Genomic DNA, 111,804 nt, shown 5'->3' with positions numbered 1-111,804 from the left:
TTGAATCAATACTCCACTTTTCGCATCGCGCTAATCAGGTTTTATGAGACTAACCAGTTATACAGATTTTGGATTGAGAGCCCTGCTCTATCTTGCCACCCTGCCGGAAGGGGAGTTGTCGAGCGTTGCCAAGGTATCGGCCCTGTATGGCGTTTCCCGCAACCACATGGTGAAGGTGGTCAATCAGCTGGTGAAGCTGGGCTATCTGCAATCCCAGCGGGGCAAGAATGGCGGTATTCGCATGGCTTGCGATCCCGCTACCATCAATATCGGGCAGGTGATCAGGGCGCTGGAAGGAAATCTGGACGGCATTGACTGCGGCTCGCCCGCTTGCCACATCGTCTCTGTCTGTCTGCTCAAGAGTGCGCTGAAAGAGGCGATGGATGCGTTTTTGGCGGTGATGGACAGCTATACGCTGCAAGACCTGCTAGCCAACCGTGACGAGCTGCAACGGGTGTTTGGCGAGTTGATCCCGACGCTGGTGCTGGAGCCGGATGATGAAGATGAGCAATGACGATGAGCAATAGAAAAGGGCTGCCACTGGCAGCCCTTTTTCAATCTTGCGAATCCGACTCCGCACGGTACGATGCCGGCATAATCCGCGCCATCTTGACCATGTTGTTCTCCACATCGAGGATCTCGATAGGATAACCGGCCAGCCGGATCCCGATGTTGGGCTGGGGGATCTCTTCCAGATATTCGAGGATCAGACCGTTGAGGGTACGCGGGCCGTCGATGGGCAGGTGCCAGTTCATCTCCTTGTTCAGCTCACGAATATTGGCTGAGCCTTCGACCAGATAAGAACCATCTGATTGGGGATGGATCTCGTCGCTCGGCGCTGGCGTCATGGAGGTAGTGAAGTCGCCCACGATCTCTTCCAGAATATCGTCCAGAGTGATTAGACCTTGAATATCGCCGTATTCGTCGACGATCAGGCCAATTCGCTCCTTGTTGCGCTGGAATTTGGCAAGCTGCACGTTGAGCGGCGTTCCTTCCGGAATGAAGTAGATCTCGTCCACTTCCCGCAACAGACTCGATTTGTTGAACTGGTCCCTGGCTACCAGTCTAAGGGCATCGCGCGCGTGTAAAAATCCGACAACGTCGTCGATATTGTCGCGATAGAGCAGGATCTTGGTGTGAGCGCAGTGGGCCAGCTGGCGCTGGATGCTCTTCCAGTCATCGTTGATGTCGATGGCGTAGATATCGCTGCGCGGCACCATGATGTCCTCGACCAGCATCTTGTCGAGATCCAGAATGCTCAACAGCATCTCCTGATGACGCTGGGGGATCAGGTTACCCGCCTCATTGACTATGGTGCGCAGCTCCTCGGTGTTGAGGGAGTCATCCTTGTTGGGATTGATCTTCAGCATCTTGAGCAGGCCGCTGGTGATGCCGTTGATCAGCCAGACCAGCGGTGAGAGCGGCACCATCAGCCCCTTAAGGATCCAGGAGGCGGGATAGGCGATCTTCTCCGGAAACATGGCGGCCAGGGTCTTGGGGGTCACTTCACCGAATACCAGTACCACCAGGGTCAGCCCGAAGGTGGCGATGGCGACCCCGAGATCACCAAACAGTCGGATACAGACGATGGTGGCGATGGCGGAGGCGAGGATATTGACCAGATTGTTGCCGATCAGGATCAGTCCCAGCAGGCGATCGGGGCGGGCGAGCAGTTGCTCGACGCGACGTGCGGCTTTGTGTTTGGTCTGTGCCAGATGCCGCAGTTTGTAGCGGTTGATGGACATCAGACCGGTTTCGGCACTGGAGAAAAAGGCGGAAAGAAGGATCAAGATAACGAGAACAATCAGTAATGTACTCGTTGAGATGCTGTCCAAAAAGGGCTCCTGTTGGATGGTATGGCTAAAAGAGTATAGGTGTCAGCTCAACAGCACTTCTTTGACGAAGCGGCTGCCAAAGTAGGCAAGAGTCAGGATGAAGCTGCCGATCAGACTGAGCGTGATGACTTTGCGGCCGCGCCAGCCATAGGTGTGATGACCCCACAGCAGCAACACGTAGACACACCATGCCAGGATGGAGAGTACTGCCTTGTGAGACTTGCCCTGGGCGAACATATCTTCGAGGAAGAAGAGGCCGGAAGCGATGGAGAGTGTAAGTAGCAGCACCCCTGCAGAGATCAACTGAAACAGCCGTTTTTCCACTGTCATCAGTGGCGGCATGGCTGGCAGGTTGCTGATTTTTCTCGATTTAAGCTGCTTGTCCAGACAGGCGAGCTGCAGCGCAAACAGACAGGCGATCATCAATACCGAGTAGGCCATCAGGGCGAGGCCGATGTGCAGCAACAGCTGGGGGTGGGCCTCCAGATGGGTTATGTAGCGACCCGGGATCAAGGCGCTGGCAGCCAGCAACAGGGCCGAGAAGCTGTAGACCACCGGCAGCAGGATCCAGCCGTTGAAGCGGCGGGTTACGCAGGTCATGAAGCAACTGATGATGAGGCTGACCAGCGAGGCAACGTTGAGCATGCTCAGGTTCTGGCCGTAACTCTGCAATACCTCTGAACCGAGGGAGCTGGCATGGGCGATCAGGGCCAATCCGATACAGGCAAACAGGGAGCGCTGTCCCACCGGCTTGGCGCTCAGTAACAGATGCAGGGAGGCGATGATGGCCAGCAGATAAAACGCCAGGGCCAGAACAGAGATTACGATCATAACCAGGTCGTTGTTGCACAAGCTTTTGAGGGTAAGAGGGGCAGTATACCTTGCACGAGAAGTGCTCGCCAGTTGTGCAACGGCCGATCTGCCCATATATAGGGAGAAGCTCCCTGCTGCTGCGGTGCGGTGAATAATCGTCCTCGCGCCCGCTCTGGGTTATAATGCCCCCAATTTATTACGCCAAGAACCGGAATCCGTCATGTTTGAGAATTTGACTGAACGACTCTCGCGCACCTTGCGCAATGTCAGTGGCCGTGGTCGCCTGACCGAAGACAATATCAAGGAAACCCTGCGCGAAGTCCGCATGGCGCTGCTCGAGGCGGATGTCGCCCTGCCGGTCGTGCGTGATTTCGTGGCGCGTGTCAAAGAGCGCGCAGTCGGGCAGGAAGTGGCCAAATCCCTGAGCCCGGGCCAGGCATTCATCAAGATTGTGCACGGTGAACTGGTCACCGTAATGGGGGAGGCCAACGAACAGCTCAACCTGGCTGCCCAGCCGCCAGCGATCATCCTGATGGCCGGTCTGCAGGGTGCCGGTAAGACCACCACGGTTGGCAAACTGGCCAAGCTGCTCAAAGAGCGCAGCAAGAAGAAGGTGCTGGTGGTCAGTGCTGACGTTTATCGCCCAGCAGCGATCAAGCAGCTGGAGACCCTGGCCAGCGACATCGGTGTCGACTTTTTCCCGAGCGATGCCAGCCAGAAGCCGGTCGATATCGCCACCGCCGCCATCGATCAGGCGCGCAAGAAATTCTATGACGTGGTGATCGTCGATACTGCCGGTCGTCTGCACGTTGATAGCGAGATGATGGCCGAGATCCAGGATCTGCATGCCACCATCAAGCCGGTCGAGACCCTGTTCGTGGTGGATGCCATGACCGGCCAGGATGCCGCCAACACCGCCAAGGCGTTCAATGAAGCGCTGCCGCTCACCGGTGTCATCCTTACCAAGGCGGACGGCGATGCCCGTGGTGGTGCTGCCCTGTCGGTGCGCCACATCACCGGCAAGCCGGTCAAGTTTATCGGTATGGGCGAAAAAACCGATGCGCTGGAGCCGTTCCACCCGGATCGCCTCGCCTCCCGCATCCTCGGTATGGGCGATGTGCTCTCTCTTATCGAAGAGGTCGAGCGCAATGTCGATAAAGAGAAAGCGGCCAAGCTGGCCAGCAAGGTCAAGAGCGGCAAAGGCTTCGATCTGGAAGATTTCCGCGAGCAATTGGCCCAGATGCGCAACATGGGCGGCATGATGGGGATGCTCGACAAGCTGCCCGGCATGTCCGGTCTGCCGGATAACGTGAAAGATCAGATGGATGACAAGCTCACCGTGCGGATGGAGGCCATCATCAGCTCCATGACGCCCAAGGAGCGCGCCCACCCTGATCTCATTAAGGGTTCCCGCAAACGCCGTATCGCCGCAGGTTCCGGCATGCAGGTGCAGGACGTGAACAAGCTGCTCAAGCAGTTCACCGAGATGCAGCGCATGATGAAGAAAATGTCCGGTAAAGGCGGCATGCGCAAGATGATGAGCCAGATGAAGAACATGATGCCCCCCGGTTTCGGTGGCGGTCGCGGCCCGTTCTGATCCGGCCTGCGTGTTGATGAGGGTCTGCTGCGGCAGGCCCCTTTTCATTGCCGCTCTGCGCAAAAAATGGCTGGCTTGGTTGCAATTATTACGAATCCAAGTAGAATTACGCGGCTTATTTTAAGCTAGGGTCCGCGTGTTTGCGGGCCTTGTTCATTAGATGTTAATGAGGACGATATGGTAACCATTCGTTTACAACGTGGTGGCGCGAAAAAGCGTCCGTTCTACCAGGTAGTAGTTTCTGACAGCCGTTGCGCCCGTGACGGTCGCTTCATCGAGCGCGTTGGTTTCTTCAACCCGGTTGCTGCTGGTCAAGCTGAAAAGCTGAACCTGGACCTGGCTCGTATCGAGCATTGGGTTGCTACTGGTGCCGCTGTTTCTGACCGCGTTGCCAAGCTGATCAAAGACGCTAAAAAAGCTGCTTAATCAGCCCAACGGTAAGGAGTTAAGGTGGAAAAACCTGTAGTTCTGGGCACCCTGGGTACCGTTTATGGCATCAAGGGCTGGCTTAAAGTGAACTCCTTCACCGATGTTGCCGAAGCGATTTTCGATTACAACCCCTGGCTGATTAATCAGAACGGGGCGTGGCGTGAAATTCGGGTTTCATCCTGGAAACGTCACAACAAGGGTCTGATCTGCAAACTCGATGGTATCGATGTGCGCGAAGATGCCCTGGCATTGACCAATGTCGAGATTGGCGTACCCGCCGATCTGTTGCCTGCGTTGCCTGAAGGTGAGTTCTACTGGCGTGACCTTATTGGTTGCTCCGTGGTGACCACCAAGGGATACGACCTGGGCAAGGTGACCGAATTGATGGAAACCGGCTCCAACGATGTGTTGGTGGTTGAGGCCAATGTAAAAGATGCCTTTGGTGCAAAGGAGCGGTTGATTCCGTTCCTGGAAGAGCAGGTGATCAAGAATATTGATCTGACTGCTCGAACAATCGAAGTTGATTGGGATCCTGGTTTCTAGTTTCCCGCGCTAACACGGGTGCCGGAGGTTTCTTATGTGGATTGGGGTTATTAGCCTCTTCCCTGAAATGTTCCGAGCCATTACCGAGCACGGGGTAACGGGTCGGGCCGTCAAGAGTGGCCTGCTGCAGATTGAGAGCTGGAACCCCCGGGAGTTTACCCACGATAAACACCGTACGGTCGATGATCGTCCTTATGGTGGTGGGCCTGGCATGTTAATGATGGTTCAGCCGCTGCGTGACGCGATTCATGCAGCCAAGCAAGCAGCGGGAGACGGGGCGAAAGTCATCTATCTCTCTCCTCAGGGACGCAAGCTGACTCAAGCGGGCGTAACCGAGTTGGCGACGAATCAGAAACTGATTCTGGTAGCCGGTCGATACGAAGGTATCGATGAACGCGTGATACAAACCGAAGTCGACGAAGAGTGGTCTATCGGGGATTACGTGTTAAGTGGTGGCGAGTTGCCTGCCATGACCCTGATCGATGCGGTTTCGCGTCTGGTCCCTGGGGTTTTGGGTGATCAGGCCAGTGCCGAGCAGGACTCCTTTACGGATGGCTTGCTGGATCATCCCCACTACACTCGGCCGGAGGTGTTGGATGGATTGGCGGTGCCCGAGGCGCTGACAAGCGGCAATCACGAAGTGATTCGACGCTGGCGTCTCAAGCAGTCGCTCGGACGAACCTGGCAAAGAAGGCCGGAACTTATTAACAACCTAGCTCTGACTGACGAGCAAGAATCACTTCTTGCCGAGTATGTCCGCGAAGTGCGTGACAGCGTTAAGTAGAGTTTTCAGTTTATCCTAGGTAAGGAAAGACAATGAGCAAGATTATTCAGCAGCTTGAACAAGAGCAACTGCGTACCGACATCCCGGCTTTTGCCCAGGGCGACACTGTACGTGTTCAAGTTCGTGTTAAAGAAGGTGGTAAAGAGCGTCTGCAGGCTTTCGAAGGCATCGTTATTGCCAAGCGTAACCGCGGTCTGCACTCTGCTTTCACCGTTCGCAAGATCTCCAACGGCGAAGGTGTTGAGCGTGTATTCCAGACTCACTCTCCGCTGATCCACAGTGTAGAACTGAAGCGTCGTGGTGATGTTCGCCGCGCCAAACTGTACTACCTGCGCAACCTGTCCGGCAAAGCTGCTCGTATCAAAGAGAAGCTCAACTAATTCGATTCGAATTGGTGTCGGTATGTCGGCAAATAGCTCGACAGGTAGTGAAAAGGCTCGCCAATGGCGAGCCTTTTTTGTATCCGTCTATTGGCTCTCTGGTTGCCGTTACTGGATGACCCGTACCACCGAGTTGTCTCGCCCGAAGGGGCCTGGCACATAGTCATCCGCTGCCCAGTCATTCTCGTAGAGGGTCTCCCCTGCCGGGGTGATGAGCTGGTAGCAATATTCGAAGTACCCAGGGCCGTCGGTCGGCAGATTGAGGGTGGCTTTGAACTCACCGCTCTTCATGCGTTTCAGCTCGACCGGTTGCCACTGGGTGAACTCGCCGATCAGCATCACCTGTTCCGCTCCTGCAGCCGCCTCTTTCTCTACTTCAAAGGTCACCTTGACCTCGGGCTTGGACTTCAAAAACTGTTTGATCAGTGGCATGACGCCTCCTTGTCTGTGAGTTAAAAATGGATCCTGTCTATTTTTATACCACCATATGGCAAAGATGTTGATAAGACAGATCAAGTCGGCAAGGCAAAATAGCGTTGCAGCAAACTGTGGGTGAAGTCGATCTTGAGATAGAAGCCGCGGGGCAGGGTCATGATGGGTTGACCATCGCGGCCGATGGCGCGAGTCAGCGCCTTGTTGTTGGCCGCCTTGGGCCGCAGTTGCATCACTTGGCCGTGGCGGGCGCTGATCTGCTCCACTTCTCCCAGCACTATCATGTCCATCAGCTCCTCCCAGTCCTGACGCAGTAGTCGATCTTCCTCTTCATTCGGGCTCCACATCAGCGGCATGCCGACCCGCCGCTCGCCAACCGGGATCTCGCGACTGCCTTCCACCGGGATCCAGAGCACCCGGGAGAGCTTGTTGCGCACGTTGGACTCCTCCCAGCGCTGGCCGCTGACGCCGATCAGCGGGGCGACGCAGACGAAGGTGGTCTCCAGCGGTTTGCCTTGAGGATCCACGGGGATCGTCTTGAGTTCGATCCCCAGCTCCGGGAAGTCCTGCTCCGGCTTGCTCCCTGCGCTGGCTCCCAGTTGCAGCTCGATCAACTGACCGACCCACCCCTTGTCACGGCGCAGGTCTTTGGGCACCGCGACACCAGCCTCGGCGGCCAGCTGCGCCAGCGTGAAGCCAGCCATGGCATAGGCACGGCTCAATAACTCCTGCTCGGATTGGGGATTGCTTGGCATAGTTGGCTCCATCTTGCTCGCCATATTCTAACAGGGGAGGATCCCGAGAAGGATCGCTGTTTTTATAACCGATCCGGAGTGGGTAAGATCAAATGCAGAGAATTTGGGGGCTGTTAGTTCATCATGATGATTTTAAAGGATTTTATCTGTTTTATCGAGCAGTAAGCCAGGTCTGGTTTGACCTCGAAATAGTTGTCCAAGGGTTTGTGCATGATGTTACACACAGTTATCCACAGAAATCTTGGATAAGTGGATGAAAGTGGTTGGAGTCGCTGATATGTTACAAAAAATTGTGAATGCCACCCCATTTTCACAGGGTAAACGGGGTAGATATTGTGCCACTCCTGTGGATAATTTCGCCGCGGTGGATCTTTGAGCAGTTGAACTTGTTCACAATCCGGATCATGGATCTGACTCTTGGGGGAACATGGATCTAGATCCAGTTGTTTTATCTCAAGCTTATAAAAAATAATGATTTTTTATATTTTATGTCGCGTGGTGATACGGAGGGGCACTTTTCGCGTACAGTTAAAAAGTACTGTATATACCCGTTTGCTAACAGCTTTATGCACAGCCTGGGTGGGCAACTTGGGGGCGCGGATCCTTGGATTTGTTTATAAGTATGTTTGAAATTGAAAGTTATTCATGAAACAGGGGATTCACTCCTTGTTTGCTGCCACGGAGTGAATGTGGAACAATCTCCTTATAGATTCAGCCTTTATAAGGTGATCACGTGATTGATGGCGACGGATTTCGTCCCAATGTCGGTATCGTGATCTGTAACCGTGAAGGACAAGTGTTGTGGGCTAAACGCTATGGGCAGCACTCCTGGCAGTTTCCGCAGGGGGGAGTTGATGATGGTGAAACGCCAGAGCAGGCCATGTATCGAGAGCTGTATGAGGAGATTGGCCTCAAGCCCGAAGATGTGACCATCATGGCCACCAGTCGTAACTGGCTAAAGTACCGTTTACCCAAACGTCTTGTCCGCTGGGACAGTTCACCGGTCTGTATTGGCCAAAAACAAAAATGGTTCCTGTTACAGCTGAATTCGGGCAAGGAGTCGCGGATCCAGTTTGGCTGTCATGGCCATCCCGAATTTGACGACTGGCGTTGGGTCAGCTTCTGGTACCCGGTGCGGCAGGTCGTTTCGTTCAAGCGGGAGGTTTATCGCCGGGTCATGAAAGAGTTTGCCCCGCTGGCGATGCCAGTGCCGGCAGTGCAGGTCAACAAGAAGGATGGGCGACGCAATCGCGCCCGTTAAGGAGCACAGATTAGTTGTTAACGGAACTGAGACGTATCGTCGAGAGCATGGCCGAGGCCAATACCCTCGAGCAGGCCTTGCAAGCATTGGTGAGCCAGACCCGGCACGCCATGGCAGTGGACTGCTGCTCCGTCTATGTCTCGGAACCCGAGGTGCGCCGCTATCGCTTGGCGGCTACCGACGGCTTGGCCCCGTCCGCAGTCGGCAAGGTGACCCTGCCCTACGAGCAGGGCATCGTCGGTCTGGTGGGTCAGCGGGAAGAGCTGATCAACCTGGCTGATGCCCCCGCGCATCCCAGTTTCAAATTCCTGCCCGATGTGGCCGAAGAGGCGTTCCGCTCCTTCCTCGGCGCCCCCATCATGCATCAGCGTCAGGTGGTCGGCATTCTGGTGGTGCAGCAGAAGGAGAGCCGCCGCTTCGATGAGGGGGAAGAGTCCTTCATGGTCACCCTGGCGGCCCAGCTGGCGGCGCGGATCGCCCAGGCGCAGGCCAAGGGGTGGTTGCAGAAGACCGACTGGAGCAAGCCGCTGCGCGGTATTGCCGGTGCCAGCGGCATCGCCATGGCCAAGGCCTGGGTGTGGCGGCCCCGCAAAGCGCTCTCGTCCATTACCCCGCGCAAGGATGAAGACCATGCCAGCCAGCTGGCGCGGCTGGAGCTGGCGGTTGAGGAGGTGCGGCACGACTTGGAGAGTCTGGCGCTGCGTTTTCGCGAGAGCTACAGCCAGGATTCGGTGGCGATCTTCGATATCTATCTCCATCTGCTGAACGATCCCGGCTACATCAAGCCGATTCGCAACAAGGTGAGCAAGGAGCACTGGACTGCGGTCTCTGCGGTCAAGCTCATCAGCGATCGCTTGATCGAGCAGTTCAAGGGGATGAAGGATCCCTACCTGCAGGAGCGCTCCACCGACGTGAAGGATATTGCCCAGCGGCTGATCAGCCGACTGGTGCAGAATGAACCGGAACATATCTCCATCGGCGAGCCGGTGGTGCTGGTTGCCGACGAGGTGACTGCCACCATTCTGGCGGAAGTGCCCCGCGAGTATCTGACCGGGGTGGTCTCGCTCAAGGGGGGGACCAACTCCCACGCGGCCATTCTGGCCCGCGCCATGGGGGTGGCCGCCATCATGGGGGCTGATCTGCCCCTTGGTGACATAGGCGGTCGCATGCTGGTCGTCGATGGCTACAGCGGCGATCTCTTCATCGAGCCCAATCAGGTGATCCTGACCGAGTATCGTCAGCTGCTGAGCGAAGAGCGGGCGCTCGATACCCTGGTGCGCAGCGTCGACAACCAGCCTTCGGAGACGGCGGACGGCACCAAGGTCTCCCTGCTGCTCAACGCCGGTCTCAGTGCCGATACCGAGATCTCCCTCAACCAGCTGGCGGACGGGGTGGGCCTCTATCGCACCGAGATCCCCTTTATGCTGCAGGAGAGCTTCCCCTCCGAGTGGGAGCAGACTGCCCGCTATCGCGGCATTCTGGAGACCTACCGCAACCGGCCGGTCTGCATGCGGACGCTGGATGTGGGCGGCGACAAGCCGTTACCCTATTTCCCCATCGTCGAGGAAAATCCCTTCCTTGGCTGGCGGGGGATCCGGATCACCCTGGATCACCCCGAACTGTTTCTGGTGCAGCTCAAGGCGATGCTGAGGGCCAGCGAAGGGCTGGACAATCTGGCCATCATGCTGCCGATGATCAGCAGCGTCAGCGAAATCAAAGCCTCCCGTCGTCTGCTGGATCAGGCGTGGCGAGAGGTGTCGGAAGAGGCGGCGAGCCGCGATGCGGTGATCCGCTACCCCAGCCTTGGGGTGATGATCGAGGTGCCCTCAGCCCTCTTTATCTTGCCGGAGATGGCGCCGCTCATAGACTTCTGGTCGGTGGGCAGTAACGACCTGACCCAGTACCTGCTGGCGGTAGATCGCAACAATTCCCGGGTTGCCAACATCTATGATGCCTTCCATCCTGCGGTGATCCGCGCCCTGCAACAGCTGGTTGATGCCTCCCACCGTTACCAGAAGCCGGTGTCGGTCTGTGGCGAGCTGGCCGGTGATCCGGTTGGTGTGTTGCTGCTGCTTGCCATGGGCTATCGCCGATTCAGTATGAACACCCACAATATCGCCCGGATTAAGTACGTGCTGCGTCAATCCACCCTGAGCGAGTTGACCGAACTGATGGCCGATGGCCTCAAACATGACAACCCCCACGTACTGCGCGGCCTGTTTGCCCGCTATCTGGAGGAGCATGGTTTGGGCGGTTTGCTGCGAGCCGGTCATAAATCGAAACAGAGTGATTGATAATCATGCCTTGTCCCTGCTGACGAATGATCGGAAAATGCGGCTTTTATTTTGACTGGGGCCGCATATGCAGCACGATGGATATTGGGTTTTCTCGCAGATTGATCCCGTAGCATTCAGTTTGGGACCACTATCGGTACGCTGGTATGGTCTCATGTACCTGTTCGGTTTTGCGTTTGCCATGTGGCTGGCTGGCCGTCGCGCCGATGCACCGAACAGCGGCTGGACCCGCAACGAGGTGTCGGATCTGCTGTTTTACGGCTTCCTCGGGGTGATCCTTGGTGGCCGTGTCGGTTACGTGCTGTTCTACAACTTCGATCTTTTCCTCGCGGATCCCACCTATCTGTTCAAGATCTGGACCGGCGGCATGTCGTTCCATGGTGGGCTGATCGGGGTGATCACCGCGATGATCTGGTTTGCCCACAAGACCAAGCGCCACTTCTTCACCGTGGCCGATTTTGTGGCACCGCTCATTCCGTTTGGTCTCGGCGTCGGCCGGATCGGCAACTTCCTCAACGGCGAGCTGTGGGGCCGGGTCACCGATGTGCCCTGGGCCATCATCTTCCCGGAGGCCGGCCCCGAGCCGCGTCACCCCTCCCAGCTCTATCAGTTCGCGCTGGAAGGGGTGGTGTTGTTCATCATCCTCAACCTGTTCTGGCGCAAGAATCCGCCGCGCGGCGCCATCTCCGGCATGTTCCTGCTGTTCTATGGCCTGTTCCGCTTCCTGGTGGAGTTTGTGCGCCAGCCGGACAGCCAGCTCGGTCTCTACTTCCAGGAGATCAGCATGGGCCAGATCCTCTCCACCCCGATGATTATCGCCGGTGCCCTGATGATTTGGGCCGCCTACAAGCGTCCACAGTTGTTCGGTAATGCCGTGAAGGAGGCGAAATAATGCGAGCTTATCTCGACCTGATGCAGAAAATCCTCGATGAGGGCACCGTCAAGTCAGACCGTACCGGCACCGGTACTGTCTCCCTGTTCGGCCATCAGATGCGCTTCAATCTGGCGGAGGGGTTCCCGCTGGTGACCACCAAGAAGTGCCACCTGCGCTCCATCATTCACGAGCTGCTCTGGTTCCTAAATGGCGATACCAATACCGCCTATCTGAAGGAAAACGGCGTCAGCATCTGGGATGAGTGGGCCGACGAGAATGGCGATTTGGGGCCGGTTTACGGCGCTCAGTGGCGCTCCTGGCCTGCGGCCGACGGGTCTGTCATCGACCAGATCCAGAAAGCGGTGGATGATATCAAGCACAACCCGGATTCGCGCCGCATCATAGTCTCCGCCTGGAACGTGGGCGAGCTGGACAAGATGGCGCTGGCTCCCTGCCACGCCTTCTTCCAGTTCTATGTGGCGGACGGCAAGCTCTCCTGCCAGCTCTACCAGCGCAGTTGTGATGTGTTCCTCGGCCTGCCGTTCAACATCGCCAGCTACGCCCTGCTGACCCACATGATGGCCCAGCAGTGCGATCTGGAAGTGGGTGACTTCGTCTGGACTGGTGGTGATGTGCACCTCTACTCCAACCACATGGAGCAGACTGCGCTGCAGCTCTCCCGCGAGCCGCGTCCGCTGCCGACCCTGGTGATCAAGCGCAAACCTGACTCCATCTTCGACTACAAGTTCGAGGATTTCGAGATCGAGGGTTATGGCCCCCATCCCGGCATCAAGGCGCCCGTCGCCATCTGATAGCAAGGCGCCTCAGGGCGCCTTTTTTATGCAGTTAAATAATTGAAAATTCATTTTACTGACTAATAAGACGGTAGCCAGAGACAAGGAAAAACCTGCTTATAGCAGGTATGTTCTATTTTGCCTTCGGTTTTTTCGTTGTATTGAGCAGCAAGAAACGATTTTCCATTGGTTGTTGCAGGAGATAGACTCAAACCAAAGCAATACGGTGGGAAATTTAACCATGAGTGACGTAATCAAAAAGTTCCTGAAGCTGGAGGCCGCCTCCGGAATTATTCTGATCATGGCTGCCATGCTGGCAATGATTTTGGCCAATACCGCGCTGGCTGGCGGGTATCAGGCGTTTCTCGACACGCCGGTGCAGGTGCGCATCGCGGCCCTCGACATCAACAAGCCGTTGCTGCTCTGGATCAACGATGGCTTCATGGCGATCTTCTTCCTGCTGGTTGGTCTGGAAGTGAAGCGTGAAATGCTGGAAGGGGCGCTCTCGACCCGGGTTCAGGCGACCTTCCCGGCCATCGCGGCGGTGGGCGGCATGCTGGCTCCGGCCTTGATCTACGCCTTTTTCAACTATTCGGATGAAGTGGCGCGCGCTGGCTGGGCAATTCCGGCTGCGACCGATATCGCCTTTGCCCTCGGGGTGATGGCGCTGCTCGGCAAGCGGGTGCCGGTGAGCCTCAAGGTATTTCTGTTGGCGCTGGCCATCATGGATGACCTCGGCGTCATCATCATCATCGCGCTCTTCTATACCCAGCAGTTGTCGCTGGAGGCGCTGGCCATCGGTATTCTGGCAACCCTCACCCTGCTTTGGATGAATCGTCGTGGTGAGGACAGGATCAGCCTCTACATGCTGGTTGGCCTAGTGCTCTGGGTTGCGGTGCTCAAGTCTGGCGTCCATGCGACCCTGGCAGGCGTGGTAGTGGGCTTTATGGTTCCGCTTAACGGCAAGCGTTACGCCTCGCCGCTCAAGTATCTGGAGCATCAGCTGCACCCCTGGAGTGCCTATCTGATCCTGCCGCTGTTTGCCTTTGCCAACGCAGGGGTATCGCTGGAAGGGATTGGTCTCTCCTCCCTGCTGAGTCCGGTGCCTATGGGGATCATGCTGGGGCTGTTTATCGGCAAGCCGCTCGGGGTGTTCACCATCAGCTGGCTGTCGGTCAAGCTGGGCATCGCCCAGTTGCCGCCCGGGGTCAACTTCAAGCAGATTTTTGCGGTCAGCATCCTCTGTGGCATCGGGTTCACCATGTCGATGTTTATCGCGTCGCTCGCCTTCGAGCACGGTGGGCTGGATTACGGCAGCTACTCTCGCCTCGGGATCCTGGTGGGCTCCACCATGGCTGCGGTAGTCGGCTATCTGGCCTTGCGCATGGCCCTTCCCAAGGGTGAAGGGGAACAGAGTACGGAGGGACTATGAAGCTGCATACAGGGTTGTTGATGCTGTTGTTGAGCCCCGCGGCATGGGCCGGCGGGCTGGAGGATTGCAAGCAGGACGCCGCTTCGGCGAACTGCTCTGCCTATCTGAACGGAGTGGTAGACAGTGCCCTGCTGCTGGGGGACAAACAGGCCAAGGCGCGCTTTGGCGAGACCTTCTCCGAGCGGGCGCTAAGCAGCCGGGCTGGCGAGATGGTCAAGCGCTCCAACAAGCGTTATTGCGCTGACCGGATGCCGGACAAGGCACGCCTCAAGGCCACTCTGATGGAGCAGTTTGGCGCGAACAAGGTTGACTCGGTTAGCGACATGTATGACATTCTGGCGGTTGAACTCAGCTGCTACCGGAGTCCGCGTCAAGCGGGAACCCCATCGGATGTCACACCTTAACTACAACCATCTCTACTATTTCTGGATGACTCAGAAGAAGGGCTCCGTTACCCAGGCAGCGGAAGCCCTTTTTTTGACCCCGCAAACCGTCACCGGCCAGATCAAGCTGCTGGAGCAGCGCCTCGGTGGCAAGCTGCTCAAACGCAAGGGGCGCTCCCTTGAGGCGACCGAGCTGGGTCAACTGGTGTTTCGTTATGCCGACAAGATGTTCAGCCTCTCCTACGAGATGCTCGATATCGTCAACTACCGCAAGGAGAGCCAGATCCTGTTCGACGTCGGCATCGCCGATGCCCTCTCCAAGCGCCTTGCAAGCCGCGTGCTGCTCTCCGTCATCCCCAATGATGGTTCCATCCATCTGCGCTGTTTTGAATCAACCCACGAACTGCTGCTGGAGCAGCTGAGCGAGCACAAGCTCGATATGATCCTCTCCGACTGTCCGGTGGACTCCAGCCAACATGCGGGGCTGCTCTCCAAACGGCTGGGCGGCTGTGGCGTCAGCTTCTTCTGCAAGGCGCCGCTGCCTGAAAAGCCCTTTCCTGCCTGTCTGGAAGAGCGCAAGCTGCTGATCCCCGGTCGCCGTACCGCCATGGGGCGTCAGCTGACTCAGTGGTTCGAGCAGCAGGGTGTCTCCCCCAGCATTCTTGGCGAGTTTGATGATGCCGCCTTGATGAAGGCGTTTGGCTTCTTCAATCAGGGGATTTTCATGGCCCCCACCATCTATCGGGAGGAGATCCTCGAGGGGGAGGGGGTGATGCTGATCGGGGAAACCCAGGATCTGATGGAGGAGTATTACGTCATCTTCGCCGAGCGGATGATCCAGCATCCGGCGGTGAAGCGGGTCTGCGAGAGCGATTTTACCTTTCTCTTTTCCGGGCAGGAGAACTTCTCCGCCATCCAGCCGGCCACCCTGTCGTTTTAAAACGACCCGTCACCACGTATCATCGGCGATGAGTGGTAGAGGAGAGATGTGATGCAACTTGAAGAGATGGAAGCCAATGCGAGTAAGGCGGTGGCCTTGCTCAAGGCGCTGGCCAACGAGCGGCGGCTGTTTATTCTGTGCCAGTTGCTGGAGCGCGAACTGTCAGTGGGGGAGCTCAACGAGCGATTGGGATTGAGTCAGTCGGCCTTGTCACAGCATCTGGCGCTGCTGCGGCGGGATGAGCTGGTGACGACGCGCAAAGAGGCCCAGACGGTCTACTATTCGCTGCGCAGCCATGAGGTGCGTGAAATGATCAGTTTGCTGCATCGACTTTATTGCAGCGCAGATAAATAAAAAACCGGCACTAAGGCCGGTTTTTTCAGCTTTGATCAGCAGAAGCTGATTAAGCCATAGCTTTGATCTGGGCAGACAGGCGGCTCTTGTGACGAGCAGCTTTGTTCTTGTGGATCAGGCCTTTGGTCGCCATACGATCCATGATCGGCTGAGCAACAGCGAAAGCGGCAGTCGCAGCAGCTTTGTCGCCAGAGGCGATAGCAGCAATGACTTTCTTCAGGTAGGTACGGGTCATGGAACGACGGCTGGCGTTGTGCTGACGGCGTTTTTCTGACTGAAGAGCGCGCTTCTTAGCAGATTTGATGTTAGCCAAGGTAAAACTCCTAAAACTGTCTTAGCGAGTGTATTGAAAAGGCCCGGAAATATGCCCTTCCAACCACATATTGTCAAATGATTTGTGCAAATAAACACCGCCTCCCGGTGGTGTGTCAGTAGGGAGACGGTTAAACTGTCGGCCGATTCTAGCAGCATTCTTTTCATTCTGACAGTTCCAGAGGCCTCGTCTTGAGTAAGAAATTGATCAAATCCGGCATGATAGTGTCCGGAATGACGCTGGCATCCCGCGTAATGGGCTTGGTTCGCGATGTGGTCATCGCAAATCTGCTCGGTGCCGGGGTGGCCGCCGACGTCTTCTTTTTTGCCAATCGCATTCCCAACTTTCTGCGTCGCCTGTTCGCCGAAGGTGCCTTCAACCAGGCCTTTGTTCCCGTGATGACGGAGTACAAGAAAAATGGCGATGAGGGGGAGGTGCGTGAATTGCTGGCGGCGGTTGCGGGCACGCTGGGGGGCATAGTGACTGTGGTCACCCTGCTTGGTGTGCTGGGGTCGGGTGTGCTGACCGCGCTGTTTGGCTGGGGCTGGTTCTGGGACTGGCTGCATGGCGGCCCTGCGGCCGAGAAGTTCGAGCTCGCCAGTCTGATGCTCAAGATCACCTTCCCCTACCTCTGGTTTATCACTTTTACCGCCATGGCGGGGGCCATCCTCAACACCTTCGGCCGCTTTGCAGTCTCGTCGTTTACGCCGGTGTTTCTCAACATCACCATGATTGCGGCGGCCTGGTGGATTGCACCGCTGATGGACAAACCTGAGATCTCGCTGGCGATTGGTGTCTTTTTGGGCGGTTTGGTGCAGTTTCTGTTCCAGTACCCCTTTTTGCGCCAAATCAACATGCTGGTATGGCCCAAGTGGGGATGGAATCACCCTGGGGTGGTGAAGATCCGCACCCTGATGATCCCCGCCCTGTTCGGGGTATCGGTCAGCCAGATCAACCTGCTGGTCAACACTATGCTGGCTTCTTTCCTCGCGACCGGTGCCATCAGTTACCTCTACTACTCGGATCGCCTGCTGGAGTTCCCCCTCGGTCTGTTTGCAGTGGCCATCAGTACCGTGATCCTGCCTGCGCTGGCCAAGAAGCATGTGGATGCCGATCCGGCCGACTTCTCCCGCACCATGGATTGGGGGGTGCGGATGGTGATGTTGCTCGGTCTGCCCGCCATGATAGGCATTGCGGTGATGCGCGAGCCCATTTTGCGAGTACTGTTCATGCGCGGCGAATTTGGCCTGCATGAAGTGAGCATGTCGAGCGCCAGCCTGCTGGCCTCCACTACCGGTCTGCTCTCCCTGATGCTGATCAAGGTGCTGGCGCCCGGTTACTACGCCCGTCAGGACACCAAGACGCCGGTGCGGATCGGGGTGATGTCGATGATTGCCAACATGGTCTGCAACCTCATCTTCATCTACCCGCTCGGTTACGTGGGGCTGGCGCTCTCGACCGCCTGCTCGGGCACTCTGAATGCGGCCTTGCTGTTCAAGGGGTTGTACCAGCAGAGCGTCTATCGTCCCTCCCGCCAGACTGGCGTGTTCTGCCTCAAGCTGCTGGTCGCCAGCGTGCTGATGGGGGGCGTGCTCGCCTATCTGTCGCCAGATTTGGCCCAGTGGGGTGCATGGAGCATGGGCAAGGCCAGTTTGCAGCTGACCATGCTGCTGTCGCTGGGGGCTGCGGTCTATGCCGTGGTGTTGCTGCTGCTGGGCATTCGGCCGCGTCACCTTAAATCGGGGCAGCAGTAGCCGTGATCCTGCTGCGCCATGGGGATAGTGCCTCATGGCGCAGCAGGGGGCGTGATTGGGCCCGGATAGTTGAAATCAGGCTATGAGGGCTGACCCTGCCTGCTGCCTGATATATAATCCGCCGATTTCCATGGCAGCAACGCACAAGGCACTGATGGAGCTTATTCGCGGCATTCACAATCTCAAGCCCCGTCACCGGGGATGTGTATTAACCATTGGCAACTTTGATGGGGTTCATCAGGGTCACCATGCGGTATTGGCACGTCTCAAGGAGAAAGCGGCCCAGCTGGGATTGCCCGCCTGCGTCATGCTGTTTGAGCCGCAGCCGCTGGAGCTGTTTGCCGGCACAGCTGCGCCCGCCCGGCTGAGCCGCTTGCGCGAGAAGTATGAAGCGCTCAAGGGTCTGCAGATCGACCGCATGCTCTGCGTGCGCTTCAGCTACCGCTTTGCCGAGCAGGCGGCCTCGACCTTCATCGAGCAGTTGCTGGTGGAGAAGCTCGGGGTGCGCTATCTGGTGGTCGGCGATGATTTTCGCTTCGGCAAGGGGCGGGAAGGGGACTTCCACCTGCTGGAGGAGGCGGGTCATCGCTTCGGCTTCGAGGTGATCAGTACCCAGAGCTTCCAGCTCGAACGGCAGCGGGTCAGCAGCACACTCGTACGCGAGTCCTTGAAAGCGGGCAGGATGGCGGAGGTGGAGCTGATGCTTGGCCGTCCCTACACCATCAGCGGCCGGGTGGCCCACGGCGACAAGCTGGGGCGCACCATAGGTTTTCCCACCGCCAATCTGGCCCTCAAGCGTCAGGTGATCCCGGTCGGTGGCGTGTTTGCGGTGGAAGTGATATGTTCCGGCAAGACCTTCCCCGGTGTAGCCAATGTGGGTGTACGGCCGACCTTGAGCGGTACACAAGCCAGATTGGAAGTACATCTATTTGATTTTTCTGGTGATCTATATGGTCAGCAGGTCAAGGTGCTGCTTCGCCACAAGCTGCGCGAAGAGCAGAAGTTTGCCTCTTTCACTGCCTTGAAAGAGCAGATCGAACGAGATGCCCTGGCGGCCCGAGCCTGGTTCGGGCTGCCACAATTCAATTTACCCAGCACTCTTTTAGAAAAGAAGGGAACCCAGGACTGATGAGCGACTATAAACACACCCTGAATCTTCCGGAAACCGAGTTTCCGATGCGTGGCGATCTGGCCAAGCGCGAACCCAACATGCTGAAACGTTGGTACGATCAGGATCTCTACGGCGCTATTCGCCGCGCCAAAGCGGGCAAGCCTTCTTTCATTCTGCATGATGGCCCCCCCTATGCGAACGGCAACATTCACATCGGTCACTCGGTCAACAAGATCCTCAAAGACATCATCATCAAGTCCAAGGGCCTCTCCGGTTTCGATTCCCCCTATGTGCCGGGTTGGGATTGCCACGGTCTGCCTATCGAACTGAAAGTAGAAGGCATGGTCGGCAAGCCGGGCGAGAAGGTTTCCGCTGCGGAATTCCGCGCCGAGTGCCGCAAATACGCCAAGACCCAGATCGAAGCGCAGAAGACCGACTTCATCCGTCTGGGTGTGCTGGGCGACTGGGAACACCCCTACCTGACCATGGATTTTGGCACCGAAGCCAACATCATCCGCTCCATGGCCAAGATCGTTGAAAACGGCCACCTGCACAAAGGCTCCAAGCCGGTGCACTGGTGTACCGATTGTGGCTCTGCGCTGGCTGAAGCCGAAGTGGAGTACTACGACAAGAACTCCCCCTCCATCGATGTGCGCTTCAAGGCTGTTGATGAGGCGACCGTTGCCGCCAAGTTTGACTGCGCCGAAGGCCACACTGGCAAGGGCCCGATCTCTGCGGTGATCTGGACCACCACTCCGTGGACCCTGCCAGCCAACCGCGCCATCGCCATGCACGCCGACCTCGACTATGCGCTGGTGCAAGTTGAAGGGGAGAACCCCGAGCGTCTGATCCTGGCCGCAGAGCTGGTCAAGGACGTCATGGATCGCGCCGGTATCGAGAAGTTCCACAATCTGGGCTATGCCAAGGGTGCCGCGCTCGAGCTGCTGCGCTTCAACCATCCCTTCTACAGCTTCGATGTGCCTGTGGTACTGGGTGATCACGTTACCCTGGATGCAGGTACCGGTGCCGTTCACACCGCACCTGGCCACGGTCAGGAAGACTTCGTGGTCGGTCAGAAGTACGGTCTGGAAGTGGCCAACCCGGTTGGCAGCAACGGTGTTTACCTGCCGGATACCGAACTGTTTGCCGGTCAGCATGTGTTCAAGGCCAATGCCTCCGTGATCGAAGTGCTGACCGAGCGCGGCGCCCTGCTGCATCACAAGGTGTTCAACCACTCCTATCCGCACTGCTGGCGTCACAAGACCCCGATCATCTTCCGTGCTACTCCACAGTGGTTCATCAGCATGGAGCAGAAGGGTCTGCGCAAGCGCGCGCTGGAAGAGATCGAGCGCATCGAGAAGGACGGCATTGCCCAGCAAGGCCAGAGCGGCTGGGTACCGGCTTGGGGTAAAAACCGCATTCAGGCGATGGTCGAGAACCGTCCTGACTGGTGTATCTCCCGTCAGCGCACCTGGGGTGTGCCCATCTCCCTGTTCGTCCATAAAGAGACCCAGGAACTGCATCCGGAATCCGTGCGTCTGATGCATGAAGTCGCCAAGCGGGTCGAGCAGTCCGGCATTCAGGCATGGTGGGATCTGGACAAGGCCGAGCTGCTGGGTGCCGATGCCGACATGTACGACAAGGTGCCTGACACTCTGGATGTCTGGTTTGACTCCGGTTCTACCCACGCTTCCGTGGTTGATGCCCGTCCCGAGTTCAACGGCAAGCCGGCCGACATGTATCTGGAAGGTTCTGACCAGCACCGTGGCTGGTTCATGTCCTCCCTGATGATCGGTGTGGCCATGAAAGACAAGGCTCCCTACAACCAGGTACTGACTCACGGCTTCACTGTGGATGGTCAGGGTCGCAAGATGTCCAAGTCCATCGGCAACGTGGTCAGCCCGCAAGACGTAATGAACAAGCTGGGTGCCGACATCCTGCGTCTGTGGGTAGCGAGCACTGACTACACCGGCGAGATGACTGTCTCCGACGAGATCCTCAAGCGCTCTGCCGACGCTTATCGTCGTATTCGCAATACTGCCCGCTTCCTGCTGGCCAACCTGAACGGCTTCAATCCGGCGACCGACATGGTGGCGCCTGCCGACATGGTGGTGGTGGATCGCTGGGCTGTGGGTCGTGCCAAAGCGGTACAGGCCGAGATCATGGCGGCATTCGACGAGTACAACTTCCACGGTGTAACCCAGAAGCTGATGCAGTTCTGCTCCATCGAGATGGGCTCCTTCTATCTGGACGTCATCAAGGATCGCCAGTACACCGCCAAGGCTGACAGCCTGGCCCGTCGCTCCTGTCAGACTGCTCTGTATCACATTGCAGAAGCCATGGTGCGCTGGATGGCGCCGATCATGAGCTTCACCGCTGATGAAATCTGGGCCCTGCTGCCGGGTGAGCGCGGCGAGTTCGTCTTCACCGAAGAGTGGTACGACGGCCTGTTCGGCCTGGAAGCGGGGGAATCTCTCAACGACGATTTCTGGGCCGAGATCCTCACCGTGCGTGGTGAAGTGAACAAGGCACTGGAAGTGGCCCGTAGCGAGAAGCGTATCGGCGGTTCTTTGCAGGCCGAACTGACCCTGTTCGCCAAGCCGGAGTTGGCTGCACGCCTGAACGCCCTGGCTGATGAGCTGCGCTTCGTGCTGCTCACCTCCAAAGCCAAGGTTGTGGAGGCTGACACTGCGCCGGAAGGCTCTGTGGCGACCGAACGTGATGACCTGTGGCTGAGCGTGGCCCAGTCTGCCGCCGCCAAGTGCGACCGCTGCTGGCACCATGTCGAAGATGTGGGCACCATCGCGGGTCACGAAGAGATCTGTGGTCGCTGTGTGACCAACGTTGAGGGTGACGGCGAAACGCGTCAATTTGCCTGATGAACATGACTCAACATAAAAGCGGCCTGCGTTGGCTGTGGCTGGCAGTGCTGGCCTTTGTACTGGACCAGGCGAGCAAGCTCGCCGTGGTCAAGTTGCTGCCATTTGGTTACCCGGGGGTGGAGATCACCCCCTTCTTCAATCTGGTTCACGTCTACAACAAGGGCGCCGCATTCAGCTTTCTGGCTGATCAGGGGGGCTGGCAGCGCTGGTTCTTCGCGGTGCTGGCTTTTGCCATCTGTGGATTGCTGATCCACTGGCTGCGCAAGCAGTCGGTGACCCAGCGTTGGAGCGGTATCGCCTATTCACTCATCATCGGCGGCGCCCTCGGCAACGTCTTTGATCGACTGGTGTTGGGCCATGTGGTCGATTTCCTCGACTTCTACTGGCAGCGTGCGCACTGGCCGGCATTCAATCTGGCCGACAGCTTTATCTTTATCGGGGCCGCCATGATCGTGCTGGACGGTTTCCGTGGTGAGAAAAAGGAGCAGGCATGAGCCAGCAGATCACCGCTAACAGCAGCGTGCTGTTCCACTTCTCAATCAAGCTGGAAGATGGCTCGGTTGCCGACAGCACGGCGCTGCACGGCAAACCTGCCCGCCTGCGGATGGGCGATGGCAGCCTGACCCCCACCTTCGAGCAGTGCCTGCTGGGGCTGAGCGAAGGGGAGAGCAAGAGTTTCACGCTGGCGCCGGAAGAGGCCTTTGGCCTCTCCAACCCCGATAACATCTACCATCTCGACCGTGCCAAGTTTGGCGCCGATGTGGAGCCAAAAGTCGGCACCATCATCCTGTTCGATCAGCCCAATGGCAGCGAGCTGCCGGGCATTATCCGGGCGGTAGCCGGGATGTCGGTCACGGTCGATTTCAACCACCCGCTGGCCGGTCATACCGTCACCTTCGAGGTGGAGATCCTGGGCGTTGATGATGAGGAGAAGGTGCACTAATGGATATTCTGCTCGCTAACCCTCGTGGTTTCTGCGCCGGTGTCGATCGTGCCATCAGTATTGTCGAGAGCGCGCTGGAGAAGTTCGGGGCCCCCATCTATGTCCGTCACGAAGTGGTGCATAACCGTTATGTGGTGAACAAGCTGAAAGAGGCGGGAGCAGTCTTCGTCGAGGAGCTGGACGAGGTGCCGGATGACAGCATCGTCATCTTCTCTGCCCACGGTGTGGCCAAGACAGTGCGCGAGATGGCCAAGTCCCGTGCCCTCAAGGTATTTGATGCCACCTGTCCGCTGGTGACCAAGGTGCACATGGAGGTGCATCGCGCCAGCCGTAAGGGCTCTGAGGCGGTGCTCATCGGCCACGCCGGTCACCCCGAGGTGATCGGGACCATGGGGCAGTACGAGAATCGTGAGGGTGGCATGTATCTGGTGGAGACGCCGGAAGATGTGGCCAAGCTCAAGGTGAAGAATCCGGATGACCTCTGCTTCGTCACCCAGACCACCCTGAGCGTGGATGAGACCTCTGACGTGATCGATGCGCTGCGCAAGCACTTCCCCAAGATCCAGGGGCCGCGCAAGGACGATATCTGCTACGCCACCCAAAACCGTCAGGATGCGGTGCGGGAGATGGCGGGGCTGGTGGACGTCATGCTGGTGGTGGGATCTCGTAACTCTTCCAACTCCAACCGTCTGCGCGAGCTGGCCGAGAAGGTGGGTGCCAGAGCCTATCTTATCGACGATGCGTCGATGATCGAGGCGAGCTGGCTGGAAGGGGTGAAGGCGATCGGCGTCACTGCAGGTGCATCCGCCCCCGAGGTGCTGGTGCAAAACGTGATTGCCCGCCTGCGGGAGCTGGGTGGCAAGGTGGTCGCCGAGCATCCAGGCCGTGAAGAGAACGTAGTCTTTGAGGTTCCTCCCGAACTTAGAATAATTTGAGTGCAGCCAGGAAGGCTTAAGAATAAAGTGTGTTGATAATGGCGCCGGGTTTGTTCAAGAGACAGGCTCGGCGTTAAACTTATGAAGCAGTCTGTCACCAAGGATGGGATATGATTGGATACTTTCGTGGCTTTTCTCTTATTGAGTTGATGATTGTCATCGCCATCGTGGCGATTCTTGGCACTATCGCTTATCCCGCCTATCAGCAATATGTGCTGACTAGTCATCGTGTCGAAGCCAAGAGCATGCTGTTGAATGCGGCCAATCGGCAAGAAACCTATTTTATGGATTTCAATCAGTATGCATCCTCTGCTGCTGCTCTTGGTATCAGTAGTGCATCTGAGAATGGCCTGTATCAATTATCCATTGCCGTATCAGGCAACACCTATACCTTGTCAGCCAGTGCTGGCGCGACGACAGCCCAAGCCAAAGATACCGATTGCACAGTGTTTTCCATTAATCAGTTGGGCGTCAAAAGTGCTTCTGGTGCAGCTAGCAATAGCTGCTGGGAATAGCCATGGCCATTCATGTTTCATCACATCAAAGAGGATTCAGCCTGCTGGAGGTGATGATAGCTGCAGTTGTGTTGTCATTTGGCTTGCTGGGACTGGTTGCTATGCAGGCTCAGTCGAAGTTTTCCGGATATGAAGCCCGACAACGAACAATTGCCAGCTGGTTGGCTAACGATATGGTCGAGAGGCTCAGAGTCAACCGTGGAGCCTGGGAGTCGCAAGCTAACAATACTTGGATTGTCAGCGCCGGAACTTCATCATTGCCATCCTGTGCTAATGAAAATGGCACTATGAGCAGCTGTAGCGATGCTCAGTTACGGGATCTCGATCTTTATTATTGGCGACAGTCATTAATGGGAAGTGCTGCTTCGGGGGCCGGCGCAACATTACAAAATCCCACCGGCTGTATTATCAAGGGAACCAGTAATGCATTGACGGTCTCAATTTTTTGGGCTGGACGTGAATCATCTCATGATGGGGCAAATGGCGTTGCGTCAACGATTACGACGGCATGTGGAATTGCAGGTGTTGATTTAACGAGGCGTCAGTTTGTTCTGATGACGACGCTATGAAACATCATGGGTTTACGCTGGTTGAATGGCTCATCGCAATGGTGATTGGTGTTTTTCTGCTCGGTGGGGTGATGAGTATTTTTGTGGCCTCACGCGCTACCACCAATGAGTCCTTCGATCAGAGTGAGCTGCTCGAAAATGGTCGAATTGCCATGCGTCTCATCACTCAGGATTTACGCTGGGCCGGGTTCTGGGGGGATTTCACGGGGGGGGCTCTGATTGCGGGTGATGAGCTCACTTTGTCTGCTGATGCTACCGTGACAAATGACTGTCTGGATGAGAGAAATGAAGGGAGTCTACCCTCCAACCTTTTTCCAGTACGCCCGCTGTGGGTTACTCATATCAGTGCTGCAGGCACCATGAGTGGTTTTGCCTGTATCTCATCTTCTACTCGCGTTGCCGGCTCGGATGTTATCAGTATCAAGCGCCTGATTGGCAATCCGGTGACAGGAGGACTAGATGCCAATCGTTTCTATATGGCCACCAATACTCAACAGGCTCATTTATTCAGAGGTAATGAGACTGCGCCTTCCGAGGCGGCCATGCCGATGCGTCAGATTTGGGAGTACCAGCATCATGTCTATTACCTCTCGCCTAATGGTCGTGGTGGTTTTGAACTGCGCAAGCGTATCCTCACTGCTGATGGCGGTTCTTGGTTGATATCTGGGGCCCTGGTTGATGGTATTGAACGCATGGTGCTGTTGTTTGGGGTCGATACCAGCAATGTGCCAGATGGTCGTGTAGACAAGTTTTCCGCCATAGATGCAGTCACCTCGCAAGAGTGGGGCGAGGGGCGGGTCATCGCAGTCCGTGTTTTTTTGCTTGTGCGCTCGCTGCAGGCATCCAGTCGCTATACCAACAACAATGTCTATCAACTGGGAGATATCAGCGTGGCTGGCAATGGGGATGGATTTCGACGCTTGTTGCTGGAAAGTACTGTGGTACTACGTAATCCCATGGTGATGGCGGGAGGTGGGTAGTGAAGCATTCACGTGGCGTGGCATTGATCGTGGCGCTGGTGATTCTGGCCCCTTTGACTTTGATTGCCGTGGTGTTGATGCAATCTGGGGGCATGGATTTACGTGCTAGTGGATCGGCGGCAGCGTTACAGCAAGTCGAACACAGAGTAGAGGGCATCATAGGTGGCGCCATGCAGCAAGCAGGGCTTGCTACCCAGATTGCTCAGATTCCTTCTGTTTCGACGGCAACTTCAACAGTGAGTGGCTCTATGGGTAACGCCACCATGCAATATAGAAGTGAAACAGTGTGCAAGCGCCGATTTGACGCGACCAGCAAGAACGTCATACCAGCCTGCCGTTATGTAGAGCTAGAGGCAAGCCAAACGTACGGAAAACAGGGGCGTCCTATGACGTGGACGGTTGGAGTCGAACAGCCATTGTTAAAGACGGCTGAATAGGAGCGACAGCGATGTTACATCATGGAAAACTGTGGCTGATGGCCCTGTGTGCACTTAGTGTGCCAGCTGTCGCCAGCGATGCTTACTCGGATGATACCGAACTGTTCATCTATGACTTCTCGAAAGCGGGAGATTATCGGCCCAAGGTGCTGATCATTTTCGACAACTCTGGCAGTATGGCCGAAACCATGGAGCTGGAGCGGGAAAAGTATAATCCTGCCACTGTCTATCCAGCGCTGAACCGGGATCCTGATACCAGTAATTCGCGTAATTATATCTATTACTCGACCGATGGTTCTGTGCCCGCCATCAATAGTTCTCGGCGTTTTCGCGACAGCATCAATGCTTGCGCCTCATCAAAGACCCCCCTAAGCACTGTCGGTTATTTTCAGTCCCAAGTCTGGACGTATGTCTATTCAAGTTATCGCAATGGATTACCTCGTCAGGGGGATTGGGAGACTATCTCTGGCGAGTACGAAGATGACATCACCATTGTCGACTGCAAGCAGGATATTCAGAACCGCAATCCTGCCAATCCTTTCAACGGAACGCTGGAGGTGGGGGCTGTCGGCGATGGTTATCCGGTCGACAAAACCAGCAACACTCGCGGCGAGTGGTATTACACCGCTAATGCCAATAATGCCACATCGGGTAGCAATACCAGTGTAACTCTCTACACGGCCAACTATATTCGCTGGTATTACGGGCCGACGGGTTATGCCGTTGAATCACGCTTGCGTATCGCCAAGGATGCGGTCAAGTCGGTGATCTCCTCCACTCCAGGGGTTGATTTCGGCTTGGCCATCTTCAATACCAACAATAGTACCAGCACCAATGGTGGCAGAGTGGTACGCCGCATCCTCAGTAACGACGATATTGTCGGCACCATTACTGCCGAACAGGACTTGCTCAATACTGTGGAAGACCTGTCGGCTACGACCAATACGCCATTATGTGAAACCCTCTATGAAGCCTACCGTTTCTACGGAGGGCAATCCGTGCTCTATGGCAAGCAAGGTGGTACGCGGGACAAGCTTGCTGAAGATCCGGAAGGTACTTACACCTCGCCTTATGACAAATGTTCAAATAATGGCTATGTCATCTATGTCACTGATGGTGCTCCGACCAGCGATACGGCTGCTGATAGTGCAGTAAAAGCGTTGACGGATTCGCTAAGCCCAGATGAACGGGCTGCCTACGGCTCAACAGTGGGATATGGTTCCGGCACTTCCAAGAGCTATCTGGCTGCGATGGCTGGCTACATGAAGAACAAGGATGTAAATACTTCATCGCCCGGCAAGCAGACTGTTACCACGTTTACCGTGGGATTTGGTGATGACGCGATCTCTGGGGCGGGCAATCTGCTGGCAGAAACGGCGAGACGTGGAGGCGGTCAATATTACCCTGCGGTCAGTGCGGAAGCGCTCACTCAGGCGTTGCGATCTTCCCTGTTAGCCATTTTGCGGATAAACACCTCTCTGGTGTCGCCAGCTATCACCACTAACAACTTTGACCGGACTCGCAGCCTCAATAATATCTATTACGCCATGTTCGAGCCTGATACCGGGCCGCGCTGGAAGGGTAACCTGAAGAAGCTGGTTTTGTCTGGTGATGGGTATGTGGCAGATGTTAACGGTTTGCCCGCCATCAAGGTAGATGGTTCCATTCTGGATCAGGCTCAGACCTATTGGTCATCGGAACGTGATGGGAATCTGGTTGCCAAGGGCGGCGTGCAGTCCATGCTGGCAGAGAAGACCAATCGCAATCTTTATGTGATCAATACGGTTGCATCGCCCAAGCGATTGGACGCTTTTAACAAAGCCAATTTGGTGTCGATCGCAGGCTCTGCCGACAATTTGGCCAGCTACATGCGGTTAGCCAGTGCCACCGAGCTTGACGGACAGATCGACTGGACAAAAGGTGTCGATGTGGACGATGAAGATTATGATGCCAGTACCACCATTCGGCCATACATAGTGGGAGACCCCCTGCACTCTCGTCCATTGGTGGTCAATTATGGTTGCTCCATTGCTTCAGGCCAGAGTACCTGTACCCCTGACTTACGGATCCTGATGGGAACCAATGCTGGTTTCCTGCATATGTTCAAAGATCTAGGTAGTACGGTTGATGAAAGCTGGGCCATGATCCCCTATGAGTTGTTGCCCTGGCAAGAAGCTCTACGTCTCAATGCCGAGTCTGGCGATCATATCTACGGTGTTGATGCTTCACCGGTTGCGTTGATCAAGGATGCCAATAGGAATGGTGTTATCAAGGCATCAGAGGGAGACTTTGTCTGGCTGCTTTTCGGTTTGCGAGGGGGGGGGGGTAGCTACTATGCACTCGATATTACCAATCCAGATGCCCCCAGCTTGAAATGGACGATCAATAGTCAGACTGCGGGCTTCTCATTACTGGGGGAAACCTGGTCAGTACCGGAGGTGGCTTATATTCCTTGGGATGCTCCTCCGAGCAACAAGCGATTGGTGATGGTTTTTTCCGGTGGTTACGATGTCAATAAGAGTAAAGTCGGGATAGGTAGCTCTGACAGCAAGGGTATGGGCGTCTACATGGTCGATGCCGATAGTGGTGCTCTTGTGTTCAGCGCAACACCTGGAGCTGGCTCCAGTACCAACAAGCAGGTGACTGCGATGGTTGATAGCATGCCGGGGTCAGTTTCCACTCTAGACAGTGATGGTGATGGGAAAACTGACCGAATTTATGCTGGTGATACAGGCGGCAATATCTGGCGCCTGGATATGCCTTCAACCAGTACTAGCTCCTGGAGTATTTTCAAGTTTGCCAGTCTTGGGTCTGATGATGTACAGGCTAATGACCGCCGCTTTTTCACTCAGCCTGTATTGGTACGTACTATAAACAAGCAAGTGACCAAGACGGTAATTAGTGGCGAAGATTATTTCTCGTTCAAAGATAGGCCATTCGATGCAGTGCTGATTGGTTCTGGTGATCGAAACCGCCCATCGTCCGAGTCTTCCGTGCAAAACGCCTATTTTATGTTGCGTGACTACGGGGTAGTTACCAAGAGTTATAACACTGCTGCTCCAGCCCCTATCACGATGACGGACTTGTATGACGTATCGGTTGATCCTCTGGCTGGTGTCACGGACACCAATGACCTGCTTAGTTTGAGAGCTGCCATTACCAGTAAATTGGGTTGGAAATATTGGCTAGCCGAGTCAGGAGAGAAGTCGATGGGGTCTGGGGTTGTGCTGCAAGGCAAGCTCTATTTCACCTCTTTTTTGCCGCAGGTTCAGTCATTCGAGGAGTGTACGATCCAGTCGATAGGCGCCATGCGGCAGTATATGGTCGACATGCATTACGGTACCTCTTTCAAATATGTGGTGGATCAGGATGGTAATGAAATCCCGGAACGCTATGTGGAAGTCAATAACAAGGTGGCCGATGATCTAGTGATCCATGCTGGTGATGATTCAAAGATCCGGATTATTGGTGGTGCTCCGGGTGAAGAGGTGATTCTCAAAGACGAAGGAGAAGGGGTTCCTGAGCGCTGTACCGGCGAGGGGGAGTGTTCGGAAGGGGCGGAGGAGGCTGAAATGGATATGACGCCCAAGAAAATATACCTGTATGAGGATGAGTCACAATGAAAATGATCCTCTGGCTGATGGCGTTGTCAAATGCAGCCAATGTCTATGCTGTCGTGGATAGAAAATGCTATGTCGAGTTGGCAAATGATACCTATGTCGTTATTCAGGGAACGATAAAGGATAGCCAGAGTGCTGAAATCGTCTTTCAAAAGAAAGGGTTTGAACTGAATGGGCAACTCCTGATGGTGAAGAGAGTTATCGAGTGTCAGCCAACCGAACAGCCATTCAATCTTGAGGCTGCGAAACGGCAAGAGAAACTGCAGCCAAGATAGTGGTCAAGGGCAAATGCTGGTGGTTTCGGATTTACTGCTGCGACCTGATGCTGCGATTACAACATCAACTCTGGGTTCTTCGCTGATGCAGACCCTTACGGTCATATTGGTACCTAGGCTGGTTCCATCAGCGGCAAACAAGACTCGTGGTCTGGTTGAACTGATGGTGGCATCAGGAGTAAAAGCTGGTGTGCGTGCGAGTTCTACTTCCCCTTCGTCCAGCTCGGCATTACCGTCATCATCGATGAAAACCAATAATTGAACCGGATCCTGTTCAACGCACTCGTTATTGTTGTTTATTAGGCATGCTGTGACGGTTTGCTGGTCACTGATAGCTTGGGTGCGAGCAAAACGCAGGTGTTTAATTAACCGCTCGCTTTCATAGTTAGCCGTGCTGTCTTTGAGCAGAGAGCCTAGAGAAGGAATACCAATCCCCAACAGAATGACGCCCAGTGCAATGGCTATCATCAACTCCATCAGGGTAAATCCGGCGTTTTTCATATCTGCGAAGGCCTGTCGTTCCGTGACTATCTACAGCTTATCCTTCCCGCAGGTTGCTGTCACACGGTTACGCCCGTCTTGAACTGGCAGATTGCCCCCCTTTTCTTTATCATTCCCCATCATTTTCGAATTCAAGATGCATCGCCATGGCAAAAGCCCTCTCTCTGATGCTTGCCCAGTTGAATCTGACGGTAGGCGCCATCGAAGATAACACTGACAAAGTGCTCGCTGCGGCGGCTCAGGCCGAGCAGCAAGGTGTCGATCTGCTGGTCTGCTCCGAGCTGGCCCTGACCGGCTATCCACCGGAAGATCTGCTGCTGCGTGCCGACCTGATGATGCGGGTCGAAGCTGCGTTGGCTCGTGTTGCCGAATGGCAGGGCAACTGTGCCATTTTGGTCGGGCATCCCTGGCGTGAAGGGGAGGCGCTCTACAACGCGGCGTCACTCTATGAGCAGGGCAAGCTGATTGCCCGTTACTTCAAGCAGGATTTGCCCAACTACGGCGTGTTTGATGAGAAGCGCTACTTTACCGCTGCAAGCGAGACCTGCGTGGTGCCATTCCGGGGTCACCAGCTGGGGCTGCTCATCTGTGAAGATCTGTGGCAGCCGGGTCCGGCGCTGGCCGCCAAGGCGGCAGGGGCCGAACTGCTGCTCACCATCAACGCCTCGCCCTATGATCAGGAGAAACCCTGGATCCGCCGCGAGCTGATGGCCGAACGCTGCGATCAGACCGGTCTGCCGCTGGTTTACCTCAATCAGGTGTGCGGTCAGGACGAGCTGATTTTCGACGGCTGCTCCAAGGTGTTCAGCAGCCAGGGCGAGTTGACCCACAAGCTGGCCCCGTTTGCCGAAGAGCTGGTGCTGGTACGTTTTGCTGATGGCCAGCCAGTGAAGGAGCGGGAGCCCGCAGCGCCGCTGGAACCCTTGGCCGAGACCTATCAGGCGCTGGTGCTGGCGGTGCGCGACTATGTCACCAAGAACGGTTTCCACGGTGCTGTGCTGGGTCTCTCCGGCGGCATCGACTCGGCACTGACGCTGGCCATCGCGGCCGATGCCATCGGGGCCGACAAGGTGCAGGCGGTGATGATGCCGTTCCGCTATACCGCCCAGATGAGCGTGGAAGATGCCAAAGAGCAGGCCGAGCGAATGGGGGTGGAGTTCAACATCATCTCCATTGAGCCGATGTTCGAAGGGTTTATGACCCAGCTGGCGCCGCTTTTTGAAGGCACCGCCCGCGATACCACCGAAGAGAACCTGCAGGCCCGCTGCCGCGGCGTGCTGCTGATGGCGCTCTCCAACAAGCGTCGTCGCATCGTGCTGACAACTGGCAACAAGAGCGAGATGGCGGTCGGTTATGCCACGCTGTACGGTGACATGGCGGGCGGTTTCGACGTGCTGAAAGATGTGCCCAAGACGCTGGTCTTCAAATTGTGCGAATATCGCAACTCTGTTGATTACGTGATCCCGCAGCGGGTTATCGACCGTCCTCCTTCAGCGGAACTGGCACCGGATCAGGTGGATCAGGACAGCCTGCCGCCATACGAAATCCTCGATGCCATCCTCAAGCGTTACGTGGAAGAGGATGCCTCGGTCGCCGACATGGTGGCAGAAGGCTTCGAGGAAGCGGTGGTGCGCAAGGTGATCCGCCTGGTGGATCTCAACGAATACAAGCGCCGTCAGGCGGCGGTCGGGCCCCGCATTACGGCTCGCAACTTTGGTAAGGATCGCCGTTATCCCATTACATCCGGGTTCGGCAAACAGAACTGGTAAGGAGTCACCATGAAGAAGATTGAAGCCATCATCAAACCGTTCAAGCTGGACGATGTGCGCGAGGCCCTGGCCGAGATCGGCATCAACGGCATGACCGTATCCGAAGTCAAAGGCTTCGGCCGCCAGAAGGGCCATACCGAGCTCTATCGCGGCGCCGAATATATGGTCGACTTCCTGCCGAAAGTGAAGGTGGAGCTGGTGGTGCAGGACGAGGATCTCGATGCCTGTCTGGAAGCGATCCAGAACACCGCCCGCACCGGCAAGATTGGTGATGGCAAGATTTTCGTCTGCGAGGTGGAGCGTGTCATTCGTATCCGTACCGGCGAAGAGAACGAAGACGCGATCTGACCTTGGCTATCTCTTTACCTGACCAGCGGCGTGAAGCGCGACCTCATTTGATGGGGTGGATGCGCTTGGTGGTGGTCGCCAGCCTGTTGGCGGGCCTGACTGCTTGCAGTACCCGTCCACCGGCTCAGCCGGAGAATCTGTGCCAGATCTTTCGCGAGAAGCCGGACTGGCACAAGGCCGCGCTCAAGATGAACGAGAAGTGGGGGACGCCGATCCATGTGGTGATGGCCATGATGTATCAGGAGTCCTCGTACGTACATGATGCTCAGCCGCCGATGCAGTATTTCCTCTTCATCCCGACCGGGCGGGCCAGTTCGGCTTATGGTTATGCTCAGGTCAAAGATGAAACCTGGGCGGATTACCAGCGGGAAACCGGCAACAGCTGGAGTGACCGCGATGATTTTGCCGACGCCATCGATTTTATGGGTTGGTACACTAACAAAGCCCAGCGGCTCAATGGCACCTCCAAGTGGGATGCCTATGGCCAGTACCTCAACTATCACGAAGGGTGGGGTGGCTACCGGCGTGGCAGCTATCGCAGCAAGGGGTGGTTGATGAAGACCTCTCGCAAAGTGGAAGCTCGCGCCCAGCGCTACGGCGCCCAGTACCGTCAATGCAAGGATCAGCTCTCCCGTGGGGGCTGGTTCTGGTAACCAAATCAGGAGTCAGAAATGCCGTTATTGGACAGTTTTACCGTTGACCACACCCGTATGGAAGCGCCAGCGGTGCGTGTGGCCAAGACCATGCAGACCCCGAACAAGGACACTATTACCGTGTTCGACCTGCGTTTCTGTGTGCCTAACCAGGAGATCCTCTCTGAGCGCGGTATCCATACGCTGGAGCACCTGTTCGCCGGTTTTATGCGTGATCACCTGAACGGCAACGGCGTGGAGATCATCGACATCTCCCCCATGGGTTGCCGTACCGGCTTCTACATGAGCCTGATCGGCGCGCCGGACGAAGCCCGTGTTGGCGCAGCCTGGCAGGCAGCCATGAGCGACGTGCTGACCGTGCAGGATCAGGCCAAGATCCCCGAGCTGAACGAGTATCAGTGCGGCACCTACAGCATGCACTCGCTGGAAGAAGCGCACGCCATCGCCCGTCATGTGCTGGAGCGCGGTATCGGCGTCAACCACAACGACGAGCTGGCCCTGCCGGAAGAGAAGCTGAAGAGTCTGTGAGGCTGATGAGCTGCCGCTCATCGGATAACCTCTTCAGGGAATGTTAAAAGAGCCGGTCAGCCATGCTGACCGGCTCTTTTTTATTCCGCCTGATCGCGGTTATGAGGATGACTTGCTCCCCTTGCCGACTCTGATTAGGATGGTTTTTGACCTGAACCTGTTGGCGGAGGTGTGACGATGAAGGGGATATTGCTGCGTTGGCTGGCCCGTTACGATGCATGGTGTGAGGAGTGGGGGCTCACTCAGGAGAACCGGCGCTGCTGCACGCCGGTTCGTTATGATGATGATTCAAGCAAAGAGCGAGCTTGCGCAGAAGAGGCTGAGCTCAATCAAAATTGCGGGTCACGGCGCCGGTAACGCTGTTGTACTCGAAGCCGAGGCCGTTTTCATACTCTGAGTCAGCCGGGAAGCGACCCATCGAGTCGCGCAGGATATAGCGGCAGTTATCGTGGTGTAGTCCATTTTCAACCTGGCTGGGGATTTCAATTATTTGCGAGTAATAATCAGCTTTTTCCTCTAATTTCTTTGAGACTGTTTGGTCTGTGTCGAGGAGTGCCTCGAATAGGAGTTTGCAGTCGTTTATGCTGCTTACTGATATTTGCTCGCTAGTTCCTCCTGTAAAAATGACATCAGTTCCTTGTATGTTGTAGTCTTCTTCTGTCCCCACAGGCCAGCCGTAGTGGTTGATATCCAGATCTTTCTTGCCCATCCCACTGAAGTTATACAGTGCGAGGTCTTGTCCCTGAACTTTCACCGCCCAGCCAGCATGAGCCAGCTGAACTGCACTGGCAAAGCTGCCTGCGGTCGCCGAGACCGTGCTTTTCAGGGCATCATCCTTGATATTGATAAAGCGGGGCAGGGCGGTGACGGCCAGGATCCCCAGCACTATGATCACCAGCACCAGTTCAATCAGGGTAAAGCCGTTGTTTCTGTTGTTCATCATGTTCAATGACCCATTAAATACCGCAAACAGGTGTGAGTGATATGCAGCTGATAGATACCCATTGCCATCTCGACTTTCCGGTGTTCGACCAGGATAGGGAGGCGCTGCTGGCCCGTTGTCAGGCATTAGGGGTGACGGAGTATATCATTCCTGCCATCGCAGAGGATAACTGGACTCGTGTGATGGCACTGGCAGAGCAACATGACGGCCTCTTTTATGGTCTGGGCATTCATCCCTGGTATGCCGGTGAACAGCGGGAGGGGGTGATGGAGCGGTTGCGAATGCTAGTGATGAGCCAGCCTGCCGGGCTGGTGGCCATTGGCGAGTGCGGGCTGGACCTCCGTTCTCACGTGCCGCAGGAGGGGCAGCTTGCGCTGTTTGAGGCTCAGATCCGGCTGGCGGCAGATGCCGGGCTCCCCCTGATGATCCACTCGGTGCGCGCCAATGACACTGTGGCCAAGCTGTTGCGCCGCTTCAAGCCGCCTCGTGGCGGGGTGATCCATGCTTTCAGCGGTTCGTTGCAGCAGGCGGAGGCCTTCTGGCAACTGGGCTTTCGACTCGGGGTGGGCGGGGTAATCAGTTTTGAGCGCGCAAACAAGACGCGAGAGGTATTTCGGGCTATGCCGCTCGAGGCCCTGGTGCTGGAAACCGATTCGCCCGATATGCCGTTGCAAGGCGCACAAGGCTCCCGAAATACCCCGGAAGCGCTGCCGAAAATAGCGGAAATATTGATGACATTGCGGGAGGAATCATCGGTGGATGTTACCAAGGTGTTATTTGAAACTGCCCGGCATATTTTCCATCACGACCAATAGCCACGAAACAAATTTGCAACACCTGATTTAGTTGTCAGGAAAAAAAATGAGCGTAAAAATCGTTTGCTGTCTAATTTTGTGACACTTGGACATTTTGATAACGATAAAATGTGACCAGCATTCTATTTTATCGGACTTTAATTAGTATAATGCGCTCCCCTTGATTAGTTGGGTTTAATAACAACTCGCTAACAAGCCAGGTGCTACTAGAGGAAGATAATAATGAATTTGTTCATGGGTCTGGTAGGGATGGCGACGCTCGTCCTTATCGCGGTGCTGTTCTCCAGCAATCGCAAGGCAATCAACGTCCGTACCGTTGTCGGTGCGTTCGCAATTCAAGCCGGTCTGGGGGCGTTTGTTCTCTATGTTCCGGTTGGTCGCGATATCCTGGTCGGCGTGTCCGACGCGGTATCCAGCGTGATCAGCTACGGCCAGAACGGGATCGACTTCCTGTTTGGCGGTCTGGTCAGCAACAAGATGTTTGAAGTGTTCGGTGGCGGCGGCTTTGTATTTGCCTTCCGTGTTCTGCCGGTCATCATCTTCTTCTCTTCCCTGATTGCAGTGCTCTACTACCTGGGCATCATGCAGATGGTCATCAAGTTGTTGGGCGGCGGTCTGCAGAAAGTACTGGGTACTTCCCGCACCGAATCCCTGTCTGCAACTGCCAACATCTTCGTCGGTCAGACCGAAGCGCCGCTGGTGGTTCGTCCTTACATCGCCAAGATGACTGACTCCGAGCTGTTCGCCGTCATGTGTGGTGGTCTGGCCTCCGTTGCCGGTTCCGTACTGGCCGGTTACGCCTCCATGGGCGTGAAGATGGAGTACCTGATTGCTGCCTCCTTCATGGCTGCACCGGGTGGTCTGCTGTTCGCCAAGCTGCTGGTTCCCGAAACCGAGACCCCGAACTACGACGAAAGCTCTGCCGATGCCGAGCTGGATGACAAGCCTGCCAACGTCATTGACGCTGCTGCTGCTGGCGCTTCTGCCGGTATGCAACTGGCCCTGAACGTCGGCGCCATGCTGCTGGCCTTCATCGGTCTGATTGCCATGATCAACGGCATCTTCTCCGGTGTGGGTGGCTGGTTCGGTTATCCGCAACTCTCTCTGGAACTGCTGCTGGGCTGGATCTTCTCCCCGCTGGCCTTCCTGATCGGTGTGCCCTGGAATGAAGCGGTGGTTGCCGGTTCCTTCATCGGTCAGAAGCTGGTAGTGAACGAGTTCGTGGCTTACCTGAACTTCGCTCCGTACCTGAAAGACGAAGTGCTGATCAACGGTGTGGCCATGTCCGATCACACCAAGGCGATTATCTCCTTCGCACTGTGTGGTTTTGCCAACCTCTCCTCTGTTGCCATCCTGCTGGGTGGTCTGGGGTCCATGGCGCCGAACCGCCGCGGCACCATTGCACGCTTTGGTCTGAAAGCCGTACTGGCTGGTTCTCTGTCCAACCTTATGTCTGCCACTATCGCAGGCTTCTTCCTGGCACTGTCCGGCATGTAATCGCCGCCTGACTGACAGGGTATAAACACGAACGCCACGGCATCTGCCGTGGCGTTCGCGTATGGAGCGGTGACAACCGTTTTCCTATCTAAACTAATAATAAAATGAGTCAAATCGGAGGTTATATGAATGAAGTGCTACTGGCGATGGTGGCCGGCTTTATAGTTGGTTTGTTGTTTTCTTTCCTCAAATTGCCGATCCCGGCGCCTCCCGTTTTGTCCGGGGTAATGGGGATCGTCGGGGTCTATCTGGGGGGATTGGCCTACTCCTGGATCCTGACTCGTTTCTTTTCGTAAGGCTTTTTTAGACCTGGATTTGCCAGATGTGAGGTACCTCTGAAATTGGCAAATCCGGCTTGCAAACAGGGGGTATCTCGGCTGAAATAGGCGTTGCCAGCAGGGTGCTGGCAATGACTAATACTCGATGAAATCGGGTGTTGGCGGTCAAATGGAATTGATTGGGAAGTCGGGTCAGATGTTGTCGGCCTTTCTCAAGTCTTCATGGAACCAAGTCCGCACTTTTGTAAGAAAGTGACAGGGCTCTTGCCTTATTTACAGTCGTAGTGCCTGCAGGGTGTTTTGAATAGCATCCCGATAGTGCCGGTGCCTTCGCACTGTAATTCCATTCCCGTATAGCTGGGGATTACTGCCTGTGCATCCATCGCTGGATGGTATGGTGGTGCCCGGTTATCTGGATTAAATCGAGACTTTGGAGAACAGAATGACTGATCTGAAAGTGGCCGCTCAGCGCGCCCTGAACCTGATGGACCTGACCACCCTGAACGATGACGACACCGATCAGAAGGTGATCGACCTGTGCCATAAGGCCAAGTCACCGGCTGGCCTGACCGCCGCCGTCTGCATCTACCCCCGTTTTATCCCTATCGCTCGCAAGACCCTGCGTGAGATCGGCGCTGCCGACGTACGCATTGCGACCGTGACCAACTTCCCCCACGGCAACGACGATATCGAGATCGCCGTGGCCGAGACCCGTGCCGCTGTCGCCTACGGTGCTGATGAAGTGGACGTAGTGTTCCCGTATCGCGCCTTCATGGCTGGCAACGAACAGATCGGTTTTGATCTGGTCAAAGCCTGTAAAGAGGCCTGCGGTGCCAACGTGCTGCTGAAAGTGATCATCGAAACCGGCGAGCTGAAAGAAGAGGCGCTGATCCGTCGCGCTTCCGAAATCTGTATCGATGCCGGTGCCGACTTCATCAAGACCTCCACCGGCAAGGTGCCGGTCAATGCGACCCCAGAAGCGGCACGCATCATGATGGAAGTGATCAAGGCCAAGAATCCGAAAGTCGGCTTCAAGCCTGCTGGTGGCGTGAAAGACGCCGCCGTTGCCGGTCAGTATCTGGCCATGGCCGAAGAGATCCTCGGCAACGACTGGGTATCCGCCCGTACCTTCCGCTTTGGTGCATCCAGCCTGCTGGCCAGTCTGCTGGCCACTCTGGGGCATGGCGACAAGCCGGCCAACACCAGCGGTTACTAATAGGTTGATGAGAGGGCGGACGTCTGTCCGCCCTGTTAGCCCCCACCATGCTGTGTGCGGGCAAGGATTCAGGCTTGTGTAACGCCAGTAATGGCGGAGGGAATGAAAGATGTTTTTGCCTCAAGAAATTATTCGCAAGAAGCGCAACGGTGAAGCGCTCAGTACCCAAGAAATTCAATTCTTCGTTCAGGGCATTACCAACAACACCATCGGCGAGGGGCAGATCGCCGCGCTGGCTATGGCGGTCTACTTCAAAGACATGACCATGGATGAGCGGGTTGCCCTGACCTGCGCCATGCGCGACTCCGGCATGGTATTGACCTGGGATCACCTCAATCTGGGTGGCCCGATTGTCGACAAGCACTCCACCGGCGGGGTGGGTGACGTTGTCTCCCTGATGCTTGGCCCGATGGTCGCTGCCTGCGGCGGTTTCGTGCCGATGATCTCCGGCCGTGGTCTGGGCCACACCGGCGGCACCCTCGACAAACTGGACGCCATTCCCGGCTACCAGACCTCGATCGACAACGACCGTTTCCTGAAAGTGGTGAAAGAGGCGGGCGTGGCCATCATCGGCCAGACCGGCGATCTTGCCCCCGCTGACAAGCGTATCTATGCAGTACGGGACATCACTGCCACCGTCGAATCCATCGCCATGATCACCGGCTCCATCCTCTCCAAGAAGCTCGCCTCCGGGCTCGAAGCGCTGGTGATGGATGTGAAAGTGGGCTCCGGCGCCTTTATGCCGAACTTCGAAGCCTCCGAAGAGCTGGCCAAGAGCATAGTCGCCGTGGCCAACGGTGCCGGTTGCCGCACCTCTGCGCTCTTGACCGATATGAACCAGGTGCTGGCCTCCAGCGCCGGTAACGCGGTGGAAGTGCGTGAAGCGGTGCGTTACCTGACCGGCGAATACCGTAACCCGCGGATCCACGAAGTGACCATGGCGCTGTGCGCCGAGATGCTGATCTCTGCAGGCTTGGCCAGCGACGAGCGTGATGCCCGCGCCAAGCTGCAGGCGGTGTTGGATAATGGCAAGGCGGCCGAGATCTTCGGTCGCATGGTGACTGGTCTCGGTGGCCCGGCCGATTTCATGGAGCGTTACGACGCTTACCTGCCCAAAGCCGCCATCGTGCGCCCGGTCTTTGCGGCCAACAGCGGCTTCGTGACTGCCATGGATACCCGCGAGCTGGGTCTGGCTGTGGTGGCGATGGGCGGTGGTCGCCGCGCTGCCGGTGACAAACTTGATTATGCGGTTGGTCTGACCGACTTTATCCGCCTGGGTCAGAGCGTCGATGCTGACAAGCCGATCGCGATGATCCACGCTCAGACTGAAGAGCAATATGCTCAGGCTGCCAGCATGGTGCAGGCGGCTGTCCGGATTGGTGGCGAGCGGCCGGAGGCACTGCCTGAAGTGTACCGCCGTATCACCCTGGCTGATTTGTAACAAGGGGAAGACCCATGAAACGTACCTTTATTCTGATGATGGACTCTTTCGGTATTGGCGCTGCTGCCGACGCCGACAAGTTCGGAGATGTGGGCGCCAACACCCTTGGCCATATCGCCAAGGCGTGTGCGGCAGGTGAAATTGAAGGCCGCAGTGCCCTCAATCTGCCGAACCTCAACAAGCTGGGTCTGGGCCACGCCTGCGAGCAGGCCTCCGGCTACTTCCCGGAAGGGCTGAAGAAAGATATCGAGGTGGTCGGTGCCTACGGCTTTGCGCAGGAGCTCTCCTCCGGCAAGGACACCCCGTCCGGTCACTGGGAGATCGCTGGTGTGCCCGTGCTGTTCGAGTGGGGCTACTTCAAGGATCACCACAACAGCTTCCCGCAGGAGCTGCTGGACGCCATCGTCGAGAAGGCTGGTCTGCCAGGCTATCTGGGCAACTGCCACGCTTCCGGTACCCAGGTGCTGGACGATCTGGGCGAAGAGCACATGAAGACCGGCAAGCCGATCCTCTACACCTCTGCCGATTCCGTGTTCCAGATTGCCTGCCACGAAGAGACCTATGGCCTCGAGAAGCTCTATGAGCTGTGCCACATCGTGCGCGAGCTGCTGGAGCCTTACAACATCGGCCGCGTGATTGCGCGTCCGTTCGTAGGTACTGGCAAGGGCAACTTCAAGCGCACCGGCAACCGTCACGACTACTCAGTGCTGCCGCCGGCGCCGACCGTGCTGGATTACATGAAAGATGCGGGCGGTCAGGTAGTCTCCATCGGCAAGATCGCCGACATCTATGCCCAGCAGGGCATCACCAAGCAGGTGAAAGGGACCGGTCTGACCGAGTTGTGGGATCGCACGCTGGAAGAGGTGAAAGCGGCCAGTGACAACACCATCGTCTTCACCAACTTCGTCGACTTCGACTCCTCCTACGGCCACCGCCGTGACGTTGCCGGTTATGCCGGTGCGCTGGAGTATTTCGATTCCCGCCTGCCGGAGCTGTTTGATCTGCTGCAGGATGGCGACGTGGTGGTGCTGACTGCCGACCACGGCTGTGACCCGACCTGGGGTGGCACCGACCACACCCGCGAATACATTCCGGTGCTGTTCTTCGGCAAGCCGGTCAAGGCTGGCTCCGTCGGTCGTCGCGAGACCTTTGCCGATATCGGCCAGAGCATTGCGGCTTACCACGGTCTGCCGAAACTGGCGTACGGTACCAGCTTCCTGTAATTTACCCGCCCGCCACTTCGGCGGCGGGCAATTTATAAAACAATAAAACTCAACCTGTGTGAAGGAATCAAGAGAATGGCAACTCCTCATATCAATGCGAAAGATGGCGCCTTTGCTGATACCGTGCTGATGCCGGGCGACCCCCTGCGCGCCAAGTACATCGCTGAAACTTTCCTGGAGAACGTCGAGCAGATCTGCGACGTGCGCAACATGTTCGGTTTCACCGGTACCTACAAGGGCCGTCGTATCTCCGTCATGGGTCACGGCATGGGTATTCCATCCTGCTCCATCTATGCAAAAGAGCTGATCACCGATTACGGTGTGAAGACTCTGATCCGCGTGGGCTCCTGTGGCGCTGTGCGTGAAGACGTGAAACTGCGTGACGTGGTGATCGGTATGGGTGCCTGCACCGATTCCAAAGTAAACCGTCTGCGCTTCAAGGATCACGACTTCGCTGCCATCGCCGACTTCGACCTGGTTGCCAATGCCGTACAGGCCGCCAAGAACAAGGGCGTTGCCGTGCGCGTCGGTAACATCTTCTCCGCCGACCTGTTCTACACCCCGGATCCCTCCATGTTCGACGTCATGGAAAAGTACGGCATCCTGGGTGTCGAGATGGAAGCCGCCGGTATCTACGGCGTGGCCGCAGAGTACGGTGCCAAGGCGCTGACCATCTGCACCGTCTCCGACCATATCCGTACTGGTGAGCAGACCACCTCTGAAGAGCGTCAGCTGACCTTCAACGACATGATCGAAATCGCACTGGATTCCGTCCTGCTGGGCGACAAGTAATTCCCTTGCGAATAAGAAACGGCGGCCTTCTGGCCGCCGTTTTTGTATCTGCTCTCTGGTTGCGCCATCAGTTTTCCGGAGGTGGCGAGGGGGGCGTACTCTTTTTCTTGTGCTTGCGCACCCGCATGTAGTTGCGGCGTACGCCGTAGGAGATGAGCACCCCGGCCAGCAGGGCGACCAGCAGCATCAGGCGCTGTTTCTCCTGCACCACCTTGAGCCGGGTGTCCTTGTCTGCCAGCATCTGCTGCTCTTCCAGGGTGATGCGCAGGAAGCCGATGGTCTGCTCGCCATCCCGGATCTCCTGCACGAACTGGATCCGCCCCTTGCCCTGCTCCGGCAGTGACTTGTTATCGCTGCCGATGGGCAGCAGGCTCTCCAGCGGTACCGCCTGCTCCGATTGGGCGAGGGGAATGCCGCGTCCGTCGTAGAGAGTGGCATCGAGGATCTCCGGCTCCGCCGCCAGATCCCGCGCCAGCCGCTCCAGCTCGCTGCTCTTCTCCTCCTTGATCCAGCGCTTCATGTCGCGGGCGGCATAGGCGACCAGCGCCTGTGCCCGGTTGCGCGCTTCGCTGTGCAGCGAGGCCTGGCTTTCACCCTGCATATGAATGAGTACACCGAGCACCCAGCATCCGAGCAGGATACCGGCACCCAGGCTGAGAACACGTTTGATGGGAAGATGACGCTGCAAGCGTGAGACCTCTGGTAACAAGGAGTGGCGGGATCTTGGCGCTTGCCTGTACAAAAAGCAATACGCTACTCTGGGCCAGCATTGTTAACCCCCTGATCACCAAGGAAGGCGTATCCCTTATGTTGTTGTCCCAGCTCCCCCCTCTGTTATCCGATTGGCCCGCGTTGTTGTCCGGCTCACCCTGTTGGCAGCTCCACGCAGATGCGTTGCAACCGACAGAGACTCCGCTGGCTGGCGGCTGGTTGGTGCTGTTTGGCAAGGGGCTGGGCGCCTCCCATCTGGCGCGTCTGTCGCCACTGTTGGCTGCACAGGGGTTGGCGGCCACCCTCTATCCTCCCACCGAGGTGGCGGGCGTGCCGCTGCTGCTGCTTGGCTGCGATCGCTTCTCTTCCGAGCTGGTGGCCGAGCTCAAGAGCGGTGAGTGGGAGATCGATCTCTGCCATCTGCCCGCGCTACCGACCCTGAAGGAGCCCGGCCTGCTGGTGATGGACATGGACTCCACCGCGATCCGCATCGAGTGCATCGACGAGATTGCCCGGCTTGCCGGGGTCGGCGAGCAGGTGGCGGCAGTGACGGCCGCAGCCATGCAGGGCAAGCTGGAGTTTTCCGACAGCCTGCGCAATCGGGTGGCCCTGCTGGCAGGGGCGCCGGTCACCATTCTCGACGAGGTGGCGGCATGGATGCCCTGGATGCCGGGCTTGCAGCTGATGGTCGATACCCTCAAAGGGGCGGGTTGGAAGGTGGCCATCGCCTCCGGCGGTTTTACCCGTTTTGCTGGCCAGTTGCAGCGCGATCTGGGGCTCGATGCCATCTTCGCCAACGAGCTGGCGGTGGAGGGGGGCCAGCTGAGCGGCAAGGTGAGCGGGCGCATCGTTGATGCTAGCGTCAAGGCCGAGGTGTTGCAGCAGCTTGCTCAGGAGTACGGCATTGCTGCCGCCCAGACCGTGGCCATCGGCGATGGTGCCAACGATCTCAAAATGATGGGGGTCGCTGGCCTTGGCATCGCCATTCACGCCAAGCCGCTGGTGCGGGCGCAGGCGGCGGCCACCCTCAATCATCACGATCTGGAGGGGGTGATCTGCCTGCTGGCGGCGCGGGCCTGCAGCGAGCAACGTTGGGACAAGCGCTGACAGTGTTTCAAGGAGGAAACCAATAAAAATGGAATTGTTGCAGCAGTCTCTGTTTATCCCCTGTGGTGGCCATCAATTGCATGTTCGCCACATCAAACCCCGGGTTGCGGTGCATGGCGAGCCGATCCTGATGGTGCACGGCGCCATCGAGAACGGGCGGATCTTCTATACCGAATCGGGCAAGGGGCTGGCCTGCTTTCTGGCCCGTCATGGCTATCAGGTCTATGTGGCTGATTTGCGGGGGCGGGGGCTCAGCACTCCGGCTATCGCCGAGCAGGCGGAGCACGGTCAGCACGAACTGATCACCGAGGATCTGCCCGCCCTGCAGCGCTGGATTGCCGAGCGTCATCATGGCTTCAAGGTGCACTGGGTGGCCCACTCCTGGGGCGGTGTCATCATGGCCTCGACCCTGGTGCGCTTCCCCGAGCTGGCGGAGCAGGTGGCCAGTCTGCTGTTTTTTGGCACCAAGCGCGGCGTGTCGGTGCACAATCCCGAGCGTTGGCTGAAGGTGGATCTGATCTGGAATCGGCTGGCCCCCTGGCTGGCCCGCCGCCGTGGTTTTCTGGCGGCTCGCACTCTGAAGATCGGTGCTGACGACGAGCCGCTGCGCTATCTGCAGGAGACTATCCCCTGGGTCAAGTGCGGCCCCTGGCAGGATCCTCACGACGGTTTTGCCTATGACGAGGCGGCGGCACGGGTCAACTGGCCACCGCTCTGGATGATTTCGGCCAAAGCGGACAAGGTGCTGGGTCACCCGACCGATGTGCGCCGCTTCAGCGACGAGATGGGTTCGGCCACACGTCACACCCGATTGGGGCGGGACAACGGCAACCGCCTCGATTATGACCACATCAATATGCTGACCGCCCCGCAGGCGCAGGAGGATCACTTTCCCCAGATCCTCGACTGGTTGCTTAACCCGCAGGCGGTATGACAAAAAACAGGGCGCCTCGAGCGCCCTGTTTCATTTTTGTCTGTTTCCGGATCATCAGTTCAGCGGCGGCGTGATGCCAAAGCGGAACAGGGTGGCCTGGGTGGTATCGGTCAGTTCGCCCACCCCCACCACGCTCCACAGCTCTTCTTCCAGCTTGCGCGCCTTGTGGATGGCGAACTTGGCGATGTAGTCCAGCTCGTTGGCGATGAAGTTGGTGTCGGGCCGTCCGGTACGGGAGATGCCGACCAGCACCGAGTAGAACTCCCCCTGTTGCTGCGCCAGCTCGATGAACTGACGCTTCTCTTTGACGTTGGCAAAGCTGCTGGCCAGCCGGCTGCTGAAGATGGGCAGGCCGGCCTTGGTCTGGATGCTGGCGATATAGACCTCGTCCTCTCTCGGTTTGTCCTCCCGCTCGATGGCGCGCAGCGGGTTCATCAACAGCTCCTTGAGCAACTCCCCCTGAAACAGCGGGTAGAGGTTCTCCTGCTCCGGCAGCTCGGCACAGGCTTGCAGCAGCCTCTGCAGACTGCGTGGTTGCAGGGATTTGCCGATGGAGGCCGGTTTGGGCGCGCCCTTCAGCTTGTTGACGTAGACCGGCGAGTTGAACAGGTGGTGGGTGTAGATGTTGCGCAGTGCCCGTGCCAGCCCACGATAGCGGCGCTGCTCCTGCGCCGCCTTGAGCTTGTTCTGGTTGCTCTCGATCAGCAGACTGAAGAATTGGCGGCCGGTATGGCGATCCGAATCCCCTTCGATGCAGAGGTGCAGCACGGTGCGGGTCATGTTGAGGCTGACCAGCCGGTAGGAGAGGCGCTGCAAATCCATGCTCTTGGAGAGCTCCTGCAAGCGGGGCAGGGCGATGGTCACCACATCGTTCTTCTCACCGATAAAGGCATCTTCCAGCTCGATTTGCAGGCCGTGAGTCGAGATGTCGCGGGTCCAGCCGATCCAGGATTTGCCGTTGTGATGGATGGCAACCGCCGTCTTGTGGATGTAGCGCGACTCCTTGCGCAGCTGAACATAGTGCAGGGTCTCGATCTCGAACGGGGCAACCCCCTGTTCGTGACCAAAGCGCTGCAGCTCGTTGGCGTTGTTGCTGACCCCTTCCTGATGGAACTCTTCTCGCTGGGATTCTAGGCCGATCTCCTGCAGCAGGCCGCAATAGCCGATCTGCTTGAGCCGCTCGAGCAGCAGGATGTCTTGTAACTGCGGATTGTCCTGCCCCTGCAGTTGCCCCACATCCGCCTCGACCAGATCGCATGCCTCCAGCGTGAACTTGTAGACACGCCAGCTGGGCCGGCGTGAGCCCACCTGGAAGAAGAGGGCGGTGAGGCCACTCTGGCGCAGCTCCTCGGCGGTGGCGGAGAAGAAGTAGATGTGGCTGCGCACCGTGTGGGTAAAGCAGTAGATGATGGTCTCGGTGGTGGTGCCGGGGGCCGGGCAGAGCCGTTTCATCCGCTCTGCGCTGAAAAGCCCCGCGAGGGCATCTCGGTTTTTCTCATCGCGCCAATACTCCAGCAGGTGCTGGTTGTTTTCCGTACGCAGGGCAATCTCGAGATTGGGGCTGTCGCCTGTGCCGAAGAAGAGCGGCATGCCGGTCATCCGCGGCAGGTAGAACTGCTCATACCCTTTGATGATGGCGGCGGAGAGCAGATAGTCGACGCTGACCCGATAACGGATCTTGTTGGCGTCGATAAAGTCGCTGAGGAAGGCATCGAAGGCGGGCTGTTCGCCGGTGCGCACCAGTCGCAGCCAGTATTTCCCCTCTTTGCTCTCTTCGCCGAGGATCTGATAGCCGACCGGCTGGTGCAGCACCGGATTGGGGGTGTCCCGCTCCAGTCCGGTAAAGAAGACCTCCACTTGGGCGCCGGTGTGATAGCTCGGCAGATAGGGAACCGAGACCCGCATGCCACCCAGCGAGAGATCTGAACTCTTGGCGAACAGCTTCTCTCCGTCCTGAAACTTGATCAGCACCGGCGAGCTGAAGTGCATCCGCTCCTGGCTGCGGCCGTAGTAGCTGGCAAAGGCGATGGTGTTGACATCATATTGCCGGAAGGGACTGGCAGGCGGCGACAGCTGACCATCCACGCGGGCGTTGTGGTGCTGTTTTTGCCACTGTTGCAGCGCCTCGTAGACACCGAGGGTATAGATATCGCGGTAGAGATAGCACTGGGACTGGAACAGGGCAATCGCATCGGCGGGCATGAAGTGAGTGATGCCGTCGAACTCATGCACCAGGCACTCATCCTCCAGCTCATCGCGCATGTCGATGACCCTGCGGCAGGGGGAGCACTTGCGCTTGAGCTCCATCTTGATCAGAAAACGGCTGTTGCTGTTTTCCTCCTGGGTCATGCGGTTGAAGATCTCCTCGAAATCTTTCTCCCGCAGCAAGGGGACGAGTTGTTCAATCAGATGTTGCTGGTGTTCTGAATCCATTTGTTCCTGCCACGGAAAGTCACTTTTCCGATTCTGGGTTTGATCTGTCGGTCGCAAACAAGTATATCAAGCAGGAATTCATCCTGTCCCCGAGTTATCAATGGCCAAAAATAAAACTGCTTATGTTTGTTCCGAATGTGGTGCCGACTTCACACGCTGGCAAGGTCAATGCAGCGAGTGCAAGGAGTGGAATACCATCACCGAGGTGCGCCTCGGCTCGGTGAGCCCCGCTGGCAAGAGTGCCCGTTACACCGGTTATGCCGGCGCGGTCGGCAGTCAGGTACAGACACTGGCAGAGATCGCCACCACCGAAATTCCCCGTTTTACCTCAGGTTTCAAGGAGCTGGATCGGGTGCTTGGTGGCGGTGTGGTGCCAGGCTCGGCCATTCTGATCGGCGGCAACCCGGGGGCGGGCAAGTCCACCCTGCTGCTGCAGACCATGTGTGGTCTTGCTGAACGGATGAAAACCCTCTATGTCACCGGCGAGGAGTCGCTCCAGCAAGTCGCGATGCGGGCCAACCGCCTTGGGCTGCCCACCGACAAGCTGCGGATGCTCTCCGAGACCAGCGTCGAGCAGATCTGCCTGATTGCCCAGCAGGAGCAGCCGCAGATCATGGTGATCGACTCCATTCAGGTGATGCATGTGGCGGATGTGCAATCGTCCCCCGGTTCTGTCTCACAGGTGCGCGAAGCGGCGGCGCTGCTGACCCGCTACGCCAAGCAGAATCATGTAGCCATCTTTATGGTGGGCCATGTGACCAAGGATGGCAGTCTGGCAGGTCCCAAGGTGCTGGAGCACTGTATCGACTGCTCTGTGCTGCTTGACGGTGGCCATGACTCCCGTTTTCGGACTCTGCGCTCCCACAAGAACCGCTTTGGTGCGGTCAACGAGCTGGGGGTTTTTGCCATGACCGAGCAGGGGATGCGCGAGGTGAGCAACCCCTCCGCCATCTTCCTCAGCCGGGGGCAGGAGCAGGCGCCCGGTTCCATCGTCATGGTGATCTGGGAGGGCACCCGACCGCTGCTGGTGGAGTTGCAGGCGCTGGTGGATTACTCCCAGCTCTCCAACCCGCGCAGGGTGGCGGTGGGGATGGATCACAACAGGCTCGCCATGTTGCTGGCGGTGCTGCACCGTCACGGCGGGCTACAGATGGCGGATCAGGATGTCTTCATCAACGTGGTTGGCGGGGTCAAGGTCGAGGAGACCAGTGCGGATCTGGCGCTGCTGCTGGCGATGGTCTCCAGCTTCCGGGATCAGGCGCTGCCCAAGGATCTGGTGGTGTTCGGCGAAGTGGGTCTTTCCGGTGAAATTCGCCCTGTGCCGTCCGGCCAGGAGCGGTTGCAGGAGGCGGCCAAGCACGGTTTTCGTCGCGCAATCGTGCCGCACGCCAATGCCCCCAAGCATCCCATCGAAGGGATGGAAGTGGTGCCGGTCAAGAAGCTGTCTGAGGCACTCGAGGCGCTGTAATCCCTCAGCATTGCAATCGAGACAACCGCACAACGAAAAAAGAGCGCCTCGGCGCTCTTTTTTATGGGCTGGCACCTGCCATCAGGGCTGGCTGTGTTCCAGATGCTCGCTCAGCAGTTGTTCCAGCTCGCGGTGGAGCAGCTCTTCGTCGCCGACGTTAAGCTCGATCATCCGCTTGAGATGGGTGGCACTGTCGATATCGATGTGGTGGCAGTAGAAACCCAGCTTCTTGCTGGCTTCGTGGGTCAGCTCGACCTGCATCTTGATCTCGATATCGCTACCGCTCAGGATAAAGCTGAGCTGGTACTCCTTGTTGTCACGGCTCTCCCAGTCGTCGGGGCGGATCAGCAGGGCTCCCTGCAAGGAGACGTCGACAAGCTGGGTCTGCCACTTCTGTTCCCCCTGGGTGAGTTCTGCCATGGTCAAGTAGAGGATCCGTGCAAAACGGCGGCGCTCAGACATGCTCATCTCCTGTATGCAATAAGTGTGGACGCTAGGGTCATTGCTCTGAGTGTAATCCACCTTGGTTGCCAGTATCTTGAACTTGCTCCGAAAATGGCATTCAGGCTTGCTGGGTACTCAAGGATTCCACCACATGAAGCGCCTTGACCAGGCGGTCTTCCTGTTTGAACCGCTCTTCCAGAACCGGGCCCAACTCGTTGAGATCATCATCCAGTAGCAGCAATTGGGCCTCGTCGGCATCACTGTATTTGTCGTTGAACTCGAGGGCGAATTCAGTGCTGTTACGAATATGGGGATAGATGCGCTTGGCCAGCTCCAGTGTTTCGCCGCTGGCTTGCTCGAAGGCGGTGACGACGTGGTGGTAGATCTCGAAATGGCCTGCACTGACATAGTCGACCAGGCGGTCGCAAAACTGATGCAGCTCTTCTGTTTTGGGCAGGCTGCGTTGCTTGGTCCGCGCCGGAGTGAGGCCTGCCAGCTGCATGTATCCAACCAGCAACGCTTGCCTTGCATCCAGCCAGTCGTCGATAGCCTTATGCTTGCCTGCCAGCGCCTGCTTGGTCTGTTCCAGTTTCGTCAACATAATCCCTATCCCTCCGTGGGGCAAAGGCTGGCCGATTGTTCGGTATTCCGAGCCGTTTGAGCAGTGACACAACCTATAACTAGGGAAAATCTGGGCAAGCGTCAATAGCCATGGGGGGATAATGTTAAGTGGCGAAGAAATAGTCAGTGGATTGTGTCTGCGTGCTAGCAGGTTTCAGGCCTGCTCACGGTTTTTCGCGTGTGGAATGTGACTATTTCCGCAGATCTTGATGAAAACCCCAGCGTTTGACGCGTTCGGCTCGATAAAGGCTTTGCCTGTGCGTTTTTTTTTGCATAGAGTGACCCAGCGCTAAATGCCCGATCATAAAGGAAATGTTATGAACAAAGCTCAACTTGTCGATGCGATTGCCGCCAAAGCAGATCTGAGCAAAGCTCAGGCCAAAGTGGCTCTGGAAGAGATCATCAATGGTATTACCCAGAGCTTGAAAGAAGGCGATGCTGTGCAACTGGTCGGTTTTGGCACCTTCAAGGTCACCCACCGCGCAGGCCGCACCGGTCGTAACCCGCAAACTGGTAAAGAGATCCAGATTGCTGCTGCCAACGTGCCTTCATTCGTGGCTGGCAAGGCTCTGAAAGACGCCGTCAAGTAAGTCCGAAAGTCTGTTTTGTCCAATGCCAGTCAGCTTGCTGACTGGCATTGTTTTTATGGGATTCTCCCATCCTTCCGATTAGTCCTTCCTGACTGTTCCTTCTGTCAGCCTCGTTGCGGCTGAGGCCTTATGCCGTCTGCGGGTTGGATGGCAGCGGCCAGATCCGCTCATAGGCCCAAGTAAAGACCATGATGTAGACGAGGTAGAAGGCAACGAAACCGAGATCCAGCATCAGGGCGTCCCACACTCCCAGATCGAGCCAGAACATGACGCAGGGGAGGGAGAGCATCATGAAGCTCGCCTCATAGCCAAATGCGTGCAGGAAGCGGTCCAGTGGTCGCTTGTTGGTGCGCCCGCAAAGTTTGAGCAACCCCTTGTCGAACAACAGATTCCAGCCGTAGGTCCAGGCGGTGGCGACGATGGAGAAGAAGATGGCCAGCGAACCGACCTCGGCGACGCCCTGACCGAACAGCTGGCTGATCAGCGGTGCGACCAGTGCCAGCCCGATGCCTTCGTAGAGAACTAGATAACGAAGTCGATCAGGGGTGGTGCGAAGTTGAGTACTACTCATGGGGATATGCCTCCTGTGGGAGGCGCATTCTAATCAGGGAGTGGTTAAAAGAGAAGCATCGGCCCGTCATGACTGGCGTTGAGGGGCATGATGATGCCCCCTCTTTGCGATACGTCTTTATTGCCAACTTGAGCGTTAGCCCTGGGTGGTCAAGTCTGCAACTCAGGCGCCGGTTGGCGTGACCCGGGTCAGCATGGCAAAGCCCTCTTCCACTTGGGTGAGCTCTACCTTGACCTCCCCCAACTCGGCGAGCGAGGCAACATGGGTGCCACCACAGGGAATGGTCACCTCCTGGCCTTCCAGCGTGCAGTGCCAGTAACGGGAATCGATGATCGCCTCGCCAGCGCGGCTGCGGCGGATCTCGCTCCCGGCGGCGATCCAGTCGGCCAGCTGCTGGTTGGCCTTCTCTTCAATCTGCGCCAGATCTGCCAGCAACGCCTCGCTGTTGACCCCTTTCTTGCGCAGGCTCTTGCCGATGCGGTACTGCTCCCGCGATCCGCAAGGCTCGACCCGAGAGTTTTGAATAGCCAGACGGTCGAAGTCGGGCTGGCCCAGTGCATCACGCTCGCTTACCTCCTTGCGCCAGTAGGGGATGAGTACCCGGTTGAGGGCCAGTGCCGCCAGATGGCAGCCGCTATGGCCCAGACTCAGGGCGTGGCGGGCAGCGCTATCTACTTGCAATTCGACCTGGCTGCCAACGGCCAGCTCATGGTCACCGGTCAGCGGGTGGACCACCACGAAACGCCACCCCTCTGCGCCCCGCTTGACCGGAATGGCAGTATCGACGAACAGCTCGCCATCCGGGCTGATGGCCCCCATCCGGCAAGGGCCAATGGCGGCTTCGCCCCCTTCCCAGCGAACATGGCCCACATCCCCCGGCTGATCGGGCCAGAGGTGGCTCTGGGGATGAAAAGGGGTGAGGTCGGTGACCAGCAGCGTGGTGTCACCGCGCTGGCAGCAGACCACGCTGGCCTGCTCCTGATGATGGCCCAGTACGAAGCTGGCTCGGGTATGTTCCATGGCAAGGCTCCCGCAACGATAAATGAGAAGAGAAAGCGGCAGCATACGCCAAAGTGCGAAGAGGCTCATTAACCAGAGTTAATGAGCCTCTCTTCTCGGTTTTACGGTTCGCTAGATCATGGCGACCAACAGATAGGCGTTGAGCCCGATCACCAGCGCAACGATAAGGCGGCCGATGGCTTGTGTGACCGGATGGTTGCGATGTTGCCCCATCAGCGCCCGATCGCCGGTCAGCATCAACAGCGGGATCAGGGCCAGCGCGATGCCAAAGCTCAGGATCACCTGACTCAACACCAGAATTTCGGTGGTGTTGAGTCCCATGGCGATTACCACGAAGGCGGGAGCCATGGTGATGGCGCGACGCAGCCAGAGTGGGATGGTAAAGCGGACAAAGCCCTGCATTACCACTTGCCCGGCCAGGGTGCCCACCACGGTAGAGCTGATGCCGGAGGCGACCAGCGAGAGGCCAAACAGGGTGGCGGCAGCCTGACCCAGCAGCGGAGTGAGGGTCTGGTAGGCGGATTCCAGCTCGGCCACCTGCTGGTGGCCCGAGCTGTGGAACGCGGCGGCCGCCATCGCCATCATCGCCAGATTGACGAAGCCGGCGATGGTCATGGCAATCGCCACATCGACCCGGGTGGTGTGCAGCCGCTGGCTGACTGAACCCTGATCCTGCGTGTGCTGGGTCAGTGCCGAGTGCAGGTAGATAACGTGGGGCATCACGGTAGCACCGAGCACACCGGCGGCCAGATAGACGGCATCGCTGTTGGGCAGACCGGGGAAGAGAGCCCCTTCCAGCAGGCTGGGCAAATGGGGGCGGGAGAAGATCAGCTCGACGATGTAGGCCGCCGCGACGAACAGCAGCAGGCCACCGACCACAAACTCCAGCCGTTTCTGACCACGGGATTGCAGCATCAGGATCCCCCAGGTCACTATGGCGGTGATACAGGCTCCTTCAAGCAAGGTCACGCCAAGCAGCAGCTTGAAGCCGACGGCGGCGCCGATAAATTCGGCGAGATCGGTGGCCATGGCGATGATCTCTGCCTGTACCCAGTAGGCCCAGACCGCCGGTTTTGGCAGTCGGTCGCGGATGTGCTCCGCCAGATTCTTGCCGGTGACGATACCAAGTTTGGCCGAGAGGGTCTGCACCAGCATGGCCATCAGGTTGGCCCATACCACCACCCAGAGCAGTTGGTAGCCAAAGGTAGAGCCCGCCTGAATATTGGTGGCGAAGTTGCCCGGATCGATATAGCCGATGGCGGCGATAAAGGCAGGCCCGAGCAGGGTCAGTTTGAATTTGCGGGCTGGAATCGTAGTCGTTAGTGCGGGTTGCATGGCATCACCCTCCATAAGGATATGGAGAGAGAATAGATCTAAATGATAATTGTTATCAATTGTTGTTTCTGATGATTTCCATCGGGAAAAACATTTAAGGCAGTCAGTTGCAGTGAGGGATGTGATTTTGTACAATACGCCGCCCTAGAAAAGCAGCGACTAAACACCTTTATGTTCCTTGCCTCCGAGGTCTGGCTGCACCTGGGCGGAGGCTGAATTAATCCGTAAGGAGCTAAAATGCGTCATTACGAAATCGTCTTCATGGTTCATCCGGACCAGAGCGAGCAAGTTCCCGGCATGATCGAGCGTTACACCGGCGCCATCACCACCTCCGGTGGTACCATTCATCGCCTGGAAGATTGGGGCCGTCGTCAGCTGGCTTACCCGATCGACAAACTGCACAAAGCCCACTACGTTCTGATGAACGTAGAAGCAGAGCAAGCCGTTATCGATGAGCTGGAAACCAACTTCCGCTTCAACGATGCCGTTATCCGCAACATGATCATGCGCACCAAGCACGCCGTGACTGAAGTTTCTCCGATGGCCAAGGCCAAAGAAGAGCGCTTCACCCGTCGTGACGACGAGCGCCGCGAAGAAGCTACTGAAGCTGCTTCCGAAGAGTAATTCTGGATCACTGACTAGAGGATAAAGGCCATGGCACGTTATTTCCGTCGTCGTAAGTTCTGCCGCTTCACCGCCGAGAACGTTACCGAGATCGACTACAAAGATATCGTTACTCTGAAAAACTACATCACTGAATCTGGCAAGATCGTACCGAGCCGTATCACCGGTACCCGCGCCAAGTATCAGCGTCAGCTGGCACGCGCCATCAAGCGTGCTCGTTACCTGGCTCTGCTGCCGTACACCGATCTGCACAACAAGTAAGAATCGGCCCGGCACTTAAGCCTAACTCAACGAAATTTATAGAGGAAAGGTAATGCAAGTTATCCTGCTCGACAAAATCGCCAAACTGGGCGGTCTGGGTGACCAAGTTTCCGTGAAATCTGGTTATGCCCGTAACTACCTGATCCCGCAAGGCAAAGCTGTTATGGCTACCAAGGCCAACATCGAAGCTTTCGGTGCTCGTCGCGCTGAGCTGGAAGCCAAACTGGCTGCCAACAAAGCTGCTGCTGAAGAGCGTGCTGCCAAGCTGGCCGAACTGGCTACCGTGGTTATCGCTTCCAAGTCTGGCGACGAAGGCAAGTTGTTCGGTTCCATCGGTACCCGTGACGTGGCTGAAGCCATCACAGCTGCCGGCGTAGCCGTTGCCAAGAGCGAAGTCCGCATGGGCAACGTTCTGCGTAACACCGGTGACTACGAAGTTGCTGTTCAGCTGCACGCTGACGTTAAAGCAACCGTACAGATCCAGGTTGTTGCCCTGTAATAGCTATTCGCTTTTGCAGAAAAAACCCGCGCTTTTGCGCGGGTTTTTTATTTTCCGGCCCGGGGGTAGAGTGAAGGTCTGTTCCACTGGAGGAGATCTCTATGGCTTGGGTAGAAGGTCGCGTCATCGAACGCATCGAATGGACACCCACTCTGTTCTCCCTGCGGGTAGCGGCCGAGCTGGCGCCCTACAAGGCAGGCCAATTCACCAAGCTGGCCCTCGAGCAGGGCGATCGCCGCATTCAGCGCGCCTACTCCTTCGTCAATCCCCCCTCTGCGCCATATCACGAGTTCTATCTGGTCGAGATCCCGAGCGGTGAGCTGACTCCCTCGCTCGGCTCGCTGCAAGCAGGCGATACCCTGCTGGTGCAATCCCAGGCCACCGGCTTTCTGACGCTGGATGAGGTGCCCGCCGGGCGTGATCTCTGGCTGCTCTCGACCGGCACTGCCATCGGCCCCTTCCTCTCCATGCTGGCCGATGGTGAGGCGTTCAACCGTTTCGAGAATTTGGTGCTGGTGCACGGGGTACGTAAAGGCGAGGAGCTGAGCTATCAGGATTTGATCGCCAGCTTTGCCGAGCAATATGGCGAGCACTTTCGCTATGTCCCCTTTGTCAGCCGCGAGCCCTGGCCCGATGCAATGGCAGGGCGGATCCCGGCGGCGATTGCCAATGGTCAGCTGCAGCAGCGGGTGGGATTGGAGTTCTCACCCGAGCTGAGTCAGGTGCTGATCTGCGGCAATCCTGAGATGGTGAAAGAGACCCAGCAGACCTTGCTGGCGCTGGGGTTGGCCAAGAATCTGCGGCGGGCGCCGGGCAATATCAGTGCGGAGAATTATTGGTAAAACAATCAGCACAGGGGCGCCAGGCCCCTGCTGCATCAGGAGAGGGCGTTCAGTTCTTCTTGCCGTTGCCCTTGTTTTTATCTTTGTGTTTGTCGTGACCTTGCCCGGGGTTATTGCCGCTGTGGATGCTGCGGTTGTAGTGAGCCCGGTACTTGCCATCCATCTTGTCGCAGTTGAGTTTGATCCGGCTGTCGCCAATGCCAAGATCCAGACAGTTGTCCTGCCACCAGTCGTACTCTTTGTCATCCCAGTCGAGATTGATCTTGATGTCATCACCGGAGATCTTGATGCTATCGCCATTTTTGCTTGGCGGCGCCGCAACCGCGATGCCATGCGCCATCAGTAGGGAGAGCAGCAGGGCGCCACGCTGGATAACGGGGTTGTGTTTGGCTTGGGTCATCGCAAGGGGACTCCTGTCGTTATTGGCCACTCTGCGAGTTGGCAGGGATCTGGTTGGTTTGCGGCGGCTGGTTGCGGTTCTCTTCATCTTCCAGATTGAATTTGACCGCCCTGCAGTCGGCCGGGGCGGTTTCGCCGACCCCCAAGTCGAGGCAGTCGTTCTGGGTCCAGCCGAACTGCTTGTCATCCCAGTCCAGATTGAATTTAAGCTCATCGACGGAGAATTCGGAGCCACTGCTCTCTTGATATTGCTGGGTCGCTGCGGCGCTGCCGGTAACCAGGAGAAGGGAGAGTAGCAAAGTGGTCTTACTGTTCATGATGGCCTCGGATAATTGCAACGGTGGATGAGTGTACAGACCGGAGCTGAACCCGGGCGGAACTGTTCCCCATCTCACTACATGATCAAGTCAGGGAGGGATTGTATCGCTTTTCTGCTGCCGATTTGTCCGTTTTGGTCGCACTCTGGGCAGCTGGTTGCCAATCTCAAGGAATTCAGTCATTTGCCCTTCTCTGGGCGAGTCTGGCGACTATAATCGGCAGCCAACTTTTCCTGCACAGCACACCCCTTCATCATGACCACACAGGACTCCTCCACACTGCGCTACCCCAAGGGGTGGTTTGCTCTGACGACGGTATACAGTTTCACCGGGTTGGCCATTCTGGCTTCCATTATCTTCTCCCTGCTGCTGTTCCTCTCCATCGACGACAACCCGCTGATGAAGTGGCTGTTCGGCGGCTTGGCCATCATCTTCGAGCTGGGCAAGTTTTACGTCTGGTACGAGTACGGCGAGCGCAAGGCGCGACGGGATTTGAGTGGTGCTTTCTGGTCGCTGCTGTTTTACAGCGTGCTGGCGGCCATCTCCATCGGCGGCAGTATTGGTGGCATCAACAGCGCCACCAATACGGTACTGAGCCAGCAGGCGCGCCACGAGCGGGAGCTTGCCCGTTTCGACGAGCAGATCGCCAGCATCGAGCGGCAGATCCAGCTCAACGAGGAGGCAGCCCGCAAATATATCGAGCTGGAGCGCATCTCCAGCGGCGTCTCCTCGTTGCAGCATGCCAACACCAAGCTGCGCTTGCAGCAGGATGAGCTGCGTCAGCAGCGCGATGCCAAGCCGGTCAACGAACAATCCTCCATGCTGGGGCTGATGAGCAGTCTGGCGGACGGGGTGGGGATGAGCATCAGTCAGGTGCAGTTCCTGCTGGTCTGCTTCCTCTCGGTACTGCTCGACGTGTTCGGTGCCTTCTTCGTCAGTCTGATCGGCGAGGAGAACCGCTTTCGCCGGATGTGGCGCGGGCAGCAGGATCAAGCTCGCAGAGAGGCGCAGGAGGCGTTGGCGATGGCAGCCCAGCCAGAGCCCATCATGCCCCCCGAGCCCGCCCCCGAAGTGCTGGCGCAGGTGCGCGGTGCGCTGGTGAGTGGTGAGCTCAAGTGCAGCAAGCGCTCGGTGGCACAGGCGCTGTCACTCTCGCTGGAGGAGGTGGATCGGGTGTTCCACCATCTGCTGTCGCAAGGGGTGCTGGGGCAGGGGAGCAATCGCCACTACTACCTCAATCCGGCGCTGGAGCAGCAAGCCGGATAGTGAGAAGGCCACCGGAACGCGGTGGCCTTTTTCGTTATCGAGTGGCTGTGGAATTCAGTGAGTCAGCACCATCATCAGGCTGAGGAAGGCGGCCAGTCCGCCACCGATGCCGATGATCCAGTAAAACCCCTTGGCCCCCTGTTTGAGCGGGATGCGGAAGTAGAGCAGAAACGCCCACCACCCCAGTGCCAGCAACAGAGGAATAAGAAACATTCGAGCCATGGTGTCCTCGCTGTTATTCTGTTGACCCTTGATCAATCAACAGGATGGATTGTGCAATGACGCAACTACAGATTACCGCATTCGGTGACCCCTCGGTACTCAAGCTCAACCCTTCCCTCGATAAGGTGCCAGCCGATGGCGAAGTGCGGGTGCGCATCTGTTTTGCGGGGGTCAACCCCATCGATGCCAAAACTCGCGCCGGTCTTGGCTGGGCTGCGGCCCAGAACAAGGACAAGCTGCCCTGGACACCGGGTTATGACATCTCCGGCGTGGTGGAGAAGGTGGGCCCCGGCGTGACCTCGCTGGTCGAGGGGGATCGGGTGTGCGGCATGGTCGGTTTTCCCCTTACCGCAGGTGGCTACGGGGAGTCTGTGGTGGCAAGCGAAGGCGAGCTGGTCAAGCTCGACGGAGTGAGCCTGCAGCAGGGGGCGGCGCTGCCACTGGCTGGTCTCACCGCCTGGCAGGGGCTGCTTGAGCACGGCGGCCTCCAGAGCGGTCAGCGGGTCTTGATCCTCGCCGGTGCCGGTGGCGTCGGCCATCTTGCGGTGCAGTTTGCCAGCGCCTATGGTGCCGAGGTGGTGGCTACCGCCAGCCCGGACAACCATGGCTTCCTGCACGCACTGGGGGCGCGCTGGATGGTGGATTACCACGATGCGAACTGGCCCGCACGGGTGGTGGCAGAGGCCGGTCAGGTCGATCTGGTGCTGGATCTGGTGGGCGGCGAGAGTGGCAAGGCGGCGCTGGCCTGTGTCAAACCGGGTGGCCGCCTGGTGACTGTGCCTACCATTACCGCCCAGTTGATCAAGGATGCTGGGGTTGCGGCGGGGATCGAGGTGGTCGGCATGCTGGTTCACCCTGACCAGAAGCAGCTGGGTCAGATGTTGATGCTGCTGCGTCAGGGGGCGGTAAAGGTCACCCTAGCCGGTGAATTCCCCCTGGCCGAGGGGGCGCTGGCCCATCAGGCCATCGAAGGGGGCCATGTGCGCGGCAAGCTGCTGCTGCGGATGCCTGCGGCCGATGGCCTGCCCGGATGAGCGAGATGATGGAGATGGGGCTGGGGTGGCTCTTTTTAAGCGCCTTTACCTCCGCCACCTTGCTGCCCGGCAGCTCCGAAGTGCTGCTGGGGGCCATGGTGGCCAAGGGGGAGTGGAGCATGGCGAGCCTGTTGCTGTGGGCGACGCTGGGCAATACCCTCGGCTCCATGACCACCTGGTGGCTCGGCTGGCTCGCCACCTTCAAGAAAAAACCGGAAGATTTTCAAGGCCGTGGGGAACAAAAAGCCTTAGGCTGGCTCAAACAACATGGTCACTGGTGTCTGCTGCTTGCCTGGACGCCGGTGGTCGGTGATGGTCTCTGTCTGTTGGCCGGTTGGCTGCGCCTCTCCTTCTGGCGCTCTCTCATTCTGATCGGGCTCGGCAAATTGTTCCGTTATGCCCTGGTTTTTCTGCTGGCCAGTCACATTTTCTAGCCTGTTTTTGTCACTCACGAGGTTACCGTGAACAAAGTCATACCTTTAACGATTCTGCTGGGCTTCACCCTGCCGGTGCTGGCGGCACCGACCCTGATTTCCGAACAGGGCAAGGAGGAGGGCAAGCTCGCCATCCCCTACCAGATGTACAAGCTGGACAACGGCCTGACCGTGATCCTGGCCCCTGACCGCTCCGATCCGCTGGTGCACCTCGATGTGACCTATCACGTCGGTTCATCCCGCGAGACGGTCGGCAAGTCCGGTTTCGCCCACTTCTTTGAGCACATGATGTTCCAAGGCTCGAAACACGTCGGTGATCAGGAGCATATGCGGATCATCAACGAGGCCGGTGGCGACATGAACGGCACCACCAACAAGGACCGCACCAACTACTACGAGACTGTGCCGGCCAACCAGCTGGAAAAAGTGCTCTGGCTGGAGGCGGATCGGATGGGCTTCCTGCTCGATGCGGTGAGCCAGAAGAAGTTCGAGATCCAGCGCGCCACCGTCAAGAACGAGCGGGCCCAGCGGGTCGATAACCAGCCGTACGGGCTGGTGAGCGAGAAGGTGGGGGAGGCGCTCTATCCGCGCACTCACCCCTACTCCTGGCAGCCTATCGGTTACGTGGAAGATCTCGACCGGGTCGATGTAAACGACCTCAAGCAGTTCTTCCTGCGCTGGTATGGTCCCAACAACGCCACCCTGACCCTGGGCGGCGACTTTGACAGCAAGCAGGCCCTCGAGTGGATCGAGAAGTACTTCGGCTCCATCCCGCGCGGCCCGGACGTGGCCGAGCCGACGCCAAAGCCGGTGACTCTGCCCGAGACCCGTTACGTGACGCTGCAGGACAAGGTACACCTGCCGCTGCTCTATATCAGCTACCCCACCGTATCCCTTGGTGACCCGCAGGAGCCTGCGCTCGACATGTTTGCCGACGTACTCGGCGGTTCCGCCAGCTCCATGCTCTACCAGTCGCTGGTGAAAACCGGCAAGGCGATCGATGTGGGGGCGTCTCACTACTGCGAAGAGCTGGCCTGTACCCTGACCGTCTACGCCTACCCCAATCCGTCACAGGATGGCAGCCTCAAGACCCTCAAGGGGGAGGTGGACAAGGTGATCGGCGAGTTCGCCCAGCGCGGCCTCAAGCCGGAAGATCTGGAGAAGGCGATCGCCAAGTACCGTGCCTCCGCCATCTGGGGTCTGGATAGCGTATCCGGCAAGGTGAGCCAGCTCGCCATGGGTCAGGTGTTTGCCCAGGATCCCAACTATGTGTTCAAGACGCTGGATGCCATCGGCAAGGTGACACCGGAGCAGGTGAAGGCCGCCTACGACAAGTTCATCGCCGGCAAGCCGGCGGTGGTGCTGAGCGTGGTGCCCAAGGGCAAGACCGAGTGGCAGGTCGCCACCCCAAACTTTACCCCCGCCAAGCGCGAGCTGCCGGATTACAGCAAGCATGACGAAGCGCTGGCCGAACGACCGGTAAAAGACAATTTCGATCGCAGCGTGCAGCCCAAGGCGAGCGAGGCGGTGAGCGTCAAGGTGCCCGCCATCTGGCACGGCAAGCTCGACAAGAACATCGAGATCATCGGCACCAAGAGTGACGAGATCCCCGCGGTCTCCATCATGATCGCCCTGCCGGGCGGCATTCGTGCCGAAGATAAGGGGCAACTGGGGCTGGCCAATCTGACTGCTGCCATGATGGGGCAGGGCACGGTGCGCCTGACCGAGGCTCAGCTGAGCGACGAGCTGCAAAAGCTGGGTTCAAGCATTGATGTCTCCAGCGCCCAGTACAACAACCTCATCACCGTCAGCTCGCTGGCGGACAAGTTGCCCCAGACCCTTGCGCTGGTGCGCGAGGTGCTGGAGCGCCCGGGCATGCGGGAGGCTGACTTCGAGCGGGTCAAGGCGCAGCTGCTGCAAGGGATGCAACAGGCCCAGCAGCAGCCGGAGTGGCTGGCCGGGCAGGCGTTCCGCGAGCTGGTCTACGGCAAGCAGAACCGCCTCGGTCAACCTACCGACGGGGTTGCGGCCGATGTGGCCAAGCTGACCCTGGCGGACGTGAAGCACTTCTATCAGTCCTACTACAACCCCACCAACGCCAAAGTGGTGGTGGTCGGTGATGTGGGCCAGAAGCAGATCGAGGAGCAACTTGGCTTCCTGACCGAGTGGAAGGGGGCCACGCCGACCCTGGGGGATCTCAAGCTCAAGGGTGAGCAGGCCAAGCCAGGTATCTATCTGGTCGACAAGCCGGGGGCACCCCAGTCGGTGATCCGCATCGGTCGTCGCGCCATGCCGTTCGATACCACGGGGGATTACTTCACCGCCGGGCTGATGAACTTCAACCTGGGTGGCAACTTCAACAGCCGCATCAACCTCAACCTGCGGGAAGACAAGGGCTACACCTACGGCGCCAGCTCCGGTTTCTCCGCCAACCGCGAGGTGGGCACCTTCGCCACCGGCGCCAATGTGCGGGCCGATGCAACCGTCGATGCCATCCGCCAGTTCCTCAAGGAGATGGACAACTACCGCAAGAGCGGCCCGACCCCGGTCGAGCTGGCCTATATGCGCAGCGCGGTTTCCCAGCAGGATGCCCTCTCCTATGAGACCCTCGGCCAGAAGGCGGGCTTCCTGCTGCAGATGGTGATGTATGACCTGAAGCCGGACTATGTGCAGGCCCAGAACAACCTGATCAAAACGGTGTCGCCCGAGGCGCTGAAGGCCAGTGCGGCCCGTTGGCTCAATCCGGCCGACATGGTGATCGTGGTGGTGGGAGACAAGCAAAAGCTTGAAAAACCCCTGAAGGAGCTTCATCTTCCCATCTATCCGCTGCAGTTGCCGTAACTGACGCTTTATAAAAATCAAGAGCCGCCCCGGATGGGGCGGCCTCACATGAGCCGTGAATATGACTACAACAAGCTTGTCGCTCACCGAGTTGCTGAATGCGTTGGGATCACCGGAGCGCCTCACCGCACTCAAGGGGATCCGGCGCGGGATCGAACGTGAATGCCTGCGCATCACGCCGGATGGCCGACTCGCCCAGAGTGACCATCCCCGGGCGCTGGGCTCGGCCCTGACCCATCCCAATATCACCACCGACTACTCGGAGAGCCTGCTGGAGTTCATTACCCCGGCCACCGACTCCATCGACAGCCTGATGGAGCAGCTCGGCGACATCCATCACCATGTGATTCAGCATCTGGGTGACGAGCGGATTTGGCCGCTCTCCATGCCTTGCTTTGTCGGCGGGGAAGAGAGTATCCGGCTGGCCCAGTACGGCAGCTCCAACATCGGCAAGATGAAGACTCTCTACCGTCAGGGCTTGAAGAACCGCTACGGCAGCCTGATGCAGGTGATCGCCGGAGTGCACTTCAACTTCTCCATGCCCGACAGCTTCTGGAGCGAGTGGCAGGATCTGGTGTGCGAAGGGTGCTGCAGCCAGCGCTTTATCTCCGACAAGTACATGGGGCTTATTCGCAACGTCTACCGCTTCGGCTGGCTGGTGCCCTATCTGTTTGGCGCCTCCCCGGCCATCTGCGAATCCTTCCTCAAAGGGCGCAAGAGCAACCTGCCGTTCGAGAAGACCGGCAAGGGCACCCTCTATCTACCTTACGCCACCGCGCTGCGTCTCTCCGATCTCGGTTACACCAACAGCGCCCAGGCTGGGCTCAAGATCAGCCATGACAATCTGCCGGCCTATGTCAGCAGCCTGCGCCGCGCCATCAACACCCACAATCCCGACTTTGCCAAGATTGGGGTCAAGGTGGATGGGGAGTATCGTCAGCTTAACGACAACGTGTTGCAGCTGGAGAATGAGCTCTACGCCCCGATCCGCCCCAAGCGCACCCCGCGCAGCGGCGAGAAGCCCTCGGATGCGCTGGATCAGCGCGGCATCGAATACATCGAGCTGCGCACCGTGGACGTCAACCCTTTCACCCCGCTCGGCATCGATGCCGACCAGATCCGCTTCTTCGACCTGTTCCTGGTCTGGTGCCTGCTGCGCCCCTCTCCGGTGCTGAGTGACGAGGAGATTGCCTGCAACCGCCGCAACCAGAACAAGGTAGTGCTGGAAGGGCGTCGTCCCGGCCTGACGCTGGAAGATGAGCAGGGCAATGCCATTGGCCTGAAAGAGTACGGCCTCAAGCTGTTCGACGAGCTGGCTCAGGTGGCCGAGCTGCTGGATCGCTGCTGCGGCCGCAACCGCTACCGCGAGACGCTGGCAATGCATCGCGAGAAGCTGCTCGACCCCGAGCTCACCTACTCCGCCCGCATGCTCAGGGAGTTGCTGGAGAGCGGCAAGGACAACGGCTGCTACGGCGACAAGCTGGCGACCCGCTATCGCGAGGAGCTGCTGGCAGGCGAGCTGCAATATTGGGATGAGGCCTACTTTGCCGGTGAGGCGAAGGATTCGTTGGCCAAGCAGCGGGAACGCGAGCGCAGTGACAGCCTGTCGTTCGATGACTTCCTGGCCGATTATTTTGGTTCTAATAATGATAAATTAAATTAAAACCAAGGCCGCATGAAGCGGCCTTTTTTGTGGGTTGGATATTTAGCTATGTTGATTTCTTGTTTAGATGAAGTGACAGTTAGTGCAGTTATAATAATTAAAGAGAAAAAGTATCACGGAACGCTTAGCTATGGCGGTGGGAAACAAATTTTATTTAATGTACAAGATGGTTGGTGGGCTTTTCGTGACCTTGTAAAGCAAGGTGAAAAGATAGATATACTTGAATGTGAACTTAATGGTGACTCTGTTTTCTTATGTCAGTGTGAAGTTGGTTTTGGTTCTGTTTTTGCTGAGTTTTTATCAACACAAGAAATAATTTCATCAAGTGGAATATCTGCGTTAGATATCTATATAGATGGTTTGTCTGTCGCTATGGATAATTCCTCGTGGGAAAATAAAATAGATGAAAAACAATTTGTTATCACTAGACCTAGATCAAATTTTTTAGTATCACTAGAACAGGTCACTGTTTCTGATGATTGGGCTTCAAGCTTAAAAAGAGATTCTGAATCTAGTCGTGCCTACTTGGCAGTTGATAGCCATTTTATAAGGCTATCCTTTAATAACACCCCAATATCAATTGAAGATGCCAAGAGTTATCTAATGCGGTTACTAGGTTTCTTCTCCATATTGCTAATGCATCCTTTAAATATCAGTAGGCTAAAGGCAAATTTTGTTGGTAAAGAATCCTGTGCGGAAATTTACATTCCCTTCTCTGTGTACAATAAATTATTGAAGAATGAGTCATGCTTATTAGATTTAAAAGCCTTAAGTAATGAGCAATGGGAACTAGCCTTCAGGAATTTATTTGGAATGAATTTCAAAGATTCTATATGGTCAAGATTTCGTGGCATGCTGATGTACGAAGGTTATTGGGAGTATAACATCTTAGGGGTCGTATCTTTGTTAGACTCTTATTTAGAGGAGAAATATGGGATTAGAAATAAAAAATCCAAGTTGATTAGCAAGCTTAATGCTGCGCTTTTAAATTTAAAAAGTTTCTTGTCATCTGAACTACAGGAGGAGTTTGATAAGGAACAAAGCAATATAATAGTCGTAATGAATCAGCCATCATTTAAAGTCAGGTATATGAAGATGGTTGACGAACTATCTGATGGTTTCATTAAATGGTGTGGTTTGAATGAACGGAATTTTTTAAAAATTAAAAAAGTTAGGGGTTCTGTTGCGCACTCTAATGTGAGCGAAATAAATAATACAAAAGATCACTTTGTTAACTTTACTATAAAAAATAGAATTCTTATTCTTTTGTCTTATCTCTTTTTTAAAGAGCTTGGTTTTAATGAAACAGAATACTACAAATTAATACGTGGAACTGTGAATAAAATTGCAAATAATGCTTTTCTTGATTATTACTACTTAAGAAAAGCCATTGGCGATTGCTTTGAGATAAAACTTAATGACTTGGCGTTGGATGCGTTCAGTAAGATGAGAAACATAACGTCACCAGTATTTGTTTTCCATGGTGGTGTTTGGAGTTTTGATGAAGAAGCATCATCAAGAATATTTGAAATTACGTTTGAGAATAATTGTGAAAGTATAGCTGAGGCTGCAAAAATATTTTATTCAGGAAAAGGTATTGAGGTATCTAGTTCTGAATATAAAGGCACTGTCTATTTAGTTGATGATAACTCACATCATGTTACTAACAACGCGACTTTGGTCTATCTCTAATGGTTCTGCAGGAATTTATGAGAATATATTTATATAAAGTCACAGCAAAAAGCCGCTCGAGTGCGCGGCTTTTTTATTCCTCTGAGCCTGAGCGATATCAGACGTGGTTATACATGGCCTCGATTTCGCTCTGGTACTTGGCCTCGATGATCTTGCGGCGCAGCTTCATGGTGGGGGTCAGCTCACCCAGCTCCATGGAGAAGGCGCTCGGCAGCAGGGTGAACTTCTTCACCTGCTCGAACTTGGCCAGCTCTTTTTGCAAGTCGGCGATGCGGGCCTCGAAGAACTCCATCACCCGGGAGTGGCGCAGCAGCTCGGTCTTGCACTGGTACTGCAGGTTGATGGAGCGGGCGTACTCCTCAAGCGACTCGAAACAGGGGACGATCAGCGCCGAGACGAAGTGGCGGGCATCGGCGACGATGGCGATCTGCTCGATAAAGCGATCCTTGCCGATAGTCCCTTCCACCAGCTGCGGGGCCACGTACTTGCCGTTGGAGGTCTTCATCAGCTCCTTGAGGCGCTCGGTGAAGTAGATATTGCCCTGGCTGTCGAGCTCACCGGCATCGCCGGTGCGCAGGAAGCCATCCTCGGTCATCACTTCGGCGGTGGCGTCCGGCTTGTTGTAGTAGCCGCGCATCACGGTCGGGGAGCGCACCAGCAGTTCGTTGTTCTCACCCAGCTTCACCTCGATGCCGTTCAGTGCCGTGCCGATGGAGCCGAGCTTGAACTGGCTGTCTTCGTAGCAGCAGACGGTGGCGGTGGTCTCGGTCATGCCGTAGCCGTACTTGAGGTTGAGTCCCATCGCCTGGAAGAAGAGGTTCACATCATCGGCCAGACGGGCGCCCGCCACCGGCAGGAAGCGGGTGCGGCCGCCAAAACGGGCGCGCAGCTTGCGAAACACCAGTCGCTCGGCAAGCCAGAGCTGGCCGTAGAGCAGCGGGGAGGCGGACTTGCCAGCCTGACGGGTGGCAACCATCTGCTTGCCGACCTTGGTCGCCCAGCCAAACAGAGCGCGGCGCAGAGCCGGAGCCTGAGCGACTTTGGCCTGGATCATGGCGTAGGCCTTCTCGTAGAGGCGCGGCACGGCGCACATCACGGTCGGCTGCACCTCGCCAATCACATCCATCACCTTCTGCGGATCGCGGATATAGACGTTCTCGGCGCCGCAATAGAGCACGTAGTAGCTCCAGGCCCGCTCGAACACGTGGCTGAGCGGCAGCATGCAGAGCGACACATCCTGCTCATTCAGATCGAGGCGGCTGTTGTGCATCTCGAAACAGGCGGCGATGTTGCTGAAGTCGAGCATCACCCCCTTGGGCTCGCCTGTGGTGCCGGAGGTGTAGATCAGGGTCAGCAGATCATCCATCCGGTACTGGGTTTCCCGTACTCGCAGTTCCTGCTCGCTGGGCTGATGGTTGCCGGATACCAGAAATGTCTGGAAGTGGCTCGCCTGCTCGCAGCCGCGCAGGTTGACGCTGCCGTCGAGGGCGATGAGCTGGCGGATCTCGCCGCTTTCAATCAGTTGCAGCGCCTGATCGAACTGAGGTTGTTCGCCAACGAACAGCACCTTGATGCCGGCATCTTTGACGATGTAGCGCAGCTGATCGAGCGTGCTGGTGGGGTAGATAGGGACGCTGACACCGCGGGCGGCAAGGATGCCGAGATCGGCCTGGGTCCACTCCGGCATGTTGCGGGCATAGATGCCGACCATTTCGGTTGGCTGGTGGCCGGCACGGATCAGCGCCTGTGCGCAGTAGTCCATGGCCTGGCCCAGAGTACGCCAGCCGATGGCGCGCCACTGGCCATCTTGCTGAACCCGCAGGGCAGCCTTGTTGCCAAGCTGGGCAATACGTTCACGCATCAGTCGAACCAGATGAAGCTTCGGCATCAGTTAAACATCCTTTAATTACAGTTGTACGCCCGCGAGGGCACTAAAAATCGGGCTAGAGTTTAAACTCCAACATTACGGCTTACAAGTGTTCGCTGTTTGTCTTGGATCACAAAGAGCGCAAATAGCTCTCCCTTTGCGCAGACTGGCCGATACTGCTAGGAGGCAGAGAGAGGGTTAACGATATGAATCTGTGGGTGAAAGGGGCGTTGGCCGCGGTCGGGCTGATGGTGGTGGGGGGCGTTGCGTTTTGGTTCTTTGCCGGAACGTCATCACAGGGGCCCGCCAATCCCTGGTATCAGGGGGCCGATGGGTATCAGCAGGCGCAGCAACAGGCGCTGGCGTTGGGCTATCCGCTGCTCTATGTGCTGGAGACCCCCAAGTGCCGCCGCTGCGGCGATCTGGAGAAGAAATTCTGGCAGAGCAAGGAGATGGCTGGCCCGCTTGCCCGGTTGGTGAAAGTGCGGCTCAACCCGGGCAAGGGGGATGGCAGCGAGCAGATCCTGCGCCGCTTTCCCAAAGTTGCCACGCCGCCCGGTATCTATATCCAGCAGCCGGGGCAGCCCCTCAGACCCATCAAAATAGTGGTGGATATCGACCAGATCTGGATGCCTGGAAAAACCTGGCAGCGTGGCTTCTATATGCCGCTCTCCGGTGCCGGATTCGAGGCGGTGGTGCATACCACCCTGGCCTTGCAGGATCCCGCGCTGGACAATGCCCCCCTCGATTGAGGGGGACAAAAGGCTTGGGCGCGACGAACAGGCTGGATCAGCCGAAATCGAACAGTCGCGACATCAACACCGCATCTTCCCTGTCATTGCCGGTGCCGTAGTAGTCGGCGCGGCGGCAATACTCGGCAAAACCGGCGCTCTCGTAGAGGTTGATGGCGGTCTGGTTACCGGCCCGCACCTCGAGAAACCAGGCCTCTGCCCCGGCTTGCTTGCTGCGCGCCAGATAGGCCTGCAACAGCGCCCGTCCCAACCCCTTGCCCTGAAACGCCGGATGCACGCAGATGTTCATCAGCGAGCTGTCACCGGCCACCAGATCCGAAATATAGAAGCCCGCCGGGCGACCATCGACCAGCATCAAGCCGTTGAGATAGCGAGGGCCGAAGCAGGAGAGCAGGTTGGCCTCACTCCACGGCTCCTTGTGAGCGGCTTGCTCGATGGGGTAGACAAGGTCGAAATCGCTCTCGAGCAGGGGACGAAACTCAGGCATGGGGGCTCCGTATGGCAAGATGTTGGGCACTGGGGTTGGCAGAGGCGGCATTTGTAAAATCAGGTAAAAAGAGCGGCATCACAGTGGGTCTTGGCGGCATGATGCAGGATCACGCCGCGTTGGTCGCAAGGTGTTGGCGCAGCTGTTGCCACAGGGCGCGCTTTTGCGCGGCGCTGGGGGTGAGCGGGCAGATCAGCGCATCAGGCCGCGTGGGGTTGGCCTCCGTCAGCCAGAGCAGGGGGGAGGCGTCCGCCGCTTGCAAGTCGGCAGGTGGCAGCTCGCTGAGCAGTGAGACCTCGTCGGGGGTCATGCCGAGTAACTGGCAGATATCCGCCAGCAGCGTGGTGGCAGGCAGCTGAGGCGCCAGCAGCCAGAGTTTGCCGCTGGGCAGCGGAGCGCTGGTGGCCGGTGCCGTCTGGCCCGGCTGTGTGGCGTTTTGCTCAAGCTCGGGAGCGGGTGCTGCGCCCAGCAATGCCGGACGACGCAGTTGCCAGCTTTGAATGCCCATGCGGGCCAACATGCTCTGACGAACGGGATCTTGCATTTGAGGCGACTCACTCTTGATCTGCATTGGGGAAAATTGTGTTGCGCAGGGTACACTCGAACCGCTTTTGCTGCACCCTTTGCAACGCATCATCTGGCGCATGCGGGCATGGTGCCATCACGACACTGGCTATGCATGAGCGCAGCACGCTGCCGATACGGTATCGCACTGCCCTTGCGTTTTTTCCTGCCAGAGGCGGGTATTGTGCGGCAAGAGATACCAGAATAAACATCATAACAAGACAAAACCCAAGGTCGAGCAAATGGATATCGCGCCTTGGGGCTAACATCATCCCAGCTTCGGAACACTCTCTATGTCGTCTTTAGCTCAAGCCCAGAACCCTGCGCGTCTTATTCCCATCCAGGAGCGCTTGCCCCGGCTGCTGGCTGCCCTCGGTGAGGGACTCTACGAACGGCAGGATGCCCTGCGCCTCGGTCTGCTGGCTGCCCTCAGTGGCGAGAGTGTCTTCTTGCTGGGGCCACCCGGTATCGCCAAGAGCCTGATCGCCCGCCGCCTCAAGCTGGCCTTTCACGACGCCCGCCACTTTGAATACCTGATGACCCGTTTCAGTACGCCGGAGGAGGTGTTTGGCCCCCTCTCTATTCAGGCGCTGAAAGAGGATGGCAAATACCTGCGCCTCACCACTGGTTATCTGCCAGAGGCCGAAGTGGTGTTCCTCGACGAGATCTGGAAGGCAGGTCCCGCCATCCTCAACACCCTACTCACCGCCATCAACGAGCGGCAGTTTCGCAACGGTGACAGCCAGCACCCCATCCCGATGCGCTTGCTCGTGACTGCTTCCAACGAGCTGCCGGCACCGGACAGCGGGCTGGAAGCGCTCTACGACCGGATGCTGGTGCGGATCTGGATGGATCGAGTGCAGGAGAAAGCCAACTTTCAATCCATGCTGGCCAGCGATGGCCACGCCCACCAGAACTTGCCGGAATCCCTGCAGATCCGGGGGGATGAGTATGAGCAGTGGCAGAGCCAGATTGAACAGGTGCGCCTGCCGGATGCCTGTTTCGAGCTCATCTACCAGCTGCGCCAGCAACTCGACAGTCAGCTGGCCCATCGCTGCTATGTGTCGGATCGTCGCTGGAAGAAGGCGGTACGGCTTATCAAGGCGAGCGCCTTCTTCAATGGCCGCGATGAGGTTGCACCGGTAGATCTGCTGCTGTTCAAGGATTGTCTCTGGCATGACGAGGAGTCCCGCACTGCCCTGCTGGAGATGATGACCGAATTCTCCCGTCTCTACGGCTATCAGCAACTGGCGATGACCCGTCAGCTGCTGGCGCTGCGGGATCAGTTCAAACAGCTCAAACAGAGCGTGGCCCAGCGCCTGTGCACAAAGGCCCGGCAACGCAAGCAGTGGTTTGGCCGGCGGGCCCGGGGTATCGAGATCCCGCTCGCCAATGCCAGACCCTTTGGCAAGCAGGTGCACTTCCATCTGCTCACCCCGGCGCCGCTGGATGGCAGCGATCCCGAGCGTCTTACTCGCACCCTGGTGTTCGATCGCACCTTGCTCTCCCATTGGCATCCCACCGGTGAGGCGCTGGTGGGTTATGAGTTCGGCAACCCGAAAGAGGGCCATTACGAGCTGGTGCTGGACGATGAGCTACGGCTGCAGGTGCTCGATATCCAGCGCCAGCAGATCCCGTTGGTGCTGATGGAGCGCAACGCCATCCCCGAGGTGGTGCTGGCGCCCTGGTTGCAGTCACTCGACGAGCAGCTGGTGCAGGTCGGCAAGGTGATGCAGATGCTCAAGCAGCAGCGCAGCCTGTTCGAGCGTCATCAACAACACCTCTTTATCGACTCACGCTGGTTGCAGCAGGTGGAAGACAGCTTCTTTGTGCTGAACCGGGATCTCGAACTGCTGCGCAGCGAGCTGACCCAGTGGCGCGAGCGGTTGCCAAGGCTGGACGAGTAAGGAGCGCTCATGCTTGAGATCGGCATGCTGGATCTGGGGCTCCTGATTGGCGAAGGGGAGCTTGCGGGTGAGGTGGCGCTCCTGTTGGCGGCCTCGCCCAAGATTTCCGAATTTATCAAACGCTCCCCGCTACAGGGCAAGCTGCTGAAAAAGCGCCTGCAGAGTTGGGGCGAGCAGCTTGGTGAGGAGATCCGTCACAAGCCGGTGCCAGTGGCGCTGGAGCAGGAGTACCTGCTCTATCAGGCGCATCGGCAACTGCCGATGACCGAGCTGATTGGTCGCCTGCCCGGCTTGCTGGAGTCGCTGGAGCAGTACAGCCCCTTCGCCGGTGAGGCCCGCTCCTTGGTGCGTCAGCTGACGGCCCACCCCACCGAGGGGCTGCGCCAGCTCTTTATCGACAAGTGGCGCGCCAGTCTGGTGGGGAGCCTGTTGCAACTGCAGCAGCAGATCGCCGAAGCGGAGCGGGAGAAACAGCGTCAGGAGATTGAAGATCAGCTGCTGGCGAGCCGCACTCTGGCCGATGCCCTCGATCCCAACAAAATCTCGGCTGGTGGCCTGTGGGATCTGGCACAGGGGCACTGGCACAAGCGCAGTCTGGTGCTGGTCAAGCAGTATGCCCGCATGTTGCAGCGCGAGCCCTTGCTGGCGGAGATTGCCGGCCTGCTCGGGCGCAGCGAGCGGGATCGGCGGGCGCAGGAGCAACCTGTGCCGCCGGTTCAGGTGCTGGAGCTGGAGCCAGCACCCAGCGACGATGTGCCGGACGATCTGGTGGGCATCCATCAGGCGAACGATCTGATGCGGTTACTGCCAAGTGAAGCTGTGATGCTGGGGCTGCCGGAGCTGGAGCTGGAGTTCTATCGCCGCTATCTGGAGCGGCGTCTGCTCAGCTACCAGTCGCGAGGCACCTTGCCGCGCCAGCGCATCATGCTGCGCACTCCGGAGCAGGGAGGGCGGCAGTTGCAGCAGCGAGGCCCCTTTATCGTCTGCGTCGATACCTCCGGCTCCATGGGCGGCTATCCCGAGGAGTGTGCCAAGGCGCTGTTTCTGGCGCTGCTCAAGGTGGCGATGGATGAGAAGCGCGGCTGCTACCTGATGCTCTTCTCCACCGAGGTGGCGACCCTCGAGATCACCGCGGATACCGGGCTGGACAAGGCGGAGCGCTTCCTCTCCATGAGTTTTCACGGCGGTACCGACCTGGTGCCCTGCCTGGAAAAAGCGCTGGCCAAGCTTGATGATCCCGCCTTTGCCAAGGCGGATGTGCTGGTCATCTCCGACTTTATAGCCCAGAGCCTGCCCCATCCCCTGCTCGATCAGATGAACCGCTATCGCCAGCGTCAGACCCGTTTTCACGCCGTCGCCATGTCCCGCCACGCCAAGCAGGCGCTGCTGCGGATTTTTGACAACAGCTGGCTACTCGATTGTGGCCTGCGCGGCCGACTGCTGCGGCGCTGGCAGCACCACTAGTGACCGGGAGGGGGCAACCCCTCTTGGTTGTTATCCCGCCTCCTCTTTTTCGCTGTGCGTCCCCGCTTTTATTCCAACACGATGATATCGCAGTAAAATGTGACTAGCCTGCCATTCGGGCTATCTGTCCGGGTGATAGCCTTTACAACCATTGTTACAGGGGAAAAGATGATGATTTTCCGGCATCGGCTTGCCCGATGATCTTTCCCATTGATCCGGAGTGTGTATGAGCCGACTTGCCTTGCTGCTGTTGCTGGCGGTGTTCGGGCTGGCAGCCAAACCCTTGTCCCCCGAGCAGTTGGAAAATGAACTGGGAGGGATGGAGCGGGTCTATCAGCCGATCGAGTTGCTACGGGAGCGCCTTGCCCGTTTGCAACGGGACGGCAACGCCTATCCGCCGTCGCAGCAGATGCGGATCAGTCGTCTGGCTTGCTGGACCCAATCGGCCGATGACATGCAGGAGTCCCGTACCGCCATCGCCAATGCGGAGCGGATGCTGGCCATTGCGCGTGAGCAGGGTGATGACGCCGCCGTGGCGGAACTGACGATTTGCCGCGGCTGGTTCAATCAGCTGCTCGGCGAGGTAGCGAAGGCTCGTCACGATTACGATGAGGGGCTGCGGCTGGCAAGAGAGGCCGCCTTGCCAAAGCTGGAGGCGCTGGCGCTGGCCCGCCGGGGGGCCATGCTGTCTTTTCAGGGGGTCTCAGGCCAGGGGCTGATGGATCTCACCAAGGCGCACAATATCTACGAGCAGCTGGGGTTGCCCACCTGGTATCACCAGGCGCAGCTCGAGATTGCAGCCACATTTCGTCGTATGGGCCTCTATGCCGAAGCGCTCGCCACCCTCAACCGGTTGAGCGAGCATTTTGCCAGAAGTCACGACGGGTTTGGCTCGGCAAGGCTCAGTGATCAACTTGCTATGGTCTATCTGCAGACCGGGCGTTATCAGGATGCGCTGGGCGAGCTTGAACGCAGTGCGGCCTTTTATAATCAGCCTCAATATCTGATTGAGCATGCCGAACGCATGGTGATGCAGGCCGAGGCTCTGCTTGGGCTGGATCGCCCCGCTGATGCCGGACGCTTGCTGGCACAAGCGGCGAAGGTGCTCTCTCCCGACGTTGACCCCATCCTCCATGCGCATCTCGAGCTGGTGCGGGCGAGGTTGAGAGTCGAACAGCAGGAACCGGCGCCAGCCTTGCGTGCGCTTGAGAAGATTGAGCCGATTTTGAAGGTGGAAGGTCACGTGCGCTTTTTGCTCGAGCTCTACTGGGTGCGCAGTCGGGCGCTCGAGTTGCAAGGCGATTATCCGGCGGCGCTGGCCGCATTGCGGGAGCATCTGGTGCAGGAGCAGCGGCTCGATCAGCTGTTACGGGAACAGAGCACGGCCTGGGTGCGCGGCGAGTTCGAGCTGGCCCGTCAGGAGGGTGAGAACGAGCGACTGCGAGTCGAGCAGCAGTTGCAGCAGCAGGAGCTGGAGCAGGTCAAGGAGCGTCGTTTCTGGCTGCTGGTGGTGATGGTGCTCTGCGGGGTACTGGCGCTGCTGACGATGGGGTGGCTGCTTGATCGCAACCGTCGGATGCGTCGTCTGGCCTTTACCGATGAGCTGACCGGCATCAACAACCGCCGTCGCGTGCTGCGGCAGGGCAGCGATATGGTGGCGCTGGCTCGCAGGCAGGGCACGCCATTTTGTCTGCTGGTGTTCGATATCGATCACTTCAAGCGGATCAACGATACCCTGGGACATCATCAAGGAGACAGGGTGCTGCAATGGGTCTCTCGGGCGGCAGATCGACAGCTGCGACACCAGGATCAGTTGGGGCGTACCGGCGGAGAGGAGTTCTTGATCCTGCTGCCGGATACCAGCCTTGAAGAGGCGTGCCGGGTGGCTGAGCGGATCCGCCACACGGTCGCCAACCGGGCGCTGCCCGGCATGTCGTACCCGGTAACCATCAGTATCGGGTGTGCCTCTCTGCGAGACGATGATCAGGATCTGGCGGCCTTGATCCAGCGTGCCGACAATGCGCTGTATCGTGCGAAAGAGGCGGGGCGCAACCGGGTGGAAACAGATGATTGACGGGCTGGGTATTGTCACTCACCAGGGGGTTATTGCCATTGGGGAGCACTCTGATACGGCGATGATGCTCGTCCCCTGCGCTCGTTCTTGCCTGCGATGACAGATTGGCAAGCGCGAGCGCAGAAGACCGTCAGAAGGGCGTTATGCCCAGGCGCTGCCGCCATTGAGATGAAGCACTTCACCATTCATGTTGTTATTGCTCATCAGGAACAGCGCGGCCTGCGCATAATCCTCTCCCTCTCCCAAGCGCTTCAACGGCAGGCTTTGCGCCACGGCAGCCACTTTTTGTGGGTCATTGCCCAGTGCTTTAAGCAGCATGGGTGTGCGCATGGGGCCCGGGTTGATGACGTTGATCCGACGGGGGGTCAGCTCGGTAACCAGACTGTGAGCCAGCGTTTCAACCGCGCCAGCTGCAACGGCAGGGAGTGCTTTACCCAGTTGTGGGCGACGCGTCACCATCCCGGACGTGAGCACGATGGAGCTGCGTTCGGACAGTTTGGGTGCTGCGGCGCGGATCGCATGAACACTTCCCCAGAAGCGGCTGTCCATGTTGATTTTCAAATCCTCGATGGCAGCGGTGAGAAAGCTGCCTGGTCGCATGACGGCGGCGGTGATGACGAGATGATCCAGCGAATCCAGCTGGTTGAAAAAGTGATTGACTGAGTCGACGTCGAGAATATCCAGTTGATGGCCACTGGCACTTGGGCCCAGTTCAGCCAGTGCAGTGGCAAGCTGCTCACGGCTGGAACCGCCGATAATGACCTTGGCGCCTTGCTCGATCGCTTGCTGGGCGGTGGCCAGGCCAAGACCCGAGGTACCACCGATAATGACGATCTGTTGATTGTGCAGGGTGGAATGTTTCATGTAATGACCTCTCCATTATGTAGATACGATTTACATATTTGTAGCTGGATAGGGAAAGTCCAAGTATGAAAATTTATCAAGAGTGGTTGTTGCTGGCATGGGGAGGGGGCCAAGTCCACGTGGTCCGGATGCTGCCATCCGATTCGGAGTGTTTGATTTTCTGTTCAGTTGGAACCTGTGGAACGGCTGAGCGGCCAAATTATCATCTCTTGTCAGGCTGGGTATTTTTCACTCGCGCGGGTATAATGTCGCGCAATTTTGCTTTGACTCAGGCGAGAAGACCCATGTAACGCAACCCTCCTCCCTCTCTCCACCAGGTTGGCAACACGCCAGCTGGCGTGGCTTTTGTTGCGTATACATGTGCCGTGAGCGGCATTCCGGATTTATTCCCACGGTGGCTGATGCCACCGCTCAATAGAAGAACGTTGAATTATGTCAGCTGAATTTCTGAGTGAAGTCTCCAAGAGACGCACTTTTGCGATCATTTCGCACCCGGATGCGGGTAAAACCACCATCACCGAGAAAGTCCTGCTGTTCGGACAGGCCATTCAGCGCGCCGGTACCGTCAAGGGCCGTGGCTCGGGCCAGCACGCCAAATCCGACTGGATGGAGATGGAGAAGCAGCGTGGTATCTCCATCACCACTTCGGTGATGCAGTTCCCCTATGCCGACTGTCTGGTCAACCTGCTCGACACCCCGGGTCACGAGGACTTCTCCGAAGATACCTACCGTACCCTGACGGCGGTCGACTGCTGCCTGATGGTCATCGACGCCGCCAAGGGTGTTGAAGACCGGACCCGCAAGCTGATGGAAGTGACCCGTCTGCGCGATACCCCCATCCTCACCTTTATGAACAAGCTGGACCGCGAAGTGCGCGATCCGATGGAAGTGATGGACGAGGTGGAGCGCGAGCTGAAGATCATGTGTGCCCCCATCACCTGGCCTATCGGTTGCGGCAAATCCTTCAAGGGTGTCTATCACCTCTACAAGGATGAGACCTATCTCTATCAGAGCGGTCAGGGCCACACCATCCAGGAGAAGCGGGTGGTCAAGGGGCTGAACAACCCGGATCTGGATGCCGCCGTCGGCGAAGATCTGGCCCGGCAACTGCGTGACGAGCTGGAGCTGGTGCAGGGCGCCTCTCCCGAGTTCGATCACGATGCCTTTATCGCTGGCGAGATGACCCCGGTCTTCTTCGGTACCGCGCTCGGTAACTTCGGTGTTGACCACATGCTGGATGGCCTGACTGACTGGGCGCCGTCTCCCATGCCGCGCAAGGCCGAGAGCCGCGAAGTGGTGGCGACCGAGGAGAAGTTCTCCGGCTTTGTGTTCAAGATCCAGGCAAACATGGATCCGAAACACCGCGACCGTATCGCTTTTATGCGTATCGTGTCAGGAACTTACTCCAAGGGCATGAAGATGCGCCACGTGCGTATCGGCAAGGATGTGAACATCTCCGACGCCGTGACCTTTATGGCCGGTGACCGTGAGCAGGCGGAAGACGCCTTCGCCGGTGACATTATCGGTCTGCACAACCACGGTACCATCCAGATCGGCGACACCTTCACCCAGGGTGAAGACCTCAAGTTCACCGGTATCCCGAACTTTGCACCGGAACTGTTCCGCCGCATCCGCCTGCGCGATCCGCTCAAGCAGAAGCAGCTGCTCAAGGGGCTGGTCCAGCTCTCCGAAGAGGGCGCGGTGCAGGTATTCCGTCCGCTTATCAGCAACGATCTCATCGTCGGTGCGGTCGGTGTGTTGCAGTTTGACGTGGTGGTTTCTCGTCTGAAGAGCGAGTACAACGTCGAGGCCATCTACGAGGCGGTCAACGTCTCCACCGCCCGCTGGGTGGAAGGGACCGACGTCAAGAAGTTCGAAGAGTTCAAGCGCAAGAACGAGGTCAACCTGGCCCTCGATGGTGGTGACAACCTCACCTATATCGCACCGACCATGGTCAACCTGCGCTTGGCTCAGGAGCGCCACCCGGACGTTGAGTTTCGTCAGACTCGCGAGCACTGATAACGGTTTGTTTGCCTGTTGGCAGATAATCAAAGAGACCCCGCTTCGGCGGGGTCTCTTGTTTTGTGCCGTTTTGCCTGTTTTAAGGAGGGATGCAGGGGGAATGGTTCAGCATATACCAGTCGCAAGCAGCCCTCACCCTAGCCCTCTCCCGGAGGGAGAGGGAACCATCAGAGGTCTGCCTGAAAGGTCGCGGAAGTGTTTTTGCCCCCTTCTCCCCTTGCGGGAGAAGGGTTGGGGATGAGGGAGCTACCCCAGTGTCAGCACCATGCAGATTTCGCAATCCCCGTGGCCGGTGCAGCCAAGGGGGCCGGGCAGGTGTTCAAAGCCCAGTGATTCATAGAGGCTGGTGGCTTCGCGCAAGACCTCGGTCGTCTCCAGATAACAGCGTCGATAGCCCAAACCGCGAGCGGCATCCAGTGCCTGCAACACCAGCCGTTTGCCAAGGCCCAGCCCGCGCAGGGCGGGCATAAAGTACATCTTCTGCAGCTCGCAGACTCCCTCTTCTCCCGCCAATGGCGCGATACCACCACCGCCGAGGATGGAACCGTCCGGCCCTTCGATAACCCAGTAGCGGCTCTTCTCCCCCTGATAGCTCTGGGAGAGGGTGTCGAGATTGGGATCCGAGACCCCATACCCCTTGTCGGCGGTGAGGCCATATTCGGCCGAGACGGCGCGGATCACCAAGGCGATCTGGGCATTGTCCGCCGCCGTGATGGGGCGTATCTGGTAACCCCGCTGGCGACGGGCGCGGGAGAGGGCGCTGCGATAGAGCCGCAGCCCTTGCCACAGCTGCTCCCGCTCGGGCAGGCTCAACTGCGCCAGCATCTCTTCCATCGCCCCGTCCATCTCCCGGTGCAACTCCAGCAGCATCCCCTGACCGTTGACGGTGAGGCGGGCCTCCTTGCTGCGGCCGTCGGAGGGGTGCGGGTGCCAGCTGATGAGCTCCCGCTCGGCGAGGCGCGCCAGCGGACGACTGGCGTTGGATTTGTCGATGTGCAGCTTTTCTGCCAGCTGCTGGTTGGTGGCCGGGGCGTTTTCCAGCTCGATCAGCAGGTGAGCCTCGATGGGGGTGAGGGCCAGATTGCCGCACTGCTGGGAGAGCATGCCGAGTTCGCGAACCAGATCGCGCGACAGGGCGCGCAGGGGACGGGGATCCATATCGTGGTTTCCTTTTTAGTTGTGTATGACAACTAAAATAGCGTGAAAGTTGTAATTCGCAACCTTTTGCTGTGATGACTTGCAGAATATGGGGTAAGCGGCAGCCCCGTTGGCGGGGCTGCCGTAGGCAGGGGGGTCGTCAGGCGGCGGCTCTGATAGCCAGCTCCGGGCGGCGGGAGAAGCAGCGGGCGAGCAGCAGCATGGTGGCGACGCCTATGGTGCCCAGCACCAGCCAGGGGAGGGCCGGTTGTCCCTGTTGCAGCGAGAAGTCATAGAGGGAGCCGCCGCCCACATAGCCGGTCATGCCCCCCAGCGCCAGTCCGAGGCGGCTGAAGCCCATGTAGCTGCCGCGGGCTGTGGGATTGGCCAGCCGGGTCATCAGGGTCTCCCGGGCCGGTTCACAGATGATGATCCCCAGATAGAAGCAGGCCAGCAGTACGAAGATGCCGGAGAGGGTGCTGACGAAAGCGACCAGCCCGATCCCCACGGTCATCAGCAGGATACCTGCCATCAGCCGGCTCTCCAGCCGATAGCGCCGTTCGCTGAAACGGGCGATAGGGTAGAGCAGCGCCAGCGACAGCGCCGTTTCCAGGCTGTACATCCAGCCCACTGCCGTGGTTGTGCCGGAGAGCTGCTTGACCAGAATGGGGAAAATCAGCATCACCTGTACCCACAGCATGTAATAGCCGCTTAAGATCAGCACCAGTCGGCAGAAGGCGCGATCTGCCAGTACTTGTCCCAACCCTTCCCGCATCGGAGTCGGTTTGACTGAGAGGCGGTAGGCGGGCAGCAGGGTCCAGTTGCACAGGGCCGCCAGGGTGAAGAGTCCGGCGCCCAGCAGGCAGACGTAGGTGAAGTCAAAGCGCAGCAGCCAGCTGCCGAGCAGGGCACCGGTGACGGCACCTGCGCTCTCCAGCATCATCAGCAGGGAGATAAAGCGGCCCCGCTCATGGGGACGGGTAAATTTGATCACCAGTGCGGCCCGTGGCGGGTCGAACAGGCAACCGCCAAGTCCGGAGAGGAAGCAGGAGAAAATCAGCATGGCGCCGCTGTCGGCCCAGGCCAGGGTGGCGAAGCCCACTGCCCGCAACAGCATACCGGTGACGATGAGCGGGCGGGCGCCGAAACGGTCGGCCAGCGAGCCGCCGAAGATCCCCAGCCCCTGCTGGGTCAGCTGGCGCAGGCCGAGTGCCAGCCCCACCAGACCGGCCGCCCAGCCGAGTTGATCGACGAAGCGCAGGCTGATCATCGGCATCACCACAAAGAAACCCAGGATCACCAGTGTGGTATCCAGCGCCAGAAACCAGCGTCCCCAAAACCTCGCCCTATCGACCATAACGCCCTCTCATTCACAGATACCTTCATTCTGGAGAGGGTTTAGATATAGTGGTAGACGACAACTACCTATATTTCATATCAGGATTATTTATGTCTATGGATCTGGACGATCTGCAACTGCTGCTGGATGTGGCCGAGCTGGGCAGCTTCAGTCAGGCGGCGGCCATTCGTGGCTGGTCACAGCCGCTGGTGAGCCAGCGGATTGCCCAGTTGGAGGAGAGCCTCGGGGCGCCGCTGTTTCAGCGTCATCGGCGTGGCGTAACGCCGACCCGTGCCTGCGAGGAGTTTCTGCCATCGGCCCGCTCGGCGCTGGCCACTCTGAGCGAAGGGCGGCTGGCACTGCAGGGGGCGCCGGCGCTGCCTTGTATCCGTCTCTCCAGCCTGCCATCCCTCACTTCGGTGGTGTTTGGCTCGCTATTGATGGAGCTGGTGGACGAGCCGTTCGAAATCCGCTGTACCACGGATCACTCCGGCGAGATCATGCAGTCGCTGCTGACCGGCGAGGCCGATATCGGCTTTGTGCTCAAGCGCCCGCCGGTTGCGGGCCTGCAGATGGAGCTGCTCTGTTGCTCCCCCATTATCGCTATCGCCTCGCCATTGCATCCGCTGGCCGGTTGTCACGGCCTCACGCTGGAGGATATTGCCGACCAGCGGCTGGCACCTCAGGTGTGGGGGCCGGGGTGTGACGTCTTTATCCAGCAGTTGCGGCGGCTGCGGCGGGCCGCCAGCCCCCTGCATGCGGTGCAACCCGCCAGTGCAGCGCGGGATCTGGCGCTGGAACACGGGTTTATCACCCTGATGCCGGAGCTGGCCATCAAGCGGGATCTGGAGGTGGGGCGGCTGGTCAGGCTCGATGTGCGCAATCTGCCGCAGGAGCATTGGGATGTGATGATGGCGTGGCGTGGTGGCAAGCGGCCCAACCCGGCCAGGGAAACTGTGTTGGCCACCGCCCGCACGCTGGCGAAACGGTGGCGCAATGAGTAGAGCGATGCGGGACAAGGCCCGCATCGGGTGGATCAGTAGCTGGCCTTGAGGGTTACGCCACTGAACGCGGAAAACCCTGACAGCTGCACATGCCAGGTGCCCGCCTTGGGATTGGTGAACGAGCAGCTTTCGTTATTGCCCCCCTTGTAGGGACGGCAGTCGTAACTGCTGCTGGTGGGGGCGCTGCCAAAGCGGACGTAGAGGTCGGCATCACCGGTGCCGCCACTGCTGCTGATCTGCAGCGACCTGGTGCCCGCCGGTACGTTCAGGGTGTAGTTGAGCTTGCCACCCTTGCTGGCGGCGAGGTTGCTCACCGGCACGCCGTTTTGCAGTACGTTGTCGCTTGGTGGCGGCGTGCTGCCGCAGCTGGCATCGACCCCGACGGTCTGGAAGGCGCGTGCCACATCCGCCTGACTGTAACCCAGATCGGCGGTCGCCCGGCTGACGCCGCAGGCCCCTTGCTGGTAGTTGGTGTTGGCGCCCCAGTAGAGGCGGTTGGCCAGCAGGAACACTTCAAATGCCTTGCGGGTGTTCCAGCCACTGCTGGTGGCGAGCAGGTAGAAGGCGCGGTTATAGACCCCTGAGCTGTGGTGTACATCCATCCCCTCCTGATAATCCGCCGCATGGCCGATGGATCTGCCATCCCGGGTCGGATCCTCGAAGTAGCGCAGGGAGCCGTTGCCCTTGAAGATCTGGGCGCCGACCAGCCAGTCGTTGCTTCCCTTCATGTAGAACTCGGCCGCTTCCCCCGCCATATCGGAGAAGGCCTCGTTGATGCCGCCGGATTGTCCTGAATAGATCAGCCCGGAGTTCTGCTCGGTAAAGCCGTGGCTCACCTCGTGGGCCGCCACATCGAGGCTCACCAGCGGGTGGAAGGTGGTGGCGCCGTCACCGAAGGTCATCTGGCTGCCATCCCAGAAGGCGTTCTCGTAATTCTTGCTGTAGTGAACCCGCATCTTCAGTTTGAAGGTGAGGGGCGCCGTGTTGTACCAGTTGCGGTACATGTCGAACACCACGTTGCCGAAGTAGTGGGCGTCGTTGAGGGGCGAGTAGGCGCCGTTGATCTCCTTGACCCGGTTCTCCGGACAGGTGAACTGGTGGATGGCGCCGCCTGAGGTGGCGTGGTTGAGGTTGATGGTATCGACGTTGGGGCTGGTCATCCGGCAGTTGTCATCCACGATGAGCGGACCAAAGTCGGTGCCGTAGACGTATTTGCCGGTCTTGATGTTGCCCCCCGGGCCGGTGGCGTCCTTGTGGTTGATCCCCTCCCAGCGTTTGAGCTCCTCACCGCTCTGGGCATCAAGTATGACGAAGGGGCGGCTTGGCTTGTCACCTTCGGCGATGAAGGAGACCTGATAAACCAGCCGGGCCAGCCCGTTCTCATCCTGCATCACGTAGAGTTTGACCTGCTCGTTGCTCCCCTTGCTGCCCCCCTTGGCCTTGCTGGCGGCGTCCTGTGGCGAGAGGGTGGCGGCCGGGCTTGCCACATCCTGATCGATCTGGCGCAGCATGCGCCCGCTGGCCTGTTGCAGCTGGCCGTTCAGGCTCTTGTCAGCCACCACCACCTGACCCATTACCGGGATGCCGTTCCAGACCTGCTCGTAGCGGATCCGCTGCTGGCCGTTGGGCAGCTTGACCACCCGCACCTGACGAAACTCGCCATCTTCCAGCTGCAAGGTACCACTCGCGGCACTGAGGCCGGTCATGGCACGGATGCCGTTTGCCGTTACGTTGATCTCTACCTCTTGCGCCGCCAGTGCGGCGCTTCCCCAGCAGGCCAGCGCAACGGCCAGATAAATTTTATTCATCTCTTCTTTCCTTAAATCGATGAGGTTGATAAACCGACCGAAGGTCGGGCGTTTTGAAGCTAGTGCCGGTGGGGGAAAGTGCCCCCTGTCAAAAGTGACAGCGCAGCACAAAGGGGTAGCAGGATCTGCCAAAGTGCCGTTTGGGGGAATTCTTCGGCGCCATGTGGAGAGCATTATCCGGTTTCAGACACCCACCCTCCTCTTTTGAGGGAGGAGAGAACGCACGCTGTGACCCTCTGTGATACCTGCCGGAGGGGAGGCGTAAAAGTGGCTGGCGCGGCCAGTGGCGATTGGCTACATTGGGTGCTGGTTCGCGATTTGATCACTGATTTGAAAGGAGAATCCCATGTTTTCATGGCAGTTGGACGACGAGCTTGCGCTGCTCTTCTTGCAGCCCGATATGGCGAGCGAACTGTTTGCCCTCTGCAATGACAACCGGGAGTACCTCTCCCAGTGGCTACCCTGGCCGCCACTGATCCAGCGCCCCGTTGACAGCGCCCTCTTCATTCGCAGTGCCATCGAGAAGTTCGCCCGGGGCGAGGGGCTAACCACTGCCATCGAGTATCAGGGGGAGGTGGTGGGGGTTATCGGTTACAACAGCATCGATCACGACCTTGGCAAGGTGGTCATTGGTTACTGGCTGGCGGAGCGCTGGCAGGGTAACGGCATCATCACCCGGGCCTGTCAGGCCCTGATCCACCACGCCTTCGAGGAGATGGGGATGGAGAAGGTGGAGATCAGCGCCGCCACCGATAACGAGCCCAGCAGGGCTGTTTGTGAACGGCTCGGGATGCAGCTGGAGGGGGTGACCCGGCGCGCAGAGCGACTGGGCAACCGGATTGTGGACCATGCCCACTACAGCCTGCTGCGCGATGAGTGGTTAAGGCAGAGGGAGTCCTGATGACGCTGCCACATATCAAGACGGCCCGCACCCACCTGACCATACTGTCGCCGGATCAGGCCCCCATGATGCTCGACTTCTACCGGCGCAACCGCGCCCATCTTGCCCCCTGGGAGCCGCTGCGGGACGAGCACTTTTACACCCTCTCTTACTGGCATGCCCGGCTGCAGGACAGCTACAGCCAGTTCTTCAACGGCACCGGCGTCAATCTGGTGGCCCTCGATCCGGCTGGCGAGCGGGTGATCGCCACCTGCAACTTCAGCAATATCCTGATGGGGGTCTTCAAGGCGTGTCATCTGGGCTATGCCATCGACCAGCAGCATCAGGGACAGGGGGTGATGAGAGAGGTGCTGTCAGCCGCCATCGACTACCTGTTTCGGGAGCACGATCTGCATCGCATCATGGCTTGCTATATGCCAGCCAATCAGCGCAGTGGCGCCTTGCTGGAGCGGCTCGGCTTCGAGCGGGAGGGATTCGCGCGGGCGTATCTGATGATCAATGGTCGCTGGGAGGATCACATCCTCACCTCGCTGATTAATCCGGCCCCCTGAGCGACAGATAAAAAAACGGGCCCGAAGTTGCCTTCGGACCCGTCTTCGAATGAGGTGCAGGCTTAGTTGGCCTTGGCATCGCTCACTGCAGCTTCAACCTTGGTAGCGGCTTCGTCAGCAGCTTTTTCTACGGTTGCAGTCGCTTCGGAGGTGGCCTTCTCTACGGTAGAGGTGGCTTCGCTAGCGGCTTTTTCTACAGTGGCAGCAACTTCGGCGGCCGGAGCAGCAGCAGGAGCGGCAGCTTTTTCTTCTTTCTGACCGCAAGCAGTCAACATCAGACCCAGGATACCGGCTACCAGTACTTTGTTCATGTGCATTCCCTCAAAAAAAGATGGAGAGATGGTCTGTGCAACCATCACAGCGCCCACCGTTGCCCGGTATTGAAACAAGAAGCCGAGAGGCAGCAGGCGGGCGCAATATAGCCCCATTAGTTACCGATGAAAACGGATATCACAATGACATTTTTTCGTGCCGTGGATAAAAAGCTCCACTGCAACGACTGATATCAATACAAGATGCCGTTAAATGGCACTAATTGCACAATAAAACACCACTTTGCTGCCATCTTGTGGCGGTTTAACAAGGTCAAGGTTGATCAATAGCGGCTGATGACCCGCACCTTAGTCAGACAGCTTCTGACAGGGCAGCCGTTTTCCCTCAAGGTGGCTCTGACGGGCCAGATCCAGCAGCGCCATTACCGCCAGCGCTTCACTTGCTGGCACCGGGTTGCTTCCCTCCCCCTTGATGGCGGCACAGACACCGCGATAGTAGGCGCCATAATCCCCCGCCTCACCCACCACGCTCTGCTGCTGCAACTGACCATCGACAATGCGGCTGAGCTGACCGGGTTCGCTATCAATGCCCCAATCCGCCGCCGGTGGCCGCAAGCCCTGCTTGAGCTGATCTTCCTGCACATCCATACCGAATTTCACGAACGAGCCCTGGCTGCCGTGAATGACAAAGCGCGGCATGGTGGCCGAGACCAGACAGCTGCCATGCAGAATAACCCGCAGAGCACCGTAACCCAGCACCACATGGAAGTAGTCGTCCGCCAGTGCGCCGGGGCGTTGCCCGGCCAGATCGGCCTGCAGCCAGTCCGGCTGGCCGAACAGCTGCAGCGCCTGATCCAGTACATGGGGGCCGAGATCGAACCAGAGGCCGGAACCCGGGCCACCCGCTTCTCGCCAGCGCTGGCGCACTTCGGGGCGATAGCGATCGAAGTGTGACTCGAACTGGGCGATCTGCCCCAGCGTCCCCTCGCCAATCAAACGGCGCACGGTAAGGAAATCCCCGTCCCAACGACGGTTGTGGAAGATGCTGAGCAGTCGCTGCTGCTTTTCGGCCAGTTCGACCAGTGCTTGCGCCTCGGTCAGATCCAGTGCAAAGGGCTTGTCGATCACCACATGTTTGCCTGCCAGCAGCGCCTGGCGGGCGAGGGGGGCATGGGTGTCGTTGGGGGTGGCGATCACCACCAGATCGACGGTCTCATCGCTTAGCACCTCCTCCAGTGAGCCGACCCGGCAGTCGGGCAGATCGGCCTGCACCTTGGCGGCATCGCGGCTCACTACCCAACTGAGGGACAAGCCCGGCGTGGTGGAGAGGAAGGGGGCGTGGAAGGTCTTGCCTGCAAAGCCATAGCCCACCAGGGCTGCGTTGAGAGTGTGGCTCATCGGGAGTTCTCCGCTGACATCGAGTGAGTGGGGTTGCCATCGCAGGCTCTCTGCCGGATGGCCATGTGCTGTAAAGGCGATACAAACGAGAAGGGGGCCGATGGCCCCCTTAGTGTGCCCATCAGAGCACAGGATTTATTGCAAACACAAGCGGCGACCGCGGCGGGTCATCAGCATCACCAGAGGCGGCAGCAGCAGCCACATATGCAGTGCCAGCTGGCTGAGCGGGTCGTGCATCAGGGCGCCGGTCAGGCCAACCAAAGCGCCGGAGCCGCTCATCTGGAACAGGCCGAGCAGGGCCGCGGCGGTACCGGCGCAGTGGCCGAACGGTGCCAGCGCCATCCCGGCGGCAGAGCCCAGAATCATGGCAAAGCCGATGCTGGAGAGGAATACCGGCCCCATCATCGCCAGCGGATGTTCGATGTGCATGGCCAGAGTCAGGGTGATGGCCGAGAGCATCAACACCAGCAGGCCGATGCGCAGGGTGCGTCTTGGCCCCACCTTGGCGATAAAGCGCGGTGCCATGAAGCAGGCCAGAATGTTGAGCGCGGCGTTGGCGGTAAACCAGTAGCTAAAGCCGCTCATATCCAGCCCCAGTTTCACCATCAGCTGCACAGGTGCAGCGGTCACATAAGCGAGGATCACCGCCATCGCCAGCATGCACAGCGCCGCGTTGAACAGGAAGCTGGGGGAGCGCAGTACCGGGCTGTAGCGCGACCAGCTGATGAGGGCCCCTTCGCTGCGGGTCTCTTCCGGGCGGGTCTCCGGCATCCGCCACATCAGCCAGCTGCCGACGATGAGCGCATAACCGGCCATAAACCAGAAGTTGGCAGACCAGCCCGCCTTGGCGGTGAGCCAGCCACCGAGCAGGGGGGCCAGCGCAGGAATAAAGCAGATGGCGCCATTGAGATAGGAGATCATCTGACCGCTCTTTTTCGGGCCATAGCTGTCACGCACCACCGAGAAGGCGGCGACCGAAGTAGCGCAGGCGCCGAAGCCCTGCAGCACCCGGGCCAGCATCAATTCACCGAGGCTGGCGGCAAAACCGGCCCCCAGCGCGCTCAGGCCATAGAGCAGCACGCCGCCCAGCGCGATGGGCTTGCGACCGTAGCGATCGGCCAGCGGGCCAACAAGCAGTTGCCCCAGTCCCATGCTGAACAGGAACCAGGTGATGGTGCCCTGCATCAGAGTTACTTCGGCGCCCAGCTGCTCTGCCATCTGCGGAATGGCGGGCAGGTAGATGTCGATAGCCAGCGGACTGAACAGCACCAGTAGTACGAGTAAAAGTATCAATGGCATCTGTCACCTCTTTAGTCAGCCAGGTTAATGAATTGGGGCGCGAGTCTACTGACTCACAGTAATGAATAGAAATGGTATTTAATCACTTTGGTTATTCCATTATGGAAACATGTATTAAAAAGCTGGTTATTAGATGGCGACAAATCCCCCGTAACCCCATCACAGCGGGTGTAATTGACGCTTTTACTAAACGCTTGCGCCGCATAGAATGCGCAGATTATTTTTGCGGAGGTGCTCGATGAACAAGCTTGTCCTGGCAACAGGTAACCAGAAAAAGGTGAAGGAATTGGCCGCCATGCTGGCCGATATGAAGATCCAGGTGATCCCACAGAGCGAGTTTGCGGTCTCCGATGCCGATGAGACCGGCACCACCTTCGTCGAGAATGCCATCATCAAGGCCCGCCACGCCGCTCGCATTACCGGTCTGCCCGCCGTGGCCGATGACTCCGGTCTGGAAGTCGATCTGCTGCAAGGGCGCCCCGGCGTCTACTCCGCCCGTTTTGCCGGTGTGGGTGCCGGCGACAAGGCCAACATCGAGAAGCTGCTCGGTGAGCTGCAAGGTGCCCCCGAGTACCTGAAGAGCGCCCGCTTCTGGTGTGTGCTGGTCTATATGCGCCATGCCGACGATCCCACCCCCATCATCTGTCAGGCGAGCTGGGAAGGGATGATCATCGATGAGCCGCGCGGTCAGCACGGGTTCGGCTATGACCCGGTCTTCTTCGTGCCGGATCACGACTGCACCGCCGCCCAGATGCCCGCCGAGCTGAAAAACCAGCTGAGCCATCGCGGTCAGGCGCTGGCCAAGTTAAAAGCGGCGCTGGCTGCGGCGCACTGAGCCAATTCGCCACCTTGTCGGTTACACACGGTCAATTACACATAGTCATCTACAATGGGGGCCTTGAGCCCCCGTTTTATTGGAAGCCCCATGCTGCAACTGCCGCCGCTCTCTCTTTATATTCATGTGCCCTGGTGCGTCCAGAAGTGCCCTTACTGTGACTTCAACTCCCATGCCCAGAAGGGGGAGTTGCCTCACCTCGAATATGTCGCCGCCCTGCTGGAAGATCTGGATCAGGATCTGAAGTGGGCGCAGGGGCGGCCGCTCTCCTCCATCTTTATCGGCGGCGGCACCCCCAGCCTGCTGACGGTGGAGGCGATGCAAGCCTTGCTGGACGGGGTGCGGGCCCGTATTCCGCTCGCCGCAGAATGCGAGATCACCATGGAGGCCAACCCGGGCACGGTGGAAGCGGACAAGTTCGCCGGTTTCCAGCGTGCCGGCATCAATCGTATCTCCATCGGGGTGCAGAGCTTCCAGCAGGAGAAGCTGACCCGCCTCGGCCGCATTCACGGCCCGGAAGAGGCGCGCAAGGCCGCCGCCCTGGCCCACGCCATCAAGTTGCCTACCTTCAATCTGGATCTGATGCACGGTCTGCCGGATCAGAGTCTGGATGACGCCCTTTACGACCTGCAGCAGGCTATCGACTGCGCCCCGCCGCACCTCTCCTGGTATCAGCTCACCATAGAGCCGAACACGGCATTTGCCTCCAAGCCGCCCAAACTGCCGGAAGATGATACCCTGTGGGACATCTACGAGCAGGGTCACGGCATGCTCACTGCCAGCGGTTATCGCCAGTACGAGATCTCGGCTTACGCCAAAGAGGGCTATCAGTGCCGTCACAACCTCAACTACTGGCGCTTTGGCGACTATCTGGGTATCGGCTGTGGCGCCCACGGCAAAGTGACTAATCTCGCGGATCAGCAGATCCTGCGTACCGCCAAGGTTAAGCATCCGAAAGGGTATCTGGACAAGAGCCGCCCCTATCTGGACGAGCAGTGGCAGGTGACGGCAGACGATCTGCCGCTCGAGTACTTTATGAACCGCTTTCGCCTGTTCGAACCGGCCCCCAAGGCGGAGTTCGAGGCCTATACCGGCCTGCCGCTGGAGCGGGTGGAGACGGTGCTCGCCATCGCCCAAAGCAAGGAGCTGATCGACGATCTGGGCGACAGCTGGCAGCTCACTTCTCTCGGCCATCGCTATCTCAACGTGCTGCTCGAACTGTTTATGGATGAGTGAAAACTGGCTCACGATCTGGCTGCGAAGCCGTGATCAAGGTTCATGCGCTGCTCGGAAGCCTCACGTATCTCTATACGCTCCGGTTCCTGCGCTGCTCTTCACCTCGCTGACAGCTTCTCGCAACAGGTCGTGAGGCAGTTTTGGCGAACCGTGTTTCGAGATAACAATCAGGGCGCCAATGGCGCCCTGATTGTTTATGGTCGGTAGAAACCCGCTCAGCAGCAGACGCGGATCATCTGCTGTTGGCCGGGCTCCCACCGCTTGCCAAATTTGGCCTTGCGCTGGTAACTCCCCTTGCCCTTCTTGTTGCGCTCGACCCGGCTGCGAAACAGGGGATTGGAGAGCAGGGCGTGCAGATGGTTATCCTTTATCTCGCCGCGCTGGTGGGCATAGTTGCCACCTTGCGCATTCTCCTCACGGGGGAGGGCGGGTTGGTCGACCCGAATTTTGGCCATGATGGCTCCTCTTCTTTTCTCTTGGTGTGTTGATTCTTGTGTCTGGATGGCGGTTTTCACTGCGAGCACCTGTTCAGCTGAGCGCCCAGCAACCGGATACACTGGCACCGGTTAAAAACGCGGCGATTTTGTCACCAAATCGCCGCCGGAGCAATGCGTCGGGCGCGCCGAGTCCGTCACTTTGAGCCAGGCACACTCAGTCAGGCATACCATGTCAGCCGTGAACAGTGTCATGCTGGTCGTGGCTATGATGCTCGTGATGGGCCGGGGCGCCAGATTCCAGCGTCTCGAGGATGGCGCAGTGCTCGGCCGAGCGCGGCCCGCCGCAGCAGATATTGGAGAGCTCGCGCAGATTGTCGCGAAAGCGGGTCAGTTCGATGATCTTCTGCTCCACCTGGGCCAGCTTGGTGTCGGCCACTGCTTTCACCTCCTGACAGGTGACTTTGGCCTTGTTGGTATCGAGGTCGAGCAGCTCGCCAATATCGGCCAGCGAGAATCCCACCGACTTGGCGCGGATAATAAACTCCAGCCGCCGCTTGTCCTGTTCGCTGTAGAGACGGTAGCCGGATTCGTTGCGGATCCCCGGTGAGATAAGCCCGTTCTTCTCGTAAAAACGCAGGGTATCTGCCTTGACCCCGCACGCCTTGGCCAGTTCACCGATCCGATACATGCTCTCTCTCCCCTTGAATGTATGCCGCCACAAAAACCGGAATCCACTATCACCCCTTTGCCAATGGATTGCCAGCCAAGGGCATAAAAGGGGCAGATAAACATCTCCTGGCGACTCTTTTTCCCATAAAACACTGAAAGTGCAAACGTTTCGATAAAATCAAGTGGAAAACGTTTAACGCCGCGCCAAATAAGGCTTTGCTGTTTCAAAAAATCCACCACAGGTCACATTTTTTGTGTAGAATACGCGCCCATAACAGAGCGCCGCACCAAGCGGGCATTTCCTAAAACGCTTTTGCCGGATGTCGGGGCGAGAGTGGTTTGCGAAATCCCCCACTTCCATTTATTTGGGGACTCTCTGTGTTGAGCCTCGCCTCCCATGGAACGGTCCCCGTTATGTTGAGGACGATAGTGTGATGGAACAAGCTCGACCCATTCGCCGTGCACTGCTGAGTGTGTCTGACAAAACTGGCATTCTGGAATTTGCCAAGGCACTCAACGAGCGTGGTGTTGCCCTGCTCTCCACGGGCGGTACCGCCAAGCTGCTTGGCGAGGCGGGTCTGCCGGTGACCGAGGTCTCCGACTACACGGGTTTCCCTGAAATGATGGATGGCCGGGTCAAGACCCTGCATCCCAAGGTTCATGGCGGCATCCTCGGCCGTCGGGATCAGGATGACGCCATCATGGCCCAGCACGCTATCTCCCCCATCGACATGGTTGTCGTCAACCTCTACCCCTTTGCTGCCACCGTGGCCAAAGCGGGCTGCACCCTGGCGGATGCGGTCGAGAACATCGACATCGGCGGCCCAACCATGGTGCGTTCTGCTGCCAAAAACCACAAAGATGTTGCTATCGTCGTCAAAGCTGCCGACTATGATCGGGTTATTCGCGAGATGGATGCCAACGGCAACAGCCTGAAACTGGCGACCCGTTTCGATCTGGCCATCGCAGCCTTCGAGCACACCGCCGCCTACGACGGCATGATCGCCAACTACTTCGGCACCATGGTTCCTTCCTACGGTGACAACAAGGAGGGTGACGAGGAGTCCCGTTTCCCGCGCACCTTCAACAGCCAGTTCATCAAGAAGCAGGACATGCGTTACGGCGAAAACAGCCATCAGGCAGCCGCCTTCTACGCCGAAGAGCATGCCGCTCCGGGTTCTGTCTCCAGCGCTACCCAGTTGCAGGGCAAGGCGCTCTCCTACAACAACATCGCCGATACCGATGCGGCGCTGGAGTGTGTTAAGGAGTTCGACGAGCCGGCCTGCGTCATCGTCAAGCATGCCAACCCCTGCGGTGTGGCTATTGGTAGCGACCTGCTGAGTGCCTACGATCGCGCTTACCAGACCGACCCCACCTCTGCCTTCGGCGGCATCATCGCCTTCAACCGCGAGCTGGATGGTGCCACTGCGGCAGCCATCGTGGCCCGCCAGTTTGTCGAAGTGATCATCGCCCCGACCGTCAGCCAGGAGGCCCGCGATGCGGTCGCCGCCAAGCAGAACGTGCGTCTGCTCGAATGCGGGCAGTGGACGGCTCCGGCGCAAGGGTTTGACCTCAAACGCGTCAACGGCGGCCTGCTGGTACAGGAGCGGGATCTCGGCATGGTGACGCTGGGTGACCTGACTGTGGTCAGCAAGCGCCAGCCGACCGAAGCCGAACTGCAAGATCTGCTGTTCTGCTGGAAAGTGGCCAAGTTCGTCAAATCCAACGCTATCGTCTACGCCAAAGATGGCCAGACCATCGGCGTCGGCGCAGGCCAGATGAGCCGTGTTTATTCGGCCAAAATCGCCGGTATCAAGGCGGCGGATGAAGGACTGACCGTGGCGGGCTCCGTGATGGCCTCCGATGCCTTCTTCCCGTTCCGCGACGGTATTGATGCTGCCGCGCAGGCCGGTATCTCCTGCGTGATCCAGCCGGGTGGCTCGATGCGCGATCAGGAGGTGATCGATGCCGCCGACGAACACGGTATGTGCATGGTCTTTACCAACATGCGCCATTTCCGTCATTGATGGGTCAGGGGCTGCCGATGGCGGCCCTTTTGTTGTCTCTTTTCAACTGACTATTTCCACTGACTGACGGCCCGGGTGGCCGTCCAGTGACCACAAATAGAAGCGAGCGATACGATGAAAGTACTGATCATTGGCAACGGTGGCCGTGAACACGCCCTGGCCTGGAAGGCCAAACACTCCCCGCTGGTGCGTCACGTTTTTGTGGCGCCGGGCAACGCAGGCACCCAGCTTGAGCCGGGTGTCGAGAACGTTGCCATCGAGGCGACCGATATCGACGGGCTGCTGGCCTTTGCCAAAGAGAAGCAGGTCGGCCTCACCATCGTCGGGCCGGAAGCGCCGCTGGTGAAAGGGGTGGTGGATGCCTTCCGCGCCGCCGGTCAGCCCATCTTTGGCCCGACCGCTGCCGCTGCCCAGCTGGAAGGCTCCAAGGCTTTCACCAAGGATTTCCTGGCCCGTCACGCCATCCCGACTGCCGAGTACCAGAACTTCACCGAAGTGGAGCCAGCACTCGCCTACTTGCGCGAGAAGGGCGCCCCCATCGTCATCAAGGCCGATGGTCTGGCGGCGGGCAAGGGGGTGATTGTCGCCATGACCTTGCAGGAGGCGGAAGATGCGGTGCGCGACATGCTCTCCGGCAATGCCTTTGGCGAAGCGGGTTCCCGGGTGGTGATTGAGGAGTTTCTGGAGGGGGAAGAGGCCAGCTTCATCGTCATGGTCGATGGCGAGCACGTGCTGCCGATGGCCACCAGTCAGGATCACAAGCGGGTTGGCGACGGTGATACCGGCCTCAACACCGGCGGTATGGGGGCTTACTCCCCGGCGCCTGTAGTGACCGCCGAGGTACATCGACGCGTGATGGAGCAGGTGATCATGCCGACTGTGCGCGGCATGGCGGCCGAGGGCAACGTCTACACCGGTTTCCTCTACGCCGGTCTGATGATCGACGGCGCAGGCAATCCCAAGGTGATCGAGTTCAACTGCCGTTTCGGCGATCCCGAGACCCAGCCCATCATGCTGCGGATGCAGTCCGATCTGGTAGAGCTCTGTCTGGCGGCTTGCGCAGGCAAGCTGGATCAGAAAGAGGCCATCTATGATCCCCGCGCCGCTATCGGCGTGGTGTTGGCGGCGGGAGGCTATCCCGGCGATTACAGCACCAACCACCCCATCAGCGGCTTGCCGGTGGATGAAGTGGCGGGCGAGAAGGTGTTCCATGCCGGTACCCGCCTGGAGGGCGATACCAGCCTGACCGCTGGCGGCCGCGTGTTGTGCGCCACGGCGCTGGGCCACACTGTGGCAGAAGCCCAGCAGCGTGCCTATCAGCTCGCTGGCCGCATCAAGTGGGATGGCGTCTTCTACCGCAAGGATATCGGCTGGCGCGCCATTGCTCGCGAACAGGAGTAACTGACGCCAGCAAATGGCCAGCTGATTCAGACCCCGCTACGGCGGGGTTTTTTGTCCCTGTTTACCGCTTTCAACCATCCCCATGGTGCGTGTCACCTGCGTTCAATCAGTTACCAAGCGCAAACAAGCGCGGCATATCTGTCACTATTTGCCACAAAAAACAGCATTTTTCACAAACGTTTCACCATGAGTCATGGCATCATGCTGGTGATGAATTCTTGTTTGGATTCATAAGTACCCCTAACAATTCGAGCATGTCGTTATATAAGGAAATCCCATGTTGAAAACCGTCCGCCCCCTGCTGCTGCCCCTGATGTTTGGCCTGATGACCCTGCCTGCCGTGGCGGGTGATCTGGAACAGCCGATGAAGAAGATTGGCTTCAACTACAAGCAGGCCGTCAAGGCTGATGATGCAGCCACCATGGAGAAGCACATCAACGAGATGAAGGCCCAGCTGGATGTGGCCAAGCAGAAGAACATGCCGGCTGCCAAGAAAGATAAATTCCTTGAAGGGATGAACGAGGTACAGACCGAGCTGGACGCCAGCCTGGCCGCACTCAAGGCGGGTGATGAGGCCAAGGCGCGCGAACATCTGGCCAAGGTCAACGACCTGAAGAAGGAGTACCACAAATATGCCAAGCAAAAAGGGTGAGCCCTTTCGCTGGGATCCGCTGGTTCGCCTGACCCACTGGGGCTTGGCGGCGGTCTGTATCGGCAACCTCTGGGTTAACGAAGCAGGGGAGGAGTGGCACGAGTGGCTGGGTTACGGCGCCATTGGGCTGGTCTCCTTGCGTCTGCTCTGGGGGCTTACTTTTGCCCGTGGCTACGCTCGCCTTGGTGCCCTCATTCCCAGTGGTGAGGATTTTCGCCAGCAAGCACGCGAGATGCGTGAGCGACAGCCTCCGGCACCGGGTCATCACGGTAGCGGCAAGCTGGCCGTGTGGGCGCTCTGGCTGGTTGTGCTGGCCACTGCTGGCAGCGGCTGGTTTCAAAATACCGAGACGGGATTTGAACTGGGGGCTGACGAGTGGCATGAGTGGTGCGTGGTGGCGCTGCAGGGACTGATTGGTCTGCACCTGCTGGCCATCGTCTTCACCTCCTGGCGTCAGCGCAGCAATCTGGTTACCCGGATGCTGCCTGCTATCGGGCGTCGCTCATCCCTCCAGAGCGGCAGCAACGAGCAAACCTGAGGCTCAGCATTAGGCTCCTTGTCTCTGAGTGAGGCGCCTGATCCGGACCCTGCCCAGACCCGCCCATGGCGGGTCTTTTCTATGACCTCATCCAGCTCATCACAGGGCATTGCCCGATACGTAGATGCAAAAAGGCCGCTCATTATGAGCGGCCTTTTTCAATTTGGTGGCCCCTGGGGGACTTGAACCCACGACCAATCGATTATGAGTCGACTGCTCTGACCAACTGAGCTAAGGGGCCAAATTGTGCGTTTAGCGGCGTGGATTATAGGGGAAGAGGAAAGGGCAGTCTATAGGCATATCAACCACTTGGCGACTAATTGTCCAGGTCTATAGAGGGTGCAAAGCGGGTCGCAAGGGTAAATGCCAGACAAAACAAAGCCCCGCATGGCGGGGCTTTGGCAGAGCAGTTTGACACAGGGTCAGGACTATTCGTCCAGGAAGCTGCGCAGCACTTCCGAGCGGCTCGGGTGGCGCAGTTTGCGCAGTGCCTTGGCTTCGATCTGACGAATACGCTCACGGGTGACGTCGAACTGTTTGCCCACTTCCTCAAGGGTGTGGTCAGTGTTCATGTCGATACCGAAACGCATCCGCAGTACCTTGGCTTCGCGGGCGGTCAGGCCAGCCAGCACTTCGCGGGTGGCGTTGCGCAGGCTTTCGCTGGTCGCCGCATCCGCTGGCAGAGCCAGGGTGGTATCTTCGATAAAGTCGCCCAAGTGGGAATCTTCATCATCACCGATGGGCGTCTCCATGGAGATAGGCTCTTTGGCGATCTTCAGTACCTTGCGGATCTTGTCTTCCGGCATGCCCATGCGCATGGCCAGCTCTTCCGGGTTCGGTTCACGACCCATCTCCTGCAGCATCTGACGGGAGATACGGTTGAGCTTGTTGATGGTCTCGATCATGTGTACCGGGATACGGATGGTACGGGCCTGATCCGCGATGGAGCGGGTAATAGCCTGACGGATCCACCAGGTAGCGTAGGTCGAGAACTTGTAGCCACGACGGTATTCAAACTTGTCTACCGCCTTCATCAGACCGATGTTGCCCTCCTGGATCAGATCCAGGAACTGCAGACCGCGGTTGGTGTACTTCTTGGCGATAGAGATAACCAGGCGCAAGTTGGCCTCAACCATCTCTTTCTTCGCACGGCGGGCTTTGGCCTCACCGATGCTCATACGACGGTTGATATCCTTGATCTGGGCAATCGACAGACCGGTCTCTTCTTCAATCTGCTGCAGCTTGCCGATGGCGCGCTGGATATCCTCGTCCATTTCAACCAGACGAGGAGACCAGGCTTTGCCAGCCTGCTTCTGGTATTCGAACCAGGCAGTTTCACACTCGTTGTTGGTGAAGGCCGCGACGAAGGTTTTCTTCGGCATCTTGGCCTGCTCAACGCAGAGCTTCATGATGATGCGTTCCTGCACGCGGACGCGCTCCATCATTTCACGCATGTTGTTGACCAGGCGATCGAACTGCTTGGGCATCAGGCGGAATTGACGGAATACATCGGCCAGCTGGGCGATGGCGGCCTGGGTATCTTCGTGCGCGCGACCATTCTTCTGAATGGAGAGGCGGGTCACTTCATACTGGGCACGCAGTTCACCGAACTTCTCGCGAGCGACTTCCGGATCCGGACCACCGTCACCGTCGTCGTCAGAGCTGTCGCTATCTTCGTCTTCGTCTTCTTCGTCCTCTTCATCTTCGTCGGCCAGATCGTCTTCGCCGAGTTCGGAACCGATATGCGTGGCGGTAGGTGCCATGTCTTCGGTTTCGTTCGGGTCAATAAAGCCAGAGATAATGTCAGAGAGACGCAGCTGCTCGGCTTCGTACTTGTCGTACTGTTCGAGCAGGTAAGTAATTGCTTCAGGGTACTCGGCTACGGAGCTTTGTACCTGGTTGATACCGTCTTCGATCCGCTTGGCGATGTCGATTTCGCCTTCACGGGTCAGCAGTTCGACGGTACCCATTTCCCGCATGTACATGCGGACGGGATCGGTCGTGCGACCAATCTCAGATTCAACAGATGCCAGAGCCTGGGCCGCTGCTTCGGCAGCGTCCTCATCGGCGGTACCACCTTCAGCCATGATAAGGTCATCGGCATCCGGAGCGTTTTCAACCACTTGAATGCCCATATCGTTGATCATCTGAATGATGTCTTCGATCTGGTCTGAATCGACAATGTCTTGCGGGAGGTGATCGTTCACCTCGGCATAGGTCAGGTAGCCCTGTTCTTTACCTTTGGCAACGAGGAGTTTAAGCTGAGACTGCGGGGTTTGCTCCATAGAACTCATCCGGTTGGTGTTGCTAGGTTGCGCGTACAGTGCGCTGCTGCGCAAATAGCCAATTCTAATAGAAAACCGCCAGACATGCTATGTCTGGTTGCGGCGTCGGTCATGAGAAACCCCTGCCCGCAGTATTGTCGGGGCCAGGCGGTTATAAAAATTTTGCTTTTCATCCCGTCGATTCGGGCAACGTTATTCATATTGGGACTATTCACTCAAATATCAAGCCCCACACTCATTTCTTTTCTCAGTCTTCATCTCCCTGAGTAGCATCATTAACTCCTGCATCTCCGCTTGGCTTGGTCTTTCCTTGTTTTGTAACTCTTCTATACGCTGATTCAAAACCTGACTGGTAAAGCCAAAGAAAGTGTCTTCCAGTTCCCTCTGAATGTCCGGAGCTTGATCCGGATTGATCTCTTCAAACGGGTAATACATTGCCAGTTGTGCGAGGATCTCTCCCTCCTTGGTACCGCGCCAATGTTCCAGCAGGATACCTGTGGTAATACCGGGCTGTGCCAGGATCTGCTGGTGCAGTTGCAGCAGGAACTTGATGCCCTGTACGCGCAGTCCGGCCAATTCCGGCATGGAGGGCAGTTTGGCTGCTACCGCGGGATATTGCACCATCAGCGCCAGCGCCCGCCGCAGTGGAGTCAACTTGATCGCTTTTGGTTTGTTGACCTCGGCCTTGGGCTGAGTGTTGCGGGCAAACAGTTCGGCGATGCGCTGCTTGTTCTCGCCCCAGCGCATCATGCTGGAGAGGCGGGTGATCAACCCTTCGCGGGTAAACCCTTCCGGTACGCGGCGGATGAGTTCAGCAGCCTCATGAGCTATCTCATGCTTGCCTGCTTCACCTAGTAGTATTGCGTCCCGCCTTAGGCGCTGGAACATGAAGTCGGCGAACGGTTGGGCTTCATCGAGCAGGGCTTCAAAACCCTCCTTGCCGATCTGGCGTACCAGAGAGTCGGGATCCTCGCCATCGGGCAGGAACACGAACTTCAGCTCGCGGCCATCCTGCAGATGGGGGAGGGCATTATCCAGCGCGCGCCAGGCGGCTTCACGACCGGCGTTGTCGCCGTCGTAGCAGCAGACCACCTCGGCGGTGGCGCGAAACAGGGTGTGGATATGGTCGCTGGTTGTTGCAGTACCCAGGGCCGCCACCGCATAGTCGATGTCGTACTGACCGAGTGCCACCACATCCATGTAGCCTTCCACCACCAGGATCCGGCGTGGATCCTTGTGTGCCTGCTTCACCTCAAAGAGACCGAACAGCTCCCGCCCTTTATGGAAGATGGGGGTCTCCGGCGAGTTCAGGTACTTGGGGGTGCCATCACCCAGTACCCGGCCACCGAAGCCGATGACCCGGCCACGCTTGTCGCGGATCGGAAACATGATGCGATCACGAAAGCGATCGTAGCTGCCCCCACCATTTTCACGAGTGATCAGCATGCCGCCCGAGATAAGCAACTGCTCGTGATCCCGGCTGGCACCAAAGCGGCGGCGCACCTGATCCCAGTCGCTGGGTGCATAACCGATGTTGAATCGCTTGACCACTTCACCGGTCAGACCGCGCCCTTTGAGGTACTCCACCGCATGGGGAGCGCTCTTGAGATTGCTCTCGTAGAAGCGGGCAATCTGGTTCATCAGCTCGAACAGATCCTTGCTGACGGCGGGCTGGCTATTGGCCGAGCCGCCGATGCTCTGCTCGCGAGGTACCTGCATGCCTTGCATGCTGGCGAGCTCTTCGATGGCATCGGGAAATTCGAGACCGTCGTACTCCATGACAAAGCCGATGGCGTTGCCGTGGGCGCCACAACCGAAACAGTGGTAGAACTGCTTCTCCTGGCTAACGGTAAAAGAGGGGCTTTTTTCGTTATGAAAAGGGCAGCAAGCCTGGTAGTTCTTACCGGCTTTTTTCAGCCGCACTCGCGAGTCGATCAGCTCGACTATGTCTGTGCGTACGAGCAGATCGTCGATAAAGGATTGGGGGATCCTGCCTGCCATAACCGTCCTGTTTCATTGCGGAGAAAATAAAAAAGCCGCGCATTCCAAGGGAAGCACGGCTTCTTCGACCAAACAAGAGAGTTGCCTGTTACGCCAAGCGGGTTTTCACCTGAGCACTGACGGCGCCGACATCGGCACGCCCCTGAATTTTCGGCTTCAAGACAGCCATGACCTTGCCCATATCAGCCATGACGGCAGCACCACTTTCAGTGATGGCTTGCTCGATCAGGGCAGCAATTTCATCTGCGGTCAGCTGTTGCGGCAGGAACTCCTGCAACACAACGATCTCGGCGGACTCTTTGTCGGCGAGATCCTGGCGACCGGCAGCTTCAAATTGGCTGATGGAATCGCGGCGCTGTTTGACCATTTTGGTCACGACAGCGAGGATATCCTCATCATTCAGCTCGATACGGGTATCGACTTCACGTTGCTTGATTTCTGCCATCAACAAGCGGATCGCTCCCAGACGTGCCTTATCTTTGGCAAGCATGGCGAGTTTTTGCTGATCCTTGAGTTGATCCTTCAGAGACACGGCAATATCTCCCGATTAGTACAGGCGGATACGACGTGCGTTTTCGCGAGACAGCTTCTTGGCGTGACGCTTGACAGCAGACGCTTTGGCGCGCTTACGAATGGTAGTCGGCTTCTCGTAGAACTCACGGCTACGAACTTCGGACAGGATACCGGCTTTTTCGCAAGAACGCTTGAAACGACGCAGAGCAACGTCAAACGGCTCATTTTCACGGACTTTGATTACTGGCATGTGCCTTTCACCTCAGTGATAAATTGTTAGCTGACCTTCAATCGATCAGCATGTCTTAAAATGGTGCGAAATTATACTCTGGACAGGGAATGAAAGTAAACCCGCAGAGATCGCTCTGGTTTAAAAAACCCGCGAAGGTTACCATAGCCGTCTCATTTTAGCAGTGAAATTTTTTAGCAATGCGTGTATTGGGCATAGAGACATCCTGTGACGAAACCGGGATCGCGATCTTCGACGATCAAAAAGGGATCCTTTCCCATCAGTTATACAGCCAGGTCAAGCTGCATGCGGACTACGGTGGCGTCGTCCCCGAACTCGCCAGCCGGGATCATGTTCGCAAGACGATCCCGTTGATCCAGGCCGCATTGCAAGAGGCGGGACTGGGCAAAGATGACATCGACGGCATCGCGTATACCGCGGGTCCGGGTCTGGTTGGCGCCATTCTGGTGGGGGCCACCATCGGCCGTTCGCTGGCGATGGCATGGAACAAGCCTGCTATCGCCGTCCACCATATGGAAGGGCACCTGCTGGCCCCCATGCTGGAAGAGAAAGCTCCCGAGTTCCCCTTCGTGGCGCTGCTGGTCTCCGGTGGTCACTCCATGCTGGTGCGGGTCGACGGCATCGGCAGCTATCAGCTGCTGGGGGAATCCATCGATGATGCCGCAGGCGAAGCGTTCGACAAGACCGCCAAGCTGATGGGGCTGGACTATCCGGGTGGTCCGCTACTCTCCCGTCTGGCCGAGAAGGGCACTACCGGGCGCTTCCACTTCCCCCGTCCCATGACTGACCGTCCCGGGCTCGACATGAGCTTCTCCGGCCTCAAGACCTTCACAGCCAACACCATCGCCGCCAATGGTGATGATGAACAGACCCGTGCCGATATCGCTCGGGCGTTTGAAGATGCAGTGGTCGATACCTTGGCCATCAAGTGCCGTCGTGCTTTGAAAGAGACCGGTCTCACGCGTCTGGTGGTCGCCGGTGGCGTCAGTGCCAACCGTCATCTGCGTGCCCAGCTGGCCGAGCTGATGGAGAGCCTCAAGGGCGAGGTGTTCTATCCGCGTACTGAATATTGCACCGATAACGGCGCCATGATCGCTTACGCCGGTATGCAGCGCCTGAAAGCGGGCGTGTTCGAACCGCTGGCGGTCAAAGCCGTGCCGCGCTGGCCGCTGGATACCCTGGATCCGGTCTGATCCGAAGGATCCCGCCTTCTGGCGTGGTGCTGAGTACCATGGTGGCCTACTACTCCGGCAATCCAGCAGCGGTGGTTATAGCGCAGCTGGCAGGCTGTTATAGTGTCTGCTGTCGCCGTGGTTGAGCCATCCGGATAAGAGGTCAGCCCTCTTGCTGTCAGACAGCCAAGCCAACCACAGAGTAAAAAGAGATAAAAAAATCCCCGCCAACTGGCGGGGATTTTTGTTTGGTAATCGGCAGGCGATGAATTACAGCAGGATGCCGCCGAAGAAGAAGCCCAGCGCCACGGCGATGGCGATGGTGGCGGTGCCCGGTACGAAGAAGGGGTGGTTGAAGACCGCCTTACCGATACGGGTGGAGCCGGTGTCGTCCATCTCTACCGCGGCCAGCAGGGTCGGGTAGGTCGGCAGTACGAACAGGGCGCTCACGGCTGCGAAGGAGGCAATCGCAGTCAGCGGGCTGACACCCAGTGCCAGTGCGGCAGGCATCAACGCTTTGGTGGTGGCGCCTTGTGAATAGAGCAGCATAGCGGCGAAGAACAGCACCACGGCCAGCAGCCAGGAGTACTGGTTCAGCAGGTCGCCAGCGATCAGCTGGATGGTGTCCATGTTGCCTTTTACGAAGACGTTACCCAGCCAGGCGACACCCAGTACGCAGATACAGGCGGACATGCCGGACTTGAAGGTCGGCATGTTGGTCACTTGAGTTGCGTCCAGTTTGCACGCCAGAGTCATGATGGTGGCCGCGGCCAGCATGATACCCATGATGGCACCGTCACGGGGGATCGGCGGGTTGGTGATCAGGCCCACTTTACCGGAGATGGCAGTGGCATAAGCCATGACAGCAACGATGGCAGCGATGAAGATCCAGACAGACAGTTTGGCGTACGGTTTGATCTCGAGCTTGGTAGTACCACGCAGTTTGATCAGGCCCTTGGCTTTACGCTCCAGATAGACTTCGTCCTGCTCCAGCGGCTTGCCCATCATGTTGGCAATGAAGGCGCCCAGGATACAGGCCAGGAAGGTTGAGGGGATGCAGATGGCCAGCAGGGTCAGGTAGTCAACACCGAACGGCTCGAGCATGCCGGAGAAGGCAACCACAGCGGCAGAGATTGGGGAGGCTGTGATGGCGATCTGGGAGGCGACAACCGCGATGGAGAGCGGACGAGATGGGCGGATCCCTTGCTCTTTGGCCACTTCAGCGATCACCGGCAGGGTGGAGAAGGCGGTATGACCGGTACCGGCCAGCATGGTCATCAGATAGGTGACCACCGGGGCGGCGAAGGTGATGTATTTGGGGTTCTTGCGCAGCGCTTTTTCTGCCAGGAAGACCAGGTAGTCCATCCCGCCAGCCAGTTGCATACAGGCGATGGCGCAAATGACGGACGCGATGATCATGATCACATCCCAAGGGATGTAGCTGACCAGTTGATCGCTCGGGATGGGCATGCCCAGACCCCACGTCAATACCAGTACCCCCAGACCACCGGCAAAGCCGATGCCGATGCTGCCTATCCGGGCCCCCAGATAGATAGCGGCGAGCACGACAAGTAACTCGATTCCAATCATAGCGATAACTCCATTTTTTAGTTTTTGGTTTTTATTTGGCAAAAAGCCAATTCCCGATCGGGCTGGGGATAAAGACCAATCGGGAACTGACTTTATGGGCCGGGAAGATCCCGGCCCACACTCGCTTATACGGCAGCTTCGCGGGTGAAACGCTTGGCTTTGTATTGCGGGTTCATCAGGTTCTCGATGGAGAGAATTTCGTCCAGCTGCTCGGCGCTCAGCAGGCCGCGCTCAAGAACGACTTCGCGGACGTTCTTGCCGGTCTGGGCACAGATCTTGCCGACGATATCCCCTTCGTGGTGGCCGATGAAGGGGTTCAGGTAGGTCACGATACCGATGGAGTTCAGCACGTGATTCATGCAGATTTCCGGGTTGGCGGTGATACCTTCCACGCACTTCTCGCGCAGGGAAATACAGGCTTTTTCCATCAGGCTCAGGGATTCGAACATCGCCTGACCAATCACCGGCTCCATGACGTTCAGCTGCAGCTGACCGGCTTCGGCGGCGAAGGTGATGGTGATGTCGTTACCGAATACCTTGAAGCAGGATTGGTTGACCACTTCCGGGATAACCGGGTTGACCTTGGCCGGCATGATGGAGGAACCAGCCTGCATTTCCGGCAGGTTGATCTCTTTCAGGGCAGTGCGCGGGCCGGAGGAGAGCAGACGCAGGTCGTTACAGATCTTGGACAGCTTCATGGCCAGACGCTTGATGGCGCCGTGCAGCATGACGTAGGCGCCGCAGTCGGAGGTCGCTTCGATCAGGTCTTCAGCCGGTACATAGGCACGGCCGGTGATCTCGGCCAGACGCTTGATGGCCAGCGCAGAGTACTCGGGCGGAGTGTTCAGACCGGTACCGATGGCGGTAGCGCCCAGGTTCACTTCCAGCAGCAGCTCCTGGCAACGCTTGATGGATTTGATCTCTTCGCGCAGGGTGACGGCGAACGCGTGGAACTCCTGACCCAGGGTCATCGGCACGGCGTCCTGCAGCTGGGTACGGCCCATCTTCAGGATCTTCTTGAACTCGTCAGCCTTGACGTCGAAAGCGGCGATCAGCGCTTCCAGGGCATGCAGGGTCACGTCGGTGCTGTTCACCACAGCAACGCGGAAACCGGTCGGGTAGGCATCGTTGGTGGACTGGCACTTGTTGACGTGGTCGTTCGGGTTGATGACGTCGTAACGGCCTTTCTCCAGACCCATGATTTCCAAGGCGATGTTGGCCAGTACTTCGTTAGTGTTCATGTTGACGGAGGTGCCGGCACCACCCTGGTAAACGTCGACCGGGAACTGGTCGAAGCATTTGCCGGTGTTCAGCATCAGGTCGCAGGCTTCTACGATCTTGTCAGCAATTTCAGGACGGATGGTACCCAGTTCACCGTTTGCCAGCGCAGCGGCCTTCTTGGTCAGCACCATACCGCGGACGAATTCCGGAACGTCAGAAATCTTCTGAGAGCTGATCTTGAAGTTCTCGACAGCGCGCAGGGTGTGCACACCGTAGTAGAGATCATTGGAAACTTCTTTGGTGCCCAGCAGGTCTTCTTCAATGCGGACGTTCTTGATGTCGCTCATTGTAATGCCTCAGAAATCAGATAAATGGAAAAATCCTCACCGAGTGGTCGCGAGTTCCTTGCGCACAGCTCATCCTGAAGCACCACACATCGAGTGGGGCGGTTGGGAGAATGACCTCCCGAAAAACTAATCAATATACTACTCCAATTGAGGTATCGGTTATTAGAGGTGGATCACTAAATTTGCGACATTTTCAAATTACTTTGAGGAAAGTACACATATGTTATGAAGTTTTTATCATGATGATTTTTATAAATTTTTGTGACTTTTTGCTGGTTTTTTAGATTGCTGATGACGTAGGAGTCAGTTGACCAACTTGAAAAGAGGGGGGCTGCCCCCATTTATTCAGGGCAGAAAGTGGTGATGACGGGGCGGCAAAATCGCCTCCGGCCATCGTTGGATGGGCGCCACTTTTTCTCAATTTACCGGTGCTGGAGTGGATATGGGCAAGTTGTTTTTGTTGTTGGTGGGTCTGGTTGTGCTGGAGCTCACCGTGATGATCGAGGTCGGCTCGGTAATCGGGGCGCTGCCGACTGTCGGCTTGCTCATTCTGACTGCTGTATTGGGCTCCTCGCTGGTGCGCAGTGAAGGGATCAAGACCCTGTTCAGCGCCCAGCAAAAGATGCAGATGGGCGAGATGCCGGGCCGCGAGGTGATGGGAGGCATGATGCTGGCGTTGGCCGGCTTGCTGCTGATTATCCCGGGTTTCGTGACCGACATTTTCGGTGTGCTGTTGCTGCAACCCTGGCTGCGCAACAAACTGGCTGACAAGCTGATCGGCAGCAACCAGTTCCGGATGCAGATGGGCGGTTTCCAGCGTACTCAATCCCCGTTTGGCAGCGCACCGTCCGATGATCATCTGGGGAACGCCAAGCAGGGCGGCACCACTATCGAAGGCGAATTTGAGCGTAAAGAGTAATCGACGCGACGAAAACCCGAGGCGAGTGACTGAATCAGGGTTTGCCCTGATGGCACAAGGCCTCGAAGCGGTGTCGGGCATACCACCATGCGAGGGTGCCCGCCGCCAGATTGGCCAGCAGTATCCCCAGATATATCCCCTGTTCTCCTCCCAGCTTTGCCCCCAGCCAGGCTCCTGGCAACAGAAAACCAAACAGCCGCAATCCGTTGAACAAGAACGAAATACTGGATGCCCTCACGCCATTGAGTGCCGAGGCCAGCAGCATCACCATGCCCTGAAATCCGTAACCGATCGGCACTAGATGCAGATAGAGAATAATCAGGCGGATGACCTGTGGATGATCGCTGAACAGGTTGGCGATGAGTGGCGCCAGTAGCCAGGTCAGGCCATAGATGGCGAGCTGGAAAAGCAACGCAAAACTCATGCAGCTCTGCAGTGCAGCTTTGGCGCGGGCCGGATTGCCGGCGCCACAGTTTTGCGAGATGAAAGGGGCCAGCACGGAGGCAAGGGCCATCATCACAATCAGCAGCAGCGCCTCGACCCGCGACGCGGCACCGTAAGCCGCCACCACCTCGGTACCCAGGCCCGCAAAGATCGTCATCAGCACCGCATTGGCCAAGGGGTTGAGCATATTGGTAAAAGAGGCGGGGACGGCGACATGGAGCAAGGCCCGCCAGTGGGTCAGCAACCGGGCCCGCGGCGAGAGGCGCCACAGTAGCAAGCCCTCCCGATGACGCAGGATATAGAGGCTGACCAGCATCGCCATCAACCAGGAGATAGAAGTCGCGATGGCGGCCCCACGGATCCCCCATTCGGGAAAGGGGCCGATGCCGAAGATCAACAGAGGATCCAGCACCCCGTTGACCAACCCGGCTACTGCCATCACCAGACTGGGGGTTTTGGTATCGCCGGTCGCCCGTATGGCGGCATTGCCCACCATGGGCAGCACCAGCATGGGGACGGTGAGATACCAGATCAGCATGTAGTCATGGATGAGAGAGATAAGCTCGGCACTGGCCCCCAACAGGGTAAACAGGGGTTTGATGGTGAGAGCGCCCCCCGCGGAGAGCAGGGCTACCATGATCACCGCCAGAAACAGGCTGTCGGTGGCGAGATGGGCCGCCTCATCGTGTTTGCCCTGCCCCAGGGTATGACCGATCACCGCTGACAATCCGGCGCCCAATCCCATCGCCAGCGAGGTAACCACAAAAGTGACAGGAAAGGTAAAACTGATGGCAGCCAGAGCTTCGGTTCCCAGCATACCGATAAAAAAGGTATCGACCAGATTGAAGGCCAGAATGGCGATGATGCCGAAGATCATGGGGCCCGTCATCTGGCGCAGTACGACCGGAATAGGGGCTGTCAGCATGGGGTTGGTGCGGGTCAAGGGCTCGTCTCTACAGCTGGCTTTGAAGGTTCTGGCATGGAAACCGGGCGGCTTGAACCGACCTTGCTCCAGAGTGCGGACATGGCTGAACCATCGAAGATGTTTATAGTACGTGAAAAAATTTTTTTTGTATTTGCCCTTGAAGGGTTAGCAACTCTGCCCCACATCAGGGACATATCTAATTTGGCCTGGAACGGCCATTCCTCAAAGCAACAATGAGACTCATTTTGGGAGAGTTATCGATGAAAATTCGTCCACTGCACGACCGCGTCATCATCAAGCGCATCGAAGCTGAAGCCAAATCTGCCGGCGGTATCGTCTTGACTGGTACTGCGGCCCAGAAGTCCACCCGTGGTGAAGTGCTTGCCGTGGGGACTGGTCGCATCCTGGATAATGGCGAAGTCAAAGCGCTGGCCGTGAAGGTTGGTGACAAGGTTATCTTCAACGAAGGCTACGGTGTGAAGACCGAGAAGCTGGATGGTCAGGACGTCCTGATCCTCTCCGAAACCGACATCCTGGCGATTGTCGAAGAGTAATCCATCCTCCTTTTCCCCGAATTGATTTAAGGATTGAAGAAAAATGGCAGCTAAAGACGTTAAGTTTGGTAACGAAGCCCGCATCAAGATGCTGGAAGGCGTAAACATCCTGGCTGATGCCGTCAAGGTGACTCTGGGCCCGAAAGGCCGCAACGTGGTGCTGGACAAGTCCTTCGGCGCCCCGACCATCACTAAAGATGGTGTTTCTGTTGCGCGCGAAATCGAGCTGGAAGACAAGTTCCAGAACATGGGCGCCCAGATGGTCAAGGAAGTGGCTTCCAAGGCGAACGATGCCGCCGGTGACGGTACCACTACTGCAACCGTTCTGGCTCAGGCTATCGTCAACGAAGGTCTGAAAGCCGTTGCCGCCGGTATGAACCCGATGGATCTGAAGCGCGGTATCGACAAGGCCGTTGTGGCTGCTGTTGCCGAGCTGCAGGCGCTGTCCCAGCCGTGTGCCGACAGCAATGCCATCGCTCAGGTTGGCACCATCTCCGCCAACTCCGACGAGAAAGTGGGCAAGCTGATTGCCGAAGCCATGGACAAAGTGGGTCGCGATGGCGTCATCACCGTTGAAGATGGTCAGGGTCTGGAAGATGAGCTGGCAGTTGTTGAAGGTATGCAGTTCGACCGCGGCTACCTGTCCCCCTACTTCATCAACAAGCAAGAGACCGGTTCCGTTGAACTGGACGACCCTTTCATCCTGCTGGTTGACAAGAAAGTCTCCAATATCCGCGAAATGCTGCCGGTGCTGGAAGGCGTTGCCAAAGCTGGCAAGCCGCTGCTGATTGTTGCTGAAGACGTGGAAGGCGAAGCCCTGGCGACTCTGGTGGTCAACACCATGCGCGGTATCGTGAAAGTGGCTGCCGTCAAGGCGCCTGGCTTCGGTGACCGTCGCAAGGCCATGCTGCAGGATATCGCCGTACTGACTGGCGGTACCGTCATCTCTGAAGAAGTTGGCATGGAGCTGGAAAAAGCGACGCTGGAAGATCTGGGCCGTGCCAAGCGCATCGTCATCACCAAAGAGAACACCACCATCATCGATGGCGTGGGTGATGCCGGTGTGATCGAAGGCCGTGTTGCCCAGATCCGTCAGCAGATCGAAGAGACCTCTTCCGACTACGATCGTGAGAAGCTGCAAGAGCGCGTAGCCAAGCTGGCTGGCGGTGTTGCCGTGATCAAGGTTGGCGCAGCCACCGAAGTCGAGATGAAAGAGAAGAAAGCCCGCGTTGAAGATGCCCTGCACGCTACCCGCGCCGCGGTTGAAGAAGGTGTGGTTGCCGGTGGTGGTGTTGCGTTGGTTCGCGTTGCTGCCAAACTGGCTGGTCTGCGTGGTGACAACGAAGACCAGAACGTCGGTATCAAGGTTGCCCTGCGCGCCATGGAAGCCCCGCTGCGTCAAATCGTTATCAACGCCGGTGAGGAAGCCTCCGTCATTGCCAACGCAGTGAAGAACGGCGAAGGCAACTTTGGTTACAACGCTTACAGCGAACAGTATGGCGACATGCTGGCCATGGGCATCCTGGATCCGACCAAGGTAACCCGTTCCGCCCTGCAGTTTGCCTCTTCCATCGCCGGTCTGATGATCACCACCGAGTGCATGGTCACCGAACTGCCGAAGAAAGATACCCCTGCAATGCCTGACATGGGCGGCATGGGTGGCATGGGCATGATGTAATCATCCCCCTTGCTCTGTTTGACAAACGGCTCGCTCAAGGCGAGCCGTTTTTTTATATCTGGCTAAACTGAGTCTGTTGAGACAGCAAATCTGGGGGAGATATGAAAATGTTTGGTTGGCTGACACTACTGTGTTCATTGGTCATCATGCCGGTGATGGCTGCTGAGGCGCTGACTGGGCCGGTGATCCTGAAAGTCGGTGGTAACATCAGGTCGGCAGACGAAGTTGATGGCAAGGTGTTGTTTGATCTGGCAAAACTACAGGCTCTGCCGCAACATGAAATAGTGACCGGCAACCCGTGGGTGGATAAGCCGCATACCTACAGAGGCCCAAAATTGGCCGATGTATTGGCTGCAGTTGGTGCGGATGGCAAGACCATTACGTTGACGGCACTGAACAGTTTCCAGATCCGCATTGAATGGGACAAGGTTGCCAAATACGAGCCCATTCTCGCATGGGAAGACAATGGTGCTGTCATGCGGGTGCGTGACAAGGGGCCGGTCTGGTTTATGCTGCCTCTTGATCAATATCCGGAATTGAAGCGATCCGAATATACCGACATGATGATCTGGCAGCTGGATTTGATAGACATTCAGCACTGATAAAAACCGCACGGGAGCATGGGGTGAAAGGAAAGACCAGGGCGTGGCCACTGCTCGTCATTCTGTATGTATCCATCCTGTTGTTTACCGGGAGCACTCTCTATTGCCTGATGCAGATCCAGAATGCGACCAGAGCGATGGAGAAATACACCTATGATGTCTCCTGGGCGCTGATGCAGTTGCAGCTGGAGCTCGGGCGTTTCCTCAATGCGGTAGAGGTCTATCACTATGGCGGGATTGATCATGACACCTTGATGTTGCGTTATGACATTCTCTGGAGCAGAACGCCCATCCTGTTGAGCGGCCAGCTGCGCAAGAGCATGCAGGACAAGCAGAAAACCTTGCGTCTGGTGCAGCTGATTGAAACCAATATTCGCCAAATAGAGCCCGACATCACCAAGTTGCAAAGCGGGGCATCTGACTATCAGCAGATCATGATGCGCCTTGCCCCGCTGCAAGAGCCGCTCTCCTACTCCCTCGCTTCTGTGATGCAGAAGAACATTAACGTCTATTCCGAGAACGATCGCCATTTTGGCCAATTGCGCAATGCCTTGTTGCTGATGGTCTCCGGTCTGGTCATGTCAGTGTTGCTGCTCAGCATGCTGCTTATATATGAAGGGCGTCGTCATTTCAGAGCGGCCAGACGGGATCCGCTGACCGGGTTGTCCAATCGGGTTGCTCTGCTGGAGCGGATGGAGCTGTACGCCACACAGGAAGTGCCGTTTGGGCTGGTGCTGGTCGATATCAACGACTTCAGAGATATCAACAGCAAGTTTGGCTATGACACCGGTGATTATCTGCTTTGTGAGTTTGCCACCCGGATCAGAGTGCTCTGTGAAGAGGGCGAGTGGAGCGGACGTCTGGGGGGGGATCAATTTGCCATTATCCAGCGTGGCAGCAGCGATCTGCGTCAGGTCAGGGAGCTGGTAGCGCGATTGCTGCATGCGCTGAAGCAAGACATCGTCTATGACAACTATCCCTTCCGGCTTGAAGTCGGGATTGGCATTGCCTTCTATCCGATGGACAGCGACAAGACTCAGGAGCTGTTGAGTCGAGCGGAGCAAGCCCTGTTCCATAGTCGCAAGACCCATGTCCCCTATGTGATTTACGATAACTCCCTGCTCAACGAGACGGCGCGGCGCAAACATCTGGCGTCGGACATGATCATGGCGCTGGAACACAATGCGCTGGAACTCTATTACCAACCCATCGTCAATCTAGAGAGTGGCCGCTGTGAAGCTGTCGAGGCTCTGCTGCGCTGGCGGCATCCGGAACTCGGCTTCATTCCGCCAAACGAAGTGATCATTGTGGCTGAGGAGTTCCAGCTTGCCGAACGGGTTGGGAGCTGGGTGCTGAACACCGCTTGCGAGCAGCTCTATCAGTGGCACCAGCTTGGTATGGTTGATCTGCAAATGTGTGTGAATATCTCGCCAGGCATGTACCAGCGTAATTTGCTCAAATTGGTGGCCAAGGCATTGATGGAGCACCACCTGCCTGCCCGTAGCCTGGTCTTGGAGGTCACGGAAGATACCACCATGCGGGAAGTGAAGAACTCGCTGCAACTGATGCAGGATCTCAATCAGCAGGGGGTGCTGTTAGCATTGGACGATTTTGGTACTGGTTATTCATCTTTGAGTTATCTGCAAAAGTTACCGGTCAGCAAAGTGAAGATCGACCGCTCCTTTATACAGGGCATTGACACCTCAATGGAGGCATCCGAACTGGTCGCCAATATTTGTCGGATGGGGTCGATGCTGGGCAAGAGTCTGGTGTGTGAAGGGATTGAGACACAGGCGCAGTTGGATGTATTGCGATCTCTGACCGATATCCACTTGTATGGGCAGGGCTATCTGTTCAGCCGACCAGAGCAGGCGGAGAAAATCTATCAAACCTTGTTGGAGATGGAGGAGCTTTGGCTAGCACGTCAACAATCCGAAATGGCTTATATGAGTTGAGAGGGGGCTTGCCTGTCATCTGCCTCCAGAATGTGTGATTTAGCTCGAACTTTCTTCTTTTTGTTTGTTGTTTGAACGGTTGTGCGGTTTTATCAAAAAAACATGCAATTTAGCCTTGCCAGAAAGAATCTGTTCCCTATAATGCGCCTCCATCGACAGGGCAAGCGGCAACGCAAAGCCTGAGTCGATAACCTCGAAAAGCCTTTGAAAATAAGGCTTGACTCGAGAAGGCGGTTGAGTAGAATTCCACTCCCGCAGCAACACACTGTTGCGTCGC

109 protein-coding genes and 1 tRNA gene are annotated in these 111,804 nt (G+C 57.7%); 72 read left to right on the top strand and 38 right to left on the bottom strand.

Annotated features, from left to right (window positions below):
- Positions 1 to 43 precede the first annotated feature (43 nt).
- Entirely contained in the window at positions 44 to 514 is a 471-nt protein-coding gene (locus AB5Y84_RS17995; protein ID WP_005340388.1) for an Rrf2 family transcriptional regulator, read from the top strand.
- 40 nt (positions 515 to 554) lie between these two features.
- Here AB5Y84_RS17995 and AB5Y84_RS17990 read toward each other — a convergent pair whose 3' ends face one another.
- Positions 555 to 1,835, bottom strand: a complete 1,281-nt coding sequence (locus AB5Y84_RS17990) for an HlyC/CorC family transporter (RefSeq protein ID WP_005348906.1) — start codon at positions 1,833 to 1,835, stop codon at positions 555 to 557.
- A 42-nt stretch (positions 1,836 to 1,877) separates the two neighbouring features.
- Complete coding sequence (gene ccsA / locus AB5Y84_RS17985) at positions 1,878 to 2,666, bottom strand: inner membrane protein YpjD (RefSeq protein WP_236356671.1); 789 nt, start codon at positions 2,664 to 2,666, stop codon at positions 1,878 to 1,880.
- Between the two features lie 202 nt (positions 2,667 to 2,868).
- On the opposite strand from ccsA, the gene ffh reads away from it, so the two are divergent.
- The 5 genes from ffh (at position 2,869) to rplS (ending at position 6,381) form a co-directional block, all read left to right on the top strand.
- A complete protein-coding gene (gene ffh, locus AB5Y84_RS17980; RefSeq protein ID WP_005340391.1) occupies positions 2,869 to 4,245 on the top strand; it encodes a signal recognition particle protein in 1,377 nt (458 codons plus the stop codon).
- Between the two features lie 177 nt (positions 4,246 to 4,422).
- Entirely contained in the window at positions 4,423 to 4,671 is a 249-nt protein-coding gene (gene rpsP / locus AB5Y84_RS17975; RefSeq protein ID WP_005340392.1) for a 30S ribosomal protein S16, read from the top strand.
- Positions 4,672 to 4,695: 24 nt separating this feature from the next.
- The gene (rimM, locus tag AB5Y84_RS17970) at positions 4,696 to 5,217 is read left to right on the top strand and encodes a ribosome maturation factor RimM (protein WP_005340394.1); all 522 of its coding nucleotides are present in this window, start codon (positions 4,696 to 4,698) and stop codon (positions 5,215 to 5,217) included.
- A gap of 34 nt (positions 5,218 to 5,251) precedes the next feature.
- Complete coding sequence (gene trmD / locus AB5Y84_RS17965; RefSeq protein WP_368177492.1) at positions 5,252 to 6,001, top strand: tRNA (guanosine(37)-N1)-methyltransferase TrmD; 750 nt, start codon at positions 5,252 to 5,254, stop codon at positions 5,999 to 6,001.
- A gap of 32 nt (positions 6,002 to 6,033) precedes the next feature.
- Positions 6,034 to 6,381: a 50S ribosomal protein L19 gene (rplS, locus tag AB5Y84_RS17960; protein ID WP_005313505.1), complete on the top strand. Its 348-nt coding sequence runs from the start codon at positions 6,034 to 6,036 to the stop codon at positions 6,379 to 6,381.
- A 108-nt stretch (positions 6,382 to 6,489) separates the two neighbouring features.
- Here the strand turns inward: rplS and AB5Y84_RS17955 are convergent, their stop codons facing one another.
- Together AB5Y84_RS17955 and mutH are read right to left on the bottom strand one after the other, a co-directional pair.
- Positions 6,490 to 6,813: an isoamylase early set domain-containing protein gene (locus tag AB5Y84_RS17955; protein ID WP_069529611.1), complete on the bottom strand. Its 324-nt coding sequence runs from the start codon at positions 6,811 to 6,813 to the stop codon at positions 6,490 to 6,492.
- An 80-nt stretch (positions 6,814 to 6,893) separates the two neighbouring features.
- Entirely contained in the window at positions 6,894 to 7,568 is a 675-nt protein-coding gene (gene mutH, locus AB5Y84_RS17950; RefSeq protein WP_042084339.1) for a DNA mismatch repair endonuclease MutH, read from the bottom strand.
- 733 nt (positions 7,569 to 8,301) lie between these two features.
- Between mutH and rppH the strand changes: the two genes are divergently transcribed.
- From rppH to AB5Y84_RS17910, 8 genes are all read left to right on the top strand, one after another.
- Positions 8,302 to 8,829 carry an RNA pyrophosphohydrolase gene (rppH, locus tag AB5Y84_RS17945; RefSeq protein ID WP_005340421.1) on the top strand — a complete coding sequence of 176 codons (528 nt, stop codon included), beginning with the start codon at positions 8,302 to 8,304 and terminating at the stop codon, positions 8,827 to 8,829.
- 14 nt (positions 8,830 to 8,843) lie between these two features.
- Positions 8,844 to 11,123, top strand: a complete 2,280-nt coding sequence (gene ptsP / locus AB5Y84_RS17940) for a phosphoenolpyruvate--protein phosphotransferase (protein ID WP_368177491.1) — start codon at positions 8,844 to 8,846, stop codon at positions 11,121 to 11,123.
- A 67-nt stretch (positions 11,124 to 11,190) separates the two neighbouring features.
- On the top strand, positions 11,191 to 12,015 hold the full coding sequence (gene lgt, locus AB5Y84_RS17935; protein WP_031227775.1) for a prolipoprotein diacylglyceryl transferase: 825 nt from the start codon (positions 11,191 to 11,193) through the stop codon (positions 12,013 to 12,015).
- Entirely contained in the window at positions 12,015 to 12,809 is a 795-nt protein-coding gene (gene thyA / locus AB5Y84_RS17930; protein ID WP_368177490.1) for a thymidylate synthase, read from the top strand. The genes lgt and thyA overlap by 1 nt, the downstream gene beginning before the upstream one ends.
- Positions 12,810 to 13,032: 223 nt before the next feature.
- On the top strand, positions 13,033 to 14,223 hold the full coding sequence (nhaA, locus tag AB5Y84_RS17925; protein WP_005348917.1) for a Na+/H+ antiporter NhaA: 1,191 nt from the start codon (positions 13,033 to 13,035) through the stop codon (positions 14,221 to 14,223).
- Positions 14,220 to 14,627, top strand: coding sequence for a hypothetical protein (locus AB5Y84_RS17920; protein ID WP_021230961.1), 408 nt, complete (start codon positions 14,220 to 14,222; stop codon positions 14,625 to 14,627). Before nhaA ends, AB5Y84_RS17920 begins: the two co-directional genes overlap by 4 nt.
- On the top strand, positions 14,614 to 15,546 hold the full coding sequence (nhaR, locus tag AB5Y84_RS17915; protein WP_005340434.1) for a transcriptional activator NhaR: 933 nt from the start codon (positions 14,614 to 14,616) through the stop codon (positions 15,544 to 15,546). Before AB5Y84_RS17920 ends, nhaR begins: the two co-directional genes overlap by 14 nt.
- A gap of 51 nt (positions 15,547 to 15,597) precedes the next feature.
- A complete protein-coding gene (locus AB5Y84_RS17910) occupies positions 15,598 to 15,900 on the top strand; it encodes a metalloregulator ArsR/SmtB family transcription factor (RefSeq protein WP_013724128.1) in 303 nt (100 codons plus the stop codon).
- A gap of 49 nt (positions 15,901 to 15,949) precedes the next feature.
- Here AB5Y84_RS17910 and rpsT read toward each other — a convergent pair whose 3' ends face one another.
- Positions 15,950 to 16,213 carry a 30S ribosomal protein S20 gene (rpsT, locus tag AB5Y84_RS17905; RefSeq protein ID WP_005308808.1) on the bottom strand — a complete coding sequence of 88 codons (264 nt, stop codon included), beginning with the start codon at positions 16,211 to 16,213 and terminating at the stop codon, positions 15,950 to 15,952.
- 191 nt (positions 16,214 to 16,404) lie between these two features.
- Between rpsT and murJ the strand changes: the two genes are divergently transcribed.
- The 12 genes from murJ (at position 16,405) to tapY2 (ending at position 30,234) form a co-directional block, all read left to right on the top strand.
- A complete protein-coding gene (gene murJ / locus AB5Y84_RS17900) occupies positions 16,405 to 17,967 on the top strand; it encodes a murein biosynthesis integral membrane protein MurJ (protein WP_368177489.1) in 1,563 nt (520 codons plus the stop codon).
- Positions 17,968 to 18,121: 154 nt separating this feature from the next.
- Positions 18,122 to 19,096, top strand: a complete 975-nt coding sequence (gene ribF, locus AB5Y84_RS17895; protein WP_204382762.1) for a bifunctional riboflavin kinase/FAD synthetase — start codon at positions 18,122 to 18,124, stop codon at positions 19,094 to 19,096.
- On the top strand, positions 19,096 to 21,957 hold the full coding sequence (ileS, locus tag AB5Y84_RS17890) for an isoleucine--tRNA ligase (RefSeq protein ID WP_144715010.1): 2,862 nt from the start codon (positions 19,096 to 19,098) through the stop codon (positions 21,955 to 21,957). The genes ribF and ileS overlap by 1 nt, the downstream gene beginning before the upstream one ends.
- Entirely contained in the window at positions 21,957 to 22,454 is a 498-nt protein-coding gene (gene lspA, locus AB5Y84_RS17885; RefSeq protein WP_005340447.1) for a signal peptidase II, read from the top strand. Before ileS ends, lspA begins: the two co-directional genes overlap by 1 nt.
- Positions 22,451 to 22,903 carry an FKBP-type peptidyl-prolyl cis-trans isomerase gene (fkpB, locus tag AB5Y84_RS17880; protein WP_005341354.1) on the top strand — a complete coding sequence of 151 codons (453 nt, stop codon included), beginning with the start codon at positions 22,451 to 22,453 and terminating at the stop codon, positions 22,901 to 22,903. Before lspA ends, fkpB begins: the two co-directional genes overlap by 4 nt.
- Positions 22,903 to 23,838: a 4-hydroxy-3-methylbut-2-enyl diphosphate reductase gene (ispH, locus tag AB5Y84_RS17875; protein WP_368177488.1), complete on the top strand. Its 936-nt coding sequence runs from the start codon at positions 22,903 to 22,905 to the stop codon at positions 23,836 to 23,838. The genes fkpB and ispH overlap by 1 nt, the downstream gene beginning before the upstream one ends.
- A gap of 110 nt (positions 23,839 to 23,948) precedes the next feature.
- Positions 23,949 to 24,353, top strand: a complete 405-nt coding sequence (locus tag AB5Y84_RS17870; protein WP_019445575.1) for a type IV pilin protein — start codon at positions 23,949 to 23,951, stop codon at positions 24,351 to 24,353.
- Between the two features lie 2 nt (positions 24,354 to 24,355).
- Positions 24,356 to 24,922 carry a type IV pilus modification protein PilV gene (pilV, locus tag AB5Y84_RS17865; RefSeq protein WP_368177487.1) on the top strand — a complete coding sequence of 189 codons (567 nt, stop codon included), beginning with the start codon at positions 24,356 to 24,358 and terminating at the stop codon, positions 24,920 to 24,922.
- Positions 24,919 to 25,902, top strand: a complete 984-nt coding sequence (tppC, locus tag AB5Y84_RS17860; protein WP_005340454.1) for a type IVa pilus pseudopilin TppC — start codon at positions 24,919 to 24,921, stop codon at positions 25,900 to 25,902. The genes pilV and tppC overlap by 4 nt, the downstream gene beginning before the upstream one ends.
- Positions 25,902 to 26,339: a type IVa pilus pseudopilin TppD gene (gene tppD / locus AB5Y84_RS17855; RefSeq protein WP_368177486.1), complete on the top strand. Its 438-nt coding sequence runs from the start codon at positions 25,902 to 25,904 to the stop codon at positions 26,337 to 26,339. The genes tppC and tppD overlap by 1 nt, the downstream gene beginning before the upstream one ends.
- 11 nt (positions 26,340 to 26,350) lie before the next feature.
- Positions 26,351 to 29,962 (top strand): pilus assembly protein, encoded by a 3,612-nt coding sequence (locus AB5Y84_RS17850; protein WP_368177485.1) that lies wholly within the window; start codon positions 26,351 to 26,353, stop codon positions 29,960 to 29,962.
- The gene (gene tapY2, locus AB5Y84_RS17845; protein WP_368177484.1) at positions 29,959 to 30,234 is read left to right on the top strand and encodes a type IVa secretion system protein TapY2; all 276 of its coding nucleotides are present in this window, start codon (positions 29,959 to 29,961) and stop codon (positions 30,232 to 30,234) included. The genes AB5Y84_RS17850 and tapY2 overlap by 4 nt, the downstream gene beginning before the upstream one ends.
- Positions 30,235 to 30,237: 3 nt before the next feature.
- On the opposite strand, the gene AB5Y84_RS17840 is transcribed toward tapY2, so the two are convergent.
- Entirely contained in the window at positions 30,238 to 30,735 is a 498-nt protein-coding gene (locus tag AB5Y84_RS17840) for a GspH/FimT family pseudopilin (RefSeq protein WP_088870160.1), read from the bottom strand.
- Positions 30,736 to 30,881: 146 nt separating this feature from the next.
- Between AB5Y84_RS17840 and AB5Y84_RS17835 the strand changes: the two genes are divergently transcribed.
- The 5 genes from AB5Y84_RS17835 (at position 30,882) to AB5Y84_RS17815 (ending at position 34,390) form a co-directional block, all read left to right on the top strand.
- On the top strand, positions 30,882 to 32,504 hold the full coding sequence (locus tag AB5Y84_RS17835; protein ID WP_368177483.1) for an NAD+ synthase: 1,623 nt from the start codon (positions 30,882 to 30,884) through the stop codon (positions 32,502 to 32,504).
- Between the two features lie 9 nt (positions 32,505 to 32,513).
- The gene (gene glnB / locus AB5Y84_RS17830) at positions 32,514 to 32,852 is read left to right on the top strand and encodes a nitrogen regulatory protein P-II (protein ID WP_005308848.1); all 339 of its coding nucleotides are present in this window, start codon (positions 32,514 to 32,516) and stop codon (positions 32,850 to 32,852) included.
- A gap of 59 nt (positions 32,853 to 32,911) precedes the next feature.
- Entirely contained in the window at positions 32,912 to 33,505 is a 594-nt protein-coding gene (locus AB5Y84_RS17825; protein WP_021230975.1) for a hypothetical protein, read from the top strand.
- 18 nt (positions 33,506 to 33,523) lie between these two features.
- Positions 33,524 to 34,033 carry an S-ribosylhomocysteine lyase gene (gene luxS / locus AB5Y84_RS17820; RefSeq protein ID WP_005340462.1) on the top strand — a complete coding sequence of 170 codons (510 nt, stop codon included), beginning with the start codon at positions 33,524 to 33,526 and terminating at the stop codon, positions 34,031 to 34,033.
- A gap of 177 nt (positions 34,034 to 34,210) precedes the next feature.
- Positions 34,211 to 34,390 carry a DUF5363 family protein gene (locus AB5Y84_RS17815; RefSeq protein ID WP_081250401.1) on the top strand — a complete coding sequence of 60 codons (180 nt, stop codon included), beginning with the start codon at positions 34,211 to 34,213 and terminating at the stop codon, positions 34,388 to 34,390.
- Here the strand turns inward: AB5Y84_RS17815 and tppF are convergent.
- Positions 34,359 to 34,976, bottom strand: coding sequence for a type IVa pilus pseudopilin TppF (gene tppF / locus AB5Y84_RS17810; protein WP_106843899.1), 618 nt, complete (start codon positions 34,974 to 34,976; stop codon positions 34,359 to 34,361). The two genes, AB5Y84_RS17815 and tppF, sit on opposite strands and share 32 nt — an antisense overlap.
- 41 nt (positions 34,977 to 35,017) lie before the next feature.
- Here tppF and AB5Y84_RS17805 point away from each other — a divergent pair, with 41 nt between their 5' ends.
- The 7 genes from AB5Y84_RS17805 to deoD all read left to right on the top strand — a co-directional run bounded on the left by AB5Y84_RS17805 (position 35,018) and on the right by deoD (position 42,238).
- Positions 35,018 to 35,791: a TatD family hydrolase gene (locus AB5Y84_RS17805; RefSeq protein ID WP_368177482.1), complete on the top strand. Its 774-nt coding sequence runs from the start codon at positions 35,018 to 35,020 to the stop codon at positions 35,789 to 35,791.
- Positions 35,792 to 36,013: 222 nt separating this feature from the next.
- Positions 36,014 to 37,288: a NupC/NupG family nucleoside CNT transporter gene (locus AB5Y84_RS17800; protein WP_005340466.1), complete on the top strand. Its 1,275-nt coding sequence runs from the start codon at positions 36,014 to 36,016 to the stop codon at positions 37,286 to 37,288.
- Between the two features lie 125 nt (positions 37,289 to 37,413).
- The gene (locus AB5Y84_RS17795) at positions 37,414 to 37,584 is read left to right on the top strand and encodes a XapX domain-containing protein (RefSeq protein WP_005340467.1); all 171 of its coding nucleotides are present in this window, start codon (positions 37,414 to 37,416) and stop codon (positions 37,582 to 37,584) included.
- 424 nt (positions 37,585 to 38,008) lie between these two features.
- Entirely contained in the window at positions 38,009 to 38,782 is a 774-nt protein-coding gene (gene deoC / locus AB5Y84_RS17790; RefSeq protein WP_005340468.1) for a deoxyribose-phosphate aldolase, read from the top strand.
- Positions 38,783 to 38,891: 109 nt separating this feature from the next.
- A complete protein-coding gene (gene deoA, locus AB5Y84_RS17785) occupies positions 38,892 to 40,223 on the top strand; it encodes a thymidine phosphorylase (RefSeq protein WP_368177481.1) in 1,332 nt (443 codons plus the stop codon).
- 14 nt (positions 40,224 to 40,237) lie between these two features.
- Complete coding sequence (locus tag AB5Y84_RS17780; protein WP_368177480.1) at positions 40,238 to 41,446, top strand: phosphopentomutase; 1,209 nt, start codon at positions 40,238 to 40,240, stop codon at positions 41,444 to 41,446.
- Positions 41,447 to 41,521: 75 nt separating this feature from the next.
- Complete coding sequence (gene deoD / locus AB5Y84_RS17775; protein WP_005340471.1) at positions 41,522 to 42,238, top strand: purine-nucleoside phosphorylase; 717 nt, start codon at positions 41,522 to 41,524, stop codon at positions 42,236 to 42,238.
- 67 nt (positions 42,239 to 42,305) lie between these two features.
- On the opposite strand, the gene AB5Y84_RS17770 is transcribed toward deoD, so the two are convergent.
- Complete coding sequence (locus AB5Y84_RS17770) at positions 42,306 to 42,926, bottom strand: AhpA/YtjB family protein (protein WP_005340472.1); 621 nt, start codon at positions 42,924 to 42,926, stop codon at positions 42,306 to 42,308.
- A 119-nt stretch (positions 42,927 to 43,045) separates the two neighbouring features.
- Between AB5Y84_RS17770 and serB the strand changes: the two genes are divergently transcribed.
- Together serB and AB5Y84_RS17760 are read left to right on the top strand one after the other, a co-directional pair.
- Positions 43,046 to 44,056 (top strand): phosphoserine phosphatase SerB, encoded by a 1,011-nt coding sequence (serB, locus tag AB5Y84_RS17765; RefSeq protein ID WP_368177479.1) that lies wholly within the window; start codon positions 43,046 to 43,048, stop codon positions 44,054 to 44,056.
- A 28-nt stretch (positions 44,057 to 44,084) separates the two neighbouring features.
- The gene (locus AB5Y84_RS17760) at positions 44,085 to 44,990 is read left to right on the top strand and encodes an alpha/beta fold hydrolase (RefSeq protein WP_335827232.1); all 906 of its coding nucleotides are present in this window, start codon (positions 44,085 to 44,087) and stop codon (positions 44,988 to 44,990) included.
- Positions 44,991 to 45,044: 54 nt separating this feature from the next.
- Here AB5Y84_RS17760 and AB5Y84_RS17755 read toward each other — a convergent pair whose 3' ends face one another.
- Positions 45,045 to 47,423 carry a PilZ domain-containing protein gene (locus AB5Y84_RS17755; protein WP_368177478.1) on the bottom strand — a complete coding sequence of 793 codons (2,379 nt, stop codon included), beginning with the start codon at positions 47,421 to 47,423 and terminating at the stop codon, positions 45,045 to 45,047.
- Between the two features lie 100 nt (positions 47,424 to 47,523).
- Here AB5Y84_RS17755 and radA point away from each other — a divergent pair, with 100 nt between their 5' ends.
- The gene (gene radA / locus AB5Y84_RS17750; protein ID WP_005340481.1) at positions 47,524 to 48,891 is read left to right on the top strand and encodes a DNA repair protein RadA; all 1,368 of its coding nucleotides are present in this window, start codon (positions 47,524 to 47,526) and stop codon (positions 48,889 to 48,891) included.
- Between the two features lie 81 nt (positions 48,892 to 48,972).
- Here radA and AB5Y84_RS17745 read toward each other — a convergent pair whose 3' ends face one another.
- Positions 48,973 to 49,353, bottom strand: coding sequence for a PilZ domain-containing protein (locus AB5Y84_RS17745; RefSeq protein ID WP_005340482.1), 381 nt, complete (start codon positions 49,351 to 49,353; stop codon positions 48,973 to 48,975).
- 100 nt (positions 49,354 to 49,453) lie between these two features.
- Complete coding sequence (locus tag AB5Y84_RS17740; RefSeq protein WP_005348975.1) at positions 49,454 to 49,936, bottom strand: Rsd/AlgQ family anti-sigma factor; 483 nt, start codon at positions 49,934 to 49,936, stop codon at positions 49,454 to 49,456.
- 337 nt (positions 49,937 to 50,273) lie between these two features.
- On the opposite strand from AB5Y84_RS17740, the gene hupA reads away from it, so the two are divergent.
- On the top strand, positions 50,274 to 50,546 hold the full coding sequence (hupA, locus tag AB5Y84_RS17735) for a nucleoid-associated protein HU-alpha (RefSeq protein ID WP_005340484.1): 273 nt from the start codon (positions 50,274 to 50,276) through the stop codon (positions 50,544 to 50,546).
- A 127-nt stretch (positions 50,547 to 50,673) separates the two neighbouring features.
- On the opposite strand, the gene AB5Y84_RS17730 is transcribed toward hupA, so the two are convergent.
- The 3 genes from AB5Y84_RS17730 to AB5Y84_RS17720 all read right to left on the bottom strand — a co-directional run bounded on the left by AB5Y84_RS17730 (position 50,674) and on the right by AB5Y84_RS17720 (position 53,472).
- Positions 50,674 to 51,117 carry a PACE efflux transporter gene (locus AB5Y84_RS17730; protein WP_005358045.1) on the bottom strand — a complete coding sequence of 148 codons (444 nt, stop codon included), beginning with the start codon at positions 51,115 to 51,117 and terminating at the stop codon, positions 50,674 to 50,676.
- 162 nt (positions 51,118 to 51,279) lie between these two features.
- Positions 51,280 to 52,137, bottom strand: a complete 858-nt coding sequence (locus tag AB5Y84_RS17725) for a hypothetical protein (RefSeq protein WP_368177477.1) — start codon at positions 52,135 to 52,137, stop codon at positions 51,280 to 51,282.
- A 111-nt stretch (positions 52,138 to 52,248) separates the two neighbouring features.
- A complete protein-coding gene (locus AB5Y84_RS17720; protein ID WP_368177476.1) occupies positions 52,249 to 53,472 on the bottom strand; it encodes an Nramp family divalent metal transporter in 1,224 nt (407 codons plus the stop codon).
- A gap of 237 nt (positions 53,473 to 53,709) precedes the next feature.
- Here AB5Y84_RS17720 and rpsF point away from each other — a divergent pair, with 237 nt between their 5' ends.
- The 4 genes from rpsF (at position 53,710) to AB5Y84_RS17700 (ending at position 55,698) form a co-directional block, all read left to right on the top strand.
- Positions 53,710 to 54,096 carry a 30S ribosomal protein S6 gene (gene rpsF / locus AB5Y84_RS17715; protein ID WP_005308887.1) on the top strand — a complete coding sequence of 129 codons (387 nt, stop codon included), beginning with the start codon at positions 53,710 to 53,712 and terminating at the stop codon, positions 54,094 to 54,096.
- 30 nt (positions 54,097 to 54,126) lie between these two features.
- Positions 54,127 to 54,357: a 30S ribosomal protein S18 gene (gene rpsR / locus AB5Y84_RS17710; RefSeq protein ID WP_005308890.1), complete on the top strand. Its 231-nt coding sequence runs from the start codon at positions 54,127 to 54,129 to the stop codon at positions 54,355 to 54,357.
- A 52-nt stretch (positions 54,358 to 54,409) separates the two neighbouring features.
- A complete protein-coding gene (rplI, locus tag AB5Y84_RS17705; RefSeq protein WP_005340490.1) occupies positions 54,410 to 54,856 on the top strand; it encodes a 50S ribosomal protein L9 in 447 nt (148 codons plus the stop codon).
- A gap of 101 nt (positions 54,857 to 54,957) precedes the next feature.
- Positions 54,958 to 55,698: a ferredoxin--NADP reductase gene (locus tag AB5Y84_RS17700; RefSeq protein WP_368177475.1), complete on the top strand. Its 741-nt coding sequence runs from the start codon at positions 54,958 to 54,960 to the stop codon at positions 55,696 to 55,698.
- A 49-nt stretch (positions 55,699 to 55,747) separates the two neighbouring features.
- On the opposite strand, the gene AB5Y84_RS17695 is transcribed toward AB5Y84_RS17700, so the two are convergent.
- Together AB5Y84_RS17695 and AB5Y84_RS17690 are read right to left on the bottom strand one after the other, a co-directional pair.
- The gene (locus AB5Y84_RS17695; protein ID WP_368177474.1) at positions 55,748 to 56,098 is read right to left on the bottom strand and encodes a hypothetical protein; all 351 of its coding nucleotides are present in this window, start codon (positions 56,096 to 56,098) and stop codon (positions 55,748 to 55,750) included.
- A 19-nt stretch (positions 56,099 to 56,117) separates the two neighbouring features.
- Positions 56,118 to 56,414 (bottom strand): hypothetical protein, encoded by a 297-nt coding sequence (locus AB5Y84_RS17690; protein ID WP_021229026.1) that lies wholly within the window; start codon positions 56,412 to 56,414, stop codon positions 56,118 to 56,120.
- 255 nt (positions 56,415 to 56,669) lie between these two features.
- On the opposite strand from AB5Y84_RS17690, the gene AB5Y84_RS17685 reads away from it, so the two are divergent.
- On the top strand, positions 56,670 to 57,680 hold the full coding sequence (locus AB5Y84_RS17685; RefSeq protein ID WP_368177473.1) for a Preprotein translocase subunit SecY: 1,011 nt from the start codon (positions 56,670 to 56,672) through the stop codon (positions 57,678 to 57,680).
- A gap of 54 nt (positions 57,681 to 57,734) precedes the next feature.
- On the opposite strand, the gene AB5Y84_RS17680 is transcribed toward AB5Y84_RS17685, so the two are convergent.
- Entirely contained in the window at positions 57,735 to 57,902 is a 168-nt protein-coding gene (locus AB5Y84_RS17680) for a hypothetical protein (protein ID WP_005308905.1), read from the bottom strand.
- A gap of 56 nt (positions 57,903 to 57,958) precedes the next feature.
- Between AB5Y84_RS17680 and AB5Y84_RS17675 the strand changes: the two genes are divergently transcribed.
- The 5 genes from AB5Y84_RS17675 to AB5Y84_RS17655 all read left to right on the top strand — a co-directional run bounded on the left by AB5Y84_RS17675 (position 57,959) and on the right by AB5Y84_RS17655 (position 65,566).
- A complete protein-coding gene (locus tag AB5Y84_RS17675) occupies positions 57,959 to 58,936 on the top strand; it encodes an NADP-dependent oxidoreductase (protein WP_368177472.1) in 978 nt (325 codons plus the stop codon).
- Positions 58,933 to 59,370 (top strand): YqaA family protein, encoded by a 438-nt coding sequence (locus tag AB5Y84_RS17670; protein ID WP_042656294.1) that lies wholly within the window; start codon positions 58,933 to 58,935, stop codon positions 59,368 to 59,370. Before AB5Y84_RS17675 ends, AB5Y84_RS17670 begins: the two co-directional genes overlap by 4 nt.
- Positions 59,371 to 59,397: 27 nt before the next feature.
- Positions 59,398 to 62,211, top strand: a complete 2,814-nt coding sequence (locus AB5Y84_RS17665) for a M16 family metallopeptidase (RefSeq protein WP_368177471.1) — start codon at positions 59,398 to 59,400, stop codon at positions 62,209 to 62,211.
- Positions 62,212 to 62,272: 61 nt separating this feature from the next.
- Positions 62,273 to 63,874 (top strand): glutamate--cysteine ligase, encoded by a 1,602-nt coding sequence (gshA, locus tag AB5Y84_RS17660; protein ID WP_368177470.1) that lies wholly within the window; start codon positions 62,273 to 62,275, stop codon positions 63,872 to 63,874.
- A 48-nt stretch (positions 63,875 to 63,922) separates the two neighbouring features.
- Positions 63,923 to 65,566, top strand: coding sequence for a HEPN domain-containing protein (locus AB5Y84_RS17655; RefSeq protein ID WP_368177469.1), 1,644 nt, complete (start codon positions 63,923 to 63,925; stop codon positions 65,564 to 65,566).
- Between the two features lie 97 nt (positions 65,567 to 65,663).
- On the opposite strand, the gene AB5Y84_RS17650 is transcribed toward AB5Y84_RS17655, so the two are convergent.
- On the bottom strand, positions 65,664 to 67,454 hold the full coding sequence (locus AB5Y84_RS17650) for a long-chain fatty acid--CoA ligase (RefSeq protein WP_167573616.1): 1,791 nt from the start codon (positions 67,452 to 67,454) through the stop codon (positions 65,664 to 65,666).
- 185 nt (positions 67,455 to 67,639) lie between these two features.
- Between AB5Y84_RS17650 and AB5Y84_RS17645 the strand changes: the two genes are divergently transcribed.
- Positions 67,640 to 68,185, top strand: coding sequence for a hypothetical protein (locus AB5Y84_RS17645; RefSeq protein WP_005349001.1), 546 nt, complete (start codon positions 67,640 to 67,642; stop codon positions 68,183 to 68,185).
- 37 nt (positions 68,186 to 68,222) lie between these two features.
- Here AB5Y84_RS17645 and rimI read toward each other — a convergent pair whose 3' ends face one another.
- Both rimI and AB5Y84_RS17635 read right to left on the bottom strand, forming a co-directional pair.
- A complete protein-coding gene (gene rimI, locus AB5Y84_RS17640) occupies positions 68,223 to 68,672 on the bottom strand; it encodes a ribosomal protein S18-alanine N-acetyltransferase (RefSeq protein ID WP_005340505.1) in 450 nt (149 codons plus the stop codon).
- Positions 68,673 to 68,781: 109 nt separating this feature from the next.
- Positions 68,782 to 69,216 (bottom strand): DNA polymerase III subunit psi, encoded by a 435-nt coding sequence (locus AB5Y84_RS17635; RefSeq protein ID WP_368177468.1) that lies wholly within the window; start codon positions 69,214 to 69,216, stop codon positions 68,782 to 68,784.
- A gap of 313 nt (positions 69,217 to 69,529) precedes the next feature.
- On the opposite strand from AB5Y84_RS17635, the gene AB5Y84_RS17630 reads away from it, so the two are divergent.
- From AB5Y84_RS17630 to AB5Y84_RS17620, 3 genes are all read left to right on the top strand, one after another.
- Positions 69,530 to 71,143 carry an ATPase RavA domain-containing protein gene (locus tag AB5Y84_RS17630; RefSeq protein ID WP_129504730.1) on the top strand — a complete coding sequence of 538 codons (1,614 nt, stop codon included), beginning with the start codon at positions 69,530 to 69,532 and terminating at the stop codon, positions 71,141 to 71,143.
- A 9-nt stretch (positions 71,144 to 71,152) separates the two neighbouring features.
- Positions 71,153 to 72,607 (top strand): ATPase RavA stimulator ViaA, encoded by a 1,455-nt coding sequence (gene viaA / locus AB5Y84_RS17625; RefSeq protein ID WP_368177467.1) that lies wholly within the window; start codon positions 71,153 to 71,155, stop codon positions 72,605 to 72,607.
- A gap of 226 nt (positions 72,608 to 72,833) precedes the next feature.
- On the top strand, positions 72,834 to 74,681 hold the full coding sequence (locus AB5Y84_RS17620) for a diguanylate cyclase (RefSeq protein WP_368177466.1): 1,848 nt from the start codon (positions 72,834 to 72,836) through the stop codon (positions 74,679 to 74,681).
- 141 nt (positions 74,682 to 74,822) lie between these two features.
- Here AB5Y84_RS17620 and AB5Y84_RS17615 read toward each other — a convergent pair whose 3' ends face one another.
- On the bottom strand, positions 74,823 to 75,545 hold the full coding sequence (locus AB5Y84_RS17615) for an SDR family oxidoreductase (protein WP_368177465.1): 723 nt from the start codon (positions 75,543 to 75,545) through the stop codon (positions 74,823 to 74,825).
- A 429-nt stretch (positions 75,546 to 75,974) separates the two neighbouring features.
- Between AB5Y84_RS17615 and prfC the strand changes: the two genes are divergently transcribed.
- The gene (gene prfC, locus AB5Y84_RS17610) at positions 75,975 to 77,564 is read left to right on the top strand and encodes a peptide chain release factor 3 (protein ID WP_085942070.1); all 1,590 of its coding nucleotides are present in this window, start codon (positions 75,975 to 75,977) and stop codon (positions 77,562 to 77,564) included.
- 249 nt (positions 77,565 to 77,813) lie between these two features.
- On the opposite strand, the gene AB5Y84_RS17605 is transcribed toward prfC, so the two are convergent.
- A complete protein-coding gene (locus AB5Y84_RS17605; RefSeq protein ID WP_005340520.1) occupies positions 77,814 to 78,725 on the bottom strand; it encodes a bifunctional helix-turn-helix transcriptional regulator/GNAT family N-acetyltransferase in 912 nt (303 codons plus the stop codon).
- A 139-nt stretch (positions 78,726 to 78,864) separates the two neighbouring features.
- Entirely contained in the window at positions 78,865 to 80,061 is a 1,197-nt protein-coding gene (gene mdtH, locus AB5Y84_RS17600) for a multidrug efflux MFS transporter MdtH (RefSeq protein ID WP_005340523.1), read from the bottom strand.
- 92 nt (positions 80,062 to 80,153) lie between these two features.
- Here mdtH and AB5Y84_RS17595 point away from each other — a divergent pair, with 92 nt between their 5' ends.
- Positions 80,154 to 81,047, top strand: coding sequence for a LysR family transcriptional regulator (locus AB5Y84_RS17595; protein WP_236341687.1), 894 nt, complete (start codon positions 80,154 to 80,156; stop codon positions 81,045 to 81,047).
- 32 nt (positions 81,048 to 81,079) lie between these two features.
- On the opposite strand, the gene AB5Y84_RS17590 is transcribed toward AB5Y84_RS17595, so the two are convergent.
- Entirely contained in the window at positions 81,080 to 82,855 is a 1,776-nt protein-coding gene (locus AB5Y84_RS17590; RefSeq protein WP_368177464.1) for a M4 family metallopeptidase, read from the bottom strand.
- A gap of 346 nt (positions 82,856 to 83,201) precedes the next feature.
- Between AB5Y84_RS17590 and AB5Y84_RS17585 the strand changes: the two genes are divergently transcribed.
- Both AB5Y84_RS17585 and rimJ read left to right on the top strand, forming a co-directional pair.
- A complete protein-coding gene (locus AB5Y84_RS17585) occupies positions 83,202 to 83,756 on the top strand; it encodes a GNAT family N-acetyltransferase (RefSeq protein WP_005340529.1) in 555 nt (184 codons plus the stop codon).
- Positions 83,756 to 84,307: a ribosomal protein S5-alanine N-acetyltransferase gene (gene rimJ / locus AB5Y84_RS17580; protein ID WP_245132018.1), complete on the top strand. Its 552-nt coding sequence runs from the start codon at positions 83,756 to 83,758 to the stop codon at positions 84,305 to 84,307. Before AB5Y84_RS17585 ends, rimJ begins: the two co-directional genes overlap by 1 nt.
- A 62-nt stretch (positions 84,308 to 84,369) precedes the next feature.
- Here the strand turns inward: rimJ and AB5Y84_RS17575 are convergent, their stop codons facing one another.
- The 3 genes from AB5Y84_RS17575 to AB5Y84_RS17565 all read right to left on the bottom strand — a co-directional run bounded on the left by AB5Y84_RS17575 (position 84,370) and on the right by AB5Y84_RS17565 (position 87,276).
- Positions 84,370 to 84,618 carry a hypothetical protein gene (locus tag AB5Y84_RS17575; protein WP_042030661.1) on the bottom strand — a complete coding sequence of 83 codons (249 nt, stop codon included), beginning with the start codon at positions 84,616 to 84,618 and terminating at the stop codon, positions 84,370 to 84,372.
- 309 nt (positions 84,619 to 84,927) lie between these two features.
- Positions 84,928 to 85,977 carry an oxidoreductase gene (locus tag AB5Y84_RS17570; RefSeq protein ID WP_368177463.1) on the bottom strand — a complete coding sequence of 350 codons (1,050 nt, stop codon included), beginning with the start codon at positions 85,975 to 85,977 and terminating at the stop codon, positions 84,928 to 84,930.
- A gap of 135 nt (positions 85,978 to 86,112) precedes the next feature.
- Positions 86,113 to 87,276 carry a multidrug effflux MFS transporter gene (locus AB5Y84_RS17565; RefSeq protein ID WP_005340537.1) on the bottom strand — a complete coding sequence of 388 codons (1,164 nt, stop codon included), beginning with the start codon at positions 87,274 to 87,276 and terminating at the stop codon, positions 86,113 to 86,115.
- 238 nt (positions 87,277 to 87,514) lie between these two features.
- Here AB5Y84_RS17565 and rdgB point away from each other — a divergent pair, with 238 nt between their 5' ends.
- Both rdgB and hemW read left to right on the top strand, forming a co-directional pair.
- Positions 87,515 to 88,111, top strand: coding sequence for an RdgB/HAM1 family non-canonical purine NTP pyrophosphatase (gene rdgB, locus AB5Y84_RS17560; RefSeq protein ID WP_005340539.1), 597 nt, complete (start codon positions 87,515 to 87,517; stop codon positions 88,109 to 88,111).
- Between the two features lie 90 nt (positions 88,112 to 88,201).
- Positions 88,202 to 89,347 (top strand): radical SAM family heme chaperone HemW, encoded by a 1,146-nt coding sequence (gene hemW / locus AB5Y84_RS17555; RefSeq protein WP_005340541.1) that lies wholly within the window; start codon positions 88,202 to 88,204, stop codon positions 89,345 to 89,347.
- Between the two features lie 215 nt (positions 89,348 to 89,562).
- Here the strand turns inward: hemW and AB5Y84_RS17550 are convergent, their stop codons facing one another.
- Both AB5Y84_RS17550 and zntR read right to left on the bottom strand, forming a co-directional pair.
- A complete protein-coding gene (locus tag AB5Y84_RS17550) occupies positions 89,563 to 89,802 on the bottom strand; it encodes an alternative ribosome-rescue factor A (protein WP_368177462.1) in 240 nt (79 codons plus the stop codon).
- A gap of 214 nt (positions 89,803 to 90,016) precedes the next feature.
- On the bottom strand, positions 90,017 to 90,472 hold the full coding sequence (gene zntR, locus AB5Y84_RS17545) for a Zn(2+)-responsive transcriptional regulator (protein ID WP_005340544.1): 456 nt from the start codon (positions 90,470 to 90,472) through the stop codon (positions 90,017 to 90,019).
- Between the two features lie 415 nt (positions 90,473 to 90,887).
- Between zntR and purH the strand changes: the two genes are divergently transcribed.
- The 4 genes from purH (at position 90,888) to AB5Y84_RS17525 (ending at position 95,071) form a co-directional block, all read left to right on the top strand.
- On the top strand, positions 90,888 to 92,480 hold the full coding sequence (gene purH / locus AB5Y84_RS17540) for a bifunctional phosphoribosylaminoimidazolecarboxamide formyltransferase/IMP cyclohydrolase (protein ID WP_005340545.1): 1,593 nt from the start codon (positions 90,888 to 90,890) through the stop codon (positions 92,478 to 92,480).
- Between the two features lie 114 nt (positions 92,481 to 92,594).
- Positions 92,595 to 93,881, top strand: a complete 1,287-nt coding sequence (purD, locus tag AB5Y84_RS17535) for a phosphoribosylamine--glycine ligase (protein ID WP_005340546.1) — start codon at positions 92,595 to 92,597, stop codon at positions 93,879 to 93,881.
- Between the two features lie 277 nt (positions 93,882 to 94,158).
- Positions 94,159 to 94,533, top strand: coding sequence for a cytochrome b562 (locus AB5Y84_RS17530; RefSeq protein WP_042053398.1), 375 nt, complete (start codon positions 94,159 to 94,161; stop codon positions 94,531 to 94,533).
- A complete protein-coding gene (locus tag AB5Y84_RS17525) occupies positions 94,514 to 95,071 on the top strand; it encodes a cytochrome b/b6 domain-containing protein (RefSeq protein WP_076495774.1) in 558 nt (185 codons plus the stop codon). The genes AB5Y84_RS17530 and AB5Y84_RS17525 overlap by 20 nt, the downstream gene beginning before the upstream one ends.
- Positions 95,072 to 95,235: 164 nt before the next feature.
- Here the strand turns inward: AB5Y84_RS17525 and AB5Y84_RS17520 are convergent.
- The 5 genes from AB5Y84_RS17520 to rpsU all read right to left on the bottom strand — a co-directional run bounded on the left by AB5Y84_RS17520 (position 95,236) and on the right by rpsU (position 100,120).
- Positions 95,236 to 95,312, bottom strand: a tRNA-Ile gene (locus AB5Y84_RS17520).
- Positions 95,313 to 95,499: 187 nt separating this feature from the next.
- On the bottom strand, positions 95,500 to 97,395 hold the full coding sequence (gene rpoD / locus AB5Y84_RS17515; RefSeq protein ID WP_323896516.1) for an RNA polymerase sigma factor RpoD: 1,896 nt from the start codon (positions 97,393 to 97,395) through the stop codon (positions 95,500 to 95,502).
- A 183-nt stretch (positions 97,396 to 97,578) separates the two neighbouring features.
- On the bottom strand, positions 97,579 to 99,357 hold the full coding sequence (gene dnaG / locus AB5Y84_RS17510; protein WP_368177461.1) for a DNA primase: 1,779 nt from the start codon (positions 99,355 to 99,357) through the stop codon (positions 97,579 to 97,581).
- Between the two features lie 88 nt (positions 99,358 to 99,445).
- Positions 99,446 to 99,889, bottom strand: coding sequence for a GatB/YqeY domain-containing protein (locus AB5Y84_RS17505; RefSeq protein ID WP_005349081.1), 444 nt, complete (start codon positions 99,887 to 99,889; stop codon positions 99,446 to 99,448).
- Between the two features lie 15 nt (positions 99,890 to 99,904).
- Positions 99,905 to 100,120 (bottom strand): 30S ribosomal protein S21, encoded by a 216-nt coding sequence (gene rpsU / locus AB5Y84_RS17500; RefSeq protein ID WP_005309452.1) that lies wholly within the window; start codon positions 100,118 to 100,120, stop codon positions 99,905 to 99,907.
- Positions 100,121 to 100,299: 179 nt separating this feature from the next.
- Here rpsU and tsaD point away from each other — a divergent pair, with 179 nt between their 5' ends.
- The gene (tsaD, locus tag AB5Y84_RS17495; protein WP_042052807.1) at positions 100,300 to 101,313 is read left to right on the top strand and encodes a tRNA (adenosine(37)-N6)-threonylcarbamoyltransferase complex transferase subunit TsaD; all 1,014 of its coding nucleotides are present in this window, start codon (positions 100,300 to 100,302) and stop codon (positions 101,311 to 101,313) included.
- 249 nt (positions 101,314 to 101,562) lie between these two features.
- Here the strand turns inward: tsaD and AB5Y84_RS17490 are convergent, their stop codons facing one another.
- Together AB5Y84_RS17490 and aspA are read right to left on the bottom strand one after the other, a co-directional pair.
- Entirely contained in the window at positions 101,563 to 102,882 is a 1,320-nt protein-coding gene (locus tag AB5Y84_RS17490; protein ID WP_368177460.1) for an anaerobic C4-dicarboxylate transporter, read from the bottom strand.
- A gap of 125 nt (positions 102,883 to 103,007) precedes the next feature.
- Complete coding sequence (gene aspA, locus AB5Y84_RS17485; protein WP_368177459.1) at positions 103,008 to 104,450, bottom strand: aspartate ammonia-lyase; 1,443 nt, start codon at positions 104,448 to 104,450, stop codon at positions 103,008 to 103,010.
- A gap of 442 nt (positions 104,451 to 104,892) precedes the next feature.
- Between aspA and AB5Y84_RS17480 the strand changes: the two genes are divergently transcribed.
- Positions 104,893 to 105,369 (top strand): FxsA family protein, encoded by a 477-nt coding sequence (locus AB5Y84_RS17480; RefSeq protein ID WP_335837111.1) that lies wholly within the window; start codon positions 104,893 to 104,895, stop codon positions 105,367 to 105,369.
- A gap of 34 nt (positions 105,370 to 105,403) precedes the next feature.
- Here AB5Y84_RS17480 and AB5Y84_RS17475 read toward each other — a convergent pair whose 3' ends face one another.
- Positions 105,404 to 106,738 (bottom strand): MATE family efflux transporter, encoded by a 1,335-nt coding sequence (locus AB5Y84_RS17475; RefSeq protein WP_231720294.1) that lies wholly within the window; start codon positions 106,736 to 106,738, stop codon positions 105,404 to 105,406.
- A gap of 260 nt (positions 106,739 to 106,998) precedes the next feature.
- Here AB5Y84_RS17475 and AB5Y84_RS17470 point away from each other — a divergent pair, with 260 nt between their 5' ends.
- The 4 genes from AB5Y84_RS17470 (at position 106,999) to AB5Y84_RS17455 (ending at position 111,527) form a co-directional block, all read left to right on the top strand.
- A complete protein-coding gene (locus AB5Y84_RS17470; RefSeq protein WP_005340573.1) occupies positions 106,999 to 107,292 on the top strand; it encodes a co-chaperone GroES in 294 nt (97 codons plus the stop codon).
- A gap of 43 nt (positions 107,293 to 107,335) precedes the next feature.
- Positions 107,336 to 108,970, top strand: a complete 1,635-nt coding sequence (groL, locus tag AB5Y84_RS17465; RefSeq protein ID WP_005340575.1) for a chaperonin GroEL — start codon at positions 107,336 to 107,338, stop codon at positions 108,968 to 108,970.
- 101 nt (positions 108,971 to 109,071) lie between these two features.
- Positions 109,072 to 109,572: a molybdopterin-binding oxidoreductase gene (locus tag AB5Y84_RS17460; RefSeq protein WP_005349099.1), complete on the top strand. Its 501-nt coding sequence runs from the start codon at positions 109,072 to 109,074 to the stop codon at positions 109,570 to 109,572.
- 23 nt (positions 109,573 to 109,595) lie between these two features.
- Positions 109,596 to 111,527 carry a bifunctional diguanylate cyclase/phosphodiesterase gene (locus AB5Y84_RS17455; RefSeq protein ID WP_267517896.1) on the top strand — a complete coding sequence of 644 codons (1,932 nt, stop codon included), beginning with the start codon at positions 109,596 to 109,598 and terminating at the stop codon, positions 111,525 to 111,527.
- Between the two features lie 39 nt (positions 111,528 to 111,566).
- Here the strand turns inward: AB5Y84_RS17455 and AB5Y84_RS17450 are convergent.
- On the bottom strand, positions 111,567 to 111,804 hold a 238-nt coding region (locus AB5Y84_RS17450; RefSeq protein WP_368177458.1), incomplete at its 5' end, for a hypothetical protein.

Origin of the sequence: Aeromonas sp. s11, from assembly GCF_040907945.1 — a bacterium.
GTDB classification, from domain to species: Bacteria; Pseudomonadota; Gammaproteobacteria; order Enterobacterales; family Aeromonadaceae; genus Aeromonas; species Aeromonas veronii.
The sequence above is the reverse complement of the archived record's forward strand: the minus strand, read 5'-3'. Positions and strand labels throughout refer to the sequence as shown.

Excerpts from the sequence above, each read along its gene's own strand:
- AB5Y84_RS17995 (WP_005340388.1), top strand. The coding sequence starts at position 44 with ATGAGACTAACCAGTTATACAGATTTTGGATTGAGAGCCCTGCTCTAT.
- ccsA (WP_236356671.1), bottom strand. The coding sequence starts at position 2,666 with ATGATCGTAATCTCTGTTCTGGCCCTGGCGTTTTATCTGCTGGCCATC.
- ffh (WP_005340391.1), top strand. The coding sequence starts at position 2,869 with ATGTTTGAGAATTTGACTGAACGACTCTCGCGCACCTTGCGCAATGTC.
- rpsP (WP_005340392.1), top strand. The coding sequence starts at position 4,423 with ATGGTAACCATTCGTTTACAACGTGGTGGCGCGAAAAAGCGTCCGTTC.
- trmD (WP_368177492.1), top strand. The coding sequence starts at position 5,252 with ATGTGGATTGGGGTTATTAGCCTCTTCCCTGAAATGTTCCGAGCCATT.
- rplS (WP_005313505.1), top strand. The coding sequence starts at position 6,034 with ATGAGCAAGATTATTCAGCAGCTTGAACAAGAGCAACTGCGTACCGAC.
- AB5Y84_RS17955 (WP_069529611.1), bottom strand. The coding sequence starts at position 6,813 with ATGCCACTGATCAAACAGTTTTTGAAGTCCAAGCCCGAGGTCAAGGTG.
- mutH (WP_042084339.1), bottom strand. The coding sequence starts at position 7,568 with ATGCCAAGCAATCCCCAATCCGAGCAGGAGTTATTGAGCCGTGCCTAT.
- lgt (WP_031227775.1), top strand. The coding sequence starts at position 11,191 with ATGCAGCACGATGGATATTGGGTTTTCTCGCAGATTGATCCCGTAGCA.
- thyA (WP_368177490.1), top strand. The coding sequence starts at position 12,015 with ATGCGAGCTTATCTCGACCTGATGCAGAAAATCCTCGATGAGGGCACC.
- nhaA (WP_005348917.1), top strand. The coding sequence starts at position 13,033 with ATGAGTGACGTAATCAAAAAGTTCCTGAAGCTGGAGGCCGCCTCCGGA.
- AB5Y84_RS17920 (WP_021230961.1), top strand. The coding sequence starts at position 14,220 with ATGAAGCTGCATACAGGGTTGTTGATGCTGTTGTTGAGCCCCGCGGCA.
- nhaR (WP_005340434.1), top strand. The coding sequence starts at position 14,614 with ATGTCACACCTTAACTACAACCATCTCTACTATTTCTGGATGACTCAG.
- AB5Y84_RS17910 (WP_013724128.1), top strand. The coding sequence starts at position 15,598 with ATGCAACTTGAAGAGATGGAAGCCAATGCGAGTAAGGCGGTGGCCTTG.
- ribF (WP_204382762.1), top strand. The coding sequence starts at position 18,122 with ATGGAGCTTATTCGCGGCATTCACAATCTCAAGCCCCGTCACCGGGGA.
- ileS (WP_144715010.1), top strand. The coding sequence starts at position 19,096 with ATGAGCGACTATAAACACACCCTGAATCTTCCGGAAACCGAGTTTCCG.
- lspA (WP_005340447.1), top strand. The coding sequence starts at position 21,957 with ATGAACATGACTCAACATAAAAGCGGCCTGCGTTGGCTGTGGCTGGCA.
- fkpB (WP_005341354.1), top strand. The coding sequence starts at position 22,451 with ATGAGCCAGCAGATCACCGCTAACAGCAGCGTGCTGTTCCACTTCTCA.
- ispH (WP_368177488.1), top strand. The coding sequence starts at position 22,903 with ATGGATATTCTGCTCGCTAACCCTCGTGGTTTCTGCGCCGGTGTCGAT.
- AB5Y84_RS17870 (WP_019445575.1), top strand. The coding sequence starts at position 23,949 with ATGATTGGATACTTTCGTGGCTTTTCTCTTATTGAGTTGATGATTGTC.
- pilV (WP_368177487.1), top strand. The coding sequence starts at position 24,356 with ATGGCCATTCATGTTTCATCACATCAAAGAGGATTCAGCCTGCTGGAG.
- tppC (WP_005340454.1), top strand. The coding sequence starts at position 24,919 with ATGAAACATCATGGGTTTACGCTGGTTGAATGGCTCATCGCAATGGTG.
- AB5Y84_RS17850 (WP_368177485.1), top strand. The coding sequence starts at position 26,351 with ATGTTACATCATGGAAAACTGTGGCTGATGGCCCTGTGTGCACTTAGT.
- tapY2 (WP_368177484.1), top strand. The coding sequence starts at position 29,959 with ATGAAAATGATCCTCTGGCTGATGGCGTTGTCAAATGCAGCCAATGTC.
- AB5Y84_RS17840 (WP_088870160.1), bottom strand. The coding sequence starts at position 30,735 with ATGAAAAACGCCGGATTTACCCTGATGGAGTTGATGATAGCCATTGCA.
- AB5Y84_RS17835 (WP_368177483.1), top strand. The coding sequence starts at position 30,882 with ATGGCAAAAGCCCTCTCTCTGATGCTTGCCCAGTTGAATCTGACGGTA.
- glnB (WP_005308848.1), top strand. The coding sequence starts at position 32,514 with ATGAAGAAGATTGAAGCCATCATCAAACCGTTCAAGCTGGACGATGTG.
- AB5Y84_RS17825 (WP_021230975.1), top strand. The coding sequence starts at position 32,912 with ATGCGCTTGGTGGTGGTCGCCAGCCTGTTGGCGGGCCTGACTGCTTGC.
- luxS (WP_005340462.1), top strand. The coding sequence starts at position 33,524 with ATGCCGTTATTGGACAGTTTTACCGTTGACCACACCCGTATGGAAGCG.
- AB5Y84_RS17815 (WP_081250401.1), top strand. The coding sequence starts at position 34,211 with ATGAAGGGGATATTGCTGCGTTGGCTGGCCCGTTACGATGCATGGTGT.
- tppF (WP_106843899.1), bottom strand. The coding sequence starts at position 34,976 with ATGATGAACAACAGAAACAACGGCTTTACCCTGATTGAACTGGTGCTG.
- AB5Y84_RS17805 (WP_368177482.1), top strand. The coding sequence starts at position 35,018 with ATGCAGCTGATAGATACCCATTGCCATCTCGACTTTCCGGTGTTCGAC.
- AB5Y84_RS17800 (WP_005340466.1), top strand. The coding sequence starts at position 36,014 with ATGAATTTGTTCATGGGTCTGGTAGGGATGGCGACGCTCGTCCTTATC.
- AB5Y84_RS17795 (WP_005340467.1), top strand. The coding sequence starts at position 37,414 with ATGAATGAAGTGCTACTGGCGATGGTGGCCGGCTTTATAGTTGGTTTG.
- deoC (WP_005340468.1), top strand. The coding sequence starts at position 38,009 with ATGACTGATCTGAAAGTGGCCGCTCAGCGCGCCCTGAACCTGATGGAC.
- deoA (WP_368177481.1), top strand. The coding sequence starts at position 38,892 with ATGTTTTTGCCTCAAGAAATTATTCGCAAGAAGCGCAACGGTGAAGCG.
- AB5Y84_RS17780 (WP_368177480.1), top strand. The coding sequence starts at position 40,238 with ATGAAACGTACCTTTATTCTGATGATGGACTCTTTCGGTATTGGCGCT.
- deoD (WP_005340471.1), top strand. The coding sequence starts at position 41,522 with ATGGCAACTCCTCATATCAATGCGAAAGATGGCGCCTTTGCTGATACC.
- serB (WP_368177479.1), top strand. The coding sequence starts at position 43,046 with ATGTTGTTGTCCCAGCTCCCCCCTCTGTTATCCGATTGGCCCGCGTTG.
- AB5Y84_RS17760 (WP_335827232.1), top strand. The coding sequence starts at position 44,085 with ATGGAATTGTTGCAGCAGTCTCTGTTTATCCCCTGTGGTGGCCATCAA.
- AB5Y84_RS17755 (WP_368177478.1), bottom strand. The coding sequence starts at position 47,423 with ATGGATTCAGAACACCAGCAACATCTGATTGAACAACTCGTCCCCTTG.
- radA (WP_005340481.1), top strand. The coding sequence starts at position 47,524 with ATGGCCAAAAATAAAACTGCTTATGTTTGTTCCGAATGTGGTGCCGAC.
- AB5Y84_RS17745 (WP_005340482.1), bottom strand. The coding sequence starts at position 49,353 with ATGTCTGAGCGCCGCCGTTTTGCACGGATCCTCTACTTGACCATGGCA.
- AB5Y84_RS17740 (WP_005348975.1), bottom strand. The coding sequence starts at position 49,936 with ATGTTGACGAAACTGGAACAGACCAAGCAGGCGCTGGCAGGCAAGCAT.
- hupA (WP_005340484.1), top strand. The coding sequence starts at position 50,274 with ATGAACAAAGCTCAACTTGTCGATGCGATTGCCGCCAAAGCAGATCTG.
- AB5Y84_RS17730 (WP_005358045.1), bottom strand. The coding sequence starts at position 51,117 with ATGAGTAGTACTCAACTTCGCACCACCCCTGATCGACTTCGTTATCTA.
- AB5Y84_RS17725 (WP_368177477.1), bottom strand. The coding sequence starts at position 52,137 with ATGGAACATACCCGAGCCAGCTTCGTACTGGGCCATCATCAGGAGCAG.
- AB5Y84_RS17720 (WP_368177476.1), bottom strand. The coding sequence starts at position 53,472 with ATGCAACCCGCACTAACGACTACGATTCCAGCCCGCAAATTCAAACTG.
- rpsF (WP_005308887.1), top strand. The coding sequence starts at position 53,710 with ATGCGTCATTACGAAATCGTCTTCATGGTTCATCCGGACCAGAGCGAG.
- rpsR (WP_005308890.1), top strand. The coding sequence starts at position 54,127 with ATGGCACGTTATTTCCGTCGTCGTAAGTTCTGCCGCTTCACCGCCGAG.
- rplI (WP_005340490.1), top strand. The coding sequence starts at position 54,410 with ATGCAAGTTATCCTGCTCGACAAAATCGCCAAACTGGGCGGTCTGGGT.
- AB5Y84_RS17700 (WP_368177475.1), top strand. The coding sequence starts at position 54,958 with ATGGCTTGGGTAGAAGGTCGCGTCATCGAACGCATCGAATGGACACCC.
- AB5Y84_RS17695 (WP_368177474.1), bottom strand. The coding sequence starts at position 56,098 with ATGACCCAAGCCAAACACAACCCCGTTATCCAGCGTGGCGCCCTGCTG.
- AB5Y84_RS17690 (WP_021229026.1), bottom strand. The coding sequence starts at position 56,414 with ATGAACAGTAAGACCACTTTGCTACTCTCCCTTCTCCTGGTTACCGGC.
- AB5Y84_RS17685 (WP_368177473.1), top strand. The coding sequence starts at position 56,670 with ATGACCACACAGGACTCCTCCACACTGCGCTACCCCAAGGGGTGGTTT.
- AB5Y84_RS17680 (WP_005308905.1), bottom strand. The coding sequence starts at position 57,902 with ATGGCTCGAATGTTTCTTATTCCTCTGTTGCTGGCACTGGGGTGGTGG.
- AB5Y84_RS17675 (WP_368177472.1), top strand. The coding sequence starts at position 57,959 with ATGACGCAACTACAGATTACCGCATTCGGTGACCCCTCGGTACTCAAG.
- AB5Y84_RS17670 (WP_042656294.1), top strand. The coding sequence starts at position 58,933 with ATGAGCGAGATGATGGAGATGGGGCTGGGGTGGCTCTTTTTAAGCGCC.
- gshA (WP_368177470.1), top strand. The coding sequence starts at position 62,273 with ATGACTACAACAAGCTTGTCGCTCACCGAGTTGCTGAATGCGTTGGGA.
- AB5Y84_RS17655 (WP_368177469.1), top strand. The coding sequence starts at position 63,923 with ATGTTGATTTCTTGTTTAGATGAAGTGACAGTTAGTGCAGTTATAATA.
- AB5Y84_RS17650 (WP_167573616.1), bottom strand. The coding sequence starts at position 67,454 with ATGCCGAAGCTTCATCTGGTTCGACTGATGCGTGAACGTATTGCCCAG.
- AB5Y84_RS17645 (WP_005349001.1), top strand. The coding sequence starts at position 67,640 with ATGAATCTGTGGGTGAAAGGGGCGTTGGCCGCGGTCGGGCTGATGGTG.
- rimI (WP_005340505.1), bottom strand. The coding sequence starts at position 68,672 with ATGCCTGAGTTTCGTCCCCTGCTCGAGAGCGATTTCGACCTTGTCTAC.
- AB5Y84_RS17635 (WP_368177468.1), bottom strand. The coding sequence starts at position 69,216 with ATGCAAGATCCCGTTCGTCAGAGCATGTTGGCCCGCATGGGCATTCAA.
- AB5Y84_RS17630 (WP_129504730.1), top strand. The coding sequence starts at position 69,530 with ATGTCGTCTTTAGCTCAAGCCCAGAACCCTGCGCGTCTTATTCCCATC.
- viaA (WP_368177467.1), top strand. The coding sequence starts at position 71,153 with ATGCTTGAGATCGGCATGCTGGATCTGGGGCTCCTGATTGGCGAAGGG.
- AB5Y84_RS17620 (WP_368177466.1), top strand. The coding sequence starts at position 72,834 with ATGAGCCGACTTGCCTTGCTGCTGTTGCTGGCGGTGTTCGGGCTGGCA.
- AB5Y84_RS17615 (WP_368177465.1), bottom strand. The coding sequence starts at position 75,545 with ATGAAACATTCCACCCTGCACAATCAACAGATCGTCATTATCGGTGGT.
- AB5Y84_RS17605 (WP_005340520.1), bottom strand. The coding sequence starts at position 78,725 with ATGGATCCCCGTCCCCTGCGCGCCCTGTCGCGCGATCTGGTTCGCGAA.
- mdtH (WP_005340523.1), bottom strand. The coding sequence starts at position 80,061 with ATGGTCGATAGGGCGAGGTTTTGGGGACGCTGGTTTCTGGCGCTGGAT.
- AB5Y84_RS17595 (WP_236341687.1), top strand. The coding sequence starts at position 80,154 with ATGTCTATGGATCTGGACGATCTGCAACTGCTGCTGGATGTGGCCGAG.
- AB5Y84_RS17590 (WP_368177464.1), bottom strand. The coding sequence starts at position 82,855 with ATGAATAAAATTTATCTGGCCGTTGCGCTGGCCTGCTGGGGAAGCGCC.
- AB5Y84_RS17585 (WP_005340529.1), top strand. The coding sequence starts at position 83,202 with ATGTTTTCATGGCAGTTGGACGACGAGCTTGCGCTGCTCTTCTTGCAG.
- rimJ (WP_245132018.1), top strand. The coding sequence starts at position 83,756 with ATGACGCTGCCACATATCAAGACGGCCCGCACCCACCTGACCATACTG.
- AB5Y84_RS17575 (WP_042030661.1), bottom strand. The coding sequence starts at position 84,618 with ATGAACAAAGTACTGGTAGCCGGTATCCTGGGTCTGATGTTGACTGCT.
- AB5Y84_RS17570 (WP_368177463.1), bottom strand. The coding sequence starts at position 85,977 with ATGAGCCACACTCTCAACGCAGCCCTGGTGGGCTATGGCTTTGCAGGC.
- AB5Y84_RS17565 (WP_005340537.1), bottom strand. The coding sequence starts at position 87,276 with ATGCCATTGATACTTTTACTCGTACTACTGGTGCTGTTCAGTCCGCTG.
- rdgB (WP_005340539.1), top strand. The coding sequence starts at position 87,515 with ATGAACAAGCTTGTCCTGGCAACAGGTAACCAGAAAAAGGTGAAGGAA.
- hemW (WP_005340541.1), top strand. The coding sequence starts at position 88,202 with ATGCTGCAACTGCCGCCGCTCTCTCTTTATATTCATGTGCCCTGGTGC.
- AB5Y84_RS17550 (WP_368177462.1), bottom strand. The coding sequence starts at position 89,802 with ATGGCCAAAATTCGGGTCGACCAACCCGCCCTCCCCCGTGAGGAGAAT.
- zntR (WP_005340544.1), bottom strand. The coding sequence starts at position 90,472 with ATGTATCGGATCGGTGAACTGGCCAAGGCGTGCGGGGTCAAGGCAGAT.
- purH (WP_005340545.1), top strand. The coding sequence starts at position 90,888 with ATGGAACAAGCTCGACCCATTCGCCGTGCACTGCTGAGTGTGTCTGAC.
- purD (WP_005340546.1), top strand. The coding sequence starts at position 92,595 with ATGAAAGTACTGATCATTGGCAACGGTGGCCGTGAACACGCCCTGGCC.
- AB5Y84_RS17530 (WP_042053398.1), top strand. The coding sequence starts at position 94,159 with ATGTTGAAAACCGTCCGCCCCCTGCTGCTGCCCCTGATGTTTGGCCTG.
- AB5Y84_RS17525 (WP_076495774.1), top strand. The coding sequence starts at position 94,514 with ATGCCAAGCAAAAAGGGTGAGCCCTTTCGCTGGGATCCGCTGGTTCGC.
- dnaG (WP_368177461.1), bottom strand. The coding sequence starts at position 99,357 with ATGGCAGGCAGGATCCCCCAATCCTTTATCGACGATCTGCTCGTACGC.
- rpsU (WP_005309452.1), bottom strand. The coding sequence starts at position 100,120 with ATGCCAGTAATCAAAGTCCGTGAAAATGAGCCGTTTGACGTTGCTCTG.
- tsaD (WP_042052807.1), top strand. The coding sequence starts at position 100,300 with ATGCGTGTATTGGGCATAGAGACATCCTGTGACGAAACCGGGATCGCG.
- AB5Y84_RS17490 (WP_368177460.1), bottom strand. The coding sequence starts at position 102,882 with ATGATTGGAATCGAGTTACTTGTCGTGCTCGCCGCTATCTATCTGGGG.
- aspA (WP_368177459.1), bottom strand. The coding sequence starts at position 104,450 with ATGAGCGACATCAAGAACGTCCGCATTGAAGAAGACCTGCTGGGCACC.
- AB5Y84_RS17480 (WP_335837111.1), top strand. The coding sequence starts at position 104,893 with ATGGGCAAGTTGTTTTTGTTGTTGGTGGGTCTGGTTGTGCTGGAGCTC.
- AB5Y84_RS17475 (WP_231720294.1), bottom strand. The coding sequence starts at position 106,738 with ATGCTGACAGCCCCTATTCCGGTCGTACTGCGCCAGATGACGGGCCCC.
- AB5Y84_RS17470 (WP_005340573.1), top strand. The coding sequence starts at position 106,999 with ATGAAAATTCGTCCACTGCACGACCGCGTCATCATCAAGCGCATCGAA.
- groL (WP_005340575.1), top strand. The coding sequence starts at position 107,336 with ATGGCAGCTAAAGACGTTAAGTTTGGTAACGAAGCCCGCATCAAGATG.
- AB5Y84_RS17460 (WP_005349099.1), top strand. The coding sequence starts at position 109,072 with ATGAAAATGTTTGGTTGGCTGACACTACTGTGTTCATTGGTCATCATG.